This window comes from Paraburkholderia sp. BR14320 (assembly GCF_040948665.1).
Classification (GTDB): Bacteria; Pseudomonadota; Gammaproteobacteria; order Burkholderiales; family Burkholderiaceae; genus Paraburkholderia; species Paraburkholderia youngii.
The window spans coordinates 1-115,343 of sequence record NZ_JBFPKG010000023.1 but is presented as its reverse complement, the minus strand read 5'-3'; the positions used below and the strand labels follow the sequence as shown (position 1 = coordinate 115,343).

Annotated in this window: 101 protein-coding genes and 3 pseudogenes (1 of these 104 running past the window's edge); 49 read left to right on the top strand and 55 right to left on the bottom strand. The window is 60.9% G+C overall.

Annotated elements, in window-relative coordinates; translation table 11 throughout:
• Positions 1-1,048, top strand: the 3' portion of a protein-coding gene (locus AB3X89_RS21665; protein WP_368585086.1) for a TniQ family protein. It extends 785 nt beyond the left edge of the window; only the last 1,048 of its 1,833 coding nucleotides appear in the window; the start codon falls outside the window, past its left edge; it ends in the stop codon at positions 1,046-1,048.
• A 1,121-nt stretch (positions 1,049-2,169) separates the two neighbouring features.
• Here the strand turns inward: AB3X89_RS21665 and AB3X89_RS21660 are convergent.
• Positions 2,170-3,405: a hypothetical protein gene (locus AB3X89_RS21660; protein WP_368585085.1), complete on the bottom strand. Its 1,236-nt coding sequence runs from the start codon at positions 3,403-3,405 to the stop codon at positions 2,170-2,172.
• A 970-nt stretch (positions 3,406-4,375) separates the two neighbouring features.
• Here AB3X89_RS21660 and AB3X89_RS21655 point away from each other — a divergent pair.
• Positions 4,376-5,842: a hypothetical protein gene (locus AB3X89_RS21655; protein WP_368585083.1), complete on the top strand. Its 1,467-nt coding sequence runs from the start codon at positions 4,376-4,378 to the stop codon at positions 5,840-5,842.
• A 678-nt stretch (positions 5,843-6,520) separates the two neighbouring features.
• Here the strand turns inward: AB3X89_RS21655 and AB3X89_RS21650 are convergent.
• The 4 genes from AB3X89_RS21650 to cynR form a co-directional block, all read right to left on the bottom strand.
• The gene (locus tag AB3X89_RS21650) at positions 6,521-7,000 is read right to left on the bottom strand and encodes a DUF1348 family protein (protein WP_018437280.1); all 480 of its coding nucleotides are present in this window, start codon (positions 6,998-7,000) and stop codon (positions 6,521-6,523) included.
• A 126-nt stretch (positions 7,001-7,126) separates the two neighbouring features.
• Positions 7,127-7,375: a hypothetical protein gene (locus AB3X89_RS21645; protein WP_342964143.1), complete on the bottom strand. Its 249-nt coding sequence runs from the start codon at positions 7,373-7,375 to the stop codon at positions 7,127-7,129.
• A 212-nt stretch (positions 7,376-7,587) separates the two neighbouring features.
• Positions 7,588-7,911 (bottom strand): DUF4148 domain-containing protein, encoded by a 324-nt coding sequence (locus tag AB3X89_RS21640; RefSeq protein ID WP_368585082.1) that lies wholly within the window; start codon positions 7,909-7,911, stop codon positions 7,588-7,590.
• A 447-nt stretch (positions 7,912-8,358) separates the two neighbouring features.
• Positions 8,359-9,249 carry a transcriptional regulator CynR gene (gene cynR, locus AB3X89_RS21635; RefSeq protein ID WP_368585081.1) on the bottom strand — a complete coding sequence of 297 codons (891 nt, stop codon included), beginning with the start codon at positions 9,247-9,249 and terminating at the stop codon, positions 8,359-8,361.
• Between the two features lie 152 nt (positions 9,250-9,401).
• Here cynR and AB3X89_RS21630 point away from each other — a divergent pair, with 152 nt between their 5' ends.
• The 3 genes from AB3X89_RS21630 to AB3X89_RS21620 all read left to right on the top strand — a co-directional run bounded on the left by AB3X89_RS21630 (position 9,402) and on the right by AB3X89_RS21620 (position 11,221).
• Positions 9,402-10,061 (top strand): carbonic anhydrase, encoded by a 660-nt coding sequence (locus tag AB3X89_RS21630; RefSeq protein WP_368585080.1) that lies wholly within the window; start codon positions 9,402-9,404, stop codon positions 10,059-10,061.
• Between the two features lie 63 nt (positions 10,062-10,124).
• On the top strand, positions 10,125-10,595 hold the full coding sequence (gene cynS / locus AB3X89_RS21625; RefSeq protein WP_129957516.1) for a cyanase: 471 nt from the start codon (positions 10,125-10,127) through the stop codon (positions 10,593-10,595).
• A 146-nt stretch (positions 10,596-10,741) separates the two neighbouring features.
• The gene (locus AB3X89_RS21620; protein ID WP_010808884.1) at positions 10,742-11,221 is read left to right on the top strand and encodes a DUF1348 family protein; all 480 of its coding nucleotides are present in this window, start codon (positions 10,742-10,744) and stop codon (positions 11,219-11,221) included.
• 475 nt (positions 11,222-11,696) lie between these two features.
• On the opposite strand, the gene AB3X89_RS21615 is transcribed toward AB3X89_RS21620, so the two are convergent.
• The 11 genes from AB3X89_RS21615 to AB3X89_RS21565 form a co-directional block, all read right to left on the bottom strand.
• Positions 11,697-12,059: an L-histidine N(alpha)-methyltransferase gene (locus AB3X89_RS21615; RefSeq protein ID WP_368585094.1), complete on the bottom strand. Its 363-nt coding sequence runs from the start codon at positions 12,057-12,059 to the stop codon at positions 11,697-11,699.
• Positions 12,040-12,633: an L-histidine N(alpha)-methyltransferase gene (locus AB3X89_RS21610; protein WP_368585079.1), complete on the bottom strand. Its 594-nt coding sequence runs from the start codon at positions 12,631-12,633 to the stop codon at positions 12,040-12,042. The genes AB3X89_RS21615 and AB3X89_RS21610 overlap by 20 nt, the downstream gene beginning before the upstream one ends.
• A gap of 187 nt (positions 12,634-12,820) precedes the next feature.
• The gene (locus tag AB3X89_RS21605; protein WP_368585078.1) at positions 12,821-13,180 is read right to left on the bottom strand and encodes an MFS transporter; all 360 of its coding nucleotides are present in this window, start codon (positions 13,178-13,180) and stop codon (positions 12,821-12,823) included.
• A 190-nt stretch (positions 13,181-13,370) separates the two neighbouring features.
• Positions 13,371-14,120, bottom strand: coding sequence for an SDR family NAD(P)-dependent oxidoreductase (locus AB3X89_RS21600; RefSeq protein WP_368585077.1), 750 nt, complete (start codon positions 14,118-14,120; stop codon positions 13,371-13,373).
• Positions 14,121-14,168: 48 nt separating this feature from the next.
• Positions 14,169-15,014 (bottom strand): alpha/beta fold hydrolase, encoded by an 846-nt coding sequence (locus AB3X89_RS21595; RefSeq protein WP_368585093.1) that lies wholly within the window; start codon positions 15,012-15,014, stop codon positions 14,169-14,171.
• A 223-nt stretch (positions 15,015-15,237) separates the two neighbouring features.
• Complete coding sequence (locus AB3X89_RS21590) at positions 15,238-15,639, bottom strand: nuclear transport factor 2 family protein (protein ID WP_368585076.1); 402 nt, start codon at positions 15,637-15,639, stop codon at positions 15,238-15,240.
• 18 nt (positions 15,640-15,657) lie between these two features.
• Positions 15,658-16,161, bottom strand: a complete 504-nt coding sequence (locus AB3X89_RS21585) for a DUF3237 domain-containing protein (RefSeq protein WP_368585075.1) — start codon at positions 16,159-16,161, stop codon at positions 15,658-15,660.
• 25 nt (positions 16,162-16,186) lie between these two features.
• Positions 16,187-16,933, bottom strand: coding sequence for an SDR family NAD(P)-dependent oxidoreductase (locus AB3X89_RS21580; RefSeq protein ID WP_368585074.1), 747 nt, complete (start codon positions 16,931-16,933; stop codon positions 16,187-16,189).
• Between the two features lie 42 nt (positions 16,934-16,975).
• The gene (locus AB3X89_RS21575) at positions 16,976-17,386 is read right to left on the bottom strand and encodes a DUF427 domain-containing protein (RefSeq protein ID WP_368585073.1); all 411 of its coding nucleotides are present in this window, start codon (positions 17,384-17,386) and stop codon (positions 16,976-16,978) included.
• Positions 17,387-17,449: 63 nt separating this feature from the next.
• A complete protein-coding gene (locus tag AB3X89_RS21570; protein WP_368585072.1) occupies positions 17,450-18,649 on the bottom strand; it encodes an MFS transporter in 1,200 nt (399 codons plus the stop codon).
• Positions 18,650-18,712: 63 nt separating this feature from the next.
• Positions 18,713-19,459: an SDR family NAD(P)-dependent oxidoreductase gene (locus AB3X89_RS21565; protein WP_368585071.1), complete on the bottom strand. Its 747-nt coding sequence runs from the start codon at positions 19,457-19,459 to the stop codon at positions 18,713-18,715.
• Positions 19,460-19,609: 150 nt separating this feature from the next.
• Between AB3X89_RS21565 and AB3X89_RS21560 the strand changes: the two genes are divergently transcribed.
• Both AB3X89_RS21560 and AB3X89_RS21555 read left to right on the top strand, forming a co-directional pair.
• A complete protein-coding gene (locus tag AB3X89_RS21560; protein WP_368585070.1) occupies positions 19,610-20,491 on the top strand; it encodes a LysR family transcriptional regulator in 882 nt (293 codons plus the stop codon).
• A 98-nt stretch (positions 20,492-20,589) separates the two neighbouring features.
• Entirely contained in the window at positions 20,590-22,260 is a 1,671-nt protein-coding gene (locus tag AB3X89_RS21555; RefSeq protein WP_368585069.1) for a hypothetical protein, read from the top strand.
• Positions 22,261-22,299: 39 nt separating this feature from the next.
• On the opposite strand, the gene AB3X89_RS21550 is transcribed toward AB3X89_RS21555, so the two are convergent.
• The 5 genes and pseudogenes from AB3X89_RS21550 to AB3X89_RS21530 all read right to left on the bottom strand — a co-directional run.
• On the bottom strand, positions 22,300-22,947 hold the full coding sequence (locus tag AB3X89_RS21550; protein WP_368585068.1) for a glutathione S-transferase family protein: 648 nt from the start codon (positions 22,945-22,947) through the stop codon (positions 22,300-22,302).
• A 78-nt stretch (positions 22,948-23,025) separates the two neighbouring features.
• Positions 23,026-23,772, bottom strand: coding sequence for an SDR family NAD(P)-dependent oxidoreductase (locus AB3X89_RS21545; RefSeq protein ID WP_368585067.1), 747 nt, complete (start codon positions 23,770-23,772; stop codon positions 23,026-23,028).
• A gap of 1,000 nt (positions 23,773-24,772) precedes the next feature.
• The gene (locus AB3X89_RS21540; RefSeq protein ID WP_368585066.1) at positions 24,773-24,925 is read right to left on the bottom strand and encodes a hypothetical protein; all 153 of its coding nucleotides are present in this window, start codon (positions 24,923-24,925) and stop codon (positions 24,773-24,775) included.
• 51 nt (positions 24,926-24,976) lie between these two features.
• Positions 24,977-25,207 (bottom strand): hypothetical protein, encoded by a 231-nt coding sequence (locus tag AB3X89_RS21535; protein ID WP_368585092.1) that lies wholly within the window; start codon positions 25,205-25,207, stop codon positions 24,977-24,979.
• 430 nt (positions 25,208-25,637) lie between these two features.
• A pseudogene (locus tag AB3X89_RS21530) lies at positions 25,638-25,784 on the bottom strand (CBS domain-containing protein); the annotation flags it as partial.
• 350 nt (positions 25,785-26,134) lie between these two features.
• Here AB3X89_RS21530 and AB3X89_RS21525 point away from each other — a divergent pair.
• Positions 26,135-28,066 (top strand): alkaline phosphatase family protein, encoded by a 1,932-nt coding sequence (locus AB3X89_RS21525; RefSeq protein ID WP_368585065.1) that lies wholly within the window; start codon positions 26,135-26,137, stop codon positions 28,064-28,066.
• A gap of 153 nt (positions 28,067-28,219) precedes the next feature.
• On the opposite strand, the gene AB3X89_RS21520 is transcribed toward AB3X89_RS21525, so the two are convergent.
• Both AB3X89_RS21520 and AB3X89_RS21515 read right to left on the bottom strand, forming a co-directional pair.
• Positions 28,220-29,572, bottom strand: coding sequence for an alpha/beta fold hydrolase (locus AB3X89_RS21520; protein ID WP_368585064.1), 1,353 nt, complete (start codon positions 29,570-29,572; stop codon positions 28,220-28,222).
• Between the two features lie 274 nt (positions 29,573-29,846).
• Complete coding sequence (locus AB3X89_RS21515) at positions 29,847-30,881, bottom strand: GlxA family transcriptional regulator (protein ID WP_368585063.1); 1,035 nt, start codon at positions 30,879-30,881, stop codon at positions 29,847-29,849.
• A gap of 106 nt (positions 30,882-30,987) precedes the next feature.
• Between AB3X89_RS21515 and AB3X89_RS21510 the strand changes: the two genes are divergently transcribed.
• From AB3X89_RS21510 to AB3X89_RS21495, 4 genes are all read left to right on the top strand, one after another.
• Positions 30,988-31,542 (top strand): Tautomerase enzyme, encoded by a 555-nt coding sequence (locus AB3X89_RS21510; protein ID WP_368585062.1) that lies wholly within the window; start codon positions 30,988-30,990, stop codon positions 31,540-31,542.
• Positions 31,539-32,015 (top strand): hypothetical protein, encoded by a 477-nt coding sequence (locus AB3X89_RS21505; RefSeq protein WP_368585061.1) that lies wholly within the window; start codon positions 31,539-31,541, stop codon positions 32,013-32,015. The genes AB3X89_RS21510 and AB3X89_RS21505 overlap by 4 nt, the downstream gene beginning before the upstream one ends.
• A complete protein-coding gene (locus tag AB3X89_RS21500; protein ID WP_368585060.1) occupies positions 32,012-32,512 on the top strand; it encodes a hypothetical protein in 501 nt (166 codons plus the stop codon). Before AB3X89_RS21505 ends, AB3X89_RS21500 begins: the two co-directional genes overlap by 4 nt.
• A 115-nt stretch (positions 32,513-32,627) precedes the next feature.
• The gene (locus AB3X89_RS21495) at positions 32,628-33,596 is read left to right on the top strand and encodes an alpha/beta fold hydrolase (protein WP_368585059.1); all 969 of its coding nucleotides are present in this window, start codon (positions 32,628-32,630) and stop codon (positions 33,594-33,596) included.
• 154 nt (positions 33,597-33,750) lie between these two features.
• On the opposite strand, the gene AB3X89_RS21490 is transcribed toward AB3X89_RS21495, so the two are convergent.
• On the bottom strand, positions 33,751-34,032 hold the full coding sequence (locus tag AB3X89_RS21490; RefSeq protein ID WP_368585058.1) for a hypothetical protein: 282 nt from the start codon (positions 34,030-34,032) through the stop codon (positions 33,751-33,753).
• An 858-nt stretch (positions 34,033-34,890) separates the two neighbouring features.
• Here AB3X89_RS21490 and AB3X89_RS21485 point away from each other — a divergent pair.
• Entirely contained in the window at positions 34,891-35,946 is a 1,056-nt protein-coding gene (locus AB3X89_RS21485) for an AI-2E family transporter (RefSeq protein ID WP_368585057.1), read from the top strand.
• Between the two features lie 198 nt (positions 35,947-36,144).
• Here the strand turns inward: AB3X89_RS21485 and AB3X89_RS21480 are convergent, their stop codons facing one another.
• Complete coding sequence (locus AB3X89_RS21480) at positions 36,145-36,900, bottom strand: TetR/AcrR family transcriptional regulator (RefSeq protein ID WP_368585056.1); 756 nt, start codon at positions 36,898-36,900, stop codon at positions 36,145-36,147.
• A 520-nt stretch (positions 36,901-37,420) separates the two neighbouring features.
• On the opposite strand from AB3X89_RS21480, the gene AB3X89_RS21475 reads away from it, so the two are divergent.
• From AB3X89_RS21475 to AB3X89_RS21465, 3 genes are read left to right on the top strand one after another with little or no spacing between them, the layout of a single operon-like run.
• On the top strand, positions 37,421-38,500 hold the full coding sequence (locus tag AB3X89_RS21475; RefSeq protein ID WP_368585055.1) for an efflux RND transporter periplasmic adaptor subunit: 1,080 nt from the start codon (positions 37,421-37,423) through the stop codon (positions 38,498-38,500).
• Positions 38,497-41,670: an efflux RND transporter permease subunit gene (locus AB3X89_RS21470; RefSeq protein ID WP_368585054.1), complete on the top strand. Its 3,174-nt coding sequence runs from the start codon at positions 38,497-38,499 to the stop codon at positions 41,668-41,670. Before AB3X89_RS21475 ends, AB3X89_RS21470 begins: the two co-directional genes overlap by 4 nt.
• A gap of 2 nt (positions 41,671-41,672) precedes the next feature.
• On the top strand, positions 41,673-43,136 hold the full coding sequence (locus tag AB3X89_RS21465) for an efflux transporter outer membrane subunit (protein WP_368585053.1): 1,464 nt from the start codon (positions 41,673-41,675) through the stop codon (positions 43,134-43,136).
• Between the two features lie 323 nt (positions 43,137-43,459).
• Here AB3X89_RS21465 and AB3X89_RS21460 read toward each other — a convergent pair whose 3' ends face one another.
• A complete protein-coding gene (locus tag AB3X89_RS21460) occupies positions 43,460-44,215 on the bottom strand; it encodes a TetR/AcrR family transcriptional regulator (RefSeq protein WP_368585051.1) in 756 nt (251 codons plus the stop codon).
• Positions 44,216-44,530: 315 nt separating this feature from the next.
• On the opposite strand from AB3X89_RS21460, the gene AB3X89_RS21455 reads away from it, so the two are divergent.
• The 14 genes from AB3X89_RS21455 (at position 44,531) to AB3X89_RS21390 (ending at position 64,661) form a co-directional block, all read left to right on the top strand.
• The gene (locus AB3X89_RS21455) at positions 44,531-45,601 is read left to right on the top strand and encodes a VOC family protein (RefSeq protein ID WP_368585050.1); all 1,071 of its coding nucleotides are present in this window, start codon (positions 44,531-44,533) and stop codon (positions 45,599-45,601) included.
• A gap of 35 nt (positions 45,602-45,636) precedes the next feature.
• Positions 45,637-46,593 carry a fumarylacetoacetate hydrolase family protein gene (locus AB3X89_RS21450; protein WP_368585049.1) on the top strand — a complete coding sequence of 319 codons (957 nt, stop codon included), beginning with the start codon at positions 45,637-45,639 and terminating at the stop codon, positions 46,591-46,593.
• Positions 46,590-48,569: an acyl-CoA synthetase gene (locus AB3X89_RS21445; RefSeq protein WP_368585048.1), complete on the top strand. Its 1,980-nt coding sequence runs from the start codon at positions 46,590-46,592 to the stop codon at positions 48,567-48,569. The genes AB3X89_RS21450 and AB3X89_RS21445 overlap by 4 nt, the downstream gene beginning before the upstream one ends.
• A 43-nt stretch (positions 48,570-48,612) precedes the next feature.
• Positions 48,613-48,864 carry a hypothetical protein gene (locus tag AB3X89_RS21440; protein ID WP_368585047.1) on the top strand — a complete coding sequence of 84 codons (252 nt, stop codon included), beginning with the start codon at positions 48,613-48,615 and terminating at the stop codon, positions 48,862-48,864.
• A gap of 287 nt (positions 48,865-49,151) precedes the next feature.
• Complete coding sequence (locus AB3X89_RS21435) at positions 49,152-49,889, top strand: OmpW family protein (RefSeq protein WP_368585091.1); 738 nt, start codon at positions 49,152-49,154, stop codon at positions 49,887-49,889.
• Positions 49,890-50,114: 225 nt separating this feature from the next.
• A complete protein-coding gene (locus AB3X89_RS21430; RefSeq protein WP_368585046.1) occupies positions 50,115-53,108 on the top strand; it encodes a molybdopterin-dependent oxidoreductase in 2,994 nt (997 codons plus the stop codon).
• Positions 53,105-53,968 carry a 4Fe-4S dicluster domain-containing protein gene (locus tag AB3X89_RS21425; RefSeq protein ID WP_368585045.1) on the top strand — a complete coding sequence of 288 codons (864 nt, stop codon included), beginning with the start codon at positions 53,105-53,107 and terminating at the stop codon, positions 53,966-53,968. Before AB3X89_RS21430 ends, AB3X89_RS21425 begins: the two co-directional genes overlap by 4 nt.
• Positions 53,969-53,990: 22 nt before the next feature.
• On the top strand, positions 53,991-54,665 hold the full coding sequence (locus AB3X89_RS21420) for a TetR/AcrR family transcriptional regulator (RefSeq protein ID WP_368585044.1): 675 nt from the start codon (positions 53,991-53,993) through the stop codon (positions 54,663-54,665).
• Between the two features lie 101 nt (positions 54,666-54,766).
• The gene (adhP, locus tag AB3X89_RS21415) at positions 54,767-55,792 is read left to right on the top strand and encodes an alcohol dehydrogenase AdhP (protein ID WP_368585043.1); all 1,026 of its coding nucleotides are present in this window, start codon (positions 54,767-54,769) and stop codon (positions 55,790-55,792) included.
• 224 nt (positions 55,793-56,016) lie between these two features.
• Positions 56,017-58,353: a DUF3141 domain-containing protein gene (locus AB3X89_RS21410; RefSeq protein WP_368585042.1), complete on the top strand. Its 2,337-nt coding sequence runs from the start codon at positions 56,017-56,019 to the stop codon at positions 58,351-58,353.
• Between the two features lie 580 nt (positions 58,354-58,933).
• Positions 58,934-60,463, top strand: a complete 1,530-nt coding sequence (locus AB3X89_RS21405) for an efflux transporter outer membrane subunit (RefSeq protein WP_368585041.1) — start codon at positions 58,934-58,936, stop codon at positions 60,461-60,463.
• Complete coding sequence (locus AB3X89_RS21400; RefSeq protein ID WP_368585040.1) at positions 60,460-61,191, top strand: efflux RND transporter periplasmic adaptor subunit; 732 nt, start codon at positions 60,460-60,462, stop codon at positions 61,189-61,191. The genes AB3X89_RS21405 and AB3X89_RS21400 overlap by 4 nt, the downstream gene beginning before the upstream one ends.
• Positions 61,192-61,224: 33 nt before the next feature.
• Positions 61,225-61,572 carry a hypothetical protein gene (locus tag AB3X89_RS21395; RefSeq protein ID WP_368585039.1) on the top strand — a complete coding sequence of 116 codons (348 nt, stop codon included), beginning with the start codon at positions 61,225-61,227 and terminating at the stop codon, positions 61,570-61,572.
• Positions 61,569-64,661 carry an efflux RND transporter permease subunit gene (locus AB3X89_RS21390; protein WP_368585038.1) on the top strand — a complete coding sequence of 1,031 codons (3,093 nt, stop codon included), beginning with the start codon at positions 61,569-61,571 and terminating at the stop codon, positions 64,659-64,661. Before AB3X89_RS21395 ends, AB3X89_RS21390 begins: the two co-directional genes overlap by 4 nt.
• Before the next feature lie 182 nt (positions 64,662-64,843).
• Here the strand turns inward: AB3X89_RS21390 and AB3X89_RS21385 are convergent, their stop codons facing one another.
• From AB3X89_RS21385 to AB3X89_RS21340, 10 genes and pseudogenes are all read right to left on the bottom strand, one after another.
• Positions 64,844-66,547 carry a SulP family inorganic anion transporter gene (locus AB3X89_RS21385; RefSeq protein ID WP_368585037.1) on the bottom strand — a complete coding sequence of 568 codons (1,704 nt, stop codon included), beginning with the start codon at positions 66,545-66,547 and terminating at the stop codon, positions 64,844-64,846.
• 199 nt (positions 66,548-66,746) lie between these two features.
• Positions 66,747-67,541 carry an NAD-binding protein gene (locus AB3X89_RS21380; RefSeq protein WP_368585036.1) on the bottom strand — a complete coding sequence of 265 codons (795 nt, stop codon included), beginning with the start codon at positions 67,539-67,541 and terminating at the stop codon, positions 66,747-66,749.
• A gap of 150 nt (positions 67,542-67,691) precedes the next feature.
• On the bottom strand, positions 67,692-68,513 hold the full coding sequence (ppk2, locus tag AB3X89_RS21375) for a polyphosphate kinase 2 (protein ID WP_368585035.1): 822 nt from the start codon (positions 68,511-68,513) through the stop codon (positions 67,692-67,694).
• 767 nt (positions 68,514-69,280) lie between these two features.
• A pseudogene (locus AB3X89_RS21370) lies at positions 69,281-70,087 on the bottom strand (MFS transporter); the annotation flags it as partial.
• A 261-nt stretch (positions 70,088-70,348) separates the two neighbouring features.
• Positions 70,349-70,549 (bottom strand): DUF1289 domain-containing protein, encoded by a 201-nt coding sequence (locus AB3X89_RS21365; protein ID WP_368585034.1) that lies wholly within the window; start codon positions 70,547-70,549, stop codon positions 70,349-70,351.
• Positions 70,550-70,552: 3 nt separating this feature from the next.
• Positions 70,553-71,839 carry a CDF family Co(II)/Ni(II) efflux transporter DmeF gene (gene dmeF / locus AB3X89_RS21360; RefSeq protein ID WP_368585033.1) on the bottom strand — a complete coding sequence of 429 codons (1,287 nt, stop codon included), beginning with the start codon at positions 71,837-71,839 and terminating at the stop codon, positions 70,553-70,555.
• 7 nt (positions 71,840-71,846) lie between these two features.
• Positions 71,847-72,119, bottom strand: a complete 273-nt coding sequence (locus tag AB3X89_RS21355) for a metal/formaldehyde-sensitive transcriptional repressor (protein WP_368585032.1) — start codon at positions 72,117-72,119, stop codon at positions 71,847-71,849.
• Positions 72,120-72,304: 185 nt separating this feature from the next.
• Positions 72,305-73,180 (bottom strand): amidohydrolase, encoded by an 876-nt coding sequence (locus AB3X89_RS21350; RefSeq protein WP_368585031.1) that lies wholly within the window; start codon positions 73,178-73,180, stop codon positions 72,305-72,307.
• A gap of 51 nt (positions 73,181-73,231) precedes the next feature.
• Positions 73,232-74,524, bottom strand: coding sequence for an MFS transporter (locus AB3X89_RS21345; RefSeq protein WP_368585030.1), 1,293 nt, complete (start codon positions 74,522-74,524; stop codon positions 73,232-73,234).
• A gap of 61 nt (positions 74,525-74,585) precedes the next feature.
• Positions 74,586-75,308 (bottom strand): GntR family transcriptional regulator, encoded by a 723-nt coding sequence (locus tag AB3X89_RS21340; RefSeq protein WP_368585029.1) that lies wholly within the window; start codon positions 75,306-75,308, stop codon positions 74,586-74,588.
• Between the two features lie 167 nt (positions 75,309-75,475).
• Here AB3X89_RS21340 and AB3X89_RS21335 point away from each other — a divergent pair, with 167 nt between their 5' ends.
• Positions 75,476-76,780, top strand: a complete 1,305-nt coding sequence (locus AB3X89_RS21335; RefSeq protein WP_368585028.1) for an MFS transporter — start codon at positions 75,476-75,478, stop codon at positions 76,778-76,780.
• Positions 76,781-77,095: 315 nt separating this feature from the next.
• Here the strand turns inward: AB3X89_RS21335 and AB3X89_RS21330 are convergent, their stop codons facing one another.
• Positions 77,096-77,506: a DUF4148 domain-containing protein gene (locus AB3X89_RS21330; protein WP_368585027.1), complete on the bottom strand. Its 411-nt coding sequence runs from the start codon at positions 77,504-77,506 to the stop codon at positions 77,096-77,098.
• Between the two features lie 21 nt (positions 77,507-77,527).
• On the bottom strand, positions 77,528-77,734 hold the full coding sequence (locus AB3X89_RS21325; RefSeq protein ID WP_368585026.1) for a hypothetical protein: 207 nt from the start codon (positions 77,732-77,734) through the stop codon (positions 77,528-77,530).
• 1,526 nt (positions 77,735-79,260) lie between these two features.
• Between AB3X89_RS21325 and araH the strand changes: the two are divergent.
• Together araH and AB3X89_RS21315 are read left to right on the top strand one after the other, a co-directional pair.
• Positions 79,261-79,378: pseudogene (gene araH, locus AB3X89_RS21320) on the top strand (L-arabinose ABC transporter permease AraH); the annotation flags it as partial.
• Between the two features lie 19 nt (positions 79,379-79,397).
• Positions 79,398-80,192: an SDR family NAD(P)-dependent oxidoreductase gene (locus tag AB3X89_RS21315; protein WP_368585025.1), complete on the top strand. Its 795-nt coding sequence runs from the start codon at positions 79,398-79,400 to the stop codon at positions 80,190-80,192.
• 310 nt (positions 80,193-80,502) lie between these two features.
• Here AB3X89_RS21315 and AB3X89_RS21310 read toward each other — a convergent pair whose 3' ends face one another.
• The 3 genes from AB3X89_RS21310 to AB3X89_RS21300 all read right to left on the bottom strand — a co-directional run bounded on the left by AB3X89_RS21310 (position 80,503) and on the right by AB3X89_RS21300 (position 83,423).
• A complete protein-coding gene (locus tag AB3X89_RS21310; protein ID WP_368585024.1) occupies positions 80,503-82,905 on the bottom strand; it encodes a filamentous hemagglutinin N-terminal domain-containing protein in 2,403 nt (800 codons plus the stop codon).
• Between the two features lie 67 nt (positions 82,906-82,972).
• Positions 82,973-83,266, bottom strand: a complete 294-nt coding sequence (locus AB3X89_RS21305; protein WP_368585023.1) for a hypothetical protein — start codon at positions 83,264-83,266, stop codon at positions 82,973-82,975.
• 1 nt (position 83,267) lies between these two features.
• Positions 83,268-83,423: a helix-turn-helix domain-containing protein gene (locus AB3X89_RS21300; RefSeq protein ID WP_368585022.1), complete on the bottom strand. Its 156-nt coding sequence runs from the start codon at positions 83,421-83,423 to the stop codon at positions 83,268-83,270.
• On the opposite strand from AB3X89_RS21300, the gene AB3X89_RS21295 reads away from it, so the two are divergent.
• Positions 83,406-83,651, top strand: coding sequence for a hypothetical protein (locus AB3X89_RS21295; RefSeq protein ID WP_368585021.1), 246 nt, complete (start codon positions 83,406-83,408; stop codon positions 83,649-83,651). The genes AB3X89_RS21300 and AB3X89_RS21295 overlap by 18 nt on opposite strands.
• 94 nt (positions 83,652-83,745) lie before the next feature.
• Here AB3X89_RS21295 and AB3X89_RS21290 read toward each other — a convergent pair whose 3' ends face one another.
• The gene (locus AB3X89_RS21290; protein WP_368585020.1) at positions 83,746-84,057 is read right to left on the bottom strand and encodes a zinc ribbon domain-containing protein; all 312 of its coding nucleotides are present in this window, start codon (positions 84,055-84,057) and stop codon (positions 83,746-83,748) included.
• 158 nt (positions 84,058-84,215) lie between these two features.
• On the opposite strand from AB3X89_RS21290, the gene AB3X89_RS21285 reads away from it, so the two are divergent.
• Positions 84,216-84,665 carry a hypothetical protein gene (locus tag AB3X89_RS21285; RefSeq protein WP_368585019.1) on the top strand — a complete coding sequence of 150 codons (450 nt, stop codon included), beginning with the start codon at positions 84,216-84,218 and terminating at the stop codon, positions 84,663-84,665.
• Between the two features lie 372 nt (positions 84,666-85,037).
• Here AB3X89_RS21285 and AB3X89_RS21280 read toward each other — a convergent pair whose 3' ends face one another.
• The 3 genes from AB3X89_RS21280 to AB3X89_RS21270 form a co-directional block, all read right to left on the bottom strand.
• Positions 85,038-85,547 (bottom strand): hypothetical protein, encoded by a 510-nt coding sequence (locus AB3X89_RS21280; RefSeq protein WP_368585018.1) that lies wholly within the window; start codon positions 85,545-85,547, stop codon positions 85,038-85,040.
• A 202-nt stretch (positions 85,548-85,749) separates the two neighbouring features.
• Complete coding sequence (locus AB3X89_RS21275) at positions 85,750-86,022, bottom strand: hypothetical protein (protein ID WP_368585017.1); 273 nt, start codon at positions 86,020-86,022, stop codon at positions 85,750-85,752.
• Between the two features lie 1,183 nt (positions 86,023-87,205).
• Positions 87,206-87,499 (bottom strand): hypothetical protein, encoded by a 294-nt coding sequence (locus AB3X89_RS21270; RefSeq protein WP_368585016.1) that lies wholly within the window; start codon positions 87,497-87,499, stop codon positions 87,206-87,208.
• Positions 87,500-88,094: 595 nt separating this feature from the next.
• Here AB3X89_RS21270 and AB3X89_RS21265 point away from each other — a divergent pair.
• A complete protein-coding gene (locus AB3X89_RS21265) occupies positions 88,095-89,243 on the top strand; it encodes a prolyl oligopeptidase family serine peptidase (protein WP_368585015.1) in 1,149 nt (382 codons plus the stop codon).
• 641 nt (positions 89,244-89,884) lie between these two features.
• Here the strand turns inward: AB3X89_RS21265 and AB3X89_RS21260 are convergent.
• Both AB3X89_RS21260 and AB3X89_RS21255 read right to left on the bottom strand, forming a co-directional pair.
• Positions 89,885-90,109, bottom strand: coding sequence for a hypothetical protein (locus tag AB3X89_RS21260; RefSeq protein WP_176123685.1), 225 nt, complete (start codon positions 90,107-90,109; stop codon positions 89,885-89,887).
• Between the two features lie 275 nt (positions 90,110-90,384).
• Entirely contained in the window at positions 90,385-90,588 is a 204-nt protein-coding gene (locus tag AB3X89_RS21255; protein WP_176106399.1) for a cold-shock protein, read from the bottom strand.
• Positions 90,589-90,962: 374 nt separating this feature from the next.
• On the opposite strand from AB3X89_RS21255, the gene AB3X89_RS21250 reads away from it, so the two are divergent.
• From AB3X89_RS21250 to AB3X89_RS21240, 3 genes are all read left to right on the top strand, one after another.
• The gene (locus AB3X89_RS21250) at positions 90,963-91,667 is read left to right on the top strand and encodes a hypothetical protein (RefSeq protein WP_368585090.1); all 705 of its coding nucleotides are present in this window, start codon (positions 90,963-90,965) and stop codon (positions 91,665-91,667) included.
• 230 nt (positions 91,668-91,897) lie between these two features.
• On the top strand, positions 91,898-92,314 hold the full coding sequence (locus AB3X89_RS21245; protein ID WP_368585014.1) for a CopG family transcriptional regulator: 417 nt from the start codon (positions 91,898-91,900) through the stop codon (positions 92,312-92,314).
• 33 nt (positions 92,315-92,347) lie between these two features.
• Positions 92,348-93,451 (top strand): PHB depolymerase family esterase, encoded by a 1,104-nt coding sequence (locus tag AB3X89_RS21240; protein ID WP_368585013.1) that lies wholly within the window; start codon positions 92,348-92,350, stop codon positions 93,449-93,451.
• 595 nt (positions 93,452-94,046) lie between these two features.
• Here AB3X89_RS21240 and AB3X89_RS21235 read toward each other — a convergent pair.
• Positions 94,047-94,790: a hypothetical protein gene (locus tag AB3X89_RS21235; protein WP_368585012.1), complete on the bottom strand. Its 744-nt coding sequence runs from the start codon at positions 94,788-94,790 to the stop codon at positions 94,047-94,049.
• Positions 94,791-94,914: 124 nt separating this feature from the next.
• The gene (locus tag AB3X89_RS21230; protein WP_368585011.1) at positions 94,915-95,913 is read right to left on the bottom strand and encodes a LysR family transcriptional regulator; all 999 of its coding nucleotides are present in this window, start codon (positions 95,911-95,913) and stop codon (positions 94,915-94,917) included.
• Positions 95,914-96,005: 92 nt separating this feature from the next.
• On the opposite strand from AB3X89_RS21230, the gene AB3X89_RS21225 reads away from it, so the two are divergent.
• Positions 96,006-97,427: a carboxymuconolactone decarboxylase family protein gene (locus AB3X89_RS21225; RefSeq protein WP_368585010.1), complete on the top strand. Its 1,422-nt coding sequence runs from the start codon at positions 96,006-96,008 to the stop codon at positions 97,425-97,427.
• An 82-nt stretch (positions 97,428-97,509) separates the two neighbouring features.
• On the opposite strand, the gene AB3X89_RS21220 is transcribed toward AB3X89_RS21225, so the two are convergent.
• Complete coding sequence (locus tag AB3X89_RS21220) at positions 97,510-98,316, bottom strand: hypothetical protein (RefSeq protein WP_368585009.1); 807 nt, start codon at positions 98,314-98,316, stop codon at positions 97,510-97,512.
• A gap of 104 nt (positions 98,317-98,420) precedes the next feature.
• Positions 98,421-98,876: a hypothetical protein gene (locus tag AB3X89_RS21215; RefSeq protein ID WP_368585008.1), complete on the bottom strand. Its 456-nt coding sequence runs from the start codon at positions 98,874-98,876 to the stop codon at positions 98,421-98,423.
• A 504-nt stretch (positions 98,877-99,380) separates the two neighbouring features.
• On the opposite strand from AB3X89_RS21215, the gene AB3X89_RS21210 reads away from it, so the two are divergent.
• The 3 genes from AB3X89_RS21210 (at position 99,381) to AB3X89_RS21200 (ending at position 102,292) form a co-directional block, all read left to right on the top strand.
• Positions 99,381-99,830 (top strand): RidA family protein, encoded by a 450-nt coding sequence (locus tag AB3X89_RS21210; protein WP_368585007.1) that lies wholly within the window; start codon positions 99,381-99,383, stop codon positions 99,828-99,830.
• Between the two features lie 462 nt (positions 99,831-100,292).
• Positions 100,293-100,757 (top strand): hypothetical protein, encoded by a 465-nt coding sequence (locus AB3X89_RS21205; protein ID WP_368585006.1) that lies wholly within the window; start codon positions 100,293-100,295, stop codon positions 100,755-100,757.
• A gap of 1,019 nt (positions 100,758-101,776) precedes the next feature.
• Positions 101,777-102,292, top strand: a complete 516-nt coding sequence (locus AB3X89_RS21200) for a mucin-associated surface protein (protein WP_368585004.1) — start codon at positions 101,777-101,779, stop codon at positions 102,290-102,292.
• A gap of 719 nt (positions 102,293-103,011) precedes the next feature.
• Here AB3X89_RS21200 and AB3X89_RS21195 read toward each other — a convergent pair.
• Positions 103,012-105,546, bottom strand: coding sequence for a penicillin acylase family protein (locus tag AB3X89_RS21195; protein ID WP_368585003.1), 2,535 nt, complete (start codon positions 105,544-105,546; stop codon positions 103,012-103,014).
• Between the two features lie 453 nt (positions 105,547-105,999).
• On the opposite strand from AB3X89_RS21195, the gene AB3X89_RS21190 reads away from it, so the two are divergent.
• Together AB3X89_RS21190 and AB3X89_RS21185 are read left to right on the top strand one after the other, a co-directional pair.
• Positions 106,000-106,338: a hypothetical protein gene (locus AB3X89_RS21190; RefSeq protein ID WP_368585001.1), complete on the top strand. Its 339-nt coding sequence runs from the start codon at positions 106,000-106,002 to the stop codon at positions 106,336-106,338.
• Positions 106,316-106,516, top strand: a complete 201-nt coding sequence (locus AB3X89_RS21185; RefSeq protein WP_129962952.1) for a hypothetical protein — start codon at positions 106,316-106,318, stop codon at positions 106,514-106,516. Before AB3X89_RS21190 ends, AB3X89_RS21185 begins: the two co-directional genes overlap by 23 nt.
• 104 nt (positions 106,517-106,620) lie before the next feature.
• On the opposite strand, the gene AB3X89_RS21180 is transcribed toward AB3X89_RS21185, so the two are convergent.
• Both AB3X89_RS21180 and AB3X89_RS21175 read right to left on the bottom strand, forming a co-directional pair.
• On the bottom strand, positions 106,621-106,872 hold the full coding sequence (locus AB3X89_RS21180) for a nickel-binding protein (RefSeq protein ID WP_368585000.1): 252 nt from the start codon (positions 106,870-106,872) through the stop codon (positions 106,621-106,623).
• 207 nt (positions 106,873-107,079) lie between these two features.
• Positions 107,080-107,610, bottom strand: coding sequence for a hypothetical protein (locus tag AB3X89_RS21175; protein WP_368584999.1), 531 nt, complete (start codon positions 107,608-107,610; stop codon positions 107,080-107,082).
• Positions 107,611-107,895: 285 nt separating this feature from the next.
• On the opposite strand from AB3X89_RS21175, the gene AB3X89_RS21170 reads away from it, so the two are divergent.
• From AB3X89_RS21170 to AB3X89_RS21160, 3 genes are all read left to right on the top strand, one after another.
• Positions 107,896-108,273, top strand: coding sequence for a hypothetical protein (locus AB3X89_RS21170; RefSeq protein WP_368584998.1), 378 nt, complete (start codon positions 107,896-107,898; stop codon positions 108,271-108,273).
• Between the two features lie 203 nt (positions 108,274-108,476).
• A complete protein-coding gene (locus AB3X89_RS21165; RefSeq protein WP_368584997.1) occupies positions 108,477-110,645 on the top strand; it encodes a glycogen debranching N-terminal domain-containing protein in 2,169 nt (722 codons plus the stop codon).
• A 217-nt stretch (positions 110,646-110,862) separates the two neighbouring features.
• Positions 110,863-111,285: a PPC domain-containing DNA-binding protein gene (locus AB3X89_RS21160; protein WP_368584996.1), complete on the top strand. Its 423-nt coding sequence runs from the start codon at positions 110,863-110,865 to the stop codon at positions 111,283-111,285.
• A 39-nt stretch (positions 111,286-111,324) separates the two neighbouring features.
• Here the strand turns inward: AB3X89_RS21160 and AB3X89_RS21155 are convergent, their stop codons facing one another.
• Positions 111,325-111,993: a LysE family translocator gene (locus AB3X89_RS21155; RefSeq protein ID WP_368585089.1), complete on the bottom strand. Its 669-nt coding sequence runs from the start codon at positions 111,991-111,993 to the stop codon at positions 111,325-111,327.
• A 494-nt stretch (positions 111,994-112,487) separates the two neighbouring features.
• Between AB3X89_RS21155 and AB3X89_RS21150 the strand changes: the two genes are divergently transcribed.
• The gene (locus tag AB3X89_RS21150) at positions 112,488-115,130 is read left to right on the top strand and encodes a glycosyl hydrolase family 28 protein (RefSeq protein WP_368584995.1); all 2,643 of its coding nucleotides are present in this window, start codon (positions 112,488-112,490) and stop codon (positions 115,128-115,130) included.
• Positions 115,131-115,343: the final 213 nt, after the last annotated feature.

Below are 115,343 nucleotides of genomic sequence, written 5' to 3'. Positions count from 1 at the left end.
GCAGAAGATTACAACATGGTCCCACAATATTTCGGGATGTGCAAGTGCTTCACAATTTCCTCACCCGTTTATGTTTGTCGCGGCGGATTCATTTCTTGATTACTGCTGTAAATCGCCAGGTTCGTTGGTGCTGGCGATTCATGCCGACGGGAAAGGCCAGGAAGCGCGCAGCCGTCAGGGCGAGCATATAATTCCCTCCAATTCTGAGCTACCTGAATGCACCGGGGTTCTGCATAGAAGCGGCGATGGTTATAAATTTGCGGGGGAACTGAGGAGATCAGGCGGGTGGAAGGTTGTATGTTCCTGTGGCATTTCTTATCGAGCTAAAGACGAACCCCAACTTGGTTTGATGCGCCTGACGCCGTTCGCTTATGGGCCACGATACATGCGGCGATTCTGTACCTTGCTGGCGCGAGGTGATACTTACATAAGCAGCGGACGGAAATTGAAGATACCGAAGTCGACTGCGTTGGGTTGGGCGCGTAAGGAGGGATATGTCCGGCGTGTTGAAACGATGCCGCTGGCAGAAGTGTGGAAACTACGCTCAACGTGGCGCCGTTTGGTGGAGAGGGCTCCCTCGGAGAGTCGCATAACCTCAGCTTGTCAAAGCAATCCCGGTGTGTATAGAACCTTGCGTCAGAGGGACCGGGCATGGTTGCTCACGTTTAATCGTAAGCATCGATCATGGCGTTCTGGTGGGTCCTATGATGCAGCAGGAAAGGAATCAATTCACAACAGGATTCGCGAAGCCAAGAGCGCAGTAATGCAGATGGATCCGCCTGTTCGGGCGACTACTGCCAAGATTGTCGCAACTGCAGCGTTGCCCGTAACTACAGCTAAAGCCAGAAAGTCTACTTCTGCCCTGCTGCGGGAATTGACAGAGCCGAGACAAGACTACCTTGAAAGGGTTATTTCGTGGCTTGCTACGCTGGCCGCGAGCGGAAGGCTGAAAAATTGGGAAGAAGCAGTTCATCTTGCTGGCCTGACCCGTAGAAGCTATACGAAAGAGCAAAGAGATCGAATTCGTTGCTTTCTCAAAAGGCAATAGCTATCTTCGTGCCCGACACCGACTGGCATCTCTTCGAAGCGGCAGGATAGCAAGCGGGGGATGCGTATTGAAGCCACCTTTTGTCTCAAAAAACACAAATGTGCCGGCGGCCATTTTTTCCGGTGCTGCTTGTCCCGAGAAAATCCCTAGATGCGACCAACCTGTCGAACGGCCGGACCGCAGCGACGTAGCTTGACGAGCGACGGCGAAATGGCGTCCGCGAAGGCCCGATGACGGATCAGGGTGATAGTTGCCGGCGCTGGATTTCCGGGACGATTCTCCGTTAGGCTTACCCGGAGCTTTCGTCTTTGCAGACCGTCCATCCCGTTCGCTCGATCCACCCCCACCTGCTGGGATTGCCATGGGCCATGGGCTGCGACGCTCAAGCTTGATGCCCGATTCCTGCCTGATTGCGGTGCAACATATTTTTGATGCACCCCCTTTTTAGTTCAGTCTGGAGACCGTTGAGCCGCGGGCTTCTCGCAGACATTGTGTTTTCGAGAATCCGTTGGCTCAAGGGCGACAGCTAGTTGCCGCAAACTTTGAAGATATTTAGTGGCGCGTCGTGCGACGGTGAAGTGGGCCTAGGAGCGGACTTTTGTCGCAGACTTTGATGTGCGCAGATACCCACTATCGGTGCGCGCAACAAAGTCTGCGGCATCGGCGAAAACGCTGTTCGGAGACAACAAGGTCTGCTGCATTTGAGAAATTCAGTGTGCGCTGCAGCAATCTTCAGGGTGCTATCGACTCGACAAGCCATAGCACGAGAAGCGGAAAACCCTTACTGCACGACACAGAGTTTTCTGACTCGAGCCAGAAGCTCCCTAATCACAGTCCTGCCTTGGAGGTCCTCATGCGTGCTCGGATCGTCAGCTATACCGAGAGCGGTCTGTTGCACCAGGTCTGGTTCCGCGAAGACAAGTCGCGTAAGAGAGCTTCGCCCCGAGGGCATGTATGGTGAGGCCAGAACGTAACGAGGAACAGAATTGGAAGGGAACTGAGATGGGAAAAGGGATCTTTGTTCGCTGCTGCACATAATGGCAACAGCCATTACCACAGAAGGGGCACCGTACATCGTTTCGCGTTGCGGCCAAGGGCTCACTGGCGCCAACGCTAAGCCATCAAGGTGCGTATCGCGATGCATAACTCGCGGCGCGCGCGGCCAACTGAGCTTGTCGTTCTGCCGCCGTGACGTACTTCGTTGTCGCGGGGAGAACGGTCCGGAGGTCGCTGATCTTCACGAGCTGGGCTGTCGCCGAAGGCCCGTGTGGCGCGGGTGTCGCCGGCAATCCTTGCCAGCGCAGGTTGAGAAAGCCCTGATGCAGACCTACCGTATCGACCCAGTTGTTAACGCCCGGGTCTGTCGGGGATACCACGAACGTGTAGGTGCCATCCGGGTTCGCCACCGCTTGCGCGTTGTTCAACGTCTGGGTGTGATTGATATAGTCGGTCGTGATCTGCCACCGTCCATAAGCCGGGGCGATGAAGTATTTGGCCCCGCCGAGGTTGACGTTCACGACCAGTGCTTCATCATCGGCAAGCTGAAAAGTGGAGTAGGTCGCCGCCTGGTTTGCGAGGCGTCCGCCCGTGCCGCCAAGTGATGGCGCTGGAAGCGTGTTGACAGGCTGGGCATATCCCAGCGCATTGAAGGAAGCGAAGGACACGGCGGCAGCCGGAGTCCGCAGCGTCGCGGCAAGGGTCTGAGCGATCGCTTGAGCGGATAGCGGTTGCGCCGAGACGGACGGGACCCGTTGTATCGCCAGGCTGTTGAACTGTTGCACGCCCCATTCGGTGATCGTATCTCGAATGAAGATCGACGCGGCTCCCGAAACGAGCGGGATGGCATTCCCATTCCCCGTTGAGGTCGTGCTGGCGTTAATGACGTAACTGCCGTCCGCGTTGGTGGCGAGCTGGTCGCCCGGCAAATTGGACAGCGTTGCGTTTGCGCCGCTGTAGACGCTGAAATTGAAATCGACTGGCTTTTGCTCGTGGACCTTTCCCGTCAAGACGTAGCTCGACGCAGGGTCAATCGGAATGCGGCGATATATGGTGTCCGGGTTATCAAATGTGGTCCGCGATCCTGGCACGTTCATTCCGTACCAATTGTGCGGGGCCGCCAGAATTGATATCACCTTCGGGGCGCTGGCATCGCCCGCGGCAATCGCCAGCGCCAAAGAGAAAACATCCTCATCCACGGCCTGATCAATATTCGTCAACGCCTCACTCGATACCCCGCCGGCTGCACGAGCTGCTGCCAGCCAATTGGCTTTCAAGGTGGCTTTTGCCGCAATGACGGAAGGGTCCGCAACCGCAGTGATCGCGAGGGTCTCTGCTGCCAGTTGGTCCGGTGTCGCCAACGGGTTTTGGCTGTCCGCACTATTCGTACTGACTCCTCCTCCGCACGCATCCAGGATGAATGGGAGTACGGTAAGCGCTATTAGACGTCTATTGAACATATTGAGCGTGTGTTAGTTTTTTAAAAGCGTATGAGCGCCCAATCTATAGGTAGGTTTAGAGTAGGGAAACCAATAAAAATGCATATGAAAAGTCATCCTCCGCTTTTGCGGCGCCTTTTCGATTCGCTAAATCAGGGCCGCTGCCATTGCCCGGTTTGGCATCTGCAACGGCCGGCTCCCTAGGCGATCGCTGTTGGGCGCTGGATGTCATGGTGATGGGGTACTCGCAGCACGCGCCAACGCCATTTCGGCTTTACGGAAGTCCAGTATGAAAATTGGGCAAATCGACTGGATGGCCGTTATAGAGAAGCCTGCGCCACTTGAATGCCCATCGATCCATGTGGTGAGCGTCGCATGCTGGTCGAATTCTGCCCGATTCGATCGGCTCAGATTGAGCCACTACCGTCGGTCGAAGCTCCGTCGCCTCAACGACAGCTTCCTCTCGAACAGCGATGATCCGACATCCCGCGTTCAGCGACACGAACGGCCATTGCCGGATGTTGCGGCTAATAGGCCAAGCGCTTCATATGCGCTTGCTTCATAAGTTTGCTCGGTCATGGAGCGCGCCCATACATAGCCAAATAGTCCGGATGCGATGACGACGCAGTTGCCGCATTCTTAGCAGCGCCCGGAATATCTCTTCCTCCAACCCGTTTATTCCACACGTATCTCTCGGCATCCGAATTGCCGATTTCACCCAGCGACATCGCATCGCGGCTTGCCTACCGCGAGGCAGCGTCACGCTCCGTGACGGGCGATCCGCTGCCCCGACGATCGCCACACTGCCAGTCACTTTCAATGGAGGTCAAGCCACACATCATTAGCTAACTGCAGATCTGTCCGTCTAAGCGGGTCAACCCGAGGAGGAATCATGAAATCGTTATTCAAGCCCCGCAGCTTCAGGCCACTGGGTTCTCGTGCTGCCAGCCTGTCCGTTGCCGCGTTCATCGCCGCGTTGGCCGCAGGCGAGGCGTGCGCGGAACAGCCGCCGGCACCTTGCCACCCGAATCCGAACGCCGCCGCCGACGGTGCGCTGGTGCGCCAGCGCGGCGACATCGCGAACCTGCCGGATCCGCTGCAGGACATTCTCGAAAGGATGGCCGAGCGGCCCCATTCCTACTTGCCCATTCAGGCCTTCGCCGAGGCCGACAAACCGAGCCAGCTATTCCAGTATTACCTGCTGTCCACGACAGGATTCGAACCAAATCCGTTCACCGCACGATTCCCGGGCATCAACGACAAGGCGATGCTGACGGCAACTGGCGCTGACTGCGGTTTGCCAACCATCGGTGCGGTGCGTCTCGTGGTTGAACCGAAACCTGGGTTGCCCACCGATCCGAACAACGTTCGCGCCTTCATCGATGTCTTTACCGACCTCTCGTATCTGTTTGTGATCAACAACGAAAGCGGTTGGTACGAGGGCTGGATGATCCACGATTTGCGCGTGCCGGATATCGCACCGCCCCGACCCGACGGGCACGCCCAGTTCGGCACGATGACAAGCGCGGACGCGGCCGCCTTGCAGGCGATGGGTACCCACAACAACCTCCCAGGCCGGCTGTTCACAATGGATGGCAAGGCACCGCACTTGCCCGACGCTTACGACCACTTCCCTGACCGCCAGACCAATATCGTGCCGATCCAGCTAAGCATGGGGGCGGTCAACTGCATGCAGCAGTCTGATTGTCACGGCTACTGGGAATTCAACTACACCACCAACTGGACCCATCCACCCTACGAGTTGCCTTTTACCGGCGGTATCCCCGGTACCTTTGAGGCGGGCAAACTTGGCGCGCTGTCGTCATTGATTCCGGGCTCGGGACCCGCAGGCGTGAAGAACAGTCCGATCGACTACGGTGACGATCCGAACAATGCGGCTCCGCTCGGTGGTGCGGGTCCGCGCGACCCCGACCGCTTCGATGCGGATGTCGATAACCAGCGGGAATACCGCCAACGCTTCATCCCGAGCGGGCTGGCTCACGAAATCTACCTGGACACCTATGTGCGATTGGCATCGTTCGAGCATGGCACGCCGTTCCCGCAGCGCCTGTATGACGCCTATGTGGCCGAAGTCAGACGGGTCGATACCAATGGCGACGGCGTCATATCCGCAAGCGAGGGAGACGTCGATACTGCCAGCGATGGGTTCTCGGACAATTCCCGCCTGTTCTTACCAGCGACTTCGTTCCGTCGCTTTGCCGTGACGCGCGAAATCAACGACGGTTTGCTGGCACCTCGGTTCGCGCCTAGTCAGCGAGCCTGGGTGTTGACGGGTGCCGCCGACACCGTCAACCCACCTCGGCCGGCGTCTACGGGTCGCGATAGCGACGACCGTTGAACTCGACCTGACGGGATGTTTCCTGAGTTGCGAAAGGCCTTCAAACCGTATCGTGCGCTCTGAAGGTAGCCAATAGGGCGGCCCAAAAGTCGGCCCTATTGCTGCCTTCCGTTGATGCTCATCATCCAATGTTAACGCTCGTTGCCCGGGGTATAGCCGACGCTCGAACGTCCCCGTGCAAGCGTGATCGAAGGTCCCTTGTTGGGCCGATCACTGTCGAATGCGGATGTCGCTGTTCGACCCCTTCTCGGTCATCCCCTGGATTCGAGTTGAGAGAGCGAATTGGGTCTATGAGCGGTCATCCGGCCTGATAACCACTCGCACGGCCTGCGCCAACAAGCCATCCCGCTGCCGAAGACTAGTTCTTGCGGAAGCTCATCGCATCAGGAATCTCTGTTTCCAATGCAGACAGGACGCCGTTCAGCCCGTGCCGGTGTCCAGAGGACGCCCAGAGGATTCCAGAAGCAAGTGCTGCAAGACTTGCTGCCCACATCGAGTGGGCAGCAATCGTTTGAGGGCGGACCAGGTGAGAAGGACAGCGAGACAACCAGGAACCCCCAAGCGGGGGCGGGGTTGCTGCCTCATTGCGAGCTTCGGGAGGCCGTCGCAGAAGCTGTCTCACCTTTGCCTTTGCTTCCCCGAGTGCATCCAATCGAAGCGATACGATCAGCCTGGCTATTAGAGGCCGAGATCTGACAAGCCGGGATGATCATCCGGACGGCGGCCCAGCGGCCAATGGAACTTCCGCTCTTCTTCCTTGATTGGCAAATCGTTGATGCAAGCGTAGCGATTCACCATCAGACCGTCCTCGCGGAACTCCCAGTTCTCGTTGCCATAGGACCGGAACCAGTTACCAGAGTCGTCACGCCATTCGTAGGCGTAACGCACGGCGATCCTGTTACCAGTGAACGCCCACAGCTCCTTGATGAGACGATACTCGTGCTCCTTCGACCATTTGCGCTCAAGGAACCCTCGGGCTTCATTGCGGCCGTTTGCGAATTCAGCACGGTTGCGCCAGCGAGTGTCCAGGCTATATGCGAGGGACACTTTGGCAGCGTCGCGGGTGTTCCAGCCATCCTCGGCCAGGCGCACTTTCTCGACGGCGGATTCGCGTGTGAAAGGAGGGAGCGGCGGACGGATTTCAGTATTGGTCGACATGGTATTACCTCAGTGGTTGGTGGATGAAGACCCGAGACCGGGCCGAAGGTTGGATAAGAGCAGTGCTGCGAGTCCTTGATCGCTCGGTCTGGCGATTAGCCCGTGTACATGGCGGACTTCGCTCGCTTACGCCGCAAAGGTGATGTAACCGCCAGAGTGCGTCATGATGTGCGCCCAACGCACGGCCGCGTACAGGCCCTCGGCGCACGCAAAGTCGCTGCCGTCAATCGCGACGACCCACTGGTCTTCTTTGAGGCGTAGCGCGAGTCGTTGGTGGTCGACCAGATCGCTGTACCAGCGCCATGTGGCTAAGTTTGACTCGTCCGACTGCAGAGCTTGATGAAGGACAGCGACTTCGTAATGTGAGTGGCTCATGACAGTCTCCGTGAAGTACCGACCTTCATATGATGTAGACCGGTCTGTATCCGATGGGCGACGCGATTGCCCGGATTCGGTTCGTTCGCCAGGCAAACTAGCGAGCGAATCGTGACGACTGAATGTGGCGAGAATGAAGCACGCGGACGTGCCAGGACTTGCGCGATACTTCAGATCGCGTGGCGTCTAGTATTCGCGCTGCCGTTGGACGGCTATTGGCCGAAATAGATTGGCTGCATGCCGTCGTTGTCGACGTGACGAGCAGTCTTGGGAACACCCGCTGACGACGAGCCTGCCTCGGCGACACCGCCATAGCTCGCATCCCCGCGTTGCGCGGCCAGGCGTGCTTCGGCCGCCTGAATCTCGGCGGGGTAGTTGGGGTCTTCTCCACGAGACTGGTCGTAGCCCACAGCACGCAGTTGCGCGAGTTCCGCGCGAACCTGGGCGCGAGTCAATCCGGATGTGTCAGTGCCTGCGAAAACGGGGCTGGTGACAGATGCAGCGATAACGAGTACCGCAAGGAAGCGAGATTTCATGATTCTCTCCAAAGAAACAGTGACGACGGAGCAAGAATGCATCAATCCGGCTATAGGGTCTAAGACCGATATCCTATGTTCTCTATAGGATAAGCTAATAGTTCTGGTGATGGATTGAGAAGCCCGTTTTCTGACCAGACTGCAGACTTCTCGGAATGCGCCGTTGCTAGCTTCCGTCCCGCGATTGCCGAATCTAGGCCCGGTGCTCGAGCTGCTTAGTGCCAACCCCGGCTGTCTTCAACGCCGCGTAAATCACAATCCAGTTCCTGGCCGAAGTCGAGCGCCCACTCCTCACCGTCTCACCGTACGGTCATGCTCTTCAGCTGAAGCTTTGCGATGCCGACACCACCGGCGCGAGTTGTGCGAAGCGGCGTAGGTGTCGGAGCTAACGGAGAGCGCGTTACGTGTCGATCTCTTCGCTTCGCGCGTCGCGCGCCGCGATCTCCATTAGCGACGGAAGTTCTCCGTCAATTCCATCAACACCTGGACGAAGGCCTTGCTCGCTGCCGTCCGATACGCGTCCTTGCGTTGCAGCAGCACGGCCGTGCGCGTCGGCAGCGGCGGGTCGAGCAGCACGGGGTGCAGCTCGGTATGCTCGCGCGCGATGCCGTCGGGCAGTACGGTTGCGAGCTGCCCACGCCGCACGATCTCGACGATCGCACTGATCGAACTGACCTCGATGGCAACCTCCGGGAGAATCCGGTTCTGCGTGCAGTATTCGTCGATGTAACGCCGCGTCGCGAACGCCTTGTTAAGCAGCACCAGCCGTTCGTTGGCGAAGTCCTGCGCGGACAGCGGCTTGCGGCGCGTCGCGCGTGCATGGCCGCCGCCGACGACGAGGCTCAGCGTCTCGCGAAACAACGGCTCGCTTTCGATTTCCGCAGTGTGGACGGGCTCGAACGCGATGCCGGCGTCGAGCCTGTCATCGGCGAGCTGCGCTTCGATCTGATCCTGCGTGATTTCCTGAATGTCGATCGCGATGCCGGGATGCAGGCCATAAAAACGATCGATCACGGGCCCCACGAGATACGCCGTGAAGGTCGGCGTCACGGCAAGGCGCAGATTGCCGCGGCTCAGTTCGCCGACGTCATGTATCGCCCGCACGCCCGCATCCAGATCCTGTAGCGCGAGCTTCGCATAGCGCAACCACGCCGCGCCCGCATCCGTAAGTTGCACGTTCCGCCCCGAACGGTCTAGCAGCTGCGTGCGCAGCGTCTCTTCCAGTTGCCGTATCTGCTGCGACAGCGTGGGCTGCGAAACGTGCAGCGCCTCGGCGGCGCGCGTGAAATTGCGGTGTTCCGCGACAGCCAGGAAATAACGGATATGACGCAACAGCATGGCGAATTCCTCGTCCTCGAATAACTATTGGTGTTGCCTATGGTGAGCATCATAAACCCGTCTTGGACACTATGACGGAACAGGTTCATTCTCTGTTCAACGCATCGCACTGAGCGACACGGCAACGAACGCCAGATTGAATGGAGCAGACCATGCAAGAGATCATCGACGGTTTTCTGAAGTTTCAGCGGGACATCATGCCCGCGCGCAGGGAGTTGTTCCGCAAGCTGGCCACCAGTCAGACGCCGCGCACACTGTTCATTTCCTGTTCCGATAGTCGCATGGTTCCCGAACTGGTCACGCAGCGCGAACCGGGCGATCTGTTCGTGATCCGCAATGCCGGCAACATCGTGCCTTCGTTCGGTCCTGAGCCCGGCGGTGTGTCGGCAACGGTCGAATATGCGGTGGCCGCGCTCGGCGTGACGGATGTGGTGATATGCGGCCACTCGGACTGCGGCGCGATGACGGCCGTCGCGACGTGCAAGTGCCTCGACCATATGCCCGCTGTCGCGAACTGGCTGCGCTACGCCGACTCGGCGAGGCTCGTCAACGAGGCGCGTGAACATGCGGGCAAGCGCGAGCGCGTCGACTCGATGGTGCGCGAGAACGTCATCGCCCAGCTCGACAACCTCAAGACCCACCCCTCAGTTGCACTGGGACTCGCGCAAGGCCGCCTGAATTTGCACGGATGGGTCTACGACATCGAATCCGGCTCGATCGACGCGCTCGACGCCGCGACCCGCCAGTTTGTGCCGCTCGCTGCGCATCCCGATGTCACCGCGACGCCCGCCGAGTGCGTGGCTGCGCTCTGATTCCCGGCTTGTCGCACCGACTGTCGATCTCACCAGGTTGATTTTTACCCAAGGAGCAACATCATGACCCAATCGCAAGTCACACCGAACGCACGCGAAGCATTGACGGAAACGATCGTCGACGCGAAGGTGCGCAAGAACCTCACCTTCGAAGCCATCAACGAAGGCACGGGCTTGAGCCTCGCATACACGACAGCCGCGCTACTCGGTCAGCATGCGCTGCCGGAGAATGCGGCGAAGCTCGTCGCCGAACGCCTCGGGCTCGACGACGACGCCGTTCGCCTGCTGCAAACCATTCCCGTGCGCGGCAGCATTCCGGGTGGCGTGCCGACCGATCCCACCGTCTACCGCTTCTACGAAATGGTGCAGGTGTACGGCTCGACGTTGAAGGCGCTGGTTCACGAGAAATTCGGCGACGGCATCATCAGCGCGATCAACTTCAAACTCGATATCCAGAAGGTGCCGGACCCGGAAGGCGGCGAGCGTGCCGTCATCACGCTCAACGGCAAGTATCTGCCGACCAGGCCGTTCTGAACCCAATGATGCAAAGACGAAAATTCTTACTGAGCACCGGTGCCGCGCTTGCTTCGGGCGGCCTTGCCCTCTCGGGTTGCACGATGACGAGGCCGCGCTCAACGTCGAGCACCAGCAACGCGCTGTACCCCAAAAGGAGATCCGAAATGACTTCACCCGCAGCAATTCGCCCGCCGCTTCCCCCGTTCACGCTGGAGACGGCTATCGAGAAAGTCCGTCTCGCGGAAGACGGTTGGAATTCGCGCGACGCCGCCAAGGTCGCGCTCGCCTATTCGCTCGACACGAAATGGCGCAATCGCGCAGAGTTCGCGAACAATCGCGCGGAAGCGCAGGCGTTCCTCGAGCGCAAATGGAAGAAGGAACACGAGTATCGTCTGATCAAGGAACTGTGGGCGTTCGGCGGCAATCGCATTGCCGTGCGCTACGCCTACGAATGGCACGACGACTCGGGCAACTGGTTCCGCTCCTACGGCAACGAGAACTGGGAGTTCGGCGAGGATGGTCTCATGCAACGTCGCTATGCGTGCATCAACGACATGCCTATCAAGGAATCGGAGCGCAAGTATCACTGGCCCTTGGGCCGTCGGCCGGACGATCATCCGGGACTGAGCGAGTTGGGACTTTGAAGCCCGGATCGTTACAGCCGCGATGAGCCATTAGCGCCCACCAATCCAGTGGCGACGAATGACGGATTGTGGGCGTGCGCCGGCGCGCCGTCGGGATGTAGCGACTTAAATGTCGTTGAATTATTCGCGACTTTTCGTTTGCTCCTCTTGGGTGAAAGTATGATCTGTGTCCGGTGTCAGGTCTGAGCTGCAAAGCAGTCTTTCAACTCGCCAGTCTGCGGAATCGACGATCGGCCGGATTTGGCCGAGACCACCAGTTCGCTGACGGTCCCGTAAAGCGGTCGTCGAAATCGTCGACGGCCGCTTTCGGCCGGCATCTGTGAATGAGTCCAGTCGGCCAAGAGCCGTCGTTCGTCGCCGCTCTTGCTCCCACATTCGACCGGCCGGTCGCCGGGTGAAAGCGGCCGTTCGATCGGCTAACACCATCGCAATTGCGCTTGCCGTCGAACCGGCTGAACTGAAATTGCTGCGCTCACTAGCGGGCGACGGCTTCGAGCAGAAAAACGCCAAACCCAGGCGTGGTACTCACCCAGGATTGCGTCACTTCCCATCCAGCAGATCTCGCGAGGTCTTCGAACGAATCGGTGGTGTACTTGTGCGAGTTCTCGGTGTGCATGCTTTCGCCAGCCTCGAAATGAATATCATGATTCAACACGCGAACCGTCTGTTTTGCCTGGCTGACTAGATGCATCTCGATCCGCTTCAGATCATCGTTCCAGATGGCTGAATGAGCAAACGCGCCCAGTTCGAAATTTCCTTCCAGCTCGCGATTGATGCGGAGCAGGAGGTTCCGATTGAAACGTGCCGTGACCTCGCCTTCATCGTTGTAGGCAGACAGGAGCGCCGGCGGCGTCCTTGACTATGTCGACGCCGACAATGAGCTTTGCCTGACTGCCCAGGAGTTTCTTCGCCGAGCGCAGGAAGGCGATTGCGTCGTCGGGCTCGAAATTGCCTACTGTCGATCCAGGGAAGAAGCCGATCATGGTTTCGTCCCCGTGCATGTCGGGCAGTGTGATGTCCCGAGTGAAGTCGCCTGCGACTGGGCGGACGTCCAGCGCCGGGTAGGCGTCGGCGATGCGTTGCCGAGCCTGTTTCAGTGCCGCTGTACTGATATCGATCGGCACGTAGGTGTCGATCTGCCGGGCGGCATCGAGGACGATCCGGGTTTTTGTGCTCGCACCGCTGCCGAATTCGACCGGGGTGGCGTGGTCAGGAATCTCTGAGGCGAGCTGCGCTGCAATGTCCTTGAGCAATGCCGTTTCCGTGCGCATCGGGTAATACTCGGGGGTCGCGCAGATCGCTTCGAACAGCGCCGACCCTTGCGCATCGTAGAAATACTTGAAAGGCAGCGATTTGACCGGACGCGACAGACCTTCGAGAACATCGCGAGCAAACGCGTCCGTGCCGGACAACAGATCGTGTTCACCGTCACCATTGTCGGACGCAGTGTCCCGCGCGAGAGGCGGACGGCAAACTGGGCGTCCAGCCGCCTGCGGCACCGCGCTCTGCCGGCAGGGGCAGGAACCACGTGACAGTGAACAAGGCCGCGATGAGGAGAGCCAACAGCCAGAAAGCCAGGTGCAAGGGCCAGGGCGCGTATTAAGTGAGTGCGCCTCCGACGATGAGCGCGGCTGCGAAGCCGGCGGCCTGGGCAGCTGTGGCAACCACAGAGGCTCGCCGGGGCGCGCCACCCTCGTTGAATTCGACCATCGCCGCCGTCGACGGTCCGGCGGTCAGGCCGACGCCGACACCCATGAATGCCCGGGCCAGGAAAAGCCATGAGATATTGTGCGCGAGCGCGAGGATCAGCGCGCCGAGGAAAGAGGCACTCAGACCGAGCAGCATCGTCGCCCGTCGGCCGATCTGGTCCGACAGGCCGCCGGACAGGATGAGCACGCTGACAACCGCGATCGGGTAGACAGGAAGATTTCGGCTGTGGTCGTCGGGGTGAGATGCCATTCGCTTGCGTAGAGCCGGTACGTCATGGCGGGTGCCGCGCTGGTCCAGAGGGTATGAGCGACCACGCCAGCCGAGACCCGGAAACTGGCCCGGTGGCCAAGTGCGGCATGCGTGTATCGACGGGTGCTCCCGCTGTCTATCGCGGGGGCAGTCGGGCAGGCTGTATGGGTCATGGCCGTCTCCCCCGGTATCAGAGCTTGGAGCCGCCATCGACACGCAGCGTGTCACCCGTCACCCACCGTGCCGCATCGGATGCGAGGAACAGGGCTGCGCCTGCGATGTCGTCGGGTTGCGCCACGCGCTTGAGGGCCTGCATGCCGAGGGTGAAGTCCCGCCCGGCATCGGTTTTGGCGAAGTTCGACATGTCAGTTTCAACAACGCCCGGCGCGATGGCGTTCACGCGAATGCCGCGCTCGCCGAGCGCTGCGGCGAAATGCTTGACCAGGGTGTCGATTGCTCCCTTACTCGCGGCGTAGGCTGACAGATTGCCAACCGAAGCGCGGGCTGCAAGTGAGGACAGCAGGACTACGCTACTGCCCTCGCCCAGCACGGGCAGCAGTTGCTGGACGAGGAAGTATGGGGCGCGCACATTGACGGCGAACAACCGGTCGAAGTCCTCTACAGTCGTTTCCGCGATTGACGAGGCCTTCGAGATGCCGGCATTCGCAACGAGAATGTTGAGACGCTCGCCAATCAGCCCGCGTACCTGACGGGCCAGTTCGTGAGGGCCGTTCGCCGCGCTCAGGTCTGCCGCGACCTTGTCGGCAGAACCACCCGACGCACGGATCGCCTCGACGACGGAATTCGCCGCCTTCTCGTCGCTGCCGAAGTGCACGATCACGCGCGCGCCTGCTGCTGCCAGAGCCTGAGCGGTTGCGCGGCCGATGCCGCGCGAAGCGCCCGTGACGAGTGCAGTTTTGCCGCGAAGATTAGTAGCCACGATTAACTCCTGTTGAATTCGGGATGAAATGTCGGTGTAACTGGCGACTCAGGAAAGGAATCTGGAAACGTCTTCCACGAAACGCTCGGGGTATTGATAGAGCGAGCCGTGATTGGCGTCCGGATAGATGATCAGTTGGGCATTCGGGATGTGCTGGCGCAGAATCAGCGAATTGACCGTGTAGATGATCACGTCGTTGTCACCATTGACGACCAGAGTTGGCTGGCTGAGTGCAGACAGGTAGGCATACGGGTTGTCTTGCGGCGCGCCCCATTTCGCGAGTGCCGCGAGCTGAGCCGGTGCCACGGCTTCGTTGGCCGCTGGATCACGGTTCTCCGTGCGAAGGCGGAAGCGTTCGAGGAACGCACGTCCGGCCGTCTGGCTGGTTCCGGTCGGCGAGAAATGGACGCGCAGCCAGAGATGGTCCGGTTCGGTATAGCTCGCGCCGAAGATTTCCTGCGCTTCGGGTGTCAGCGAGGCCATACCTTCTCCGCTGCGCGGGCCCGTGCCGACGAGGATCAGGCGGCGAACCAGCGTGGGCTCCGCAATGGCGAGCGTCTGCGCAATCAGGCCACCCATCGAGAATCCCAGTACATCGACCTGTTCGAGACCGAGCGCACGGATGAATGCGGCAGCGTCGGCCGCCATTTCCTCGATCGATTCGGGAACGCTGCCCGAACTACTCGAAATGCCGGCGTTGTTGAACAGGATGACCTCACGTCCGACGGCCAGGCCGTCAGTTACGGCGGGGTCCCAGTGATCCATGGTGCCGGTGAAGTGGATGTTCATGACGAGCGGAACGCCCGCGCGATTGCCGAAGCGGCGATAGGCGAAGCGGATACCGTTTGCGTCGACGTACTGCGTCGGTGCGGTCTGGTGCGTCTGGCGGCTCATGATTGCGATCCTTTCAGAGGTAAGTTCAGCAGTTGTTTTCCGGTATGTTTCAGATGCATGGGGTGCCGCTTTTGAAATCCGGTCACGCGCCTGGAAATCTCGTCGGGCGGTGCCTGCTGATGGGTAATTTATGCGGTGGCTGGCAACAGGAAAAAGACTTTGTAGGCACGCGGCCATGCCTGACGGGTATGGGGCGCGCATGGCTGCCGGTTGCCTGCGCAAATCAGGACGGAAAACGTTCCCCGAACATGGGCAGGCCGCTGACCGATTGCGTCGCACTGGCCTCGTCCTGGAGCACGTCCCAGTGTTCGGCCAGCCTGCCATTCTCGAAACGCACGATATCGGCGGCAATCCACGCGGTTGGCCTGCCATTCCCGGAAAACCGGCCATGCGCAATCACGTAATCCCCTTCCGCCACCACGAGCTGGTTCTCGTAACGCAAGGTGGCAGGCAGGGTACGGATCAGGTCGAACAGTCCTTCACGTCCAGGCGCGATGTGCGCGCTGTGCTGGATATAGGAATCCGACCAGAAACGCTCGGCGACAGCGTAGTCGCGCTGGTTGAAGAGCGTATCGAAGGCTTCGAGGAGCAGTGCCTTGTTCTGTGCGGGGGTGGTTGTGGTCATGTTGTTCTCCAGTGAGAATCAGAGCACTTCGAATACGCTGTAGACGGGGCCGTAGGCGAAGCGGTGGCCGAGGCCGATGGCCTGAATGCCGTTAGGCCATTCGTAGCGCCCGGCTGGCGCCTCGAACATTGGGTTGATGCGGAAGTAGTAACTTGCGGGGTCGACGACTTCTCCATGTTCCAGGCGTTGGATCACGTCGGCCGGACCATGCCGGACGCCGTGGTATGACATCAGCAGGTTGACGCCGTCGTCGGTGCGCAGCGTGAGGCGCACATCGTGCGTCGTGCCGGTATCGCCGCGCACGGTCTGCCAGTCGTTACTGCCGTCGAGCACGGTACCGGTGAGCCGGTCGCCTCCGAATGTGCCGGACTCAACGATGCCGACGCGGCGCAAGGCGCCCGGTGTCTGACCGACCGTCACGATTGGCTTGACGCCAAGACGGACCACGAACAGCGGCCGCGTCCGGACTTCCTTCATGACCGGGGGTAGATCGTCAAATTGGGGCGTATGGTTTGCGGACATGGTGTTGTCATCCCATCTGACGGGTTCATGCGGTCCTGCCGCCGTTGACGCGCAGGACTTCGCCGGTCATATAGCTGGCCTTGCCCGAACCGACGAAAGCGATGGCCTCGGCGATTTCCTCGGGCGTTCCGGCGCGTTTGAGCGGAACGCTCGACAGCATGGCGGCCTTGCGTTCGCTGGAGCCGGTCAGCCGGGTGAGCATCTCCGTATCGATGGGGCCGGGCGCGACGGCATTCACGCGCACGCCGGAGGCAGCGGCTTCCAATGCAGCGGACTTCGTGAGGCCTTCGACGGCATGCTTGCTGGCGGTGTAGATAGACATGCCAGCAGCGCCGCGCAAGCCCATCGTCGACGACACGTTGACGATGCTGCCGCGCTGTTGGGCCGTCATCACGCGCAGCTCGTGCTTCATCGCGAGCAGGGTGCCGAGCACATTGGCGTCGAAGACGGCGGCGTAGCGCTCGGGCGTCTGCTCGGCGATCGGGCCCGACTCCCCTTCGACGCCGGCCGCGTTGACGGCGATGTCGAGTTGACCAAAGCGTGCGACGGTGCCTTTGACTAGCGCTTCGATCTGCTCTTCATGGCGAACGTCTGCCTGGATGAATTCGGCTTCGACGCCGGTTGCGCGCAGTTCTTCAGCGAGCTTCTCGCCGACTTCAGCCCTGCGCCCGGCGAGCACAACGCGGGCTTTTTCGCGGGCAAAGACGAAGGCCGTGGCGCGGCCAATACCGGACAGTGCGCCGGTGATCAGTACAACGGGTGCGTTATTCATGCTGCTTCTCCGGTCGGGTAGAGTTCTGTGCAGGAAACGGAATCAATCGGAAATCGCGTCGACGGGCAGTTCCTCGATGGCGTCGACACGGTCGGGGTAGAAAGCCAGACGCTCGCGGATTGGTGCAACGGCTGCGTAAGGCTCCTCATAGGTCCAGACGGCATTGATGCCTGGTTCGCCGGCCGACGGGATCGAGAAGTAGGCGCAGTCGCCCTTGTATGGGCAGTAGGTGGCATGGTCGGTGCGCTCGAGCAGCTTCATCTCGACGTCCTCGCGCGGGACGTAGATCACAGCCGGGTAGCGCGCCTCGCGCAGCGTCAGCGCATCACGGGTATCGACGATCACCTTGCCACCGGCCTTGATGACGATCCTCGACGGATGGCGCTCGATGGTGATGGGATGGTCGGGGCCCGGAATCTTGACGGGTTTGCCCTGCGGATGCGTTGTGTGCATGATCAACTCCTGGTCGGAAAGCGGAGGGCAGCGGGCCGCGCGGTCGCAGCCCGCTGGAATAGTTCAGGTGGTCGCGGGCTCGTCAATCCTGCGAGGATGCCCGCCGGTCAGCGCGAGCGTCAGGATCGAAACCAAGGCGAGTCCGGCACCGAAGTACATTGCATTGAAGAGACCCAACCCGTCGACGATCCGGCCGCCGACGAACGAACCCAGTGCAATCGAGATCTGGAAATTGGCTACGAACAGCGCCATGCCACCTTCGCGGACTTCGCGGGTTGCCTGCGCCATCCACATCTGCAGTGCGACGGGCATGGCGCCGTACGCGGTTCCCCACACGGCCAGCGCGACCAGCACCGACGGCCGACTGGTGCCGAGTGCGGGAAGCATGGCGAGCGGCAATGCGATAAACAGGATGCTCGCGATGAGCGTGGTCCTGACGTTCCGTTGCGCGGATGAACCACCGATGAAATTACCGAGCAGCCCGATGAACGTGTAGCCGAGCAGCAGCAACGAGATGACCTTGCCGCCAAATCCCGACACCGTTGCGAGGAACGGAGTGATATACGTATAGGTCGCAAACTGTCCGCATAGGGCCAGCGTCATCGCGATCAGCCCGATGCGTGCCGGTCGCGTACCGAAGATGCCGAGCAGATCGCGTGTGCTTACCCGATGCTCTACGTGTAGGGACGGCAACGAAACCCACTGGGCCAGCAGCGCGGCAACGGACAGCGCGAGCGCTGCGCCAAATGCGGTACGCCAACCAGCCAGGTCCCCGATCAGTGCCCCGGCCGGGCCGCCGATCAGCATGCCGAGCGAGACGCCCGCGAAAATCAGCGATGTGGCCCGACCGACATGGTTCTCCGGCACGAGCCGGGCGCCGAGCCCCACACTGATAGCCCAGAATCCGCCGATTCCGAATCCGAACAGCGCACGGGCCGCGATGAGAATCGTGAAGTTCGGCGCCAGCATGGCCGTCAGATTGGAGATTACGAGCAGCAGGCCCAGGGCGAGTAGCACGCGCCGACGGTCGAAACGTCCGACCGCTACCGTAAGAAACGGCGCGGCGATGGCGGCCAGCAGCCCCGGCGCCGTGACCATGATGCCGGCGGTTCCTTCGCTGACGCCCAGTCCCTGGCTGATGTAACGCAGCAGCCCGACGGGAAGGAATTCCGTGGTGCAGAACACGGTCGCGCTGAGTGCGACCGAAAGAACCGCGAGCCAGTTTCGCGTGCGCGGGGGCTGTATTGAGGTAGTTTGCGACATTGATATATCCCGGTGCGTGAATCGAATTGGATTGCCGAAATGGCGGCGTCGCGGTCGACTCGCTCAGAGCTTCGAGCCGCCGTCCACATTGAGCGTCGCGCCGGTTGTCCGTCTGGCCTGGTCGGAGGCGAGGAAGGTGATCGCAGCGGCGATATCATCGGGTTCGGCGAGCCGTTTGATGGCCTGTAGGCCGAGCGTCATGTCGCGGCCTTCGTCGGTGCGGGTGAAGCTCGACATGTCGGTTTGCACCACGCCGGGTGCGACTGCGTTCACACGGATGCCGCGCGGTCCGAGGTCATCCGCGAATTGGCGCACAAGGGTGTCCACGGCGCCTTTCGTGGCCGAGTAGGCCGATAGTTCGCCGACGGCCGCATGGGCCGCGAGCGACGAAAGCAGCGTGACGCTGCTGCCCTTGCACATGATCGGCAGCAATTGCTGAACGAGAAAATACGGAGCGCGGACGTTGACTGCGAACAGTTCGTCGAAATCTTCGACGCCTGTTTCCTCGAGCGAGGCTGCCTTCGCGATGCCAGCGTTGGAAACGAGGATGTCGAGCCGTTCACCAACGATTGCCCGGACATGGCGCGCGAGCCTGTGCGGCCCGTCGAATTCGGCCAGATCTGCCTGGATGGCATGGGCACGGCTGCCCGCCGAAGTGATTTCGGCGACGACGGCCTTGGCCTCACGCGCACCGCGGCCATAGTGAACGATGATTTGAGCGCCTGCCTGCGCGAGCGCAAGCGCAGTGGCGCGCCCGATGCCACGGGAAGCGCCGGTGACGAGCGCGGTCTTTCCTGTCAGGGTGTTCATGATCGTCCTTCCAGCAGATAACTGACGTTGAGGCGAGGGAGGGTTTCGTCCGGCTGATGTGATCGAACGATAGTCGCCACTTGTCCGCGCGAAAAAGACTTTGTAAGCTGACCCCCATACCTGTCAGGCATGACTAAAAGGAACGCGTGTATGGAACTGCGTCATCTTCGTTATTTCGTCGCCGTGGCCGAAGAGGGCAGCCTGACCGTCGCGGCGGAACGTCGGCTGTACACGTCCCAGCCGTCTCTGAGCCGGCAGATCAGAGACCTTGAATACGAAGTAGGTGCGCAACTGTTCGTGCGCAGCGCGCGTGGCATCGAACTGACCGACGCTGGCAAGGCATTTCTGGACCATACCCGCCTCGCCCTTGCACAAGTCGATGCGGCGTGCGAGGCAGCGCGGCGGGCGGCGCGACCGTCCAAGCCGACGTTTGCTGTTGGCTTCCTGAGCGGACAGGAAGTGACCTGGCTTGGGGAAGCGACTCGCGTGCTCGCGAGCGATCTGCAGAGCATCGAAATGACGGTTTCGAGCGAGCACTCCCCTGAACTCGCAGAGGGATTGTCGACGGGACGGCTGGACGTCGCCTTCATGCGTGCCGAAGCCAACCGACCCGACCTCGAGTACGTGACGGTCGCACGCGAGCCGTTCGTCGTGCTGATGCCAAGCGACCATCGCCTTGCGGCCTTCGATGAGATCGACGTGCACGAACTGGCGGGTGAATTATTCATAGGCGGCTCAGACGTGGCCGGTCCCATGCGCGGCGCGATCGAGAACTATCTGTCGACAAACGACGTCGCCATCGACCCCGCGCATCGCGTGCACAACCTGACGATGGCGATGTCGCTAATCGCCTCGACGAGAGGCGTTGCCTTGCTGCCCTCCTATGCCGAGAAACTGCTGCCCTGGTCGGTGACAAGCCGACCGCTCAAGGGCGAACCGCCAAGTATCGAGCTTGTGGTCGGCTATAACCGGAACAACCGCTCAGCGATCCTGTCGACGTTTCTGTCGCGCATCGACCAGATCAAGCGGTGACGTGCACTACGGCAGGTTGCACGCCAGAAGCTGTGGCCTGCGCGGGATAGCTGGCCAGAAGTAGACCAAGCTTAATGTCAGACTAAACTGAGTCCAGTATGTCGCTCGGAAGCGTGAGGTCCGCGCAGGAAATGGCGAGTTGCGCAGCGCTTGCGCCGGACGCAGTTGTCACGGCTTTGATGCAGCTCGTCGACAAATCGCTTGTTTCGGTGGCCTCGGGTAGTGGCAACGTCCGGTATCGGCTGCTCGAATCAACTCGCGCATACGCGCGGGAGAAGCTACGTGCGAGTAATACGATGGACGAATGGTCGAAGCGGCACGCACGCTACTTCCTTGAGATTTTCCGGGCCGCCGAGCGGCAGACGGAGCTACGGGCCGACGTCGATTGGAAAGACGGCTACGTGCCGCATCTGGATGACCTTCGCGCCGCGATGCTGTGGTGCTTCAGTGCTGAAGGGGACATGACGCTTGCGGTCGAACTCACGGTCGCCAGCATTCCGTTTCTGATGCATCTTGCCCTGCTTCAGGAGTGCCTCGAGAAAGTGGACAGGGCGCTCGAGTGGCTGTCGGTAGAGGGCGCTCAGATAGACGAGCGGCAGATGAAGCTTCATGCGGCACGAGGGATGTGTTTGCTTTGCCATACCGTTGCGTCCAGCACAAGTGACGCCTTCGATTCGGCTGTGAAAATCGCGGCGCGGGTCGGTAATTCAGATTATCAACTGTTGGGCATGTGGGGGCGATGGATGTGCCACTACCTCAACGGTGAATATGTGCTGGCTGTGCCGCTCGCTCAACACTTTAATGAGCTCGCAGCGGCCTCCTCATGCACATGCGATCGCCTTGCCGCCTATCGTCTGACCGGCCTGTCGCATCTGTTCAGAGGTGATCTGCCGGGTGCGCTTGCGAACCTGCAACGCGCATCGTGCGATCGTACGTCGCTGGCGCGCGCAGAACGGATGCGCTTCCTTTACGATGAGAAAATGCTGTCGCACGCATCGCTCGCACTCACGCTGTGGTTCGTGGGCGAAGTGGATCAGGCACGACTGGCTGCACGACAGTCGCTCGAAGATGCGCGAGAGTTCGATCATCCTGTTTCGATCTGTTATGCGCTGAGCGAAGCCGTTTGCACGCTTGCCGTGTTATGCGGCGACGCGACCGCGCTTGAGGAGGCCGTCGCATCTCTCGAGGGAGAAACGCGGCGCCACAGTATTTCGACGTGGCGCGCCCGTACGCAGATGTGGCGAGGCCTGCTCGATCTGCATGCGGGCGACACTACCGCCTTCGCCCGGACGATCTCCCCGGCGATGACGAACATTGGATCGAAGCGCTTCTATGTGTCGCTGTCGCCCTACATCACAGCGCTGGCCGAGGCGCTGTGCCGGCGAGGCATGATTTCCGAGGCGGCCGAAGTCATCGACGCGTCGGTAGCCCGCGCGATTCGGACCGACGACAGGTGCGCTCTGCCTGAGTTATGGAGAGCGAAGGCGGAGGTACTGGTCGCAATCCGGGGCGACGAAGCGATACCGGCGGCCGAATCGATTTTGACCGATGCTCTTCAGATGGCCCAGAAACACGGATTCCTTGCGTGGCAGTCGCGTTGCTCGTTGAGCCTTGCCCGGCTCCGACACATGAAAGGTGACGCGAAAGCCGCGCTCAATGCCATCTTTCCCGCGACGCAGCAGTCTGCGGATGCGGGTGACATTCGCGCGGCGGGCCCGACGCTTACCGGCCGTGAGGCGAATCACAGAAGCCGGCCACGGAGATACTAAGCGCACGGCATCGGTCACGGCAGGCTACCTTGCGGGCCGTCATGCCTTCGACGACGGACGTGCGTTGACTTTGTCGTACCACGCTTGCAGTGCGTCGAAGCCCGCGGGAATGCTCAGCTTCATGCCGCCCGCCGCGAAGTCGATTGAGACCAGCGTAGTAATGTCAGCCACCGAGAATGCGTCGCCCGCGACGAATGGCACTGTCTTGAGACGGTCATTGAAATCGGCAAAGAAGTGCGCGACGCGCAGCTTGCTGCGCTCGACGATTTCGGGGATCTGCTCGTACGCATGCGGGCCCGACAGCGCCCGACCTTTCAACCCGGCAACGGCGTTTCTGACGCCCTCCATCACTGCTGAGAATCCGTCCAGCTCGGCACGTCGTTCCCACATCGTGACGAGCGCCTTCGTAGTTGGCGTCGTGCCCAGCAATGCGGGCCTGTCGGGGTAGGCCTCCTCGATGTAACGCCAGATTGCCGGGACTTCGCCAATCGCTGTGCCGTCTCGCAGCACGAGCGTGGGGACCTGGCGGCGAGGGTTGATCGCAACGTAGGCATCGGAGAATTGCTCTTTGGCGCCGAGGTCCAGCGCTTTAGTAGGAAATTCGATGCCCTTCTCGGCAAGAAAGATGCGAACCCGGCGAGAGTTCGGGGAGGCCTTCGATTCAAAAAAGGTGAGATCGGTGTTCATTGATGATTCCATCCAGAAGTGTCGCTTATATGGAGGGCTTCGCCGGTTCAGCAGGAAGCCCAAATCCGCGCTGAAAGCTCAACCCGCTGTCTTGCCGCCATCGACGGTGAGGATCTGCCCTGTGACAAACGCAGCACCGTCATTCGCCAGGTAGAGCACCGCCGCGGCGATGTCGTTAGGCCTACCGATTCGTGCGAGTGGAACCGTTGCCGCGAGCGAGGCCTTGTTTTCCGGCGTGCCGGTGAATCGGTCCAACATGCCTGTGTCAGTGGGGCCAGGAGCAACGGCGTTGACGCGAACTCGCGCCGAAGCGGCCTCGAGCGCAGCCGATTTCGTGATCCCTTCCACAGCATGCTTGCTGCCCGCATACACCGAAGCGAAGGCCGCACCCTCATGACCATAAGTCGAGGATATGTTGATGATGCTGCCAGCTTGCTGTGCGGTCATCACGCGCAGTTCGTGCTTGAGACTCAGCAACGTGCCGAGCACGTTGGTGTCGAAGGTATCAGCGTAGCTCTCGGCAGTCTGATCGACCACAGGTCCCGGTTTGCCTTCCGTGCCCGCATTGTTGACTGCAACGTCGAGCCGGCCGAAGCGAGCAACGGTTTCGTCGACGAGGTGACGGACGTCTTCGTCGCGGCGTACGTCAGCCTGCACGAAGAAAGCTTGTGCGCCTGCTTCGCGCAATTCGGCTTCAAGCGCCGAACCTTCCGTGGCGCGGCGGCCCGACACGACGAGGCGTGCGCCCACGCGGGCGAATGCAAAAGCGGTTGCGCGGCCGATGCCCGTGAGGGCGCCGGTGATCAGAACGACGGGTTGGTTCATTTTGCGGCTCCAGTTAGGTAAGTTGATGTCAAACGCAACGCAGAGAGAGCTTCGATTCCAGGGGAGCGCGCAATACCTATTGCTTAATATGCAGCTCCCGTCACTGGACGTGAGTTACGCGACGGCGACGGTGACGTCGTGCGGCGTGTGTGAAATGCTCTAACTCGTGCATGTAGAGTAACGTTTCAGCTCGCAACGGAAAAAGACTTTCCAGGCTTACCCGCATGCCTGCGAAGCATGGCTCCGGAGCCGGGGATAGTGGGAAAGCATGACTACCGATCTACGCTAGCGCGTTACGGTCCCGAAGCAGCGAACCGCATCGCTGGTGGAGCAGCAAATGTCCGCAGCGCATCCGTCACCGGAGCGGCACACCGTTTGCCCTTATTGATGAAATACGCACAGAGCCTTCAGTTCCAGTTTCAGCGGCGCAGAATGGACCGGATGTGGCAACGCATTTGGACCCGTTGCGCCTGATGGCTTCCTAAGACTCGTTACGCCTGGCGTTTAAGAGCTCGGTGCAACATCATCCATGGCGGCCATGGGTGAACACAGGCCACACCGCGCGCGCTCGATGGCGGCTGGGCGCTCCCAAGCGGTCATGTGACTTTGAGTACGCCCAACGGCGGCTCCGGGGTCGTGAGTACGCATTCGTTTAGCTTGGTAGCGGCCGTTCGTCGTCGCTTCTCGGCGAACGACTGGTGACCAACCGAAAGCAGGCATGTCAGCGTCGACGCACGAGCGTCGGCTTTGGCCGAACGGCTGTCTCCGCGAAAACGTGGATTAGAGGATACGACCACGCGACCGGCGACCGTGGAGTCGAATTGAGCCTCCGATTTCACAGTGCACGATTGCGGGGCCTTTGCAATGCAGCGTTCCGTGGACGTATCAATCCGTACACCAGAACCACAACGTTGTTGCGCGAAGCGACAGCGGCCACTCCGAAACCAAAATGAAAAAAAGACTGCAGAGATTTCTCTGCAGCCCTTTGACTTTCAGGCGTCTACGCTTCGCGCGGCCGGAAATTTTGCTGCGGTGTGGCTTCCGTCAACGCATCATCGCTACCTTCCTCCAGCGAAATATTCCGCGTTTCGCGTCCCTTGACCCACCAGATCGCGGCGGCAACCGGACCGGGCAGTGCGAGCGCCAGCAGCACGAGCAACGGTGCGGAAGGTCTGCCCGTCGTGCTGGGCCAGTCCTGCGCGATCTAAACGCCTTCTGGCATGACGTTCTCTGATTGCTCCAATAACCACGCGTCGAGCGTATGGGATGCATGAGTCATCCATGCACGCACTGGCCGAAGCTGCTTGACCAGCGCACAAGCGGTATTCCAGTCGTTGTGGGCCGGCTGGGCCTTTGGCGGGAACGAACAGTCGAGAGCCAGCGAAAACGCCCCCCATCCCTGCAGCCACTCCGGCGTGGAAGGCGGCAAGCCGATCGTGTCGGTCAGATAGGCGAAGCGTTCTCCGCCAGGCCCTTCGATCGCATAGCCGAGGCTCGCATTTAATCAGGCAGAGAAATTCGGCACGTTCTATGTCGGTGACCTGCGTTTCACGGCGCTGCCGCTGCATCAACTGAGAGCACGAGCCGCCCACAGAAGGCAGTAAGAGGATCATTGCTCAGTCTGCGATGCCCCGGCACGCGCGACGCCGTGTCGTCTTCCGTGGATGCACACGGATGTCGCGCATTAGACGTCCAGGGAGGGCGAAACTGAGCTCCGGCATGAAAGGGTTAGCCAGGATCGCGAGCGGGAATGTTCCAGGCTAGCGAGTAGCAATTCGAAGTCGCGAGTATTGCAGGAGAGGAAGGTCAAATGATTGCGGCGATGTCGATCATCGCCGGATTGCTCGCCGTCTTTCAGTGACGCGTCAGGGGGCGCGCGTCGAAGGCGAGGAAACGGCGGAAAGCGTCGAAGAGACTCCGCCCTCCGCGGATGCTGCAAGGTCCCCGAGCGCGATGAGGCCTACGACATGCTTTTGCTGGTCTGACACGGGTAGCCGGCGAATCTGGGCATCGTGAAACTGCTACGGGACGCGACTGGGTTGTCCCCGTCGCCCTCGACACATACCGTGGACAGCTGATTGAGATAGACGATAGCGGCGTCCGTGTCGAAAAGCCAAGGAACGGTTGCAATACGGAGCCGGCGTCTGAACCTTTGTCCAACGGGTTGACGCACCCGACGACAGCCCTCTGTAATGCCAGCGACTCTCCAGCTTCATGGAACGGCTCTAAGGTCTTACCGTTGTAGTCAACGGTAAGGAGACGGCAAATGGTGAGGTCCCAACTGTCACAACGATGCAACAAGGCATGCGTACGACTTTCGATCGCAGCTTTCGCGGGAGTGGCCGCTTTAGCGTTCGCTACGTTGCCCGCCGGCGTGTCTGCGGCAGGCAACGATCGAACGACGCGAACACTGACGCCGATCAAGCATGTGATCATTGTTGTCGGCGAAAACCGAACGTTTGACCACGTTTTCGGCACCTATCAACCCGCGCAAGGCCAATCAGTGTGGAACCTGCTGTCGCGCGGCATCGTCAATGCGGATGGCTCCCCTGGGCCAAACTTCGTGAAGGCGCAGCAATATCAGGCGCAACTGATTGGACCGGCCAAATTCGCGCTGGCCCCGTCGAATAAAACGCCGTACGGGTCGCTGCCGGCGCCCAACACAGGCGGGGCACCGACTGCCGCGAGCGATGCGAGCCCGCCACCATTCGCGACTCACGATGCGGCCGCGCAGGCCGAAGGGGCGGCACTCGAAGCGTCCGACATCGATCAACTATTGACCGGCGCGACAGGGCTGCCGGCGGATGCAGAGGATTCTCGGGTGGCCAACTACAATGCGTTGCTGAGCGGTCCGTATCTGTTGCAGCCTCCGCTCTATGATGCGTACATGGGCGGTCCGGTGCACCGCTTCTATCAGGCCTGGCAGCAGGCGGACTGTGCCGTCGAGCATGCGAGCCGCGAGAATCCAAGTGGCTGTCTGGGCGACCTGTTTGCGTGGGTCGAGACCACCATCGGCGCGGGCAGCAACGGTAAGCCGCAACCGACGCCTTTTAGCGATCAGAACACCGGTGAAGGCTCCAATGCGCTCGGCTTTTACAACGTGAACAATGGCGACATGCCGTACTTCACGCAACTGGCGCGGCAATACGCGATGAGCGACAACTATCACCAACCGGTGATGGGCGGTACGGGGGCCAACAGCATCATGATCGGCGCCGCTGATGCGTACTACTACACCGACGGCAACGGCAACGCGGCAACGCCACCTTCGGATCAGATTGAAAATCCCGATCCGTTGGCCGGCACCAACAACTGGTACACCCAGGATGGCTACTCGGGCGGCAGCTATAGCAACTGTTCGGACCCGGGCCAGCCGGGTGTCGGGCCGATCCTTCGTTACCTCGAATCGTTGCCCTATGACCCCAAGGCGAACTGCGCGCCAAAGCACTATTACCTGCTGAACAACTACAACCCTGGTTATAACGGCGACGGCACGGTACTCGACAGGTCAAAGTCGCCTTTCACGATCCCGCCGTCACCGGTGCGCACCATCGGGGACACGTTGCTCGATCGCAACATCCCCTGGAAGTATTACGGGGAAGGCTGGCAGAGCTTCATCAAGGATCCGACCAAAAGCGTTTACTGCAATATCTGCAATCCGTTCCTGTACGAGACGTCGATCATGACGAACCAGCAGGTGCGGGACACGCATCTTGCAGATTTGCCGGACCTGTATGCGGACATCGGCGCGGGCAATCTGCCAGCTGTATCGTTTGTAAAGCCGGGCGGCTTGCTTGATGGACATCCGACATCGTCGAAGTTTGGACTTTACGAGGCGTTCGTGAGGAAACTGGTCGATGCGGTGAAGAGTGACCCGAAGCTATGGGCCACGACGGCGATCCTGATCACCACGGACGAGGGCGGCGGCTACTACGATTCAGGCTATGTTCAACCCATTGACTATTTTGGCGATGGTTCGCGCATCCCGATGATCGCAGTATCGAAGTACTCGACCGGAGGACGCATTTCCCACAGCTACTCCGATCACGCATCAGTGGTCAAATTCATTGAGCGCAACTGGGGGTTGCCGCCGATCACCGGTCGTAGTCGTGACAACCTGCCAAATCCGATCCAACGCAGCAATAACCCATACGTGCCGGTGAACGCGCCTGCGATCGGTGACCTGTTCGATCTGTTCGACTTCAAGCGGGAATCCGGCGATCACGCTCATGAGCATGGCAGGCCGGACAGCGATGACGATCGCAGCGGCGGTAACGGATGGTGGCCTTTCTGACGGTGTTCTGCTTGCGGTGCGCTGGGTACCACAATCTGGAGTCGCCGCGCACTGCCGGCGCGGCGGTTTCATCCGCAGGGCCAGCGTGCTATTGGCAGCGATGCTGCTGGCGACCGCTGTGCCTCCGGCGCATGCGTCAGAGCGTTTCGCACTTTACGCGCGCAAAGGCCTTAACCCGGCGCGCACTTCATGCGCGAAGATCATCGGTTCTTCCCACGCCGCGAAGTGCCCGCCCGTTTCGGGCTTGTTGAAGTAAATCAGGTTGTGATACGCCTTTTCTGTCCAGCTCTTCGGCGCCTGGTAATTTTCTCCGGGAAACGCGCTCACAGCGGCAGGCACACTGACGTCGGCCGCGAGAAAGAAGTTCGCGTGCGATTCCCAATAGAAGCGCGCCGCCGAAACCCCGGTATTGGTGAGCCAATAGAGTGTGATGTCGTCGAGTACGTCGTCACGGGTTAGCGCGCCTGCGGAATGACCGTTGACGGGATGACCGAGCACGGCAGCGCTCAACGCCGCAGCGGGCTGGCCGTATCCATCGCCATGATCGAGCAGCCACGATGCCAGCGCGACCGGCGAGTCTGCGAGTCCGTACAAGGTCTGCGGGCGTGTGCCCATCTCGAACGCGTAGCCGCGTTTTTTCTTGAAGTTGGCGCTTAACTGCTCATACGCGTGCTGCTCTTCGTCCGATAAGCCGGCAGGCATGGCGTCGCCCGCGGCAAGCGACTTCAGAACCTCTGCGGGAACCGAAGCAGGGAAGTTCACGTGAATGCCCATCAATTCGGGCGGCGCCTGTTTGGCCATAATGTTCGTCACAATGCCGCCGAGATCGCCTCCCTGCGATGCAAAACGCTGATATCCGAGCCGCTTCATCAACGTGACCCACGCACGGGCGGTGCGCTCCGGACCCCAGCCCGTTGTGGTAGGTCTCGCTGAAAAACCATAACCGGGCAATGATGGAATCACGAGATGAAACGCATCCGAAGCCGGCGCGCCATACGCAGTCGGATTGACGAGCGGATCGATGATCTTGAACTGTTCGATCACCGAGCCGGGCCAGCCGTGCGTCACGATCAACGGCATCGCGTTGTCGTGCTTCGAGCGCACATGGATGAAATGGATATCGAGTCCGTCGATCTCGGTGACAAACTGCGGATACGAATTCAGGCGCGCTTCGCATTTGCGCCAGTCATACCCGGTCGCCCAGTATTGCGCGAGCCCCTGAATGGTGGCGAGCTGAATACCCTGCGATTCGTCGGATACCGTCTCACGATCCGGCCAGCGCGTGGCCTTGATGCGACGCCGCATGTCGGCGAGCTGCGAGTCGGGGACATGAACATGGAACGGGCGTATCGCGGTCTTTTCGCCGTTCGCGGGTTCCACGATTTTGCCGACTTCCGGGTTCGTATCTGCGAAGGCGAGGCGGCTCAGCGAGCCCGCGGCGAGCGCCGCGGCGGCCATGCCCACGAACTGTCGACGCGATGAGGATTGGGGGGTGTCTTGTGACATGGAATCGATCTCCTGCCTTGAATTGAGTGTCGCGCTGCGCGTGAAGTGTTCGACGTGCAGCTTCACGAAGTGATGCGTGCTCGTAGGCTTGCGACCCGGCGTCCGGTTCGCGATCGCGTATTTGACCGGATGAAGGTATCCCGTTTGTGTCTGAAAGTTAGATGCGTGTAAGGGCGCGTATCCAGTCTGTTTGCAGATACATTCGGATACCAAACGGGATGGGGGCGAGAGGGGGAGTGACCACTTGGGTGGCGTGACGTGACGTGATGACGGGTCAGCCGCCTTTGCTGTCCGGATCGGCTTCCCTATTCTTCGCGCCACGCGAAGACCGCATTCGATATTCGCCTGGAGACAATCCGGTCTTGCGCTTGAACAGTTGTCGAAATGTGCTGATATCGCCATAGCCGACACGTTGGCTTACCGCCTCGAGTCCAATTGGGCGCGTTTCCAGCAGGCGTTTCGCGACCTCGATACGCAGGTTTTGCAAATACGTCAACGGAGCCAGCCCGACGGCTTCCTTGAAACGGCGATTGAGCGTGCGTTCGCTGACAGCAAGCGATGCCGCCAGATCGCTCAACCGGAATCCCTGCTGCAGTGTAGCTTCCATCTGCTGCTGGGCGCGCGCGACGAGCGTGTCGGTATGTCCATGTTCGTCGAGAAGCGTTGCGAAGGAAGCCTGCGACGTCCGGTTCATGTCGATCAATAGCGCCTTCGCGGTCATCGTAGCGAGTTCTTCGCCGGCGAATGTTTCAACGAGCCGCACAGCGAGATTCAGATACGAGGTCACGGAGCCTCCCGAGATGATGCCGTCTTGCGCGATCAGCAGTTCGTTTGCGCGAACTTCGACGCGCGGATAGCGGCGCGCGAAGTCCGACGCTCTCGCCCAGTGCGTCGTTGCGGCGCGGCCATCCAGCAGGCCGGCCTCGGCGAGCAGGTAATTCGCCGTGCAATAAGCCGCCAGAACAGCGCCTGCCTTGCGTTGGCGCCGCAGCGCGGCAGACAGTTCGTTCAACTGCTCGCGGCGCCCGATGAACTCGTCGATGTTCGAGAAAAACGGTGCCGTCAGCAAGACGGCGTCTGCCCGTTTGCGCGGGTCGATCTTTCCGTCGACCTGAATGGTTTGACCCGATGCAGCCGTAACGGGACGCCCGTCGAGCGATTCCACGCGCCACACGAACATGGGTGTGGATGTCGTGCGCGGTGCAGTTTTGCGCGCATGGAACTGATTGGCCGCGCTCAAGACGTCGACGGGGCCCGCGACGCCGGACGCGAGGATTCCGTCATAAACCCAGACGCGCACGATAGCCATAAGTGTGTCCGAAATTCCACGAATAATGGCGATGCTGCCACTTTTGGCCGAACCGGTAAACCCCGATCATGGCGACATCCCATGAACCGAAAGCAGGAGCAGCACCATGCCGATGATCGACGCACTGTGGCCCGAGGACGCCTTGACGCCCGAGGCCGAAGCCCGCCTCGTCAAGGAACTGACCGATATCCTCATCAGGGCCGAAGGGTACGATCCCGCCAGTGAGATCGCACAGCGTGTCACTGTATTCCATCTTCATCGGCCTGCTGCGATCTACGTCGGAGGTGAACGCACGAACACGATCCGCTACCGGATCATCCCGTCCGCACCCGAGGGGCAATACACCGACGAATCGCGGCGCTTCCTCGTCAGGCAGGTCACGGAAGCGGTGGCGCGCGCGGAGAACCGGCCGTTCGACGACGTCGCGCCGCGCGTCTGGGTCTTCCCAACCGAGATACCCGATGGCGCCTGGGGCACGCGCGGTGCGATCTGGATGCTGCCCGATATTCATGCGCTGCTGGCGGGCGAGTCGGAGCGCGGCGCAGGCGTTGCACGGCTTGCGCGACGCCGCCTCGAAAAAGCGCGCATCACGCTCGAAGCCGCGCTCGATGCCGCCAGCGCAGGCATCGCGAGCAAATCATCACTGGAGCGCCCAGCATGAAATTCAACGACACAGCCCCCGTTATGGCACCCGCAGGCGGTCCGCCGCTCTGGCTGACGAACCTCGCTGAAAACGCGACGCTTGAGGCCACCGTCCTGAAGCGTCCGATCGAAGGACGGGCCGATATTCTCTCCGTGATCAAACACGCGGTCTCGCCCTACGAATTCCAGCAACACAGCTACAAGGGCGCGATTGGCGATGGTTTGTATATGGAGTCCTATCGCTCGCAGATCCAGGGCGTGCCGATCGAGACGGTGGTCGTCGCCCACATGAACGAGCAAGGCGAGACGGAGTCCGTGGTCATTAGTCATCGCCCGCTCAATGCGGTGCTGCTGTTTTCGAAACTGATGTGGGAGCGGGTCGACGAGCGCTTCCGGGATCGCTATCTGAGCGGACCTGAAGCGGCGGCACTGAATACGGTATCGAGCCCGGCCTCACACGAGGACGGTTGCACTGGAGCCACTTCTCGATGACAGATGCTCATGATGACGTACGCGAACGCTATCGCACGACCGGTCTGATCGAGCGGCTGAAAACCGCATTCATAGACGGTGTTCGATGCCGTGCGATGAAACGGCTTCTTCTTAATTCGACGACAGCCACTGTGCTGATCGCTTCCGCTGGAGTTTCCATGGCGCACACCACTCCGATGCCATCCACGCCGACCACGAAGATACTGGCGATTGGCACCTTTCCGCCGGGCACGGACATGCAGCTTGTCCAACACATTCTTCCGTCCGAAGCTCGCGAGACGGCGCAACTCTACCTGGAGGGCAGGATTGATCAGTGGTATTCACTGCAAGACCGGGCTGGGGTGGCGTTCATTTTGAACGTTACCGACGTGAGTCAAGCGGATGAAATGCTCGAGGCACTTCCATTGGGGAAAGCGCACTTGATGACATTCTCGCTGTTCCCAATAGGCCCATTAAAGCCATTGGGCAAGCTTTTGAATCCGCCTTCGCCCCAGTAGAAAGCTCTGGAGCGTACAGGGCTGCTGCGCCGCCGCCTTGGGGCGCCCCGAGGAATTCCGAAGCAACGAAGCGCCTTTGGCTGGCGCAATTTCGCACTAAACGAGAGTGACGATCATGTTCAAACTAGTAACGAAGGCGACGGTCTTCCCCGCAGTAGCTGTCGGCGTTTCCGCATGCCAGGTTGTGCCGGCATCACCCTCGTCGGCGCCGAAAGTTGAAGTCGGCGAGTTGCAGATCAATCCCGACATCAGGCTGCGTCATATGGTCTATCGGCCTGCGCATCCAAAAGGTACGGTGCTGTTCCTGCACGGCTTCCCGGAGACGATGTATGCGTGGAAACCGATTGCCGAATCCCTGTCCAGCGACTACGAGGTGCATGCGTTCGACTGGCCTGGCTACGGGCAGTCTTCGCGTCCCGGCGCTGATCGCTTCGGCTACGCGCCGAAGGATTATGCGCGTGTGCTGGCTGACTATATCCGTACGTCCGGCATCGACAGTTCGAATCTGGTGATTTATGCAACCGATATCGGGGCCCTGCCTGCGCTGCTGGCGGCATTGGAGCAACCGGAGATCGCCAGGGAGATCATTGTGGGCGACTTTGCCCCGTTCAACCGCCCCCAGTACATGTACGAAAGCCTGCAGGGCCTGAAGTCAAAGCCTTCGTCCGACGCCGTGCGTGCCGCGATGAACAGGAACCGTGACGAAATCCTGGCAAACACATTCTTCCGCGGCATGTCGGCGGAGGAGCGCTACGTGTTGCCGCAGGAGTTCAGGGACGATATGGCGAAAGGGTGGGACGGTGATGTCACGTCGGCAGACGCCTTCTTCCATTACTACTCCTGCTTCACCCGCGACCAGGACTACTTCGAAGCCAATATGGCCAAGCTGAAGGTCCGCGTTAAGGTTGTGTGGGGCGAGCAGGATATCTACATCAAGAAGGAAATGGGCGTTGAGTACGCCGACCGTAGCGGTCTGAAGCTTTCGGTCCTCCCTGAACTCGGCCACTTTCCGCATCTGCAAGCGCCTGAACAGACGGTGAACGAAGTTCGGGCTGCGTTCAGCGCGGGCAGCAATCCTGTGTGACCAGGGCGAGTTTTCCGACACCGTCATACCTCGTTTGCCGTGATTCAAACTCAGCCACGTGCAAGGCTCGTTCGATCATGGCTGCGACTTGTTCGAGAGAGAACAGAGGCGTCCGCTTATGGTTCGCCATCCAGTTCTCCCATTTCCACGCCGCTCAGTGCAGGCGCACGTCGGGATCGAGCCCGGTCAGCAACGCCACCACGGCGTGCGCCGACGGACCAAACTTCGTGAGCCCCGGTATCAGGTTGTCGCGCAGGAGGCCGACGAGCTTCGGCCGGTCGCGCGCGAGTTCCATCAGGAGCCTGATGTGGCTCGCGACCTTTGCATGTACGGCGTGGCGAAGCCGCCCGTGGTCCTCGAGGCGCCCCGGCTGGTTCGCCAGAAAGTCGGCTGCGCAGTGCGCGAAGCCCCTGGTGTCCTCGATGCCGAGGTTCATCCCCCGCGCGGACGGGCGAATGGATATGGGCGGCATCGCCCGCGATTGCGACCCGGCCGACCCCCTCCTTTACCGCGAACTGGTGACTGACGTGGAAATTTCGACGTCCATGTCGTCGGGCCGACGCGTGTGGTGCCGGGCGGCAGGTGGTCCCTCATCGGCGAAACATTTTCTGAGGACATTGAAGGTGACTCGCATGTTCGCGCATTGCAGGTTCGACGCGACGATCGCTCCGCAAGTATGGTCAGCGTGTCGCCACGGCCCCACCGGGCCGGTTCATTCGTCGACCATGATGCGAGGGATCAGCAGCGCCGCGGTCGGCGATATTCCTTGAGCTTCGTCGTTCCGGCGTCGCCAGCCAAAAACAACTGCTGCCAGGATGACAGTTGCGGATTGGGAGCGCAGACTTAATAGGGTCACCTGCCAGCAAGCGATTCGAAGTTGACTTCGTTAGCATAAGTGATCATAATATCAACTATGCGGGTTGGTTTGCGTTGGAAGTGCCCAGCCGGCACTCCATGTGCCCGATACAACGGCAAACGGTAAATTACCGATGGCGCAATCGAAGCGACGATCGCGTTCGCAACAGCGGGGATCGCCGCTGTTGCTGCACAACTACGGGTGTCCAACGCCCGCACCATCGGTTAAGTGGTCGTTCGAAGCGAATCACGCGACGTCCCGAGCGTGAATCAATTAGGTTCGATCAGGCATCCTGTCGTCTTGCCGTCTCACTGTTCCCGACAATTGAGCGCATCGTTCACACCGCCGTGTACCGTGCACCATGATGCGCGGACATCATCCCCGAGGCCGCTGCTTGCGATCGGAACAACCATGTGATGAACAGCCGAAGGTGCACCCATGACCAACTACCATCGCCAATCGCTCATTTGGGGAGCCGTCGCCTTATCGGCCGGCATTCTTCTCTGGAGCCTGCGCGCCGTGCTGACGCCGTTTCTTCTCGGAGCAATGATCGCGTACATCCTGCAGCCAGGCGTCGAATGGCTTGCACGTCATCGCACGCCAAGAGGACTTGCTGCGCTTCTGATGATTTCTCTATTCGCGTTGGTGATCACGTCGGTCGCTTTGCTTGCATTCCTGGTCATCCAGGAGGAAGTGCCTGAATTCGCAAGACAGGTTCCATCGCTTGCGGCGAAGCTCGAGGTCATTCTCAAACCGCGGCTCGCATGGTTGGGAATCACCTACTCGCTCGATCTGGCGAGTGTCCGTAATTGGGTTGCGGCACATCTGATCGCAAGCGAGCAGGGCGCTGCTCTCACCCTTTGGCGGTACCTTGGTACAAGCGGCAATGTAATGATCACTGTCGTGGGGAATGCAGTGCTGGTGCCACTCGTGCTCTTTTATTTGCTCTACGACAGGCATGAGGCTTTCGCCCGCCTGGAAAGCTTCGTGCCGCGGCGCTGGCTAGGAAGGACGCGCGTCTTCGTCGCAGAGATCGATCACATGATGTCGCAATATCTGCGGGGGCAACTGCTTGTCGTCGCGATACTCGCAGCGTTTTACCCCGTTGCACTGGCGCTCGCCGGACTGGCCATCGCGCTGCCGATCGGTCTTTTGACGGCGTTTGCCGTTTTTATCCCCTACGTCGGATTCGCGACGGCGCTGACGATGGCGCTGCTGGCTGCATTGCTGCAATTTCACGACTGGTATGGCCTCGGTGCGGTGATTATCGTGTATGGAGTCGGGCAGATTCTCGAAAGCGCTATTCTTACGCCGCGGCTCGTCGGCGAGCGTATCGGTTTGCATCCGCTGGCGGTCATTTTCTCGTTATTGGCTTTTGGGAAGCTTTTCGGTTTCTTCGGTGTTCTGCTTGCGCTACCTGCGAGCGCCGTCTTTGCTTCGGCTTTGCGGGAACTGCGTCGCCGTTATCTGACAAGTGCGTTTTACCAGGCGTGACCACGTAGCGGCCACGCGCCCTTGGACGGCGCGCTCCGGCAAGACAACCGGAGTGAGGGTGTGCGAGCATCCTCCCTATGGATGCGCGTCCCGACAGAATCGAGATATCTAATACGCACTGCAGGCAGACGGAACGCCTAGCGGTCGACGCCCGTACTCAATCGGTCCGCTCGCGGCCGGGCGCAGCACTATTCCACTTCAGCCGGCTACATCCTCTGGCGCCGCGGGCAGCGGACGCCGGGCGATCTTTTCTGCCTCCAGCCGTTTGAGGCCAAACCCCTGCAGGACGATGGCCGCTGTACGTTCGGCAAACCTGTCAACTTTGGACCGTAACACCTTCCGCGGGCGAACCGTCCGCATCGATGATGCTGACATATCAAGCTCAGCAGCGACTCCTGCGATCACAGTGCCAATTGCGGAAACGACGCAAATCAACTCATCCGCGATCATGAAGCGCTTTCGTGAAATTCCTATTGCCGCATCTCGCAGCAACCGCTGACCGAGACCCGTGCTTAACGCACGCGTAGATAGCCCCTCGCGTATCAAGAATTGTCCCCAGACCGGCTCGCGGCAGGCACGCAGGAGCGTATGGCGCACTGACACGGCGATCACTTCCGCCGGGTCGGCCAATCCGGTGGTGACTCCGTCAAGCCTGTTCGCGAAGTCTTCGAAGAGCCAGTCCACGAGCGCTGCGAGGATGCCTTCCTTTGATTCGAAGTAGTTGTAGAAAGACCCGAAACCCACGTCGGCGGCATCCGTGATCTCGCCGATCGTGACGCTGTCCATTCCTTTTTCCGTCACTAGTCGGAAGGTGGCGTTCAGCAACCGGACTCGAGTCTCGTGCTTGCGTCGGGCTAAACGGGGCGATTGCCCAAGCACCGGCTCACGGCTTGCGATCTGCGCATCGACCGCCGCCGACCGACCGCTTGCACGCTTGTTACGGACATCTGGCACGTTGCCTCCCGATTCTCTGTTGCATCAGATTTTAGATTTATATGTCATGATTGACAATAATATCAAACATGGGTTTAATGTCACCTCATGCGGTTAGCGTCGCAGCAGCGGGACGCAGCGCAATCGTCTTTGATGCGCTTCAGGCACTGGGATCGCGATTCGTAGGGTCCCGTGCATATAGGGCGCGGGGGCATGAGCCGACGCGACTATCCGGTGCTGCTGTCCCGCTGCCAGGTGCAGCCTGGCGGTCGCGATGACGCGCCACAACGCTTCGGAACAACGTTCAGTAGCGTTGTAAGCGGATCAGTAACGCATCGGATGGCATTCCGACTTTTGCGCTGGTGACAAGGCGTGCTTCTCACGCACACCACGGCTCCCGTCGGCGCGAGTCACTTTTCTTCCTGGATTCATCACCTGCCTTGTAAACATCGTGAAACATTCCGGTCCTGTCGCGCTGAAACGGGCGCGCTCCTCGTTTCCTTCCCTGTTCCGGCCAACGCACCGGATACCCGTTGTCATCATGGTGTGCAGCGCATTTTTCCTTAGCGCATGCCATCAGCGCGAAGCGCTCGTGCCGCAGCCAAAGCCCGTCGTGGCGCGCGTGGTTCATCCCGATGGACGAACGGCGGACGCATCGTTGCCGGCGCAGGTGCAGGCGCGCTATTCCACACCGCTGTCGTTTCGGGTCGGCGGCAAAGTGATCGAACGGCGCGTGCGTATCGGCGACACCGTGAAGGCGGGACAAATCGTTGCGCTCCTCGATCCGACCGATCTGCAAAACAATCTCGTCAACGCGCGCGCGCAACTCGACGCTGCCGAGCATCGTCTCGTGTTCGCGAAGCAGCAGCTCGATCGTGACGAGGCGCAGGCCCGTGCGAACCTGATCGCAACCGCGCAGCTGGAGCAGACCCAGGACGCCTACGCTTCCGCGCTCGCACAGCGCAATTCCGCTCTCGCACAGATGGCGCTTGCGACGGATCATCTCCGCTATGCAACGCTCACTGCCGAGCACGACGGGGTCGTCACGTCGGAAGATGCCGATACTGGCCAGAACGTGCAGGCCACCCAAGCCGTGTACCACCTCGCCTGGACGGGCGACGTCGACATCGTCTGCGACGCGTCGGAAAACACGGTGAACGCGCTGAGAGTCGGCAGTAAGGCGAGCGTCTCGTTGTCGGCGCTGCCCGGCAAGTCATTCGATGCGTCCGTGCGCGAGGTGTCCGCCGCAGCAGATCCGGAAAGCCGCACATGGCGGGTCAAGCTGACATTGACCGCACCCACTGCCGAAGTGCGTCTCGGCATGACGGCCAACGTTGCGTTCCAGGACGCACGCGAGAGCGGCACTGGTAGGGCCTTTACGCTGCCGGTGACAGCGCTTTTTCACCAGGGTGAAAAGCCTGCCGTGTGGGTAGTCCGTAACGGTAGCGACGCGCTCGAACTGCGCCCGGTCACGATCGCGCAATACGGCGAACGCACGGTATCGATCGCTGCCGGTCTGCACGATGGCGACCGCGTCGTACTGCAAGGCGTGCATGCGGTGAGTTCGGGCCAACACGTGCAGATGGTGCCTCCGCTACATCCGGAGGACTTTCCGTCATGAACGCGCGTGACCAGCAAAATGCGCGCGACAGCGCGCCCGTAAGTGCCTCGAACGAGACAGGCGCAAGCGGAACCGGTTTCAATCTTTCAGCCTGGGCGTTGCGGCACCAGCAGCTCGTGATCTTTCTGATCGGCCTCGCCACGCTGTTTGGCGTGATCGGCTATACGCATCTCGCGCAGTCGGAAGATCCGCCATTCACGTTCCGCACCATGGTCATCAAGACTTACTGGCCGGGCGCGACCGCGCGCGAAGTGCAGGAGCAGATCACTGACCGCATCGGCCGTCAATTGCAGGCTGCGCCCTATGTCGACAACATCAAGAGCTACTCGCGGCCCGGCGAGTCGATGATCTTCTTCGCAATGAAAGATTCTGCGCCCGTCAAGGATGTGCCCGAGACGTGGTATCAGGTCCGTAAAAAAATCGGCGACATCGCGGCGACGCTTCCGAAAGGAACAATTGGCCCGTTCTTCAACGACGAGTTCGGCGACGTCTACACGAACATCTACGCGCTCGAAGGCGATGGCTTTTCTCCCGCGCAACTGCACGACTACGCGGACAAACTTCGCACGGTGCTGCTGCGCGTACCCGGCGTCGCGAAGGTCGACTACTTTGGCGACCCCGATCAGCACATCTTTGTCGAGATCTCGAACGCGCAACTGACGCGGCTGTCGATTTCGCCGCAGCAATTGGCTCAGGCCATCGACGCGCAGAATGCCGTTGCCCCCGTCGGTACCATCACGACGGCGGATGACCGCGTGTTCGTGCGCCCGAGCGGCGCGTTCAAGGACGAACAGGCGCTCGCGGACATGCTGCTAACGGTCAACAAGCGCACATTCCGCCTCGGCGACATCGCGGCCATCAAGCGTGGCTACGATGATCCGCCTGTCACGCAGATGCGTGCCGGCGGCCAGGCGGTGCTCGGCATCGGCGTGACGATGCAAAAGGGCGGTGACGTCATCGACCTCGGCAAGGCGCTCGACGCAAAGACCGCCGAACTGCAGGCGACGCTTCCCGCGGGTCTCAGGCTCGCGCCGGTCTCGAGCATGCCCCATGCGGTCAAGCACTCGGTCAACGAGTTCGTGCGCTCGGTCGGTGAAGCGGTGGCGATCGTACTTGTCGTCAGCCTCGTTTCGCTGGGGCTGAGAACCGGCATGGTCGTCGTGATCACGATTCCGATCGTGCTGGCGATGACCGCGCTATGCATGCATCTGTTCGGCATTGGCCTGGACAAGGTGTCGCTCGGCACGCTCGTGCTGGCGCTCGGTCTGCTCGTCGACGACGCGATCATCGCCGTCGAAATGATGGCGGTGAAGCTCGAACAGGGCTGGAGCCGCATGCGTGCTGCTGCCTTCGCCTATACGAGCACGGCCTTTCCGATGTTGACGGGAACGCTAGTGACGGTCGCTGGCTTTCTGCCGATCGCTCTCGCCAAATCGAGCACGGGCGAGTACACGCGCTCGATCTTCGAGGTGTCGGCGATCGCACTGATCGTCTCGTGGTTCGCGGCGGTCGTGCTGGTGCCGCTGCTCGGCTTTCATATGCTGCCCGAACGCAAAGGTCACGAGGGAGCGGCTCACGCGCACGAGCACGATGTCTACAACACGGGTTTCTACCGGCGCCTGTCGGGCTGGGTCACGTGGTGTATCGACCGGCGCTGGGTGGTGCTAGGCGTCACCGCCGTGCTGTTCGCGATCGCAATGGCGGTGTTCACCCGCGTGCCGCAGCAGTTCTTTCCGAACTCGGAGCGCCCCGAACTGCTGGTCGACCTGAGGCTGCCGGAAGGCGCTTCGTTCGAGGCGACGCTGCGTGAAGCGAAGCGGCTCGAAAAGGTTCTGGATGGCAAGTCAGAGATCGAACATTACGTCGACTTCGTGGGGACGGGGGCGCCGCGCTTCTATCTGCCGCTCGATCAACAGCTGCAACAGCCCAACTTCGCGCAGTTCGTCATCACCGCGAAGGACGTCGAGACGCGCGAGGAGTTGATGCACTGGCTCGACGCGAAACTCGAGAAAGACTTCTCTGGCGTACGTACGCGTGTCGCGCGACTCGAAAACGGTCCGCCCGTGGGCTTCCCGATCAAGTTCCGCGTCAGCGGCGACGACATTGCGACGGTGCGCTCGATCGCGGATACGGTGGCGGAGCAGGTCCGTGCCGACCCGCGCACGCGTAACGTCCAGTTCGACTGGGACGAGCCAGCAGAGCGTTCAATGTCATTCGAGATCGATCAGAATCGGGCGCGCCAGCTTGGCGTCACCTCGCAGGACGTCTCCAGCTTCCTCGCGATGACGCTTTCCGGCTACACGGTCACGCAGTACCGCGAACGCGACAAGCTGATCAACGTCGACCTGCGCGCGCCGAAGAACGAGCGGGTCGATCCCGCAAAGCTCACGAGCCTGGCGATCCCCACGCCCAACGGCCCAGTGCCGCTCGGCTCGCTGGGACACGTCCGCGACACGCTGGAATACGGGGTCATCTGGGAGCGCGACCGTCAGCCGACCATTACCGTGCAGGCCGACGTGCGCGGCGACGCGCAGGGCATCGACGTGACGCGCGACATCGAGCATGCACTCACCGTTGCGCGCGCCAGATTACCCGTCGGTTACCGGATCGAGGTAGGCGGCGCGGTGGAAGAGAGCGTCAAGGGCCAGACATCGATCAACGCGGAAATGCCGTTGATGATCATCGCGGTGCTGACGTTGCTGATGATCCAGCTGAAAAACTTCGCAAGAACCTTCATCGTCGTGCTGACCGCGCCGCTTGGCTTGATCGGCGTGGTGGCCGCGCTGCTGCTGTTCGGCAAGCCGTTCGGCTTCGTCGCGTTGCTGGGCGTGATCGCGATGTTCGGCATCATCATGCGCAACTCCGTGATTCTGGTGGACCAGATCGACCAGGACATCGCAGCGGGGCAGCCGCGCTTCGACGCGATCATCGGCGCGACCGTGCGGCGGTTCCGGCCGATCATGCTGACGGCCGCCGCTGCCGTGCTCGCGCTGATTCCACTGCTTCGCTCGGGCTTCTTTGGCCCGATGGCAACCGCGCTGATGGGCGGCATCACCATCGCCACAGTTCTGACGGTGTTCTTCCTGCCGGCGCTCTACGCGACCTGCTTCAGGGTCCGGCGTGACGAGCGCGACGCGCAACCAGTCGTCGTCGAGCATACGGAGGTTTGATCATGAGCTTTACCTGCAAGACATCCGTGGCGGCCGCGGCAGCGGCACTCGCCCTGTCCGCGTGCTCGTTCGGGCCGAGCGGCGAGCCGCCAGCCATGCCGTCGCCCGCGCACTATGGCGCTGAGGCGCAGCCATCGAAAACGGTGGCTGCGGGTGGCGTTGCGCAGACATTCGATGTCGGCGCGGCTCCCATGCCGCAATGGTGGCGGCTTTACCGCTCAGATGCGCTCGACGCCTTCGTGGACGAAGGCTTGCGCAACAGTCCGACACTCGCCGCGACACAGCGCACGCTCGCGTCAGCGCGCGAGCAACTGCGCGCACAGATCGGCGCATCGACGCTGCCGTCGATCGACGGCGCCGCGCAGGTCGAGCGCGCGCGTACGCCTATCGTTCCGGGGCTTGGACCCGAGCAGGTGCAATACAACTTTTTTGCTGGGCAGATCTTCACCCATTACACGTTCGACCTGTTCGGCCAGACGCGCTACATGAATTCGGCGAGCGCGGCGCGTGTGAACGTGCAGGCGTTCGAACTGGAGGCGTCGCGTCGGGCGCTCGCCGCGAACATCGTCGGTACTGCGATCAATGTGGCGGCGCTCGATCGGGAGATCGCGCTTACCGAACGGCTCGTTGCGGTGTCGAACGATGCTGCAAATGAGGATCAGCAGCGCTACGCGCTCGGCTCTGTCTCACGCGCACAGGCGCTTGAGTCGAAACAGGGCGCTGCTGACATCGCGGCGACGTTGCCGTCGCTACGTCAGCAACGCGCGTCCTCTATCCACGCGCTGGCCGTGCTGATGGGGCGCACGCCGGATAACGCGCCGAGCGTGCCGGAACTCGATAGCCTGTCGCTGCCGGAGCACGTGCCCGTGGCCGTGCCGTCGGATCTGCTGCGCTCGCGCCCGGACATCGAGGCAGCCGACGCCGCCGTGAAGGCCGCCGCCGCGGATGTCGGCGCCGCGACCGCGCAAATGTTCCCGAGCCTGTCACTGACGGGCTCGATGGGACGAGGCGGCTTCAGCTGGCCGGCGGTGACCTCGGGCGCGGGCGCACTGTGGGCGATCGGCGCCGGCCTGTCGCAGCCAATCTTCCATGGCGGCGCGCTGTTCGCTCAGCGTCGCGCGTCGGTCGACGCCTACGACGCTGCCGTGCTGCACTATAAGGCGACGGTGCTGTCCGCTTTCCAGGATGTGGCGAATTCGCTGGCCGCGCTGGATAACGACGCGCAGATGCTCGCTTCGTCGGACGAAGCCGCGGACGCCGCTCGCGCGGCATTCGAGGATACGGCGTCGCGACACCGCATGGGCTCGCTGCCTTCGACGGCACGACAGGCGAGCGAGTCGCGTTACCTGAACGCGCAGATTGCCGCCGTGCGCGCAGCCGGTCAGCGCATGAGCGATACGGCGGCGCTGTTTCAGTCGATGGGCGAGTTGCCCGCCACCCCGCAGAGCGCAGCCGCGGCGCGATGACCGGGTGTTCGTGACAGTGGCGAGGACAGTCGGGCCGGACCGGCGCCGAGCAATCGGTTCAAATATGAGGAAGCCTTGCGCGGAGCGGGGAGGACAGCACCGTCCTGTCCGCAATTGCACACTGCGCGAAAAGGGCGGTTACGTGCTTTGAGGAATGAGTCGGTGCGAACGGCGGGGAAGCCATCCCTTTGCGTTATCTGCTGGATGCCTCGCTGATTTTTCCGTCGACGCAGAATGCGATCCGGCTCATATGTTCAGCGCTTCGCGAAATAGCGAGGTATCGCTGCGAGACGCTCGACAACCACGGCCGGGACACTATCAACTCAGCCCTGATCGACGGCTTCCTCGACGGTGGGCAATGGACGGGTAGCGATCTTTTCCGCCTCCGCGCGCTTCAGTCCGAGCGTTTGCAGCAACATTGCTGCCGTGCGCTCGGGAAAATGCTCGCCGCTAAAACCCAATTCTGTCAGCACGCCCGCCGCGCTGGCGCCCGGCACGACGAAGTTCAACTCGGCGGCGATGGCACACAGCACCGTGCCGCCCACTGCGAGAAATCCGATAAAGGGGTCAGCCACGACGAACCGCTTCGCCGCAATCCCGTTGCCGATGTCGCGCAGCAGTCGCTGACCGAGTCCGCGGCTCATTGCGCGCGCAGAAAACCCTTCACGTATCAGAAAACGTCCCCACACGGGATCATGCCGCGCCCGAAGGACCGTATGGCGCACAGAGACGGCGACTACTTCTGCGGGGTCGGAAACGCCGCCTGTAAGGCGATCGAGCATGTTCGCGAATTCTTCAAACACGTTGTCGACAAGCGTCGCATAGATCGCTTCCTTCGATTCAAAGTGGTTGTAAAACGAGCCGAAGCCGACGTCAGCGGCCTCCGTGATTTCGTTGATCGCCACGCCCTCCATGCCTTTTTCGGCCATCAGCCTGAGAGCAGCGTCGAGCAGACGGGTTCGCGTCTCACGCTTGCGACGTGCACCGCGCGGCTCCCGTTCTTCGGCAACGGGTACGGGGGCGACGGACGTGGCAACGGTGGAACGCTTGCCTGCCCGGCGATTTGTCGTGTTGGTCATCGTGATCCCTGATCTGGACATACCGCGCAGTATAGATTCGAATCTCTATATTGACAAAATCATCAGCGATGAGTTTAATGTCATCAAAGGCCTCGACGAGCCGATTCGACCAGAACCGATGGAGTGATCATGGAGACAGCAGCCAGAAGCGGTGCCGCCCCCCGGCGTTGGCATTGCGCCGCCCGCGCGCCGATGCGGGCATCCGTACCCGCTTTCGATAGCGCGTCGGCGAAGCATCTATTGCCGTTCGATCCTGCCGCCAATGCGGCAGGTTTCAAAGTCGAATCGGCCGTTGCGACCGAGTGAGGTTCCGACATGAAACTGACTACTGCACAGCCCGCTCGTCATCCCCATCCGACGGCAAAAGCGACCGCATTGGCCTATCTGGTATTCGAGCGACCGGACCTCGAACAAGCGGAGCATTTTCTCAACGACTTTGGGCTTCAAACAGTATCGCGGGACGAGGCGCTGCTTCTTCTGCGTGGCACGGACGCTTCGCATTTCTGTCATGTGGTGCGTAGGGCGCCGAAAGCGCGGTTTGTGGGGTTCGGCCTGCAAGTCGACAGCCGCGAGGAGCTTGATGCGCTGGCGAAGCTGCCGGGCGCGTCCGATGTAGAAAACTCCGCGCTACCGGCCGGCGGCTACGTGGTGCGGCTGTCAGACCCTTCCGGTTTCGCTATCGATGCGATATGGGGCCAGGCACCCGCGTCAGCGTTGCCGCACCGCCTGCCGTTGCCATTCAATTCCGTCGATGCCACCGTTCGCGTCAACGATACGCAGCGACCGCCCGAGCGCGCTCCAGAGGTCATCCGGCTAGGGCATGTCGTACTCGAACTCGCCGACTTTCAGGAAACCTGTGCCTGGTACACGCGGCACTTCGGGTTCATCCCGAGCGACGTACAGGTGCTTCCCGACGGCTCGCCGGCGGTCGCATTCATGCGTCTCGATCTTGGCAGCAAGCCGGCCGATCATCACACGCTAGCGCTTGCTCAGGGATTCGCCGCGACCTACAGCCATAGCGCTTACGAGCTCATCGACGCGGACGCGGTCGGTATGGGCCAGCGCGTTTTGCGCGACAGTGGCTGGTCGCACGCGTGGGGGATCGGCCGACATATCCTGGGCAGCCAGATTTTCGACTACTGGCAAGACCCGTGGGGCGACAAGCACGAACACTACTGCGACGGCGACCTGTTCACGTCCGATGAGCCAACGGGAATCCATGCCGTGAGTCGCGAGGCAATGGCTCAGTGGGGGCCGACCATGCCGCGCAGCTTCACGAAGCCCAAATTCACGCCGACGAGCGTTGTGGTGCTTTTCAGAAACCTGCGTTACAGCCCTGACCTGACTTTGAGCAAGCTGCGAACGCTGGCGAAGATTTTCGCCTGAACCCAGGCATCCCTATTGATCCGGAGAATTGAACAATGGCACTTCACGTCCTGCATTATCTTCATCATGGCCGTGCCCAGTGGGGCGTGGTCGCGGAGGGCGCCATCACGCCGATTCCAGGCGAGTACGAGTCGACCGCTACGTTCATCGAGGCCAATCCGGTGGAGCGGCTCGTGATACTCAGCGGTCCATCGATTCCCGAATCGGAGGTGCAGTGGCTGTCGCCCATAACCGCCGACCAGCAGTTCATCTGCCAGGGCGCGAATTACCGCCAGCATATGATCGAGTCCGGCATGGACCCGGACGTCAAGAAGTTCAACATGATTTTCACGAAGGCACCGAGCTGTATCGTTGCGGCGGACTCAGCCATCGTGAAACCACGCGCGGTGCGGTTCCTTGACTATGAGATCGAACTCGGTCTCGTGCTCAAACGCGATATCACCTCGGCTGAGACTGTCACCGAGGAAAACCTGCACGAGTACATCGCGGGCGTTGTGATCGTCAACGATTATTCAGCGCGTGATATCCAGATTCCGCAGATGCAGTTTTACAAGGGCAAGAGCTTTCGGACATTTGGCCCTGTCGGCCCTTATCTTTGCCTGCTCGAGAAGCATGACATTCCGAAGCTGAAAGAGCTCGTGCTGACGCTGACGGTCAACGGAACCGTCCGCCAGAACGACACTACTGCTGGCCTTGTCTATGGCCCGGCAGAGACTCTGACTGAGCTTTCCCGTGTGCACGACCTACGCACGGGTGACCTCCTTGCAACCGGCACACCATCTGGGTGTGCGCTGAGCATTCCTTCACCAGAGAAGCTGCGCGCTGCGGCGCAGTTGTCCGAAGAGGATAAATGGCGGCTTTTCCTGAAGATGCAGGAGGACAGGCCTCAGTATCTTCAGGTGGGAGACGTTGTCGAGGCATGGATTGTCAGCCTCGACCGCTCAATCAACCTGGGCGTGCAGCAAAACGTCGTCGTTGAAGAGGCAGTATGAAAGACGCCGCAAAAGGACAGGATGTTCTCGCTATCGAAGCATTGGGACAAGTGCCGGAGCTTCCGTCGAGCACCTACGAAATGATCTGCAGGGGCGCTGCCATCAATCCATCGGCGCCCGCGCTTTCCTTCTTTCGAACAGCCGATGACTATGCGAGCCCGGAGTGCTGGACGTACAGCGACCTGTTGCGTGATATCACGCGCACCGCAAACATGTTTTCGCGGCTGGGCGTGGAAAGGAACACTGTCATCGCCTATATGCTGCCCAATCTTCCAGAGACACACTTCGTGATCTGGGGAGGCGAAGCGGTCGGAATTGTCTGCGCTATCAATCCACTGCTTGAAAGCGAAGCCATCGGCGAATTGCTGAAGGCATCAGGTGCCAGCGTGCTCGTAACGCTCGCGCCGTTCCCCGGGACTGAACTATGGCAAAAAGTGCAAGCGATGTTGCACCACGTCCCCGCCATAAAAGATCTCGTGCTCGTTAATCTGGCCGACCGGATACCGGGGGAAAAAGGATTGACGGCCCGGATACTACAACGTGGCGAAACCGCGAGTCTGCATGGCAAAGGCGGCGTGCGCAGCGCAGTTCCTGCGCAGATCCGGATCCATGATTTTGGCACCGCGATGGCGAGCGAGTCCGGAATCTCGCTCGACAACTCGCCCTCGGCGAGGATCGACGATATTTCGTCCTGCTTTTGCACGGGCGGCACCACGGGATTGCCGAAGATCGCGATGCGCCGGCACCGCAACGAGGTTGCCAATGCGTGGAACACGGGGCGGTTTCTCGGCAAAAGCATCGGTCCGGGCAAAACGATATTTTGCGGACTGCCGCTATTTCATGTGAATGCCGTGATGGTGACAGGTCTGCTGGCCTTCTCGCGGGGCGCTCATGTCGTTCTCGGCACACCGCAAGGATATCGCGGCGACGGTGTTGTAAAGCGCTTCTGGGAAATTGTTGAACATTACCGCATCAATTTCTTCAGCGGGGTGCCAACGCTCTATGGGTCACTGCTCGAGGTTCCTATTGGCGAGCACGATATTGGTTCGCTCGAGTATGGGTTATGCGGCGCCGCGCCGATGCCAGTCGAATTGCTTCGCAATTTCGAGCATCGCACGGGGATTCGAATCCTCGAGGGCTACGGACTCACTGAAGGAGCGTGCGTGAGCAGCGTTAATCCGCCGCTTGGTGAACGCAGGGCGGGCTCGATTGGCCTTTGCCTTCCCGGTCAGGCAATGAAGGTCGTAGTGGCCGATGAGGCCGGCCGGTATACACGAGATTGCGCGGCAGATGAAGTCGGCCAACTGGTGATCTCCGGACCGAATGTGTTCGTTGGATATTCCAGGCCGGAGCAGAACAGTGGGATCTGGATGGACCTCGGCGACGGCGAACGTTGGCTCAATACCGGCGATCTCGGGCGCCGCGATGCCGACGGATACTTCTGGCTCACGGGCCGGAAAAAGGAGCTGATCATTCGGGGCGGTCACAATATCGACCCAGCGGCTATCGAAGAAGCCCTGCATCGTCATCCCGCGGTTCAGATTGCCGCCGCCGTGGGCCGGCCCGACGCGCATGCGGGCGAGTTGCCGGTCGCCTATGTCCAGCTCAAACCAGACGTCACGACAACCGAAGCGGAACTGGCCGTATTCCTGCGCGCCTGCATTAGCGAGCGGGCTGCGCTTCCTAAGGCAATCCGCGTCATCGATACGATGCCGCTGACAGGCGTCGGCAAGATCTACAAGCCGGCGCTGAAATGGCGAGAAATGGCGGACGCGTTGCGATCCGCGCTCGTTGAGGCGGGCATCAGCGATGCAGCGGTGAGCATCGTCGAAGACGCCGGTCGCGGGCTGGTGGCTCATGTCGAGCTCAACAGCGTCGAGCTCGAAGAACTGGCGCGCGCGACGCTCGCGCGCTTTCCATTCGGTTTTTCGCTTTCCGTCCCGGCGATCTCGAGGGGTAACGCGGGTCACGCCTGAACGCCAGTGGCATTGGTTATCGAGCAAGAGCAGTGGCTTTTGGATGGAGACGAAGATGGGTAATGCACCGGAAGCGACGTTGCGATCGCTTGATGAAAAATGGCTCGGCCCCGTTTCGGCAACGCCGCTGCGGATTACCCGACGGGGTCGCGCGCAGTCGAATCAGGGAGTCTACGTACACATCGAACTGGATCTGCCAGGGGAAAGCGTTGGCCTGTTTTTCTTCCGGCACTCCGATGGTTCGTGGCGCGTGATCCCGCCGGAAGCTGCGCGCCCGTCAATGCGGGCTCACTGACAAATCCCGTTCTCGAGAGCGCGTCGTAATCTCACGCCAGGCATAGATCTGTAGCCAGGCGCCTTGACTGCGGGCGCGAAAAAGAAGAGCGGTGAAAAGCGTCATCAGAGACGCGCGAAAGCGCGTCATTTCATTTAGTACGACTCCATAAGAAGCGCGCCTGACTTCGTTCGATGCAATCGAACGAAGTCAGGCCGACACCACGCGGTCAAGGGCGCCCCATGAAGCGCCGTGACCGGCAGGGCGACAAAAAACTATTCAGCCAATGAGACAGGAGAAGACACGTGATGAATGACAGGAGAACGGTTCGTGCCGCTGGTTTCGCGGTGTGCTTCTGCGCGGTCGCGTTTGCTGGTAACGCGCTCGCGCAGACGGCCGGGAGCTTCACCGTGGCGACCGGGTGGCTCCACGTCGCGCCACAGAGCAGTGCAACGCCGCTGACCGTGGAAAGCGTGGGTGGGATGACAGTGAATCAGCAACTGCCCGGTACTGGGGCGCATGCGACGTCCACGGACACAATGGGGATCACGACCGAGTATTACGTCACCGAACACATCGGCATCGCGACGCTCATCGGACTCCCGCTCACGGTGGATCTGGTCGGGGATGGCTCGCTCGCGAAGTATGGCACTCTGGGCTCGACACGGCCGATTCCGCCCGCGCTTGTCTTTCGATACCACCTGCTTTCCGCCCAGTCGAAGTTCCGTCCTTTCATTGGGCTAGGCGTGAACTATACCTGGTTCACCCAGGTGCGCACGACGAACAGTCAGTTTGTCACTGACAGTCTCGGTCCAGGTGGGTCGGCGCACGGATCCCTCAGTTCATCCTGGAACCCGGTATTCGAGATCGGGGCTTATTACGCGATAACGAATCACTGGTCCGTGGGGGCGAGTGTCGGTTACGTTCCTGTAAAGACTCACCTTACGCTAGACGGGACAACGGCTAATGGGACGCAAATCGTTTCGAGATCGACGATCCGTATAAATCCCGTAAATGTCTTCCTGAATGTCGCTTATACCTTCTAGCCCACAAGGACAGCGTTTCATGCGCCGGACACGGCGGAATACGTTCAACCAGTTTAGAGGTTCAAATGCACAACAAAATGAGGAAATGCGACCATTCGATACACGCTGATGACGCCCCGATGGACGTAACGCTACGGCGTACGCTTTCCGTCGCGCGCGTGGGAGTAATGGTTGTGCAAGCGGTTTGGCTATCTCCTGCTTCAATGTTTCATCTCGGGTGAAACCATGAAGCGACAAGTGCTCAAATCGATTCTGTTCGCGCTGCCCAAAGTACTCGACCTGACGGCACGCCGTTTTCCCGCCTATCGTCAGCGCCTCAAGGAGCGGAACATTGTCGCCAGGATCGGGCTGATGGATCGGAGCGTCGGCCGCGTCCTCGAAATCAGGAACGGTCGCATCCGGTCGCGCCCTTGCACGCGTGGGCAAGCCGACGTGAGCATCCTGTTCAAGGATGTCGCCACGGCCCTGAAATTTCTTTCCCCACGGCAGGACCATGCTGAAATTATTCATGCGGCAAAGAACTTCAAGGTGGTGACGGAAGGCGACGATGAACTGCTGGTGTGGTTCATGCAAACGCTCAGTATGATGCAAACCATTGGACTGCCGATGGGCACGCCAATGCGGGACGGCACACGCCGGTACACGACCTGCACGAACGGTGGCCCATTGTTCGTGTACGTGAAGGATGGTCGCATCGTTCGGGTGACGCCCATCGATCTGGACGGCAAGGACGCTGCCAGCTGGGAAATCGAGGCGCGCGGGCGACGTTTCAGCCCACCACGGCGAGGCCTCGTTGCACCGCACGCATTGGCGATCAAGTCGCTTGTCTATTCCGACAAACGGATTCTTCATCCGTTAAAGCGCGTTGATTTCGACGCAGACGGCGAGCGCAATCCGCAGAACCGCGGCAAGTCGGGCTACGTGCGGATCAGCTGGGACGAGGCGCTGGACATCGTCGCGAAAGAAATCAACCGGCAGAAGCGTGTTCACGGTCCCGGCTCAATTACGTTCCCCATGTCGTCGCATCATCAGTGGGGGAACATCGGCTACTACCTCAGCGCGCTCACCCGCTTTGCCAATCTGATTGGCTTCACTCGGGTTGCCGCGAATCCGGACAGTTGGGAAGGCTGGTACTGGGGTGCGATGCATCACTTCGGCAATTCGATGCGCGTCGGTGTGCCGTCAGGCTATGGCGGCATTGAAGACTGCCTGAAGGAGGCCGAGATGATCGTCTTCTGGTCTTCCGATCCGGAAAGCACTAACGGCGCGTATGCGGGATTCGAGGGTACGCCGCGGCGCCTGTGGGCCAAAGAACTGGGCATCGAGTTCGTTCACATCGACCCACACTGCAATCCGACCGCGCAGTTGCTGGGCGGGCGTTGGATTCCCGTGCGACCGCAAACCGATGCCGCTCTCGCGACCGCGATCATGTACGTTTGGGCCGTGGAGGGTTTATACGACGAGGACTACGTTGCCAACCGCACGACCGGCTTCGACGAGTGGCGCGCCTATCTGCTGGGGGATACGGACGGCGTGCCGAAGACGCCCGAATGGCAACAGTCCGAGACCGGCGTGCCCGCCAAGGACGTGCGGGCGCTCGCTCGCCTGTGGGGGAAAAAGAAGGTCTATCTCTCTGTCGGCATGACAGGCGCGGGATTCGGCGGGGCAGGACGCGGCGCGACCGGGGCGCAATGGGCGCGCTGCATGATCATGATGATGGCGATGCAGGGGTGGGGTAAGCCGGGCGTCAATTTTGGGTGTCTGCAGTTGGGTGCTCCGCACGACCTCCACTTCTATTTCCCGGGCTACGCGGACGGCGGGATGTCCGGCGACCTTGCGTGGACCGCCAATGCCGTCAACAACTATCAGCGCATGCCGCACATCCTGACCATGAATCCCGTCAAACAGATGGTCCCGCGGCAGCAGCTACCCGATGCCATCATCAACGGCCATGCGACGGGATACCTGTGGGACGGTATGTCTCAGGAAGCGCAGTTCGCGCCGTTCAGCTACCCGATGCCGGGCTATTCACCGATCCACATGATCTATCGCTATGGCGGGTCGGCTTTCAGCACCGTCACGAAGTCCGGACGCTGGGCGGATGCTTATCGACATTCCAGCATCGAGTTCGTGGTGAACCAGTCGATCTGGATGGAAGGGGAGGCGCAGTTCGCCGACATCATTCTGCCGGCTTGCACGTCGCTCGAGAGATGGGATATCGGCGAGTGGTCGAATTCGGGCGGCTACGCGCATCATGGCTTCAACACCGTCAATCATCGCATGGTGACGATGCAGCACAAATGCATCGAGCCTCTAGGCGAATCCCGCTCGGACTACGATATCTTCGCCGCTATTCTGACGCGTCTTGGTCTTGGCGGCGTCTTTACCGAGGGTTGCGGCGAACTCGACTGGGTCAAGCGGGTATTCGAGTCGTCGGATCTGCCGGATCACGTCACGTGGCGCGAATTCTGCCGCAAAGGCTATTTCGTCGTACCGCCAGAAAAGCCCGAATTGCGCCATCCCGTCGACATGCGGTGGTTCGCCGAAGGTCGGCGTAAGGATTTGCAGGAACCGCATCCGATGCCGTCGCAGTATGCCGAAAAGTTTGGGATGGGCCTGCAGACGCCGAGCGGCAAGCTCGAGTTCATACCCGAGTTGCTGAAGCGGCACACCGCCGACAACCCCGAGCGGCCCGCACTAAACCGGTATATCCCGTCGTGGGAAGGTCTGCGCTGCGAGCGGGCCGGGCGCTATCCGCTGCAATTAATCGCAACTCACAGCCGCTACAGTTTTCATACCCATTGCGACGGCAAGAATTCGTCAGTCAACAGCGTCGAGGATCATCGTGCGCTGATCGGCGGGCATCGCTTCTGGCTGCTGAGGCTTGGGTTCGCAGACGCGGCCGCGCGGGGCATTGCTCATCGCGACCTCGTCAAGGTCTACAACGACCGCGGCGCCGTGATCTGTGCGGCTGATGTGTCTGCTCTGTTGACCCCGGGCGTCGTCAAGTCGTATGAGGCAAGCGCGGAATTCCAGTTGATCGAAGTGGACGGCGAACGTGTCGAGATCGGCGGCTGCATGAACATGCTCACGCCCGACCGGTCGCAAACGGCAGGCACCAGCAGCATGAGTCCGAACTCATGCCTCGTACAGGTCGAAAAATGGCAAGGCGCCGATGCGTTCCTGCTCGGTCGCGCAGCGAGAGGAGAAACGCCATGAGCAAGTGGAATCTGGTTATCAAGGTCGGGCGCTGCGAGAACTGCCAGAACTGCGTGATCGCCGCGCGCGACGAGCACGTTGGCAACGAGTTTCCTGGTTACTCGGCACCGGCTTCGGCGGATGCCGAAAGCGCCATTCGCATCATGCGCCGCGTGCAAGGCGATTCGCACATGGTCGAGACGACGTACCTGCCGGTGATGTGCAACCACTGCGACGACGCACCTTGCATGCGTGTAGGCGGCGATGCCATCCGCAAGCGCGCCGACGGCATCGTCATCATTGATCCGGACAAGGCGCGGGGCAGAAAGGACCTTGTCAAGGCCTGTCCATACAAGGCGATCGTATGGAACGAGGCATTGCAACTGCCGCAGACATGGATCTTCGATGCCCATCTGCTGGATCAGGGTTGGCCGCACCCGCGATGCGAACAGGCCTGCCCAACGGGCGTTTTCGAAACCGTCAGGCTCGATGACGCCGCGATGGCAGAGAAGGCAAGACGGGAAGGACTCAAAGTTCTGGAACCGAGGTTAAAAACCAGTCCCCGCGTCTGGTACAGCGGCCTCGATCGTTGGGAGACGTGCTTTATCGGCGGCAGTGTCAGCGCGCAGGTGGGGCAGGTCGTCGAGTGTGTCGCTGATGCGGCCGTTGCGTTGTACTGGTGCAATCGGAAGGTGGCCGAAACCGTCACCGACGCGTTCGGCGATTTCCGGTTCTCGCGGCTCATCAAAGATAGCGGCCATTATCGGATCGAGATTCGTCATGGCTTGGGCAATGCGTTGCGCGAATGCGTATTGGGCGAGAGCGTGTATGTCGGCGAGATCGGCCTCGTGCAGTCGACGAACGCGGTTGAGGTGGACTGATGCCGGCGGTCTGTATTCATCCATGAAGCCGGTACGCCTGACACGCGCATGCAAAAAAGAGCAGACGCGAGAGCGCCTGCTCGACGCAGCGCGCCGTTCGTTCATCGAGCGGGGCCTGGCCGCGACGAGTGTGGAACACATCGCCGAGGCGGCCGGCTACACACGCGGCGCCTTCTATTCAAACTTCAGCAGTCAGCAGGAACTGCTACTCGAATTGCTGCAACGCGATGTAGAAAAGACGTGCGCGGACTGGCAGGCGATCATCAAATCGCCTGGCGCGCCGGACCAGGAAAAGGGTCGCGCACTCGCGCGTCTGAGTTGCGCTGAATTCGACAATGATTGCTTCCCGCTGTGGGTCGAAGCGGGCCTTCTCTCGTCGCGCGATAGCACGGTTCGGGAGCGGGTCACCGGGTTGCGGCAAAGGAAGCTGGCGAAGCTGGCCGCGTGTCTGTGCGCAGGCGTGCGTCCAGGCGACGGCGGCCGGCCTGCTCAACCTGAAGCGCTCGCGGCGGCCCTCCTCAGCCTCTGCGACGGCATGCGTTTCTTCCGGCTGTGCAATCCGGAAGGAATGACGGACGATTCGATTCGAGCCATTTTGGCGGCCTTGTTTTCCTGCACTTCGTCAGGTCCGGTACTGGAGAAACTTGAGTCGCTGGATGATGTCGGTGCAACGGTCCGCTTCCACTTACGCTCTTAGATCAATACGTTAGGACGGTCGTTTACGTTGATCTATCGCAAAACACTAGCGGGCCTGGCGAGGATACTCGTGAGAATCACAAACTCACTGAGGAGCGACTGATGGCTCAATTCATGAAAGCTGCGGTAGTCCATGCCTTCGGCGAGCCGCTGCGGATAGAAGAAGTGGCGGTTCCTGCGCCCGCTGCGGGTCAGATTCTCGTCAACGTGAAGGCTTCCGGGGTCTGCCACACCGACCTTCATGCCGCCGATGGTGACTGGCCGGTCAAGCCTCGCCTGCCGTTCATCCCAGGTCACGAGGGTGTCGGTTATGTCGCGGCGATTGGCGCGGGAGTCACGCACGTGAAGGAAGGCGACCGCGTTGGGGTGCCGTGGCTCTATACCGCATGCGGTCACTGCGAATACTGTCAGACGGGCTGGGAGACGCTTTGCCACGAGCAGCAGAATACCGGCTATTCCGTGAACGGCAGCTACGCCGAATATGTGGTCGCCGATCCGGACTACGTAGGTCGTCTACCGAACGGGGTCGCGTTCGACGAAATCGCGCCGATCCTCTGCGCCGGGGTCACCGTATACAAAGGCATTCGGGTCACGGACACCCGGCCCGGTCAGTGGATCGCCATCTCGGGCATAGGCGGCCTCGGTCATGTCGCGGTCCAGTACGCCGTCGCGATGGGCCTGCATGTCGTTGCCGTGGATGTCGCGCCCGACAAGCTGGAACTTGCGCGCAAACTCGGCGCGCAAATCACCATCGACGCCTCGACGTCCGATCCTGCGAGCGAGGTCCAGAAAAAGATCGGTGGCGCACATGGCGTTCTCGTGACCGCTGTCTCGCGCGGCGCGTTCGCGCAAGCGCTCGGCATGGTGCGCCGCGGCGGTACCGTCGCGCTCAACGGCCTGCCGCCCGGCGACTTTCCTCTGCCGATTTTTTCAACGGTACTGAATGGCATCACGGTTCGCGGTTCCATCGTGGGCACGCGTCGCGACCTGCAGGAATCGCTCGATTTCGCGGCCGAGGGAAAAGTGCGCGCGCATATTCACCATGAGCGGCTAGAGAACATTAACGAAGTGTTCACCGCATTGCGCGAGGGCAAGGTCGACGGCCGGATCGTACTCACGGAACTTTGAATGAGCCACTGCCTTGTGCCGATATCGCGCGCCGTGCGCATCCAGTTGACGGCTCATCGTTGACCAGACGAACGAAGGCATTGATCCATGTCAGATCGGCACGGTGCCGCACGAGTAGTCTTCACAAGTTGCACGTCAATCGGTGCGCGCGTGCGAGTCCTCCCGCGAGACAGCCGGGGCCGCCGCGCGCGCCCTCAGCCAATGTCGCAGTGGAGGACGTAGTCATGGATGCAGCCACGCAGTTCGCACGCAGTCAGGAAATCGCCGGAAACATCGCCTACGTGCTGCAAAAACGCGCGCAGAATGCAGTAAATCAATACGGGAAACGCTTGCGCGACGCCGTCAGTGACGGCGTCCGCATGGACCAAAGCTGTACCTCGCCAACCGGGGCGCAACTGAACCCTTTGAGCGCATGGCAGTACGCTGTCGATGTCGCACAACGCTCGCTGCTGTTCTGGGACACGATGCGAGAGCGCGGCACTCAGTACGTGGAGAACACGTCGCAAGGGCTCAAGCCCGCGCTTCACTTCGACTATGACGTCGTGCTCGATGGCAGGCATTTCGCGCGCCCTGTGAACTATGCGCTGCTGCACATCACACCACCCGAAGACGTCATCGTCGACGCGAATAAACGGCCCTATCTGATCATCGATCCGCGCGCCGGTCACGGTCCGGGCATTGGCGGCTTCAGGGACGATTCGCAGGTCGGCGTCGCTCTGCGCGCGGGCCATCCCGTGTACTTCGTCGTGTTCTTCCAGAATCCCGAACCGGGCCAGACCTTGCTCGACGTATGCGCGGCCGAACAGGAGTTCGTGAAGAAAGTGCGCTCGCTGCATCCCGACAGCGCGAAGCCGGCGATCATCGGCAACTGCCAGGGCGGCTGGGCCGCGATGATGCTGGCGAGCTCGTCGGCTGAAGACACTGGACCGGTCGTCATCAACGGCGCGCCGATGTCGTATTGGAGCGGCTCGTGGAGCGAGGGCGTGGGCGATAACCCGATGCGCTACGCGGGCGGCCTGCTGGGCGGCACGTGGCTCGCTTCGTTTTCGTCCGACCTCGGCAACGGCAGGTTCGACGGCGCGTATCTCGTGCAAAACTTCGAGTACCTGAACCCTGCCAATACCTTGTGGGACAAATACTATCGCGTGTATGACAACATCGATACGGAGCCACCGCGCTTCCTGGAGTTCGAGCGCTGGTGGGGCGGCTACTACCTGATGAACCGGGAAGAGATCGAGTGGATCACGCGCAATCTGTTCATCGGGAACAAGCTGTGGTCGGGCACGGTGCGCGGCGTTTCGGGCAAAGCGTTCGACCTGCGCGATATCCGCTCGCCGATCGTCCTGTTCGCCTCGATGGGGGACAACATCACGCCGCCGCAGCAGGCGTTCAACTGGGTGGCCGACCTGTATGGAAGTACTGAGGAAATCAAGGCGCGCGGCCAGGTCATCATCGGACTGATGGATCAGGAGGCGGGACATCTCGGCGTTTTCGTATCGGGCAAGGTGGCGAAGAAGCAACATGCGCAGATCGTCAACGTGCTCGAGGCAATCGAGACGCTCGCACCGGGTCTCTACGCGATGTTGATCGACGAGGTCAACGGTGACGACGGCAAAATCGCATACGAAGTCACGTTCGTCGAACATCGTCTGGAGGAAATCGCGCAGCATTTCAATCGTTTCAAGCGCGAGGACGAGAAGCCCTTCGAGGCGGTGGCCGAGCTTTCCGAATTCAATCAGCGCGCTTATGAAATGTTCGCGCAGCCATGGGTGCAGTGGACGTCGAACGAAGCCACGGCGCGATTACTGCGTGAGATTCATCCGCTGCGCTCGCAGCGGTGGGCATGGTCGGACCTGAATCCGTGGCTCGCGTGGCTGCACCCGGCGGCCAACGCGGTCAAAGCCAGTCGTCAACACGCCGCGGATATCGGGCCGTGGCGCGAACTCGAGCATCGCGGCTCCGAAATGATCAGCGCTTCGCTCGACTACTACAGGGCAATGCGCGATGCTGTCGCCGAGTCGACGTTCTTCGGCGTCTACACGAACCCATTCCTGCTTCATTTCGCAGACCGGTATCGCGAGCGCAACGCAGCCGCCTCCACGGTTACGGATCCGCGCGAACTGCCTTTCGTCAAGGAGGCGCTGGCATCGATCGAGCAGGGCGGCTACGACGAAGCGGTCGCGCGGGCCGCTTTCCTGCTTGGGCGCAGTGGCGAGCCATTGCCGCTTGCACGGCTTGCGACGCAGCGTGAACTGATCGAAGCGTACGCCGAGTATCTGCCCAGCTTGCCAGCCGACCAGTGGCGGCGCATTCGCGGCGAACAGGAACTCATCGCGACCTACGAGCCGCAGCAGGCTATCGCGACGCTTCCCGCGCTGCTGACTGTGCCTGCAGACCGGAAGAGGCTGCTGACGTTGCTGGACAGACTACTTGGCGACTCGCGCGTGCAAAGCGTCACGCCAAGCGCGCAGCAATGGGAGGCGCTGCAACGCATTCGCGCGGTCCTCGGGGCGCCACCTGCGGCACGGCCTGTTGCGGTGCTCGAACATACGCCGACATGAGCGCGCCATGGCTGAAGTCTTACCAGGTGATGTGCGAGACAGGGTCGCTGACGACGAAATCAACGAGTTCATTCAGAGATAGGGATTGCCTCTGTTCGATTCGATTGAACGCGTGCCTGCAGGAAGCGGAAGTCCCATGGCGCTGCTGAGGTTCATTGACCTCGGGTCAGAGGTCCTGGACGTGCTGATGTTGAGGATTCGCAACGTGTTCTGGAGAGGGCACACGATCAGTGCGAAGGTCCTGCTAGTGAGGGACGATTGGCTCGCTTGCGTCGATTAGCGATAGACGTCTTGCCCGGGAGAGGAGCTGCGGCATCGCCTTGGGCGCCTTGGATTCGCGGTCTCGTCTCATGACCTGCATCAACGTTTTGCGCTAGCAGGCGAGTAACTTGATTCCAGTCTTGCAGGTAAAGCGCGGCCGCAATGCCGGCCGCGAACCTCGGCATAAGACCTCCAATAGGAGACGGCGTTCGTCCACGAGGGGTGATGCGCGCATATGCGCGTCAACACGACGTGAACCGGAATCATGCTGATCTTCCGCTACGCCAGTCACAATCCGACTTTGCTGGATTCGCGCGCGATGCTGACATCATCAACCCTTTCTCAGGCGACGAGGCTGCCACCTCGCCTTGGCGAAGTGGCGGATCGCGGGGCCGCGGTCACGCTGACCGTGTCGCTGGCGCTCGTACTGGCTGGTTGCGCGACACCGGTGATGCAACCGTCGATTGAAGTTCCCGGCCGGTTCGCCGCCGCGTCGGCATCCGTGGAGCAGCCTGAGGCCGCCTGGTGGGATAGCTACCGCGATCCGGTCTTGTCGGACCTTGTCCGTCGCGCGGCGCACGAAAACCGCGATATCCGCATCGCGGCGGAACGCGTGCGCGCCGCGCGAGCCGGAGAAACGATCAGCCGGTCGTGGCTTCTGCCGACTGTGATCGTTGGCGCCAACGGCTTCAATCACACGACGACTTACGATACCGCCCTGAAGAACTTCGTCCCCGAAGCTGCGAACACGCGGGCGGGACAGGTCGGTATCGGCGCCTCGTGGGAAATCGATTTGTTCGGCCGCCTGCGAGCGGGTGCGAAGGCGGCTGCAGCCGATGCGGTCGCAGTCGAAAATGCCGCGCGCGGCGTGCGCCTTCTCGTGATGACCGACGTTGCAACGAACTACTTTATGCTGGTCGGGGCGTTGCATCAGTTGGACACTATGCGCGCAATCTCGGCCGCGCAGGACGAGACGCTACGCCTCGTGACTGCCCGTGAACGTGTCGGGCTCGCGACTCCATTTGACGTCGAGCGCGCGAAAACGGAAGCATCGAAGACGCACGCGGCGATACCGCCGCTGGAGACGCTTGCCGAGGTGTCGCGCCATCGCATTGCGGTGCTCGTGGGAGATCAGGCTTTCAATGCCGCGAGCATTACGGCATCGGGCGTCGACGCCATCGTTCCGCTCGCGCGTCCGGGGCAACCGGCCGCCCTGTTGCAGCGCAGGCCGGATCTTCTGGTCGCCAGCGCGCAACTCGACGCGGCCAACGCGCGCAGGCAACAGGCGATGGCGGAATGGTTTCCGCGTCTCATTCTCGGCGCAGTGTTCGGCCGTGAATCGATCGATCTCAACGGCATTGCGCTGGGTCCGGCGAACTTCAGCAACGTCGCGGGCCTCATTGCAATGCCGATCTTCAATGCGGGGCGAACGCGGGCGATCAACGACATCGCCGAGAGCGGTCAGAAGGAGGCGGTGCTTCATTATGAGGACGCGATCGTGCGAGCGCTCGAAGACGTCGAGAACGCGCTCGTCGCGCTCGACGACGAACGCCAACGGGCGCAACTGCTGCACGATGCAACGGCGTCGGCGGAAGCGGCGCTGGGCCGCGCGCAATCCCTTTATGACCGCGGCCAGATCGATTTGCTGCCGCTGCTCGATGCCCAGCGTACCCGCCTGGCCGTGCGTGCGATCGCCAACGACAGCAGCACTCAATTGCTGCTCGACAGCGTCCAACTGTACAAGGCGCTCGGTGGAGGCTGGGAGGTTTTCGAGGCCGCTACCGTGCCGGACGGCGGGTCGGTTTCAGCTACTTCATCCAGCGTGAATCCACATAGGGGGCCATCGTGAATACCTCTCTACGCGCGCTGCTCGCGCTCCTGCCGGGTGCCGCGATGCTACTCGCGTGCGGATCGAAGCCCGCTCCCGAGGCGCTTCGAGTGGTCCGCACTGTCGAGATTCGCTACGACGAGAATGCTGTGACGGACCGTTACGTCGGCACCGTGCAGTCCCGCCATGAGGTCAATGAGGCGTTCCGGGTCAGCGGCAAGGTCGTCAAGCGCAAGGCCGACGTCGGTCAGAAGGTTCGTGAGGGCGATCTACTCGCGGTGCTCGACGATACCGACTATCAACTCGCCGAGGAAGCGGCGCGGCAACAACTGACCGCGGCCGTATCGCAGGCGAGGCTCGCCCAGTCGGATCGGCAACGGCTCAATTCGCTGAAAACTGACGGCTCTGTCAGTGTCTCCGACGACGAAAAAGCGCAAACCGGCGCGCAGACGACTTCGGCGACGGCCGAAGCCGAGCGCAAAAAACTCGAGCTCGCGCGCAATCGGCTGAAATACACGGTGCTGCGAGCGTCGCAGAGCGGCGTCGTCACCGCCGTGCGTTTTGAGGTGGGAGAGGTCGTCGCGGAGGGGCAGCCGGTGGTATCGATCGCCAACGAAGGCGAGCCCGAGATCGTCGCGGACCTGCCGGAGGATAGTCTCGCAACCTTCAGAACGGCGCGATACGACGCGTGGCTCGCTAGCGCGCCCGAGCAACATTTCGAAGTCGTGTTGCGCGAACTTTCGCCGTAGGCCGCCACCCAGACCCGCACCTACCGCGCCCGATTGAAGCCCGCCACACCCCGGCTCCTGCCGCTCGGCGCGACCGCTACGCTGCTTGTCGAACGACCGGCAGGCGAAGTGCCCGCAGCGGTGATCCCCGCCTCGGCCCTAACACAGAACAAGGGCGAGCCCGCCGTCTGGGCGGTTCGCCGCGATGGTTCCGAGGCGGTGGGCACGGTCGATCTGATCCGCGTCTCTGTGCGCGGCTATCGCAATGACGAGGTGCTCGTTTCCGGACCGCCGGCTGGCGAGCTCGTCGTCACGGCGGGCGTTCAGAAGATGGCGCCGGGCATGAAGGTCGCGCTTGTCGGCGCGCCGCGCGGCCCACAAACGGAGCAAGCTCTCCAATGAAGCCGTTCAATCTCACCGAATGGGCATTGAACCACCGCGCCATCGCGCTGTTCGTGATTCTCGTGATCGGCGTTGGCGGATCGCTCAGCTTCGCAAAGCTCGGCCAGCTCGAGGACCCGAACTTCTCGGTACCGTCAATGACTGCGCTCGTGATTTGGCCCGGCGCCACCGCGCAACAGGTCCAGGACGAGGTGCTCAACCGCATGGAAAAGAAGTTCGAGCAGCTCGACCACTTCGAGAAGGTCGTGACGTATGCGCGGCAAGGCTACGGCGCGATGACGATTACAGTGAAGGGCGGCACTTCCCATGCAGATCAGCGCGAGGCCTGGTACCAGGCGCGCAAGAAGTTCACCGACATCAAGCTGGAACTTCCTGACGGCATCGTCGGCCCGATCTTCAACGACGAATACGGCGACGTAACCGGGCTGCTTTATGCGGTCAAAGGCGATGGCATTAGCCAGTGGGAGCTTTCCGACATGTCGGAAAACATCAAGCGGCAGTTGCTCAAGGTGCCGATGGTGAAAAAGATCGACATCTACGGCAAGCAGGCCAAGAAGATTTACGTCGAATTTTCGAATGAGCGGCTGGCCGCGCTCGGGATTACGCCGCTGCAGATCGCCGAGAGCATGAAGAGCCAGAACAGCGTACTGGCCAGCGGACAGATCGACACGCACGGGGATCGCGTGCTCGTGCGCGTGAGCGGCCAGTTCAACAACCTCGACGATATCCGCAACCTTCCGATCGCCGCCGGCGGCCGGTTGCTCAAGCTCGGTGACTTCACCTCGATCACACGTGGATACGAAGATCCTCCGATTTATACGGTACGGCATAACGGGCAGCAGGTGCTGATGCTCGGCATCACGATGACCGACGACGGCAACATTGTCGACCTGGGCAAGGCGATCGAGCAGGCCGTTGCGAAAGTGCAGCTCGAACTGCCGTACGGGGTCGATCTCGAGCGGGTCGCCGATCAGCCGACCGTCGTCAGCGAATCGATCTGGGAGTTCGAGCGCTCGCTGCTCGAAGCGCTGACCATCGTGCTCGCGGTCTGCCTCATCAGTCTCGGCTGGCGCACGGGCATCGTGGTCGGGATCTCGGTGCCGATCGTGCTCGGTGTCGTCGCCCTCGTGATGCGTGCGATGGGCTGGAACCTCGAGCGCGTCTCGCTTGGATCTTTGATCATCGCTCTCGGTCTGCTCGTTGATGACGGCATCATTGCGGTAGAGATGATGGTCGTGAAAATGGAGGAAGGGTGGGACCGCGTGCAGGCGGCCGCTTACTCGTACACGGCGACTGCGATGCCGCGGCTGACTGGTGCGCTGATCACGGCCGCCGCCTTCATGCCGATCGGTTTCTCCCAGTCGACCACCGGTGAGTACGCGGGCGGCATTTTCTGGATCGTTGGCACTGCGGTGCTGTTTTCATGGGTCGTCTCGGGGCTCGTCACGCCCTATCTGGCCGTCAACCTTCTGCCAAAGGACATTGGTCAGAAGCACCATGGTGGCGACCCGTATGACACGCCTTTCTATCGCAATCTGCGCAAGTGGATCGACCTGGCTCTCGTGCGGCGCTGGTGGGTCATCGGCGCGACGGTGGCCGCGCTCGCCGCGGCTGTCGCCGCAAGCAGGTTCGTGCCGCAGCAGTTCTTCCCGAACAGCTCGCGGCCCGAGCTGATCGTCGAGCTTCGACTAAGGGAAGGGGCATCGTTCGCCGCGACCACCGAGCAGGTGAAGCAAATGGAGGCGATGCTAAAAAAAGACCAGGACGTGCGCTTCTTCACGGCCTACACGGGGGCGGGACAGCCACGCTTCTATCTCGCCCTCAATCCCGAACTGCCGAACCCGGGCTACGCTGTCTTCGTCGTGATGACGAAAGACACGCAGGCTCGCGAGCGCGTGCGCTCGCGCCTGATGGAAAGCGTCAACGAAGCGTTTCCCCAAGCGTGGGTGCGAGTCACCCGCCTTGAACTCGGTCCACCGGTAGGTTTCCCGATCCAGTTTCGCGTCGTTGGCTCTGATACGCAGAAGGTCCGCGAAATCGCCCGCGAAGTTGAAAGAGTGGTCGCGTCGAGTCCGAAAGTGCGCGACGTCCAGCTGGACTGGAACGATCCGGTTCGCACGCTAAAGGTCGACCTCGACCAGGACAAGGCGCGCGCGCTTGGGCTGGCTCCGGCCGATGTCGCCTTCGTGACGCAAGCATTCACGAACGGCGCGACGCTGTCGCACTTGCGCGAGCAGGAGAATCTGATTGAAATAGTCGCCCGTGCGGTGCCTTCCGAGCGGCTCGATCTCGGCGCGCTGAAGGACGTGAATCTTTACACGCGCGAAGGAACTGTGGTGCCGCTGTCGCAGGTCGCGCGCGTGCGCTACGAAGTCGAAGAGCCGGTGCTGTGGCGCCGCAACCGGGACATGGCGATCACGGTGCGGGCAGACGTCAAGGATGGCGAGCAGGGCGTGTCGGTGACCCAGGAGATCCGACCGCTCCTGAAGGACATCGAGGCGAAGCTGCCCTTCGGTTACCGGATCGACGTCGGTGGCGCGGTCGAAGAAAGCGACAAGGCCAATCGGGCGCTGATGGCGGTATTTCCCGTGATGCTGGTCACCATTCTGACGATCCTGATGCTGCAGCTCCAGAGCTTCTCGCGCATGACGATGGTTTTCCTCACCGCCCCGCTGGGGCTCATCGGCGTCGTCGCGGCGCTGCTGATTTTCCAGGCGCCGCTCGGGTTTGTCGCCATTCTCGGCGTGACCGCCCTTTGCGGGATGATCATGCGAAATTCGGTGATTCTTGTCGATCAGGTGCAGGCGGAGATCGCGCAAGGACGGGACACCTGGACGGCGGTCGTCGATGCCGCGGTGCATCGCACGCGTCCGGTCACGCTGACCGCGGCGGCGACGGTGCTCGCCATGATTCCGCTGACTCGAAGCATTTTCTGGGCCCCCATGGCCATCGCCATCATGGGCGGCCTTACGGTTGCGACTTTGCTGACGATTTTCTTCATGCCAGCGCTGTACGCGGCGTGGTTCAACGTCCGACGCACGACTGAATCGCAAGCTCAACATTTGTCGCCGTCGACCCTTCCTGACTGAACGATGGGTCCGACGAACCGGAAGAAGGCTGCGCAAGCGAACCGGACGGCATTCGCGGAGCTTCGACTTCTTTGCGAGGCTCGCGCATTTGCCGCGGACGAGCGACTACGCTCGGCTGCGCATCATGGCCGTGCTGATCGGCAGCGGATCGGTGGTGCCAGATGCGCCGCTGTCCGGGCCCCCTAGTTTTTGAGTGACCGCCGCGCCTGCCATGCAGCGATCACGCGGTCGAGGTTGAAGAACATCCGGCCGCGCCCGAGCGTATCGCCGAGCGGCGAACGCTGCACCATCGCCAGTACGCCCGGATTTAGCCCGACGAGCCAGAGCTCGATATCTTGCTCGCGCAATTCCTTTTCCGCTTCCGTCAGCATTTTCAGCGCCGTGTACTCAAGATCAGACACGGCGCGCAAATGGAGCGCGACGATCTGCGGATGATACTGCTCGATCAGCATGCGAATCTTCTGCCTGATGCGTTCGGCGTTCGCAAAGAATATCGGACCCTCCGGCCTCAACAACAGGAGGTCGGGAAAAACCTCGTCGTCAGGATGCTCAGCGGACACGGGTCGGAACACGTTGGTGCCCAGCTTGCGACTCAAAACCCGTACGGGCGGATCGGACGTATGGTAAGCAAGTGCCAGAAGCGACACGACGATGGCGATCAGTATGCCTGGCAGCGTCCCAAACAGCACAACGCCGAAAACTGCGACCACGGCCCAGAGAAACTCCGTCCGTCGCACAGCGATGATCGCGCGAAACTCCGACGGCTTGATCAGGCCGATCGAATAGACGACGACAACCGCCGCCAACGTCGCTTGCGGCATGAGGCCAATGAAAGGTGCGAGCAGCAGCATCGTACCTAGCGTCACCGCAGCCGTGGTCAGCTCGGCAAGGTGGCTGCGGGCGCCGACGAGCCGGTTGACGGCGGTCTGCGTCGTTCCTCCGCCCGCCGGCATCGAGCCCAGCAGCGCGCCGCCCGCATTAGCCAACCCGATGGCCAGCAACTCGCGGCTTGCATTTGGCACGGGTTCTCCCCGCTCCACGAACGCTCGCGCCGATGCGATGGTTTCGGTGAAGCTCATCAGCGCAATGCCCGCGGCAGCCGGTGCGAGCGATGCGACAAGCGACAGGTCAGGAATGGTAACGGGAGGCAAGCCCGTCGGTACGTGGCCGACGATGTCAACCCCGTGAAGTTGCAGGTTGAGCAGGCTTACGCTGCCGATTCCTCCTGCCACTGCAAATAGCGGAGCGGGCGCTCGTGGAAAGAGATGCTCGATAGTCACCAGAACGCCGGCTGTCGCCACTCCGACAGCGATTGTCGCACCGCAGGCGTGGGGAACACCCGTGACGATCCCGAGCACGTTGTGAAGAAATGCCCCTTTCGCGAAGTGAATGCCGAGCAGCTTCGGCAACTGATCCAGCACAATGACAACCGCGAGTCCCGCCTTGAACCCGGTCAACACCGGATCCGAAATGAAGTTGGCAACAAACCCCAGGCGCAGAAGCCCCGCGAACACAAGAATCGCACCGACCATCAATGTCAACGTTGCAGATGCTCGGAGCAGTTCTGCTGCGCCCGCGCCCGGGACCACCCGGCCAAGGGCGGCGGCCGAGAGGATCGCGATCGTTGCGGTGGTGCTCACGCTGAGCGGGCGCGACGTGCCGAGCAGCGCGTAGATCACCATCGGAACGAAGGCGGTGTACAGCCCGACCTGCACTGGCAGCCCCGCGACGGTCGCGTAGGCCATGGCCTTCGGAAGGACGACCGCCGCAGCTGACACACCGGCGGCGATATCGGGCTTGATCCACGCCTTCTGATAGTCGCGGAGCCATTCGAGCACCGGAACGCGAAAATTGCCGGTGAAACGTGGAGATGAATCGTGTCTCATTGTCGCGCGGATCCCACTGTTGTCCTCAATCGAAGACCTTTGAACAGCCGCTTCGGTGATAGCACTCCAAGTGCGCAAACCCGGCTGTGGGACAAGGCCGCGCCATTGTCGAAGCCGTGAGGCCAGCCAGTGCGGCCAATACATCACCACCCCTGTTCAATGCGCCATCGACTCCGGGTTGTGTGGCAATGACCGGGCTTCACGTGCGCTGCGCCTGGTGGGCATCGATATGCACGACCATCGCGCGCGCGACGATGTCGTTCTGGTCGATCACCGTCGAGGCGCCTGCCTTTTGCAGCAACATCCTGCGCAGCTCATTCTCGCCTGATACCACGATCCGAAGACCCGGATTGATCGTGTGTGCGACCAACGTAATCTCTAGATTGCTGTTGGGATCGGAACCGGTCAGGAACAGCGCATTGGCGGTGTCCAGCCTGGCGCGTTCGAGAATGTCGTCGAACGAGTTGTGATCGCCAAGCATGACCATGTAACCGAGTCGCGATGCTTTTTCGGCCTGTTTCGCGTCGGAATCGAGAACGAGCACGGTCGATCCCGCGTCTCGGAGACGGGCAGCGACCATCTGACCGACGGGGCCGAATGGGCAAACCGCGACATGATTGCCCAGCGTTTCCAGCTTGCGTTCCATGATCCTGTTCTCCCAAAAGATCATCACGTCGTCGCCCGACAGCATCCCCGTTAGTTGACGCAACGCGTAGCCGGCAACGACCATCGTGACGATAATGGCGACCAGCATGAATACCTTCTGGTCCGCATTGAAGTCCGAGAAGTCGCCAAGTGTCGTGATCAGGTTGATCGCATCCCAGAACGCCGTGAAAGTTTTCGTGCTGACGGGCGCATCCGTGTGGTCTAGTAGCGCGATCCCGAGCGTCGATCCCAACAGCACCAGAAACAACAGCCCGACCGCGAAATGCGCGCGGCGCCGCCATTCCTTGATACGCAGACCACCGAGCCGTGGTTCCTCGATCCGGTACATTCCGATCGTCCCTCAGTTTCGTCCGTTGAAGCGACTGGCGATGACCCGGCGAAGCACGCTCGCACCGCAGGCAATCTTGTCGACACTCTAGCCAGTCGCACCTAAGGCAGACGTCCAACGATCCGATTGGCTGCAAATTGCCATGCGACTTCAGAACTTTTCCGGCACATACCTGAACTGGTGATCCGATTCACGATAGCCTTCGGCTTTCTGACGCTGGGGCAACGAAACCTTCTTACGCGGCAAAGCCTCATACGGAATCTTGCTGAGCAAGTGGCTGATGACGTTGAGTCGCGTGCGCTTTTTGTTGTCAGCCTTCGCTACATACCATGGTGAGTACTCCGTGTCCGTCATCGTGAACATCGCGTCGCGCGCGCGCGAATAGTCATACCAGCGGCGATAAGATTCGAGATCCATCGGCGAGAGCTTCCAGATCTTGCGCTCATCGTGGATCCGGGCTTCCAGCCTGCGCGTCTGTTCTTCGGGGCCGACTTCCAGCCAGTACTTGATCAGGATCAGCCCGGAATCGATAAACGCACGCTCCACCAGCGGTGTGGCCATCATGAACATTTGTACCTCCGCTTCGGTGCAAAAGCCCATGACCCGTTCGACACCTGCGCGGCTATACCAACTGCGATCGAACACGACGATTTCGCCAGCAGCCGGCAGGTGGCGAAGATAGCGTTGAAAGTACATCTGCGTCTTTTCGCGATCGGTCGGGGCTGGCAGCGCGACGACCCGGAAAACGCGCGGATTCACACGCTCGGTAAGCGCCTTGATCACGCCACCCTTACCGGCGCCATCCCGCCCTTCGAATACGATACAAATCTTCGCGCCGGTCCGCACGACCCATTCCTGTAGCTTGACCAGTTCAATGTGAAGCAACGCCAGTTCCTTCTCGTACGCCTTCTTGCCTGGCTTGTTGCCTGTCTTCGCGCCATTCGGCTTAACCTCATTGCGAGACTCGGACATTGCTTTATCTCCTCGACAGCAGATTGATGCGATGCAGCATTCAGGAAGGCGGACTTTGGCCCCGAAACCGACGCCTCCTTCGACTGACGCAAAGACGTGCAGTCGGAAAGTGAGGTCGGCGACGAGGGTCTACCGGACTTCAGTTCTCGGCTCGGCCCACGGACATCCGAAACCAGTTCGACGGCAATAACGAAAGATGACGCGGGTTTTACCTTGGCGCCAGGTTGGTCGCGGGCGCCATCCCCCTGCGGGTCGAGGCATATCCGCCGGTTCGGCTCAGGTGGTGCCCTCGATGTACCTCGCAGCGACCATGCTAAAGACTGCGCCCTCCCTACCTCGACGATCTTGACGCAGATCAACGTCGGATTTTTCAGCCAACAGTCTTTGTGCGAGAGACGATCGCTCGTCGAGTTGTACGAAGTGTCGGCCGTTCATTGCGCCCACATCCGGTCACAGCCGACCACGGTCAGCTTGCTCTGCGGACCGCCTGTAAGCGCGGTCCCGCGAAACTTGCAGTTAACTATCAAGATGTTGGGAGCGAAGCCGCGCCGGAGAACACCTACGACGCCGCAATTTGCGGTGCGCGCGAGCGGCTCCAGGACTCCGGGCCATTGAGAATTATGCAGACTGTTCTGCCTCAAAACCGCTCAATGCCGCACCTTGCCCGAATTGACGAGAGGGGTGCCCTTCGGCGCTGAGACCATCGGAGCCGGAACACGATGAAGGCGCTCCGTTGCTCGCGGTGATTCAATGCAATGAGGCGCGGTTCAGGTCGCTACTCCGCGAGCTGAAATGGGCCGCAGACTGTGCCGGGGCAATGCAAAGCTCGCCAGCAGAGCGACCGCACATGTTCCTACGACGTAGTAGGCTGGTGCTGTCAATGATCCTGTCGCGCGAACCAGCATGGTGGCGAGCAGCGGTGCAAAGCCGCTGAATACGACCACCGAAATGTTGTACGCAAGGGCGATCCCGCTGAATCGTACCTGGACGGGGAACTGATCGGCGAGGACAGAGGGCCACGTACCGCTTGCCAGTGAAAAGACCACCGCGGCGAGAACGAATAAAACGACCGGATCGACAGTGTGATTCACAAGCGCCCAATAGAACGGGTAGCTCAGCACAATCAGCAGCGCCGCTGACGTTCGCAGCAGGTATCGGCGCGCAATCTTGTCTCCCAGCCAGCCTGCAGCGAGCAGACCGAACGAGCTGACGACCAGATAGGCATTCTGGGCGATCGCCGCCTTCTGGGGCGCATAGTGCAATTGTTGAACCAGAAAGGCCGGCATGTGACCGTAGAGGATGCCGTTGACGCCGGCCATCACAGCGATCGTGAGCGCTCCCGCGGCGACAGCTTTTCCATGATGTCGCAGCGTCTCGCGAAATGGTTGCCTGGCGACGGCGCCATGCATCTCCTTGAACTCGGGGGACTCGTCCAGATTGCGGCGCATCCAGTAGGACAAGAGCCCACAGAATCCGCCGAACAGGAACCCGATCCGCCAGCCATAGGCCGCCGCGTCCGCGCTTGAGAGGTAGCTCTGGATGCCGAGGTTGACGAAAGTGGCGAGCAGGAGCCCACGTGTTCGCTCGATCGGCAATAGCTTACATTTTGCTGGCCGCCTAAGGAGATCCGGTGGATGGAAGTTTGTATGTTCTTGCGGTATTTCTTATCGAGCTAAAGACGAGTCGAAACGTGCCTCAATGTGCCTAAAGGCGTTCGCTTATGGACCACGATACAGGCGGCGATTTTGTTCCTTTATACGAACTCCCCGCTCGAACGGCCGGAATTTGGTGTACTTCGGACATCCCAGGCAGTGCCGGGCAACAGGTCTATTCCTTCAGCTTTTCACCTTAGCGACCTGCACCTCGCGTGCGACCTTCTCCTGTCGCCGGGTCTTCTCATTGAGTATCTGATGACGCCGGTGGTCCGTCATCTTCTTCCAGCCCCGGGTTTCATCGAGCGTCCGAAAGCAGCCGATGCAAAGACCGGTCTTGCCATCGAACGCACAGACATCGATGCATGGCGATTTGACTGCCATCGCTCAGACTACGACGCCGGTCGGGTTCACTTCGATGGTCACATGCGACAGTCCCTTGAAACGCTTGAGTGCTGTGCGGTAGAAGCCCGGGTTGCGCCGCACTTCATCGGTGGCCACCGAAACGATCGCGCTCATATGCCCCGGACCGACGCGCCAGACGTGGAGGTCAAGCACGGTGTCGCCGTTGTCTTCGATGACATGACGGACGTTGTCGGTCATCCGCTTGTCCACATTCATGTCGAGCAGGATACCGCCCGTGTCGCGCATCAGGCCCCACGACCAGTTCGCAATCACCAGTGCGCCGATTACACCTGCAAGCGGGTCCATCCAGACCCAGCCGAACGCACGCGCGAGCAGCAGGCCGATGATCGCCAGCACGGAAACCGCTGCGTCGGCAATGACGTGAATGTAGGCCGAGCGGATGTTGTGGTCACGGTTCGCGGCTGACTGAGCTTCATGATCGTGCTCGTGTTCCTCGAACTCGACATGATGTTCACCATCGGGCAGCTGGACAACGGCCCTGAATGCATGCGGCTCGGGAATGTCCTCCTTGGACTCCAGATAGCCACCGCGGTCGGCAAACGCGAAGGTCTGGTGCGTGCCGTCGGGGCGGATCGTCGTTACCGAAACAGTATTGGCGTTCAGTTTTGAGGAAGCCGCTTCGGGCGTAATGTGGAAGACGGGCGGAACACCGTCTTCGAAGACCGATAGGGCGAATACGCCAGCGCTACCGAAGATGCGATGCACCTCTTCCTCGTGACTGTGTTCGTTCTCGTGACCGTGGCCATGACGGTGCCCGTGGCTATGCCCATGGCTGTGGCCGTGGTGATCGCCGCTCAGCAGCCAGACGCTCGCAAGATTGACCAGCAGTCCGAGCACGGCGATGGGGATCGCCTGACCAAAGTGGATCGGCACGGGCGAGAGAAAGCGCGAAGCAGCTTCGTACGCGATCAGCAGCGCGATCATCGCGAGTACAATCGCACTGGTAAAACCCGCGAGATCTCCCAGTTTGCCGGTGCCAAATACGAAGCGGTTATCGCCAGCATGCTTGCGGGCGTAGGTATAAGCCAAAGCGGCGATGAGCATCGCGCCAGCGTGTGTCGACATGTGCAGACCGTCGGCGACGAGCGCCAGCGAGCCAAACAGACTCCCACCGACTATTTCAGCCACCATCATCGCGCTGCACAGCGCAATCACCATCCACGTCCTGCGCTCGTTTTCCTGGTGGGCAGCGCCCAGGAAGATGTGGTCATGTCCCGCCCCGAAGGCGGCGTCTTCGAACTTGCTCATGCTTCTCTCACTTGAAGTAGCTGTGGACTACTTCGATCAATTGCTCGGTCCCGCTGCCATGTTCGTCAGCCGGTTCTGCATCGACCAGATGGGTGCGAATGTGGTCCTCAAGCACGACGGCGAGCAGCCCGTTCATCGCGCCACGGCCACTGGTAATGAGCTGGAGCACATCCATGCATCCGCGCTCTTCTTCAAGTGCCCGCTCAATGGCCTCGACCTGGCCCTTGATGCGGCGCACCCGGTTGAGCAGCTTCTGCTTTTCACGAATCGTATGGCTCACGGCAAGCCCCAAAATAGTGTAGGGGGCTATCTTACCTCATATAGGGCCGGGGGGTATAGGTTGCTCTCGAGCGAGGTATGAAGTGAGCGTTGTCTGCGCAGTGCTTTGCGCCAAAAATGTTTCAACCTGTCGGGTGAGACGTCAACCCGTTTAGCCAGTCCTGCCCTTGCAATGCGCCATGTGAATCACGCAATGTCGAACATGTAAAGTCTTGCAGGCGTGTCTGCCAGAACAACCCTGCGCTCTTCTTCAACAGGGAGCAGCGCGCGTAGAAGTTCGAGCGCGTGAGTAAAATCCTCGTCTGCTTCAAACTGCGTATGCGGCCAGTCGCTGCCCCACATAAGGCGATGCACGCCAAAAGCCGCTTTCAGAAAATGAAATGCCTCCTGCGCATCAGTGTCATCCGGGCGAAACTGCCGTCGATTCCGGTATGCGGCCGATATCTTCACCCACACACGCTGCGTGTCAGCCAGTTCAAGAAGACGGCGAAAGCCTACGTCTCTTACACCGATATCCGGATCGGGCCTGCCGAAGTGATCGACGACGACATTCATGCCGGCGTCGAGAAGCGGCTCGACGATGCCCTGCAGCCGCGCAGCTTCCACATGCACTTCGACATGCCATTTGAGATCGCGGACATGGGCGAGCGTTTGCGCGCTCACCCATCTGTCGAGCGGCTGATCGGGATGTCCGATCAGATTCAGCCGAATCCCTGCAATGCCCCCATTCGCCATCTCCGTCAGTGTGTCGATCCGACAATCACGCTCGATCACCGCGACACCGCGTAGCCGGTGCGGCGCGCGGCGCAACGCATCGAGCATATAGCTGCAATCCGTGCCGAGAAAGCTGGGCTGCACAAGCACGCCGTGCGATACGCCGTGCGTGTCCAGTTGGGCAAGGTATGCGTCGAGCGTGGCGTCGTAGTCGGGCACGTAGCGACGCTTTTCGGCAAGCGGCAGGCCGCGCTCGAATACGTGAGCATGAGTATCGACAGATGCAATGTGGGCTGGACGATACACAGCCTGCCGGTGGCTCGCCTCTATCCCCGACTTCTCGATCATGGACGTTCCTTCATCACCATTCTTGCTGGATTGCGGCGAGTGTCTCGCGCGTCAATGCCTTTGCGCGTGAGAAAGCGCGCCTGTGTGTTCGGGCTCGAGCGTGGCTTCGTCCAGCATGCGGCCGCGTGTCTCGGGCAACATCAGCACGGACAGGACGACCAGTGCGTATGCGAGTCCCGCATCGATGCCGATCGCCGTTCCAAGCGACATGGTCGCGGACATGTGCCCGACGAGCACCGGAAATCCCGCCGACACGACGCGGCCGAAGTTGTAGCAAAACCCGACGCCAGTGCCACGCATCCCGCGCGGATACAGCTCGTTGAACAGCGCGCCCATGCTTGCCGGAATGCCCGCTGCAAAAAAGCCTAGCGGAAAACCGAAGAACAGCATCGCGGTATTGCCGAGCGGTAGGAACAGATAGGCGATCACCGTTATCACGCAGCAGATCGCAAACGTGAGTATGGTCTTGCGGCGTCCGATGCGATCCAGCAGCTGCGCACTCACGAGGCACCCGCAAAAGAACGCGACGATCACGACGGCGAGGTAGCCGCCCGTACTCAAGACCGACAGATGGCGCTCGCTTTTCAGAAACGTCGGCAGCCAGGTCATCAGCGCGTAGTAGCCGCCATGCGCACCAACGCCGAGCAGTGCGCCGATGAGCGTCATGCGCAGCACTTGCGGAGAAAAGATGCCGACGACAAGGCCAGGCGTCGGCTGCTGACGCGCGCGCGCATCGCGCGTTGCGCGGGCCGGCGCGGCAGGCTCCTGCACGCCGCGTCGGACGTACAGAATCAGAAGCGCCGGAACGATGCCAACCCCGAACATCACGCGCCACGCGGTATCCGCAGGCAGCAGCGAGAACATCAGTGCATACAGCAGCACCGCTGCACCCCAGCCGACCGCCCATGCGCTCTGCACGCTGCCCATCGCCTTGCCGCGATGCTCACTGCGGATGGTCTCGGCCATCAGCACGGCGCCCGCCGCCCATTCTCCGCCGAAGCCGAACCCCTGCAGTGTCTTCAGTACGAGGAACTGTGGATAGTTCTGCGCGAACGCGCACAGGAACGTGAACACGGAAAAACACGCGACGGTCCATTGCAGCGTCTTTACGCGCCCCAGCCGGTCCGACATCATGCCCGCGATCCAGCCACCCAGCGCCGACGCCACCAGCGTGACGCCGCTGACGAGCCCCGCTTGCGTGCGGCTGATCGACCACTCGGCGATGATCGCCGGAATCACGAGGCTGAACATCTGCACATCGAGCGAATCAAGCGCCCATCCGCCGAAGCACGCCCAGAACGTCCGACGCTCATTGCCTGAAATCTGGCTGAACCACTTGAACATTGCTGTCTCCCAGGTCGTCGTTCCTGGGTGGGAACAACTTGTTTGTGACGGCGCGCGATCGCTAGCGGATCTCGGCCTGATAGATGAATTCGCTGGCAGGCCCGCGTGAGCGGCGCCATTCGAGCGGCTGTCTGTCGTAGCCGCATGCAAGACGCTCGATGACGACGGCGGGCGTGCCCGGCTCGATGCGTAACAGCCGTGCATGCAACGGGCCAATGGCTTCGACTGTCAGAGTTTCCGTGGCAGACGCCACGACCTGATTGCATTGCGCCTCGTACACGGGGTACAGCAGGTCACCGACTTCATTCAGGTCCATCTGCGCAAACGCCGCAAACCGGACATAGGGCAGCCAGATTTCTTCAGCGAGCATCGGCACGCCGTCGATCAGCCGCAGGCGAGTCATCTGGATCACACGCGCGCTACTCGAAATCTGCAAGATCGCGGCGACAGCCGACGGCGCATCGACGACCTCGCGTCGCAAGATGCGGCTCTCCGGAATGCGTCGTTCGCCTTGCCGTGTCTGGAAACGGAAGAAACGAAACAGGGAGCTGTCGAAGCTCGCGCGGCGCACGAACGTCCCTCTGCCCTGAAAGCGTTCCAGCAGGCCTTCCGCGACGAGCAGATCGACAGCCTTACGGACCGTCCCGACCGCCACGTCGTAGCTTTTGGCGAGCGCCTGCTCGGTAGGGATCGCTTCACCCGGCCGCCAATGGCGAGCCGCGATCAGAGCGACCATTTCGTCGCGCAAACGCTGGTAACGGGGCAACCGGTCATCGGCAGGCATCGTAGTCTCCGTTCAATTCATCTATATGATTTCATGAACAAGGCTAACCGCAGATCAGTGATAACCCTAAATGTGCCATGAAATCTAGCCAAAGCGGGTTTCTACTCATTGTCGAGAAAACGGATTCGCCTAAACATATATATGAATTCTTTGAACGGAGATTGATTGTGAGCCAAACCATGATTGCCGAGCAGGCTGTCGTGAAAAAGGTCGCCTGGCGGCTCATGCCGCTGTTGATCGTGATGTTCCTGATCGCCTTTATCGACCGGCAGAACGTCGGCTTTGCCAAGCTGCAGATGGTGCATGCACTGGGAATGTCGGAGGCGTCATATGGTCTGGGCGCGTCGCTCTTCTTTATCGGCTACCTGCTGTTCGAGGTGCCGAGCACGCTTGCGCTGCATCGTTTCGGCGCTCGCCTTTGGCTCGCACGCATCATGGCAACCTGGGGCGCCATTACCGTGGCGATGGCATTCACACATTCAACGGGACTCTTCTATGTGTTCCGGTTCGCACTGGGTGTCGCCGAAGCGGGCTTCTATCCGGGCGTCATCTTCTATTTGACGCTCTGGTTTCCGCAGAGTCATCGCACACGCATGCTCGGCTTCTTCACGCTCGGCAGCGCGCTCGCCAACATGCTCGGCTCACTCGCGGGCGGCTTGCTGTTGTCGCTGGACGGCAACCTGGGTCTCGCCGGCTGGCAGTGGGTGTTCGTGGCAACCGGGATACCTGCTGTCCTCGTCGCACTCGTTGCGTTGCGCTTTCTGCCTGAGTCCGTCGAACGCGCCCCGTTCCTGTCGAACGAAGAAAAAGCCCTGATGATCGCGGCGCTGCGGCGCGAGGCGCCGGCGCAAGCGACCGCCGGGCATCCGTGGCGGGCGCTCGTCGACAAACGCGTGCTGATGTTCGCGTGCGGCTACATGCTGATGTCCACCTCGCTCTACGGCGTGACGTACTGGTTGCCCACGCTGCTGAAAAGCGGCGGCGTCTCCCATTCGTCGCTCAATGGTCTGCTCAACATGATTCCGTGGATGCTCTCCGCGCTGCTTCTTCTGTGGCTGCCCGCGAAGCTGAAACGCGAGGGTGTGGTGCTCCGCTCGATGGCGTTGGTTGCGGGCGTCGGCGTGATCGGCTTCGCGCTAAGTCTCGTGCTGCCGGGCCTGCCGCTGCAATTTGCCGCGCTCGTGCTGGGCGGCGCATGCATTCCCCTGCTTTATCCATGCTTCTGGTCGCTGCCCCCGCGATACTTCACGGGCGCCCGCGCTGCAGCCAGCATCGCGGCGATCAATTCGATTGGCAATCTCGGAGGCTTCTTCGCGCAGAACCTGATGCCTTACATAGGAAAGGTCGCGGGCAACGCAAGCGCTCCGATGCTCGTGCCCGTCGTCTGCCTGGCGTTGCTTGGCCTGGGCATGTCCATCGCGTCGGCGCGAACCAAAGCGGGCGAGCGCGTGCGGATAGCGGCGCGGCAGTAACCACCTTGCGACGCTCGTGCTGGATGGTGGCATGGCGTGCGTCGCTCATAGCGTCGACGGTGGGGTCAGCAACACGAGAAAAAATCCGCATGAATGCCGACATGTTGTCGGGATGATCCCAACCGCGACGGTCTGGTGCCGAGTGCGAAGCCGACGCTTGAATGGCGATCTGCGCGTCGGAGGCTGTCCACTTTTTGCGGACCGTTCAGGGTCGAATCGAGCTGGTCGCTGTCGGACTCCGTGAAGCCATGACGCGCCGACGATCCAGGCACGTTACCCGGATCGTCGGCGCGGTGTCGGGCGGCCCGTCAGCGGTCAATTACCGAAGAAAAGGTTGCAATAACTTGCGGGACCAACGCACGAAGATGGCGAGGGCTTCGACACCTGCGGGACGCTACCGGAAGCTGAGGTGCCAACGGTCGTTCCGCCAACGTCATTGCTGCCCTCCTGCTGGCTTGCCTGTGCAGCGGCGTTGGTCGTCGCGACGCCAATGTCACTGTTGGCCGGCTGCTGGCTGTCCTGTGCAGCGATCTTCGCTTCGGCGGCCTGAATGTCCGCGGGATACTGGGCATCGAGCGCGTTGGCCGGGTTATAGCCATTCTGCTCAAGCTGCAGAATCTCCGCCTTGACCTGCGCGCGCGTGACCGGCTGCTCCGATTGTGCGAAAGACATGCCCGGCGCAGCGATCGCGGCCGCAAGTGCAACTGCCTGGATAAGCGACTTCATGATGCACCTCCTCATAGTTGTCTATCGGGCACCGCGGCGATACGGGTGCACATAGACGATGTCCAGAAAATCAAGAACGTCCGTTGTCACGAAAGGCCCCGGCTCGGCGTTAATGACGAACATCGGCTCTGGCGGCCAGGCGTGTGCCGGACCGATGTAATTCGCCAGACCGACGCCCAGCATCACCGCGACGAATGTGACCGCACCGACCGGTTTGAACTTGCGCATACGACCTCCTCACGAAAGCACGATCACCGCTCTCTGCCGCAGGGTGCTTCGGAAAGACCGGATCGGCGTGCCAGCCTTCTTCGAGTGCTGCCTCGGGCGCATCAACCTCCTCGATACATGGGATCGATGGAGTCGCCGCCGGGAACGCGTTTGCCGGACTGCGACGGGGTTGGCACGCCGCCATTGACGCCGCCATTCTTTTTGTGAACCACGCTGGCGTGGTGCAACGGCATCGATTGGCCGCTTTGCGCGTCTGTCGCTCCGCTGCCGGAGCGGCAAGGTACGTACGCCCCTGCGAAAGCAGGCGCGGTCAGCGATGCTGAGCATGCGACCAAAAGGTAAGCGACAGTTTTCGCAACTGCGTGGTTAGGCGACTTCATGATGACCCCCTCATAGTGGTCTAGCCGGCACTGCGGCAATCCGGGTGCCCCTACGCGATAGACGACAGACGATGCCAAAAAATTTAACAACGTGTGCCACGGGGACAAGCCCCGGCGCGGCGTTATGGACAAAAACCGGACAGGTCGGGGCCAGTATGATTTCCGAGCCTCGCTGCCGCTGTATCACTTTGGTAATAGGCGGCAATGGAGAGACTGGCGCGGTGGTGCGCGAGTGTCTCGCAACAGCTCTCATGAAAACCAGTCGGACGCCGCTGCCGCCCTACACGAGCCTTAGCAACTCGGCCCGTCAGCTGCTTTGCGGTACCAAATACGCTGTCGGGCGGTCCGGAAGTTCCACCATCGGCCGTGATGTCGGCGATGCATCCATAGTCACTCGGCGCACGCCCCAAGGCGCTCGCTGAAGGACCCGCGATTGCCGGTGTGAAAGGCTATCCCGCGAGCACCGTTCTGCCGTCGCGATTATCGTCGTGCTCCAGGCCCGGGAGAGCGGATCGTGTTTCGCAATATGTGGTCACGTATGCGATGCCCACGGCTGGGTTGATCCGGAAGTCATTCAACTGTCGGCCACCGGTGATGATGCACGCGCAAACCTGACGGTACGGCGGGCAGTTGCACCCGGGAAGCAGTCATTGAACTTGCGCCTGTCTGAAAGGCAGCTGTAGGCCGGGCTGCCATAAGAAACCTTGCATGGCGCACCGCCGGTTTCGTCGTCGCACAGCAGGTTCGCATGTGATTCGTCCGTCGAGTCGTACTTCCCCCAAACCGCGATCTTCCCGTTGCCTGATTTGGGCGTAAAATCCAAGCCGCCGCCTGGTGCCGACCCGGTGCCTGGAATCAGAAGTTCTACTGGCTAATGGAGCGCGACGAATACGCCGAAAAGCAGTCGCGTCAGCCCAACGCATTGTTGCAAGGCAGGCGATGGGTATGCCAACGTGAAGCTCAAGAACCCTGGATGTGCGACCTCGACGACCAAGTCCAGCGTCACCAGGCCATTGCGGCCACGTCCCGGAACTGGTCAAGCGTGGCCCACTTCCCGTTCGGCAGCGCCTCCGAAGTGTCGCCCAGATCATCGGCAGCAGAAAAGAACGCCGCCGTGCCATCGAGCGCGACGTCGCACGGCGGTGCATCGAAGACCACGTGATTGATCTGCTTAACATCGAGGCGTTCTGTCAGTACCTCGTGCACGGCGTGATCCTGCTCGCGGTGCTGCTCGATCGATTAAAAAAATCGCGGTGTACGCGATTCATCAATACGGAAAGTGAATGGCAACTTCTATCGAAAAATCTTCTGGACAAGCACGTTACGCGAGCTATCCCAGCCTGGTCGACCGGGTTGTGCTCATCACGGGCGGCGCGAGTGGCATTGGCGCTTCGTTCGTTGAGCACTTCGTTGCGCAAGGCGCACGTGTGGGCTTTCTCGACATCGACATGAACGCGGGAACAGCTCTTGCCAAATCGCTCGGTGACGCGCGCCATAAACCGCTCTTCGTCGCTTGCGACGTCACCGACATTCCCGCGTTGCACGCGGCCATCGACGAGGTGCGGGCCGCATTCGGACCGATCGAGGTGCTCGTGAACAACGCGGCGAACGATCGCCGCCACGCGCTCGCCGACGTTACGCCCGAGTCGTTCGATGCAGGCGTTGCAGTCAATGTGCGGCATCAGTTGTTCGCAGCGCAGGCCGTGGTCGAGGATATGAAGGCCGCACGCGCGGGGTCGATCATTAATCTCGGCTCGCATTGCTGGATGCTCAAGAGCAGCCAGTTCCCGGTTTACGCAATGAGCAAGGCGGCCGTACAGGGCCTGACGCGCGGGCTCGCCAAGGACCTCGGCGCGTATGGGATCCGCGTGAACACGCTCGTGCCGGGCTGGGTGTTGACCGAGAAACAACGCAACCTGTGGCTCACCGACGAAGGCCGCGAAGAGATACGGCGCGGCCAGTGTATCGACGAGGAAATGGAGCCCGGCGATCTCGCGCGCATGGCGCTCTTCCTCGCGGCCGACGACAGCCGCATGATCACGGCGGAGGATGTCATGGTGACGGGTGGCTGGTCTTAAGGCCGATTCTCGCCTGACGGTTTCGCCCATTCTCATCTGACTTCGATCCCGTGAACGGTGGTCGGCGACATTCACAAACAGGTGCCGGATCAACGTCGGCTTTTGGAAAATTGAATCGGTCTTCCCGACCCAATTCAGCCAGTGGTCCGGGTGCGACCTGGGCGGCTCGTTTCCAAGCACAGCGGACATTCGTGAGGCGAAAACGTTGGCGTGTTCGAGCTTTTTTGGACGCGTGCCTTGGCAACTTCGTGGGCGAGATCGTCCCGCGTCGAAAGCTCGTTAACAGCCCTACTGACTGACTGCGCGTGTGTCATTGCGCCAGTTGCCAGCGCAGCACCGGATGCGTCGCGCCGGCAGGCATCGCCCACACGCCGGGCGCACTGAAGTCATACCCCACGAACGAGGCGGCCGTGCTCATCTGAGCCGTGGTCAACCCGTTTGCTGCGGGGATCTGTTCGCCGTACTTGACGCCGATCGTAGCAGCCGTGGTGTCGACGTCCCAATACACATCGTTCGAGATCGTGCCTGTATTAGTCCGCGCGATGCCGATGGGTTCGTAGAGCGGCTGCGTCACGAGGCCGGTTGCGAATGACTGGGTGATCGTTCCTTCGTTCGTGACGACGAGTCCGGCGCCGCCGCACGGCGTACCGGATGCGCCTCGGCAATAGCCCTGAAGCGTTGTCGAGCCGGTTGCATAAGACTGGTTGATCGTGCCGCTGTTATCACCGACAAGGCCGCCGCCGCCCTGATTGATATAGCTCAGCGATACGATGGGCCCCGTAGCAAACGACTGATTGATCAGGCCCGTATTCGCGCCCACCAGACCGCCGAGCACATTACCCGCGGTCACAGCGGCGCTGCTCGAAGAACGCAGGATCGATCCCGTGTTGATGCCCACGAGCCCACCCGCTGTCGAATAGTCGGGCGAAGAAGCCGCCTCGGGTCCGCTGCTGATCACCGTGCCGGACGTGTTCACTCCGACTACGCTGCCGTTGTTCATGCCAGCCAGGATGCCAATGGGCCCGACGAATCCGATAGCAACGCTCTCCGTGCCAGAAATATTTACGTTGCGCACGACACCCTGGGCGCCGATTTCTCCGAACATGCCGCCCAACGGCGCAAGCGTAAGCGAGCTGATCGAATCGCCTTGTCCGTCAAATTGACCAGTGAAAGGCGTATTGGCGTTGCCAATTGAGAAGAAGGGGCTGTTGCTCGTCGCGCTCGCATCGATGTTCCTGCCGAGCGCGTAGTTACCGGTTAGATCGTTGGCGACGTTCGCCAGATCGGTCAGCGAGTTCACCAGCCTGTACGCGGTGAGCTGTGTAACAAGGCCGCTGAATGCGACGGGCGTCCATGCCGGGTTGCCCAGTTGGGTACCGGCAACGTAGGTGCCGTTCATGTCGTAGAAAGCGCTCAGCGCACCGGTGCTCTTCGACCAGTCGAGCGTGCCGTTGTTGACGACGCCGCCGCCGTTGTTGATGCCGGTTGCGTCGGCGCGCAAGCTCAGATTGCCCGCGCCATTGTTCGCGATCGTCGCGTTGCTCCCGACCGACACGTTGCGGTAAGCGTCGAGCGTCAGCGAAGCGGGGCCGCGCCAGTTCAGGTTCGATGCGATGTCGATGTCGCCCGTCGCGTTCATCGCGCCTGTCGTGGTCACACCGACAGAGGTGCCCGCATTCAGGCTGCGGCGCAGTGCGCGTGCAGCGGATTTGTCGATCGTGAACGCGGGCGTCGAGAGATTCCATTCGCCCGCCTGGACGGAGGCCCTGGCGCCGAACGCCAGTTGCGCCGCGTCAGTGTCGACCGTGCCGCCGCTGGCGTCCGCGTTGGTGGCCGCGATCACGCCCGACTGCTCCACACGGCCGCTGTCAGCGACGAGCCAAACATGGCCGTCGCGATTCGCTGTGCCCGTCGCGCGGACCCGCGTGCCAGCGCCGGCGAGCGCATATACATTGCCGTCGGCGGCCTGCAGGCTGATCTGCGCGGCGACGACGCGCCCTCTGTTGACGACCGTCCCCTGGCTGCCCGTCTGCACGAACACCTGTTTGCTGCTGGTCGAGTCCTGCAACAGCACCTGTTCGCCGGCGGCCAGTTCGACCGTGCCGTTCGGCGCTTTGATCGTGCCCATATTGATGACCGCGCCTCGCGCGATCAGGAAGACATCGGCGCCGCTGGAACTGATTTTGCCGAGGTTGATCACGCGCGCATTTGAATCGCCTGACAGCGTGAGTGGGTCGCCTTTCATGAAAGCACAGTTGCAGACATTGAGCGTCGACGCGACGAACCGTCCACCCGTTGTGACGACGCCCGACGGGCCAACGACGATGCCCTGCGGATTGACCAGATACACGCTGCCCGTTGCGCTGAGTCTACCGAGGATCGTCGACGGCGAGCCGCCCGTGACCCGGTTCAAGGTCGCGCCCGAGCCATTGTCGAAGCTCACGCGGTTCTGGGCTCCGACAGAGAAGCTGCCCCAGTCGATCACGCCGCGCGTCGAACCCGGCTGCGTGACCAGCAGCGCGTTACCCTGACTTGAGATGGCGCCGGCCCCGGCGACGTACTGGCCGCCTTGCGGAAGAACACCCGCGGCAAGCGCAGCATGGGTAAACGGCGGTCCGGTGAGCGTGATACCGACAGCTAGCCAGATGCGCCTGCTCAACGGCCAACGATGCGGTGCGGGTCGCACGGGCCGAGGTAAGTTGGGACGTGACATACATTTCCCCTCTCCGCATGGGGGCGGAATGGGCCACCAACGACCCGCGGGGCCGACCGGAGACGCGCTAATCGCTGTGTCTGAAGAATAGCTGCTGGCGTCGCGGATGGATGCCGATATCTCTACGTTTTGCGCCTTTTCCGCCTTCTTTGCGATCGTGGCCGTTGTGGTTCGGCGGCTCTCCCGTTGCGTGCACAAGCGTGACGGGCCTTCGTCTGTTCAAGCCCGGCGCGAAAATGGCAGACCCACGCGCGCAGGATGCCTGTTCGACCAGTTTCATCACGTCGGCGACCGAGCGCTTCTCCGAAACAACGACTGGCAGGACCTCGTCCTGATTCTCTTTCGAGAGTGCCGCCAGCAATTTAGCGTCGAGCGATGTTGATTTTCCGCTCGCTCAGCGCGTCGAGCACCGCCTTCGAACAGTTCAGCAGCGCAACGCAGCTGTCCAGTGTCGAGCGTGACCATCCGAGGAGCTTGGCAGTCACGTCGCGGTCGCCGCCGTGCAGTTCGAGCAGCAACTCGGCTGTATCGACGGCTTCTTCGGCAGGAGACAGTTTGTCGCGCTGGATGTTTTCGGTGAGCGCAATACGGCGCGCTTCGACGTCGTCGACGTCCTTTACGACAATGGACGCCGCGAATGGAAGCGTTGCATCTCAATCGCCAAGAACGGGCTCGGGAAAAGATTGAGCGGGCGTATCAGCTCTTCAGCGATGACAGTGAAGCGCCCAGGCGCTTTCCGTCGATGAAGAAAGGGAACGGCGCGAACGGCTGCTGTTTGACATACTTCTCGCGCCCTGGAGGATGAGGATTCTTACGGGTGCGCGAGCACCTTCGGTGAGTTCATGCTTCGGCAGGTGGCCCGACTGCGGGATCCCTCCACAGGTAATTACGGCGTGTCACGCCGCCACAAACATTGAGCGCACCGAGGTGATTGGCGTTCGCTGCGAGGCCGCACTCAACGCAGGCAAACAACGCTTGAGTCTTGCGACTCTCGGCCGACTGGTGGCCGCCACACGGACACGTCAGACTTGTATTCCTTAGGTAAACGGCGACGAAGAAGCCGCCGCGCCACGTCTTCTTGTATTCCAACCGACGACGAAACTCGCCCCGGCCTTGGTCAGGCAGGGACCTGCTGCCATGTACCGTCGCCATGGTCATTCATTTCGGCATAATTTCGGCGTTTATTCGGCGTACCTTCGTGCGACCCGATTCCCCCGCCCCTATGCTGATTTAACGAATAGCAGCCACTGAAACGGCTCCGCTAACGGAGCCGGCGCCCCCTTCAGCTCGGCAGCGCGGAGGTGCTCAACATGAAAATGCCTCAGATCAAACCCGGAGCGTTTGCCTTCGTGGTGTTCATCGCGCTTGAAGCGGCATGCCGCGTAGGCGTGGCTGCGTCGTCTACGGAGCGTGTCGCCGCAGCTGCGGATGAATCGGTGACGGCGAACCTGGACTTCCGTGGCGCCCGACCAATGGACGTCGACGGACGGCTACTTACGCTCACGCTACGAAGCCCGTCGGGCGGTACGTCGCGGCTCACGTACGTTAGCGAGGACGGTTGGTCGCTTGAAGATCAAGCCGCGCCATTGAAGCAGGGCGAAGCGCGAATCGCTTCCGCATCGACGCAGGGAAAACAGGAGGTGTCAGGATCCGAACGGCCCTTAACCGTTTTCATCGATGGTCCAACGGGCTTCACGTACGTCTGGCTGGCCGATCAGGGATGGAAGTTCGTCGGCCGATTGTCCGATCGGAACCGATGATCGCCGGTGCAGCCTTCAACGCACCGCGAGACTCGTGGGGCGATGATGAATCTTTCAAGCTCGGTATGTCCTACAACGACTGGACCACCCGCAGATGTTTGCAGCGTCGATAATGCCCCGCGAACTCAACCCGATCTGGCTGACGGGGAAAAATGCCTGATACAACGCGTGACCCCAGACAGACGCACCTCCAGCTTAACCCACCTCCGATGTGTGCAAATTGCACGAAGGCTAGCGCAATCTTTCGCATGCTCGAGCTTTCTCTGGGGCCCAAAGAAGCCGGTCACAGGCATGCTGACTGAGACAAACTTCTCGCGAGCCGGGCGTGCGAATACACGCGATCCGGAAGTTGATAAATTGCGAGGGCGAGATTCACGGAATGCGATAGTGGCCAGTTTTCTTGCCGATGTAGTTATAGCTGCCTTTGTCGGCGGGCAGGAACGCGACCAGTTCCCAATCCAACTGTCCTTCTAGTCCCTTGTACTTCCCGGTGCCCGACGCGAGGGTTCCTTTGCCGGCCGCTCTAGGGCCCGGCTTGATGATGGATTCGACAAACTTATCTCCGTCCTTGTCCGTGTAAATGCAGTAGCCATTCGATGCGCCCTTGGAATAGCCGACGGTGATGCATTTGGCTGAAACGCTCTGGAACAGGGGCACGGAAGGATTGCTTGGGACGAGAATGGTGTCCTCGAAAAACATGACGGCGTCGTCGCCCTCCATGGGCATGCTCTTCGTGACCGAGCCAACGCCGTAGTATGTGGCTTCGAAACTGCCTTGTTTCGGTATGCCCTGAGCGCTCACGAGCGTCGGGACGCACATGCCGCAGACGATGGCATTGGCTACGATGGTCTGAGAAAAGTTGAAAGTCGTTTTTACATTCATGATGTCACCCTCTCAATGAATGCCGGCTATCCCGCGAGAGAGCCGTGGGAAAGTTCGCTCCAGCTCTACTGGAATAGCCTATCCCGGTATCCGCGGCACCCGGCCGGCGCGCATCCAATTTGGGATTCCTATGCCGGCAGTCGATCGGCCGGATCCGCAGCCTCGAAAAACGGATTGGCGTCTACAGCCCGCGCGGCCAGCATCATTTGGCGCCTTCGTACAGGCCCCGGATGCGCTTAGCTTCGCCATTGCGTTCCGAGTCAAGGAGCTCGCGATAGACCTGATCGCGGGTTTTGCCGATGGGAGCACCCGTTGCGGTCTGCGGCGCGGGAGATCCGCCGACTGCCTGCAGCGCGTTCTGGTCGACGGGCTGTGGCGGACGGATCGGGTTTTGGGTTTGCGCGTGAGCGGCCGCGCCGACGAACGCGAAGGCGACGGCCGCGGCGACGGTCGCCGCGATTCTGGTCTGTTTCATTTCACTTCTCCGGGATAGCGGATCCGTATGGCGGCCGCGGCTCGGCTGCCCGGCCCACCGGTCGGGGCGCGTGTTGCCGATCCGTCATACGTGAACGGTTTCTATTGCCATAGAGACCACTGGGGCTGGTTAGCCCGGTGCGCAAAGGAGGGCGCACATTTAATACCGCAAATCACCTTCCTATGAATCAGGACATTCTGGGCGTCCGGCACTCCCATTTAGGAGGGATGTGATAGGAGGCGGCCATGACGCTCGGGAGCGTACGCTGGGCTGGCACACAGATCGTCGATATCGACAATCGAACAGTTGTGAAGCCCGTTGCAACGAATCGCGCCTGATAGCGGAATACGCGACTTCGTTGGCAACACCAGCATAGGTAGGGCGGCATCGGATTGCACGACGGTATGCCGAATAAATGCCGAAAATTCTCCGAAAGATTTGACCACTGCGGCGTCAGGAGCCGTTGCTGGATCCTGGCAGCACGACGAGTTGCGTCGCCTGAAGGTGCGCAACATTCATGCGCGCGGGGCTACATCTGCGCGTGGACGGTCGGGTGGACAAGACATGCTATTTGCGGCTTCGCCCGGATCGAACGGCCGTTCGCAGGCGCGCAGCCGTCGCCTGAACGTCTGAACATCAGTAACGGCGAATTGCGCTTCGTGCCCGATCACCGCCCGACGCTGATGTCGCTTCTCGACCCGGAGCGGTCGGCCAATGCGTCCGATAGCGGACATTGGATTTGGAGTTTGTTCATCGCTCCCGGTCTATTTCGATAGTCGCAAAAGATCACGCCACTTCAGCCATGCAATGAATCGGCCTGCCAATCCACCGAAAGAAAAGCTAATGAAACAAATGAGAGGTGCGTTTAGATCCCAGTCAGAAAATAGCGTTTTTAGCAAAACTACTGCGAGTACCAAGGCGGAAATGGCGCCCGCGAGCCCATAAATATATGAATCAACCCTCCTAGCCCCTTTTATGTACGCAGCCGAGTGGCCTGTAGCTTCGTAGATAAGTGTCGTCCCGCATTGGAAACACTTTACGCTAGTAGCGAGGTTTTGAGAGTTGCAAGCCGGACACAGCATTTAGTTTCCCCTTATTTTGATTTCGCCTTGTCGCGCAATTGTCGGCGATGCAGGCTCCCGCGTCGACCGCCCGTTCCTGGCCGCTCTGACGCATGGTTGGATCAGTTCGTTACCAACAGGAGTTTCGCCAGCGAGCAGACGCGTAGTACGAGCACCGCTCGTGCAAGAACCATCCAGATACGACGCTCGACGTTCGGTGCGCACAACCAGGCCGCTCGTATCCACGCAAAGAACGCCAGCAGATAAAAGATGAGTGCCCCGAAATACAGCGGAGTCGGAACATTTGGTGTCAGAAGCACAGCTAGCAGGGGGATCAGCAGCAGGTTAAGTGGCACGCCGATCAGCCACCACACTTTCCACAAGGGTTCTTCTCCCGTCCAAGCTCGTTTAAACATTTTTGATTTTTCCGTTTCACTGCTGCCTTTTATCGTGACTCGTATCCGCGATTGAGGATGGTACCGCGGGCGGCGCCGGTTAAGTCACAACTGAAGAGAGAGCCGCCCCCGAGAATCTTGGAGGCTTGATTGGTTTAGGTTGATAACGGCACGCTAGTGCAGAGCTTGAGTCGGACCGTCCGGGATTATCAGCAATCTCGGAATCAACGTCGAACGTCCGAAATTGGGCCGACTGCGGCCCCATGCGATGGCAGTGACCGCCACCCGCGCGACTAAAGCCGAATGGCATGCTCGCCGAAGATGTCCATCAACGCCCGGGCGTTTCGCTGTCCTCGGCGTAGCAGCTTGAATCCCACCTCGACAAATGAAACCGGTTGCGTTAATGGAGCGTGCGGTTAGAACCGACGTTCCAAGATTGACGTGCTGCGGGAGCGTTTTTTGCTGCGCTGGATCTCGTCGGGCGCATCGTACGCGGCAAACATGCGTGCTTTGTCGATCACTAGTGTTAGCGAGCTTTTGGCGGAAGGCGAAACCGCGCCCAGTTCGACAGTCGGAGTGATGCACTTGTGTAAGTTGCCCCGCCGAGGAGACGACAATGACAACGAAGGCTTTAGGCCGGCGGTTAGCGCCGGCGTTTGCACTAGCGATCGGCCTTGCCGGGTGTGGCGGCAGTGGCGATTCGGCCGGAACATCGGCACAGGAGAAGGCGGTAGCCGGCTCCGCGGCTCTAACCTCGGACAGTGCGTCGGCCCCTTCCGCAATCGTCAAGCTGCAGCGCTACAAAATTGATCCGGCGAAAGTCTTCGTTGCAGGTATCTCCTCAGGCGGTTTCGCGGCAGTGCAGATGCACGTTGCTCACTCGTCTACCTTCAAAGGAGCCGCTGTGTACGCTGGCGGGGTGTATTGGTGTGCAGGCGCCGGAGGAGCCGCTACAGCTTTGGCAAACTGTGGCGGCGAGACTCTTCCGACGAATCAGGCGTCGTATAACAGCACGCTGGTGCCATCCGAAGCGTACCTTGACGCGCAATCGTCCCTCGGGACCATCGACCCGGCGACGAATCTGCGTGGACAGCCGGTCTATCTGTGGTCCGGCACGCTGGACGAGGTCGTCAATCCACGTGAGATGGCCGACCTGAACTCGGAATACGCACATTACGGAGCGAATGTTCATTTTGACAATACATTTCCCGCCGAGCACGGCTGGGAATCGCCTGACGGCGAACTTGCGTGCGGCACTCTCGGGAGTCCCTACATGGTGCGCTGTTCGGCCAATGGCGAAGTCTACGATTCAGTCAAGACGTGGTTGACGATGTTCCTCGGCCCATTGAAACCGCGCGAAAACGGAGCGCTGAAGGGTACGCTGTCTTCATTCGATCAAACGGAGTTCGGGGCGTCCGAAAACGTTTCGATGAGTTCGACAGGCAGCGTTTTTGTTCCGCAAGCCTGCGCGAAGGGTGAAACGTGTGGATTCGTGCTCGCTCTGCACGGCTGTCTGCAGGAGGCATCACTGATCGGCAACCGCTGGGTCACCGAGGCCGGCATCAACGAATGGGCCGACACGAACAAGCTTGTGGTCGTGTATCCCGACACGTTCGCGTCGTCTGCGCCGGGGCCGACCAACCCGAACGCATGCTTCGACTGGTGGGGCTACTCCAATCAATACGACCCGAACTACGCGCTCAAGAGCGGCTTGCAGATGTCCGTGCTCTACGGGATGGTGCAACGCGTGACTGGCCGACCGTAGGGTCGTCCTGGCACGGCCCGACCCGGGCGCCGATGGCCGCCGACAACACTATCAACGGAGCGGATTTCGGTTTATTTCAGTCCACCGTCAGCTGGACCGTTTTCACTAGTGAAAGTCTGGGTGGCCTAAAACCACGAGAGCCGCGCATCACCACGCTCGCTGGCGATCAACTACACACGCCCTTCCTGGCCGAATCCGGGCCGACGGCGAATGCACCAAACCGACCCGAAGCCCTCTATCGATCGCAGAAAATCGCGTGCCGGTATGCGAACCCAACCGGCCAATCGGCCAGGGTCAGAAGGAAGCCCCATACGGAGGTTAGCGGGATGCCCGGCGCCTTAGCATGCCTGCCCGGAAAATTCCAGGCAATACCGCTTTTTTGGCGGCAACGACCGTTTGCTCTACTTGCGCAGTCGTGCCACTGCCGCAGCCTTTTTGCGCTTGCGTTCGGTGGTAGGTTTTTTCACGGGCCGAGCCCCGCCATCTTCCAGGCCACTATCGGCGGGCCAGAAGGACGGTGGGCCGATAGCCGCGCGTGCCGACGACGTGCCGCTCTAAAACCTGCGCGATGTTCGAGCGCCTTTGGTTGCACCGCCCTGGCGCTTCGAATGCGCTGGATGTTTCGAACTGTCGAGTCGCCCTTAACCGCGGGTGTCGACCCAATTGCGTGCCCATTGGCTGGAGTACTGCAACGCCTGTTCTTCACTCGTGAAGTAGTCGAGTGAATAGAACCAGTAGCGGCCTTCGGCTCGGGCGTTATCGAGGCGTTCGAGCAACAGGTTGGATGAGAAGTTACCGTCGGGCAAACGATGCGCCGAGGATTGGACGGCATAGCCGTTGTATTGTTGAACTTGTTTGTTTTGCATTTTAATTTTAATGATATTGGAGTGCGCACGTACCGTACGAAAGGGCACGGGTGCGTTGACCCAAAGCCACTCGAGCCGATTCATCAAGCAGTCGAAAGGCGAAAGATGGCGTTGAGGCCTGAGGAGAGAATGAGGCGCAACAAGACGTATGGCGCTCGCTAAGCTGCCGAATCAGCAGATGCAGCTAACGGCGATCGCGCTAACTTTGGGAGACAAAAACTCCGCGAGGGTGTCGCTGCAACCCGGCGTTCGTCGAATGCCGGGTCCTTCAAACTTTACAACGGCTTGATGTTAGCCGCTTGCGGACCCTTGGGGCCTTGCTTCGTTTCGAAGCTCACCTTCTGATTTTCAGCCAGCGTCTTGAAGCCGTCGGCCCGGATCTCGGAGAAATGAGCGAACAGGTCGTCGCCGCCCTTGTCCGGGGTAATGAAGCCAAAGCCTTTGCTGTCGTTAAACCATTTAACGGTACCGGTTTCCATGAAGAATCCTTGAGAAAAAATGAATACTTGCTCTGTCAAAGAGCGCTTGAAGCTTCAAGGAGGGAGAGGACAACGAATACCGCTGAGGAGCGAGCAATTGATGAACAGCAATCGAACTTCTTGAACTTCGAACGGCACAGTACCCGCCAGGCGGGTCAGAGTCAACACTTATCTTGTAACCATTTCAGCAGGCGGGCCGCGCTGCTGACGAAGCGATGCGACATCTGGCTGTTTCCAAAGGGGCAGCCGACGCTGGAATGACTTGGCTACGTGACCAGGTGATGAACGCTTCATCGCCGATTTTTACCGGGATGACCAGGCTGAATCACTACAATGCCTCGACGAACTCCCTTCGACAGCATGAAATGAGAAATATGCTGACTTCCTTTTTCTGGAGCGGCGACGCCATCCGCAGTCGACGCGTAAGTGACATCGTTTTATGGACCACGCTCGATGTACCGTCACCCCCTGCGCCCGTCGTGGCAGATTGGCAAAGAGAGATATCGACGCGACTCGCTCTGGAACCTGGGGATGTCGAGGCAATGCCTTTGGCGCGCACGCAAGTGCGCTGGCCGGCCTACAAGCGCTGCGTGCAAGCCATGTCCGATTGGACGTGCGCCCTGGGACTGCCCGCGGTGCTCGCCGATAGTGACATGGCGCTGATGGCCTGTCGTGGCGCGAGATATCACCATGATGGTGAGCAATATGGCAGTGCCGCGTTTTGCAATCTGTTCCTGAGCGAAGACAAGGGCCTGGACTTGCGGTTTCCCGCTACGGGTCAATGCATTCCCCTCAAGCGCGGAACAGCCGTCATTTTCGATACGGGCCAGCCCCATGGCGTGATTCAGCGTGGCGCCGAGAGTTTCTCTGCGGCCGACTTCGCGCCGGACCAGGACTTCACCCAGATTTTCTTAACGTGGGAGCTTCCGATCGAAGACGCCAATGTCGGGCAAGCACTCAAGGTGATCTTCGACATCGACCGCCCGTCGTCGCAGCGATTAGAGGAGGAGCAAGTCTGGATGAACGGCGCACCAGCCGCCGTGTGCCCGGAATCCGGTTGCTGGCACCGCGCTGGCTGATTATCGGCGTAAGGCCCTGGGACCGTGGCACTGGAACACGAAGTACACGACTCGCAATCCATCTCGTCCTCGCGTCGCCTCGACGCACACCGAGATCGCCTGTTACCTCCCTGCCCGCGTCTTTCTGCCGATAGACCGCACACGGGCCAATCGCAGCGATCAGCGTTGACGCCCTCTTGAAAATCATCCTATAACCATCCATGTGGATGATGACTGGAGGGTTTATGCATATGGCAAAAGAAGTGCCGGATCGCTCACGAGGTAGCGGGACCGAAAAAATTACGATCAATCTTGGTCCAGTCGATCTGGGGCAAATCGATTTGCTCGTCGAAGAGGGCTTTTACTCGAACCGCACGGATCTGATCCGTACGGCCATCCGCAATCAGCTGTCGATTCATGCTCCTGCCGTCAAGGAAACCGTAACCCGCCGTGAGCTTGTACTGGGTCTCCAGCATTTCTCGAAACAAGACCTTGAGGCAGCGTGCGCGGCCAGTCAGCGACTCAGAATTCAGGTGCTGGGACTGGCGAGCATTGCCACGGACGTCTCACCCGACCTTGCGCTGGCAGCGATCGAATCGATTCTGGTTCGAGGCGCGCTCCATGCCTCACCGGCGGTCAAGGCCGCGCTAGCGGATCGGATCCGCTGACATCCCTGACTCCTCCCCGCTATCGGAACAAACATGAAACTTAACGAAGGCTTTCTGGACTCGATGAAAGAGGCGTTCGCACTCTTTCGCAGCAACGACCCGGCTGCGGCCGCGGAGATTGTCAAGCGCGCCATGCGCGGCGAGCCGACGGACGTGGCAACCGTGCATGCTGACTCGCATGACAAACCGACGACAACGCGCTTCGCCGACCGCCTGCAACCCCGGCATCGCGCCCATACGACGCAAACCGAACCGGACGTGCAGGATTGCGGGCACTTCAGCATGCGGCTCTACGTCAACGCCGCGGGCCAGCGTAATTACAAGATCTACGTCCCCAGTCAATACGGCAGTGATTCCCTGCCCCTCATCGTCATGCTGCACGGTTGCACGCAGGACGCTGACGATTTCGCAGCCGGCACGCGGATGAACGCCCTTGCCGAAACGCACGGTTTTATCGTCGCTTATCCGACCCAGCCGCAACGCGCAAATACCTCGAAATGCTGGAACTGGTTTAGGCCTGCCGATCAGCTGCGCGACCACGGCGAGCCGTCGCTGATCGCGGGCATCACGCGCGAAGTCATGGCGAATTACGACGTCGATCCGAAACGCGTCTTCGTTGCTGGTCTTTCGGCCGGCGGCGCGATGGCGGCGATCGTCGCGCAAGCCTATCCCGATCTGTACGCAGCTGCGGGCGTTCATTCGGGCCTACCCGTCGGATGCGCGCACGACTTGCCGTCCGCGCTCGCGGCGATGCGCGGCGGCAAAGCCCGGTCCAAAGCGCGGAAACCTGGCGGAGCGGACATTCACGACACGCAGGCGTCTCAATGCCCGCTCATCGTTTTTCACGGCGACGCGGATGCGACCGTGCATCCTGCCAACGCCGACGGATTGGTACACGGATTCTTCTCAAGTGATCCGATAGCCGCTCGCCCGTCGGGCGCTAATGGGCAGGCGCGCAAGCATACGGTCCGGCACATGACGTCACGAGCCGGGGTACATGCGGAACTATGGATCATCCACGGCGCGCCTCATGCGTGGGCCGGAGGCTCTTCAAGCGGGAGCTATACCGATCCATCCGGCCCCGACGCCAGTGCGGAGATGGTGCGATTTTTTCTCGAGCATCCTCGTCGTCAGTAAGCGTCCAGCGCGCCGCGCTGCTGTATCCGGTGCAAGGAGGGCGCGCAACGGAGGCGCCGGTTGCCATGCTCCTTTCCCGAACGCGCCTGCCAACCAATCTTGCGATCATTGCCGTCGAACTGGCAATCGGTCTGGCGCTCCTTGTCGGTTGAGCGAAGGGGCTTATTCGCGGTGTTGAAGGCGTGTCGCGGGTGCTCGGTGTGTCTGCCCTCCTGTTGTCACCCATCATCATGCGAAGAAGGCACAAACGGAGCAGTCACTTCGTGCGACGAACCATCGGTTGTGTTGATCGATCGGAGGGCCGGTTACGGGGCGGAGCCGACGCACGAATGTCCGATCGAAAACGCAGGTGAACGGCGGTTCGTGGCCGATTGTGTTGAAAAAGTCGCTGCGTGGCTTTTTCAATTCTCTCGCAGGAAAAATCGACCTCTCAGATCGGCCTACAAACCGCTCGCGAACTTTGGTCAATGGTAAGGTTCAGCCATGAAACGTCATTCAACATCTACATGAAGATCGTTGACATCCCTCATGTTTATATCGCCACATGATCCGTTGACTAATGCGCCACCTGCGAGAGTGGTGTTCGGTTGCGTGCCTACTGGGACGGAGGAAGACACTCGTGCAACGGCGGCGCACTTCCGTTGAGGCGCAGAGCAAGGAATCTGGCCGTTCCGGTCGGGGCGCCGACCTTGACCGTCGAACCGGTTCTGTTGTTAGCGACCTGGCTCTTGCAGAAGCGGAAGTACGAATTGTCGCAAGGATATGGGCCGGCGATCTGGAAGCCGACGGGGGAGCCCGGGGTCACACTGATCGGACATGCGCAGATGATGTCCGCGCGGTCGAGCGGCTCGTTGAACCCGGGGAACGAGGTGCCCTTGCTGCTGGTGAAGCACATGCCGCCGTCGCATTGCGCGTAGCCGCCGTCGGACCCCGCTGGACAGTTATAGAGCGCCTGATCGCCCTGCGGCGCGACAACAGACTCCGGCACGCTGAACGTGCTCACCATGTACCCATTGTCGGCGCCATTGGCGTTTATCGAGCAGACGTCCTCGCCATCGACCCGAAGGGGCAAGCTGATGCTGTCGCCTTTTTTGACGTCGCATTGGCAATAGGCCACCTGGTTCACCACCGTGCAACTCGCGGTCGCGCAGAGTGCATACGTCTGTCCCTTGCAGATCTTGAAGAATCCCGGGGAAGCCGCGCCGGCAGGCATCCCGGGCGGAGGCATGCTCGCGGAGGGCGCAGGCGCGACCGCGTTCCCCCCGCAGCCGGTCAGTGTGTCGAGCACCCCGCCCAACATCATCGCTACGACGAGAAAGTTCACGAGCTTGGGTGCCATGATCCCCTCCTGCTGTCCGAAGCGGCGGTACGGACAAGTATGGCCTGTGATACGCATCGCGTCGGACATTGTGTCTGCACCGCGCGCGCCAGATCCTGGCGTCAGGACCAAGGTGGGAGCGCGCTTACTTCAATTTGATTTGGAAGCGTGGCAGGGTTTCTCGGGCGGGGCGGGGTGGGCTAGGCGGCCCTGTGGAGCTGCTGCAGGGCTGCATGCCCGGAGGCACCAACGCCGTCTTGCGCCGCGCGATGCGTAACAACGCATCCAACTCTGATGCGTGTTGCGCATCCCTGTAGGCGAGGCCAAATCCGATCCAGAATTCCCTTTCCTTGAGTGGCCTGAAAGTCGCACCGGCGCGCCGCATCGTCGTCATCGACTTAGGTATGAAGCCGATGCCCTGTCCGTTTGCCACTTCGGCCAGCAGAAGATGGTGATCCGCGGGTTCCGTCAGTCTTCGGCTCGGCGCATGTCCGAGCTTCGCGAACACTTCTTCGTAGTAGTCGAAAAATCCGGGATTTGTTCGCCGCTGCGGCCAGAACACCGGTTGGTCATTCAACTGCGCGATCGACAGGACTTTGTGCCGCGCGAGCGGATGCCGTGCAGGGATTACCGCGACCAGCGGCTCTTTGTGCAGCGGTTCCACCACCAGTTCCCCTGTTGCGCTGGGCAGTCCGATCAACGCGACATCGAGCGCGCCACGCCGCAGGCGCCGGATGAGTTCGACGGAAGTGGCCGCAACGAAGACCAGCGACCCGCCAGGAACCGCTTTCCTGAAGGCGGGCTCGAGGGAAGGAAAGACCTCCGGGTCGAAGATCTTGGTATAACCGACCCTGAGCTGCCGGGGCCCTTCCTTTGAATGCCGTCGTGCGGTTTCGATCGCCTCTGAGGCTTGAAGGAGCGTCTTCCTGGCCCCCTTCAGGAATGCGCGGCCCGCCGTGGTGAGTTCCGCGCCCGCCGAACCGCGATTGAGCAGCGTCACCCCAAGTTCGCTCTCGAGCTGTTTGATCTGGCGGCTTAGAGGCGGCTGTGACATGTGGAGTCGTTCGGCCGCGGCGCGAAACGTGCCTTCCTCGGCCACGGAGACGAAGCACTCCAGCTGGCGTAGATCGATTCGTAGTCTCATGCAGAAAAGGTATCACGAATTTGGTCTTGGCCTGTTGCATCTTCCTGCCCGTATGCTTCATTCCGCTGACTTCGAGAAGGAGCAAATCAGACATGGATACGTGCAAGCGCAGAGGCACTCTGCAGAGGATCACAGCAGCCAGAAAGCTGGCAGCAGCCGCTTTCGCGCCGATTAAAGCGGGGCGACAAATCACCGATGGCAAAACACAGATGAATGGATCTACGGCTCAGACAGGCATGACGGCCCTCCAGGGCGCGTCCGCTGGCGAAACCAGTGCAGAACGTTTTACCCGGGGTATCGAGGTGCTGAAGAGGATCGGTGGCGCGGGCTACGATATCCCTGTTAACCGTCTGGCGGAGGTTGCCCCGGATTTGGCACGATTCACGGTTGAATTTGCCTATGGAGACATCCTGTCGCGGCCGGGGCTGGACTTGTGCCTTCGCCAGATCGCCACCGTTGCCGCGCTGATGGCCCATGGCAGCGTGCAACCGCAACTGAAATATCACATGACCGGCTTCCTCAATGCGGGCGGCGAGCCCGCGGAACTGGTCGAAATGCTGTTCCTGGCGATTGCCATCCTAGGGTTTCCGGTCTCGATCAACGCAGTAGGTATCGTTCGCGAGATCTTTCGGGAGCGCGGTCTGGCTTTCGATCCGATCGCCCCGGCGTCCGACGATGGCACTGCGCGATATCAGCGGGGTCTCGAGGTACTCGACGGCTTGATGGCCAATCCGGAGGAGTACGTGGAAAAGCTGGAAAGCACTTCACCCGAACTCGCCCGCTGGTCCGTCGAGTTCGTGTTCGGTGAGATCTTCGTTCGAGAAGGACTCGATCCGAAGGCAAGACAGATCGCGAGCATCTCGATGCTCGCAGCAGCCGGCAATCGCAGCGATCTGCTCCGCCTTCATATCGAAGCCGGGCTCGAGTCGGGCCTGTCGCGCACCGAGATCACCGAAGCCCTGATGCAACTGGCCGTGTATGCCGGGTTCCCGAGCGCTCTCAATGCCTTTGGGGTTGCGGACGCCGTCTTCACCAAGCCGGCGCAGAAAGAGACGGAAGGGGCAGGCGGCCGGGTAAGCGCGAATGCAATCGTCTCCGAAACTCGGAAGGCTCGCAGCGAACGCGGACTGGCGACGCTCGCCAGCACTTCTGCCCAGGCGGGCGAGGCCGTGGTCAACAGCTTCAACGACCTGGCACCGGATATCGGCCGCGCGATCGTCGAGCACTCCTACGGCGACATCTTTAGCCGTGCCGGGCTCGACGCGAAGACGCGCGAGCTTGCCGCATGCTCGGCGCTCGCCGCGGTGGGAAGCAAAGCGACGGAGACGCCGCTGCGGGTCCATGCGAATGCGGCGCTGACGGCGGGCGCGACGCAGGCGGAAATCGTCGAAACGCTGCTAAACGTCCTTCCCTATCGCGGATATCCCGCAGTCGAGGAAAGCATGCGTGTCGTCGGCGAGGAATTCAGCAAGCGAAGCGATCACGCCCAAAAAGTAGCGGGAGAACGGCAATGAATGCCACACGCTTTCGGACATGCGGCCGGCCCGACCCTTGAGAGAGGTTGTGTCGAAAAGCAATCCGTAGTTCTTTACTTCTTCACTTCGACAGATGCAGCTTCTTCGATAGCACGATACCCCGCTGCGGGCTCACCAGCCAGATGGCGTGAATGTTGGTGTAAAGGGTCGAGGTTCTTTTTGTGATGTCTGTGGGCTCGTCGTTGCTGGGATCGCTATGTTCGCGTCGGTCGGTCAGGTAAGGTGGCGTCATGCTACATATCAGCACAATCGCGAAGTCTCCATTCGCTTCGTGGAACGCCGTCTGCGACAGTGTCACGCGTCCGTGAACCCTGGTTTTGCTCCGTTCGCCCGACTTGAGCTCAATCACATCGATATGTTGGATGTACCCCTTGGCCTTCGCCTCTGGCGCCACCACAAGCCCTCGACCGCGTTGTCCAGTGACGGTTTTCTTGAGTAGGATCGCTCCCGGATTGTTGTCATCGGATAGATCTATGTCCACCGTCAACAGGTGCGTCTTTGACTGATATCGTATTCCGTAGGGCGCCGGTACGACGAAAGCCAGGTCGCGCTCGAGACTGGCTTTCGGCGAATCGAGTCCGCCTGGCGCCTTATGGACAGGGACGTGGATCAGGTTCCTGATGCGATCGCTCAACGAAGGCGAGTTGGTATTGAAGCTCTGGCCCGCCAAAGCGTCCCTGATAGCAACCGGGTCGTCGCCGACGAAAGGGCGAGTCGACAGGACATCTGCAGAGGCAGAAATTTCAGGCTCAGTCGCATTGGGAACAGCGGCAGAGTCTGCCGACGTCCCGGCGTGCGCCAGCAGCGACATGCAAACCAGGGCGCAAGCGGCGTTGGTACGGACCAGCATAGTTTTAAGATCAGCCACGACAAACCCCTCCAGGATCAAGGCAGTCTATCGCAAAGCCTTGCGTGGTCAACTCGACCGCGCGACAGCGAGACCCAAAGCCGAGTCGCGGATAGAGCGCGAGCTTATCGTCGATGAGTTGGGGAGAAATCTCGTCCATCCTGAGCCCCATGACGTCGACATGAGCGCCGAAGTGGACGAGCGCGACTTCCGGCTCCCTGCGATCGACTATCAGCGGCTGAGTGAAGGGCGATGGCGTCCCAAACGATGCCGATTGTCGTCTCCGGATAGTCGTGGGCATGCAGAAACCTGCTCGCGGCGTCGGCGCCATCGACTTCGGAGCGCTTGTCCGCAGCATGATCCTCTGACAGACCCAGGCCGTGAAGCAGCGATGCGATATAAACAAGTTCGCGATCGTACTTCATTTGCCGCCTCTTGCGGGTGAACTCCGCGAACCACCATTTGCTGTGGACATGATTGAGCAGCGGCCCCGAATGACCCTGCCAGGCGAGGACCGCCGCTTTGCGGGCGAGCTCGGAATCCGGTGCGAATCGTGCCTCCGATAGTGACAGGGGGGTCATTAGCCCTTCCTCGAATGATTACTGGTCTCGCGAATCATGTTGTTGTCGCAATGCATCAGGAGGCTCAGTCTTCTGACGGACGCATCGACACTTCGTCGTGTCTACACCGTTCAGTTGCTCGAACCTCCGTTGCGCGGCCTCGAGATTCCGATCTACCAACAGATTCGTATCAGCTAGATGTGTGAGGGACCGCTGCTGTCTTTCGAGCCGACATTTGAGTGGGCCATCGGCGCGCGCGAGCGAACGACTGAAAATTGGCCGGAAGTACCTACTCGGCTACTTCGTCCGAACGCGGCCATTGAAGATTTCTGCGTCAGTTCGGGAGTAAGCTGGCCGAACCGGTGCTCTCGGCCAGAATGAGACGTTCGGTGCAATGCCACGTTTTTCGTTGGCGCAGCGTTTACATCAACGTTTAGATCATTAGTAAAGGAAAATTTGCCATAAGTATTCTCGCAACATTGGGCGACAATCGAGCGACTCAAACCGACCAAGGGATTGAATCGAATGAGCGCTGACGAGAAGCTTGACGCGTTGACTGAAGGCTATGACGGTGTTAGCGCCCCAGCTGCAAACTATAGGAATGTGACTCGATGGGGCGACTTGCTGTTCCTATCTGGGAAATCTTCTCGGAGAGTTGTGGACGGCAAGCTGGGTGTCGATATCACCTTGGACGAGGGAAAACGCATCGCCCGAGAGGTTGCGCTGGAGTTGCTTCTTGTCTTGCGCGAAGAGCTAGGCTCGCTGAACCGTATAGGGCAATTCATCGAGCTCCAAGGATTCATCAATGCATCGGATGACTTCAAAGGGCACGCCCAGGTTATCGATGGTGCATCCGACCTCCTGGTGGAAGTTTTGGGGCCCGCGGGCGTTCATTCTCGTTCCGTTCTTGGTGCTGTTTCGCTGCGCGGTGGACAGCCAGTCATCTTGCGCGCAGTCGTAGGAATAGGCCGGTAAGACAGCTCTCCCGGCAACACCAGGCGCTTCCGCTTCGACAAGCGTCCGTTAATCCGTCGATTCAGCGAAATCGCGAAGCGCGCGATCAAGGGTTTCCCATCGGAGTCGGGTCGGTTATTTCCGCGCGCCGAACGCCAGCGCGCCAAAGAACGATCTACCACTCGATATGCAAAGGACCTACCCCTACAAAGGCTTCGAAATAATCGTTGACCTTGAACTCGTGTGGGAGGCGTCAGGCAGCGCTGTGCTGTCGCCTCCGACCGGCTTTGTCGCAATCGTGTCTATCGAAGGGAAGGGGTTGCCGGCTTCGCTGGGATCTCCGATCCGCCTGATGAAAGATACCCAGAACCCGTTCGGAACGGAAGCGACTGCACTCATGACGGGCTGTAGCGCGGGTCAGCGGGTCATAGACGATATGCTCCTGCGGGAATATTCGTCTCCTGCAAGGGAATGATCGTCAGCATGCAGGAGGACGCCCGCTTCGGGCTGATATCGAGTTCGGCCCGTCTCGGACGGTCGGCCGCCAGGCATTTGGCTGCTGGGTCGCTGAAAATCGGTTCTTTGCTAGCATGGCAGTCCATATCGAACTCAAGGACGCAGCCATTACCTTCTGACATGACTAAAGAAGCGCTTCACACGTTCCTGACCGCCTATTTCGACCTGGTCATTGATCCCTCCGAACGGGGCAGTGCCCGCTCGTACTTTCTCGGAAAGGTGGTATGGCACCCATCGGCGACCACGCGAATCCTTCATGTTCAATACGGTGCCAACGATCGCGTCAGTCGTATCAAGCTTTGTATCTCGTCGGACAACAATAACAGCGTGTTTGTGCGGTTGCCGATGAACTGGTCAGAACTCGGCCATGCCGTAGCCGATGAGATTTCGCTGCATGCGCCGCAAAGGCCGGAGAGCGGAATCGCCGACTGACCGCTTCGCATCCGCTCGCAGCTAATCAGACATTCGCGGCTGGCGAAGTATGAATCACCGGTCAGTAGCCGACTTGCGGTGGGAATCCCTGAACGTCTGCGATGGCCGAAAATCGCGTATAGGCCATCGAGCAGCATTGAGTTGATGACCGGGCGTCCGGGCGAAAGGTAGCCGGCCCGTCCTGTTCCGCGTATTGTCGCGGCTCCAACGGCAGTCACGCGCTTCCGTCAAGGTGGTGAGTCGGAACTGATATTGATAACTCTGCCGCCGCCGATTGCTCTGAAGCAGGGGATGACGACCTGCATCGTCAACATCGCGCCAAACACATTGGTCTCGAACAGGTTGTACATAGGACCGCTGTACAGGCCGCGCAAATACCGGTTCCCTCGGCTTCGGCATCGCGTGGATCGAACGATGTAACTGTATATGCAGGCTCCTAAAGTACGCTCGCAACGGAACAGGACGCAGCGCAAGCAGTTGTAGAGGCGACTAGGGCTGATACCGAACCGTTGCGTTACGTCGTAGTCGAGGATGCGAAAGAGTCTGCCCGAATGCGGCGCGAGACATCGGAGCGTACTTACGCATCGTGGGCAAAGGACAAGTTTCGGCTGGAAACGCGCTGACCGCCGAGGCTTCGAGGGAGTGCGCGACGTTCCGATGGACCGTCGCAGCACATCCCGGCGCAGACGTTTCCTCGCTGGCCGTTGTGTTCGTTTTCCCGCAATATCTTGGAGTTGTCGGGCCGACCTTTGCAAGAGGGCTCGCGTGCGGACATACGGCGGAACACTTAGGCTTTTATGCGCGTTCTGCGATGTGTTCGCTTGCGAACACATCAATATCGAATGCGTCCATGCTGTGATTCATTGTCGGGCTGGCCATGTGAGACTATGTGCTCTCCCACGCTGGCCAAGCGGCCTGCGATAAAAAAGTCGCCCGTTGGCGACGCGCATTTCGACGCGCATTTCATTGGGAATCCTTTTGGGGGTTTTTACCAATAACTCGACCTTATGAGGATTTCGATGACACTGAATGTGGACGGCACGGCTGGCGTGCCGGATGAGATCGTTGCGACGCCGAGCGATGAGTCAATCCAGGAGCCCAATGCGTCAGAGGAGGATGCGGATCTGGCTGTAGCTGAGTCAGCCGACGTTGCGGATGCGGTGGTAGATGAGTCAGCCGACGTTGCCGACGCGGTGGTAGATGAGTCAGCCGACGTTGCCGATGCGGCGGTAGATGAGTCAGCCGACGTTGCGGATGCGGCGGTAGATGAGTCAGCCGACGCTGCAGATGCAGCGGTAACTGAGTCGGGTGACAACGCGGATCTGGTGGAAGCTCAGTCTGGCGACGTTGCAGATATTCCGCAAGCCGAGTCAAGCGACGTTGCAAGTTTGGCGGAAGTTGAGTCAGGCGACGCCGTTGATGCGCAGGTGGCTGAAAGTTCGACAGAGGATGCCGGCGCACCCGCTGACGAGAACCCGGCGGCCGATCCAGTAGAACCGGCCGTCGAACAAGACGGCGAAGTCAGCGAAGATTGACGGTCGGTACTCCGGGCAATCGTTGTACCGCCCCTGTTTCGCACCCGGCACCGGGAGTTGCGTAACCGGTGCCGGAGCCTCAGCCGGGGACCTATAGCGCCACGGGCGGCGGCACGATCGATGCGGCGAGGATAAGACTGCGAGCGGCCATCAAGCGTCATTCGTTTGCACCGCCGCTCAGACATTCAAGCGTCGGTTCCGCTCAGGAACCGGCCATTAAATTCGCCGTTTGGAAGTGTTGTTTGTCAGCCGTTGCGGTCATTGGGCGCTTTTCATTCGGTTTCCGCTGTCCGTCGGCGATTCGAGCGATTTTGGCGGCCTTGTTCTCCTGCACTTGGGACGGTCCGGTACTGGGGAAACTCGAGTCGCTGGATGATACCGGTGCAACAGTCAGTGGGCACGCGTCGCGACCTGCAGGAATCGCTCGATTTCGCGGCCGAGGGAATAGAGCCACTGCCTGGAGCCGATATCGCGCGCCGTGCGCATCCAGTTGACGGCTCATCGTTGACCGAACGACCGACGGCATTGATCCATGTCCAGATCGACTCGGTGCCGCACGAGTAATGTTCGCGAATTGCACCCGGCAGAATACATCCTCCCGCATCCGGATGCCTGCCGCCTCGAGGGTTGTCACAGCCGGCATGTTTGCGTCATCGCCGTCGGCAAGTTCCACGGCTTCCCGGGCGCCTGGGTCTGCAGCGTCTTCGAGGTGCCTTGAGTCAGCGAGGGTTCTGAATGATCAAAGGCCCGCCCATAACGGAGGCGTGATGCGTGTCAGCCACGTTGAGCTTGAGCGTATGCACGGCTGTGCCAGGCAGGAACGGCGCCGCATCGCCGTGCACCCACGTTTCATGTCCGGCGAGAAAATACGGCGACAGCGGATTGCCCGACTGTCCACCGGGCATCTCGAAGATGCCGTCCTGCTCATGCCCTGGCGACACCACAAAACGCTCGGATGCGCCGAACACGGGTGACTGCACGCGCGGCATATTGATGTCGCCCGGCAGCGGATCGGCCGGCGTGCCGAGCCAGCTGCGCACCCACGGCAGCCACGACGGCACGATCCGGGCGAACGGATGCGCGATCGCCGAGCGGTTGCGCTCGCCCCAGCGTGCATCTTCAAGCCTCGTGCCCTTCGGCAATTGCGCGATCGAGCGGTCGATCCGATCCAGCACGAACGCGCGCCAGTCCGCGAAACCCTCGGGTATCCACGCGTGCTGGCCGGCGAGCATCTCCATTGTTGCCTCGTAACGCGAGTTCGCAGCGCGATAGCTGAGTTCGGGTGCGATCGCGGTCATTTGCTTGTCGAGCGCACCGAACCAGGCGTCGTACAGCGAGTAGTAGAACGCGCGCACCAGCCGGTAGCCGACCGCAGTCACATCCGCGCGGCCATCACAGGTTTCGACGAGCCGGCGGAATGCCGCGCGTTCGGGATGGCCGTTGAGAGAGGTCGCGTCGAGCGCGTCGAGCGCAGTGCGTCGCCAGTGTTCGATCCAGAAAGCCCGGTCGTCGGTCTGCACCGCCAGCATGTCGCGCTCGGTCGCATGCGGCAACGCGAGCAGATCATTGCGAATCTGCGTCGCACGTGCGCCGAGATCGGCGCCCGCATCGCCGATACGTGCTGCCTCGTCCGGCGGCAACGTCCGGTTGTTCGCAGTCCAGATGCGGCCCGCCGGCGGATCGATGCGCAACGGGTACTCATCGGGCGGCAGATACCCTTGCCAACCGCTATAGGTGTCGGAGCGGAACGGGAAGCTCGCGAGCGCGGTGGCATCCACATCCGCATCGGCAAAGCGCGGTAGGGGACCGGCGAGCGTCCAGCCGATACGGCCCTGTGCATCGGCCGCCATGAAGTTCTGCGTTGGCAGGCCGAGGGTCTGCGCAGCGTGCAACGCGTCGGCGACGTTCGACACGCTTTCGAGCTGCACGAGGTTCACGTTGATCGCCTGCGGATCCTGCGCAACCCAATGCAAGGCATAAGCATGAGGTCCAACAACGATCTGGGGCCCCCAGCGGGTTTGCACGACCGGAAGATCGACGCTCGCGCCGCCTTTCACGTCGAGGCGCTCATGGATCACCTGCGCCGTCTGCCAGCCGCCGTCGGGTACGCGATAGCGAAGCGGATCGTCCGGGTCACGCAGCAGTTCGACGAGATCGATGAACCGCGCGTAGCTGTTCGTGAACCCCCAGGCAATATGGCCGTTGCTGCCGGCCACGACGAGTGGCGTACCTGGCAGGCTCACCCCCGTAATGCGCCGCGCCCCGCCATCTGGCGCGGGATAGATCAGCGACAACCGGTACCAGATGTTCGGCAGCGACAAGCCGAGGTGCATGTCGCTCGCGAGCAGCGCGCGGCCGTCCACGCCGTGCGCACCGTCGACCGCGAATCCATTGCTGCCGACCATCGAACTGACGGGGGCTACATCGTCGATGAATCCGGGCACGCCGCTCAATAGCGCGATGGCCTTCGTGTCGAAGTCCGCGGCGGGCCGTGTTGCGGGCAGCCACGGCGGCGGCGTCGCGGGCAGGGTGGTGGGCGACGGCGTGAATGCGCGCATCACGTCGAGCGGAGCATCCCAGCGGCTCGTTGCGGGCAGCAGAAACGCAAGCAGGTCGGCAGGCACTCGCTCGCGCACTGCCGCACGTGACAGCACGTGTGCGATCTGGCCGTATTGCAGGTCGATGTACATGGCATAGACGGCGAGCAACGTATCCTCAGCGCGCCACGGGACCGGTTCGGTGCGCAGCAGCCAGTATTCGAACGGCCGGGCGCGTAGCGAGCGCAGGCCGTCGTTGACGGCCGCGGCATAGCGTTCGATCAGTTGCCGCTGGTCTGCGGGCAACGCGGCGAGTGCCGCCCGCGCGTGTTCGCGAAAACGCATGGGCCGGTCGCGCCGGTCCAGTGTCAGCGCAGCCGGACCGATGAGCGCGGCCATCTCGCCGGCGGCGACCCGGCGCAGCAAATCCATCTGGAAGAAGCGGTCCTGTGCGTGAACGAAACCGGTCGCATACGCGACGTCGTCACGCGTGCTGCCTTGTACCGTCGGCACGCCGAGCGCGTCGCGCGCGATTGTCACCGTTGCGGATACCGGCGCGTCGAGCGTGCCGTCGAGTTGCGGCAGGCTCGCGCGCAGAGTCAACCCGGCTGCCACCACCAACGCGGCCAAAGCGATGACTACGACGCACAGCAGAATCGGCGGCCACGCGCGACGCCGCTTTTGCGGGAATGGCTCGAACGGATCATTGTGGATCATGCAGGGGGGCGTCCAATGCTTGTTGCAACGGCAACCTGATCGCCTTACGACCATAGCATGGTCGGGTGCCGACAATATGCGTGGACGTCGCTGGATCCAGACAATGACCATCGTCGCGCTCCGGATGATATGGATATTTTTCCGAGAAGTGAGGCTTCGTGGCCTCCATAAAGGGCACTCAGCTTATGTGACCTCCGTTTTCAAAGCCTTCCTTTCTTGCACACTCGCGCGCCGCCTGATGCATCGCGGAGCTAGAAGCCAGCGCTCGACGCTGCTCTGCTTCTGATCGCGCATTCCGCTCGGTGCGCCGCCGACCGAAGCCGCTTGATCGCGAAGGCGACGGCGAGTTAAGCGACTGCCTACTCCAGGTGCGGCTGAATGCCATCCGGGCACTTGCTTCCAAGAGAATAAACTTACAGTCAGTAAGATTGGACAGCGAAGGAGGTCCTCGGCATGGAACTGAAAGAAAGGAACGAAGAACACTGGGAGCCGCTTGCGGCGATTGCCCGTGAAGAACTAGGCGTACCCTCGCTGCTGGAGTCGGGAAAGATCACGAATGACGTCCATCTGGTGGGAATCGCCAGTCTCGCGCAGGCGCTCGAGCGGGCTTACGACCTGGGCCTGTTGATGGGCCACCGGGTGAGTCGCATGGAGCAGGGACAGGCCTTGCCGTCCAAACTGGTCTGTCGTGACGGGCTGGATGGCGTGCGGGCTGCCGCCACCGAGTGGCTGCGTACCTGCGCGAGTAAGGAACCGCAAGGAGGCGAACATGAGTGCGACCTCCCGGAATGATCCTCACTGGCTGGCGCTTCAGGCGATCGCCGCGGAAACGATGGCGCTCGACTCTCTGGAAGAACGCGGACGTACCGCGGCCGACCTCCGTATGGTCCGGGTCCGGGACATCGCCAGCGCGCTCGAGCAGGCGTACCGGATGGGCCTGAACGTCGGATACAACGCCGAGCTCCACTGACGGAACGGCTGACGAAGGACCTCGGTCGTCGCCGTCGACCCGCAGCACAAGTTTCGTCGCGTTCCTCTGTTCTTGCCCTGGTCCATGCAAAAGCGCATGTGGCGTCAGCTTTCGATGACGTCGCCCGACCAGATATGATCGAAGACGGAGCTGCCTTCCCGCTGCACCTTGCGGACGGTTTCAGCGTCCGGCGCTTCATATTCGCAGATCATGTGCATGCGATCGATTGAAACCACGCTGCGTTTCCAGACGATGCCGTGTAAATCGCTGCACGCTGCAAGGCGGTCTTCCACTACGGACAAATCCGCATCCGACTGTGGCGTCGGAAAACTCCTTTCAACGACGACGTACGACATGTCTGATCTCCCTTTGCGGCAGCGCCTGTACTCGCCGCAATTTAATGTGTCTGCGTTTGAACGATCGTTCTAGTCACGGGGTGGCGCTCATCAAGCCTTTGTAGTGCGGCCTGGCCCCTGGGCGTAATCGGCTTGTGGGCCAGCAACTCACGCAATAAAGATAGAACGGACATGGCGCGTTTCATCTCGCCGGCGATGAGCGCCGCCTCAACCAGGACCGCCCTGAATGGCTTGCTCGAGTTCCTGTTCCATCGATGGCGGACACGCGTCGCCCGAACTCGCCAGAGCCACGAGCCGCGCGGTGAGCAGCTGGATTTCAAGCTGGACCCGCTCGCTTCCCTGCGGGAGTGAACGTGCATGAGTCAGACCGCGATCTGCCACAGCGCGAGCCTCGGATCCCGCAAAGACTGCCAGACAGTGATTGCTGGCTTTGACGCATGCCATCGCCGTCATGCGCGAGTCTCCCGCCAACGTCGCGTGATGAACCACTTCGCCGTGCAGGCGCGGGTCGTTTGCGCTCGCAGCCAGCAGCTGTCGCGCGATCTGATGGTGGATTGCGCGCCTGTGTGGCTGCGGGAGCATTCGATAGACCGTCTGACGTACCAGGTCGTGGGCGAAATCGATCTCGGTTTGCGTGGCTGCAAAGATTCCCCCGACGTTGTAGTTCGGAAAGACTCGAAAGTACTTCAGGAAGCGGACAATCGAGCAGTTGCGCGAGCTGCTCGGGAGCAAACCCACGCCCGATCGACGCCGCGAACGAGAGCAGATCGCGTGTGCGCGCATCGAGCGGTGCGAGTCGATCCGCGATCAAAGCATCGACAGAGAGCGTCGAGGCTTCGATACGAGCTAGCTTCGCGCGCGTTAATTCGAGGACGTAGAGCGGATTGCCGCCGCTGCTTTTGATCGCCTGTTCGACTCGGACATCGCTTCCCGATGCGTCGATAAGCACGGCGACCTGGTCAGCAGAAAGTGGCGGTAGCTCAACGCGCGTCACCTTGCTGTCGCGTCCCAATGATTGCAGCAATGTCCTTGCAAACCGGTTTTCATCCGTTTCCGAGGGACGGGCAGCGGCGACAAAGACAACTGGCAGTTCGCGGTCCAGCCGCCGCAGCACGAAGTGCAGCAGCGCCGCCGATGATTCGTCGAGCCACTGCAGATCGTCGAGGACGGAGCAACTACACCGGCTGGATCGTGGCACTGGTCGAGCGGCTGCTGTTTCGAAAGCATGAGCCGACCGATCGCATGTTCCGGCAGTTGTCACTTCGACTGCTGCTCTTTGTCTTCGGGGCATTGGCGGGCGCGGCGGGTGTTCAGCGCTTCGGCGTTGCGGCGATCGTATTGCCGTTCGGCGTTCTCGTCGCCTTGAGTCTCGCACGGATACCGCGTCGCGGGCTGGCGTGAGCAAGGCAACCACCAGCGCTCCGACTTGAATCGAGGCCGGTAGCATAACGCGGTCCCGAACACGCGCGGTTGCACCCCGTACCTTTCCTGAGCGAGGGCGGCGCGAGTGTTGCTGACTCTCATCACAGGAAGGTTCCGAAACATCCATGCGGAAGCCCGAGCGCAATGCGCAATTTCGCCTGGTCGTTTAGAGGGACACTGACATGTCGCTCGAGGTAAGGATCGGCCCGCCGCAGATTGCCATCCATCAGGGACATACGGTCCTGCTCACGCAGCCGGACGGGCAGATCATCAGCGGGTCGCGCAAAGGTCTGTATTTCCAGGACACGCGTCTTATCAGCAACTGGACGATCTTCGCCAATGGCGAGCCCTGGGATCTGCTCAGCTCGGGAGCGCTGCAGTCCTTTTTGATGCGGGCATGTCTCGCGAATCGTTCGCTCGACAGCGAGGACGGCCGAATCGAGGAACATACGGTCAGCCTGATACTGACTCGTCATGTAGGTGGTGGAGTCCACGAGGACATCGACATGACCAATCACGGCCTGCATACGGTGTCGTTCAATCTCGAGATCGCGGTGCGTAGCGATTTCGCGGACATCTTCGAAGTCAAGGCCGGACATGTGGTTCGTCGCGGTCGTGTCGTGACCACCTGGAATGAGCACACGCAACATCTGAAGACCAGTTACCAGAATGGGCACTTTGGCCGCGGCATCAGTCTGAGCGTGCACGATAGCCACACGCGAGGGGCTTATGCAAACGGCCGCATCACATTTGGTGTGAGCTTGCGACCCGGCGCACGTTGGCATTGTTGCCTGAAGTACGACATAGACGATGACGGCCGCGCCGTACGCGCGCCGCAGCGCTGCGGCGCGGCCGGCGAACCGTCGCCCGAAGGAAAGCGGCTCGCACAATGGAAACGCGCGATTCCGTCGCTCGAGTGCAGCGACGAAACATTCAACCGTCTGTTTCGTCAGGCGACCGATGATGTCGCGGCGCTGCGCGTGCCGGAGCACGTGAATGGCAGGCGTCTAATGATTCCCGCAGCGGGCTTGCCGTGGTTCGTCGCGCTGTTCGGACGTGACAGTCTGATTACCTCGCTGCAGACGGCGCTGATTTATTCGGGGTTCGCGCGCGGCACGCTTGCGGCGCTCGGCGCACGGCAAGCCACGAAGCGTGACGACTTTCGTGACGCCGAGCCGGGCAAAATCATGCACGAGCTGCGGCGGGGCGAACTGGCAAAGCTCGGGCTCGTTCCTCATACGCCGTACTACGGAACCGCGGACGCGACGGCTCTATTCCTGATCGTGCTCCATACCGCATGGTGTTGCACCGGCGACCGTGAATTGCTGATCCGTCATTTGCCCAACGCCGAGCGGTGCCTGAAATGGATCGACCACTATGGCGATCGTGACGGCGACGGGTTTCAGGAGTACGAGACGCGATCGACGGACGGCCTGAAAAACCAGAGCTGGAAAGATGCCGGAGATGCCGTGGTGTATCCGGACGGCACGCTCGTCGAAGGACCGAAGGCGCTCTGCGAGCTGCAAGGCTACGTGTATGACGCATGGCTTCGTATGGCCGCGATCTACGATGTGCTCGGCGAGAAGCGCCGTGCATGCAGGCTGCGCGCGAAAGCCGCCGACATGTACGAGCGATTCAATGACGCGTTCTGGGACGAACGCAGCGTCTTCTATGCGCTCTGCCTGGATGGCGACAAGCAACGCGTGATGAGCATCGCCTCCAATCCGGGCCACTGTCTATGGTCGGGAATCGTTCCGCCCGAGCGCGCGCGCCGCGTGGTGCAAAGACTCATGAAGCCGGACATGTATAGCGGATGGGGCGTGCGCACACTGTCGTCGACACATACGGCCTTCAATCCGCATTCTTATCAGAAGGGCGCCGTATGGCCGCATGACAACGGACTCATCGCCGAAGGGTTCAAGCGTTACGGTTTTGCCGACGAGGCAGGACGGATCGCGAAAGACATCTGCGATGCAGGCGGCTATTTCGCGCTGAACCAGTTGCCTGAGCTATTTGCAGGCCTGCAGCGCACGGAGGCGAGCTTTCCGGTGCAGTACATAGGCGCAAATGTGCCGCAGGCATGGGCCGCGGGTTCGATTTTTTCGCTCGTGTATGCGATCCTGGGTCTTCAGCCCGACGCGCCGCGCAGTCAACTGTACGTCGACCCGGTGCTGCCTCCCTGGATCGACACGCTGACTTTGCGAAACCTGAAGGTAGGCGCGCAGATATTCGATATCCGGTTCACGCGAACCGATGGAAGCACAGAATTCGAAGTGTTGAAAGGGTCAAGCAAAAGCGTGAGCCGGCGCCCGATGACGAGTTGGCGCGAAGAACTGGCTGCAGGCCTTTGATTGCGGCGGCCCGATCGCGTACGTTTCGGAAGGTCGCCGCTATGCAAATGACCGAACGGCCGCGCACACAGCAGTCCCGCCGCGGCCGCGAGCCTGGCCTGTTCTCGCGCCGATAGCTGCACTTGCTCCGCACGGACTCGGCAGCAACAAATGCCTATGAGATACTTCCCCATCCACGCATAGTCGCTGCGTCCACCGCGTTTCAAACGGCCCAGGCATGCAAGCACATCCCCTCCGGCTCTCGCCCGGCGACGACCTACGCGTCGCCATCGAAGACGCGCTTCGTCAACGCGAACTGCAAGCTGCCTTCGTCGTCCAGGGCATCGGCAGTCTCCACGCTGCGGTATTGAGGTTCGCTGGCGCGCAAGCGCCGACGGAAATTCGCGGCGACCTCGAAATATTGACCCTCGCAGGCTCCGTCTCGCCCGATGGCGCTCACCTGCACATCTCGATCGCGGATGCGCGCGGGCAGGTGTTCGGCGGTCATGTGGCGCGCGGGTGCACGGTGCGCACCACCGTCGAGTTGTTGCTCGTGTCGGTTCCGGGCTATTCGTTCGCGCGGGAGCCTGATCCGCAGACAGGGTTTATGGAACTCGTGATTCGCGGCAGCGGCGGTGCGCCGCGAGCCGATTCCGCCTGATCGTGCGAACGCGGCAACCCTTCGCGCGCCGATAGCCGCTCAACGCCCCACCAACATCCGCCCGCCGACCCCGACCAACAACGCACCCGCTGCGGTATCGAGCACGGCTTTGCGGCGAACCAGCGTGCGCCGAACCGCCGGATGCGATGCAAGCAACGCCATCGCGCAGTACCACGCGCACGAGATGCCGATCGACAGTGCCACGACCGCGATATCGAGCCACAACGGCGCATGCGCGGGCACCATCAACGCGAAGATGCTGCCGTAGAACGCGATGGATTTCGGGTTCGTCATGCTGACGACATAGCCTCTCTTGGTCGCGGCCCAGCCGGACGCGGCGCTGCCGGCGCCCGCGGACAACGGCCGCCGCGCGGTCACGATCATCTTGATGCCGAGCCAGATCAGGTAGAGCGCGCCTGCGATCCGCAGGACGGCGCCGAGCCACGTGACGTGCGAGAGGATCAGGCTCAACCCCGCGATCGCGAGCAAGGCCCACGTGCCGGACGCGGCGGCGAGCCCGAGTCCGGTCATCATGCCGGCGCTGCGCGACGCAACGGCCGTCGACGTGACAATCAGAAAGTTGGGCCCCGGGCTCGCGACGCTGAGCAACAGGACGCCCGCAAGCGCAAGCAGGATGTTGACGGATTGCAAGAGGAATCTCCCGTGGTGGGTTGGGTGTGGGTTCGAGTGATCGCGCGACGTTTTCATCATACCGGCGCGGCTTCCGCGCTTCCGGCCCGCTAACCGTGTCCCTGATATTGGGGGGTCGGGTTTACTGTAATTGAAGGAGCGTGCGCTCCTACAGCATGATTTGTCGTACGTTGTATGACGAATATTACTATTGCCCGACAAGCCGATTCGCGAGCTCGCGGAGTCGGTTGGCTGTGCGCCTAGGGCGTGGCCGGTCGTAACCCGGAAAATAACTTTCGTGGCGCGGTCCAGCGCTGGGCAAAGCTCTCCTGTCGGTCTGCGCTCTTGAGATCCGTCCGCAAGCCAGGTGGTTGTCTCGACATAAGCTGCGCGATATCTGGCTTTCGGCCGTCGCGCGTCGTGTGGAAAACTGCGGGTTTTTATGTTGTGTCTTGTACGATGTCTTATAACAAATTGATCTTCCGTGCGCGCTGACGCTTTCCCGCCGCCTCTGCGAAAGAAGGGGCGGCCTGTCAGGAACACGCACTGGATCCACCCCAAGGAGATGACTTATGAAGATGCGCTCGGTCCGAGAGCTTGCGGTACTCGGCCTGTTTGTTTTGACCGTCGCCGGTTGCGGTGAGGGTAACAACATCTCAGGTTCGAGTTCGACCACGCCACCCACCAACCCGACCTCGCCGACATCCCCGGTCTGGACGCCCGGCCGCTACGCCGGCGATACGAACCTGCCGGATTCGCCGTCCTTGCCGGCGGACACGCAGGTTTGCTCGACGCTTCAGGCAAGCAACAACCTGGTGAAGAACGCGGACGGCTCGCTGCCGGTCAGCGCCGACCCGACACCGGCCGCCTACGGCGGCGCGACCACCGCGCTGAACAACCCAGATCAGGCGCGCATCCAGGCCGCGCTCGACGCGTGCGGCGCCTCCGTGGACGCGGAAGTCGGCGCGAAGATCACGCAGGCCGACCAGCAGGCAGCCGCTACGCAACAGGCGGCCAATAATCCGAACGTCAACATCGCGGGTGCATCGAGCGAAACGCTGTCTAATCCGAGCTACAAGGCCACCAGGTTCGCGGTGCGTCTCGTCAAGAACAGCAGCGGCGCCGGCAATGCGTTCCTCAGCGGTCCGCTGGTTCTGCCGTCGGGCGTCACGCTGTGGGTCGACGACGGCGTCACGCTGTTCGCGAGCCGCGACGTGGTCGTGTACGACAAAACCGCGCAGGATCGGCCCAACGCGATCACCTGCGGCGCCGCGATCAACAACCCGGCGGGGCTTCCCGCGCCTGCCGGCACCGCCAACGCGGGCGCGGCGACCATCGCGGGCACGAGCGGCATGCAGAACTGCTATCCGCTGATTCGCGGCACGCATACGGTCAACGCGTCGATCATGGGCACGGGCTCGATCGATGCGCGTGGCTACATGCCGCTGATCAGTTCGTCGCCGCAATATCCGATGATCCGCTGGGCAACGGGCGTGACCGAGGCGTTCACGTATTCGGGCAACAACATCTCCGGTGTGACGACGCCGAAGTTCAGCTGCACGAACACGATCGCCGCTTACCGCGCGGGCACGCTCGCACCGGAAGGCACCGCTTGCGACGTGGTCACCGCGATGGGCAAGACGACGCTGACCACACCTGCCGTCACCTATGTGGTGAACCGCCAGGCAACCAGCATTCCGAGCGGCTACACGGTCAACGGCGGCGGCTGTACCGCCGGCACGGCCGGTTGCGCACGCTGGGTGCCGGCAAGCTGGTGGGATATTTCGTACCACGGCAACAAGGACATCGGCGGCGGTCCGTACAGCTTCCAGGGCAACCCCGGCATGCTGTGGATGCAGCAGTCCAAGAACCTGTCGCTGTATCAGATCACGTTCCGGAACAGCACGTTCTTTACAGTCGAAGCCGACGGCGTGGACGGCTTCACCGTGTGGGGCATCAAGATCATCACGCCGTTGCTGCCGGATGCGGCGAACCAGGCGAGCGTCGGCATGAACAACGATGCCTTCGACGGCGTCAGCGGTTCGTACTCGCACCTCTATACGGGCGCGACGATCGACGCCAGCTCGACGGGCGTGAAGAACACCGACGGTGTCGACCCGAGCGTTGCCGCAGGTCCGGAACACGCGGCGCTCGGCACGGGCAGCAAGACCACGTCCGCGGGCCAGGTGTACTTCGACGGCTACGTGAAGAACGTCGCGATCGTGTACAACTTCCTGAGCCCGTCGGACGACAACGTCGCGTTCAAAGGCGGTCTGCAGGACCCGCGTCCGGCGTCGGCACAGGGCGCGACGACGCCGGCCAACATGCTGTGGGCCATCGACGGCAACCGCGACGTTTCGTCGAACCGCACGTACGGCATCACGGTGGCGCACAACCACAACTACAACGGCCATGGTCTGTCGATCGGCAGCCCGACGAATGCAGGTGTGCGCAACATTCACTTCTACGACAACTACTTCGACAATGTCTACGACGGCACCAACTCGTCTACGGACAATGGCATCGTGGGCCTGCGTATCAAGAGCGGTCAGGCACGCGGCGGCGACGTCAGCAACATCTACTACGACGGCGCATGTATGCGCGGTGTGAAGGACTTCCTCGTGTTCGACATGTACTACACGGGCCCGAGCGCCGATCCGATCGCGTACACGGGGTTGGGCTGGCTGGTGCCGAGCTTCCACGACATCAACCTGAGCAACATCCGCATGATGAACATCCCGGCCAACAAGGCTGCGGGCAAGAACGGCGGCGGCGGTCTGACGTTTCGTGGTCTGCATGCCGATACGGCTTACGCCAATACGCAGAGCGTGATCCAACTGAACCTGGACAACGTGGTTGCGGACAAGGACGTCGCGTTGTCGATTGCGAACCTGAGCAAGCCTGTCGTGAACATCGGCTCACTCGATGGCTCGACGCAATCGAAGGCGGCCAACGCCACGCTGAACCTCGGCGCGAACGTCAGTCTGATTGGCTCGTCGATGGCTCATGGCTCCGGCGGCATTCTGACGAACACGTCGAGCGGCGCGGGCAAGTACGCGGCCCCGACGAATACGTTGAACCTGACCGTCAATGGCAGCGACGACGCTGGCGCCGCGGGTGACACGGACCCGGCGGGCACGATCGTCTCGCAGAATGCGAAGCTGCAGCTGTGCGATCAGGCTTCGTCCTGGCCGGTTTTCCCGAATGTGAAGTAAGCGTGGTTGCTTGAAAGACCTGGACCCGCGGTGTCAGGCTGTGGGTCTTTTTTGAAGCCTCATGGGTGACCGTGGGGCTTTTTTTTGGTTCTTCGTAGAAAAGCGTGGAGCGATTTTTGCCAATTGCGTAATCTGATGCCTGAATTGAGGGGACATCAGGGGGAGAATTGCTCGATCGCAAGGCACTGCAGGCGCTGGGGTGCTGGAAGGGCT

Excerpts from the sequence above, each read along its gene's own strand:
- AB3X89_RS21655 (WP_368585083.1), top strand. The coding sequence starts at position 4,376 with ATGAAATCGTTATTCAAGCCCCGCAGCTTCAGGCCACTGGGTTCTCGT.
- AB3X89_RS21650 (WP_018437280.1), bottom strand. The coding sequence starts at position 7,000 with ATGTCGACCAATACTGAAATCCGTCCGCCGCTCCCTCCTTTCACACGC.
- AB3X89_RS21645 (WP_342964143.1), bottom strand. The coding sequence starts at position 7,375 with ATGAGCCACTCACATTACGAAGTCGCTGTCCTTCATCAAGCTCTGCAG.
- AB3X89_RS21640 (WP_368585082.1), bottom strand. The coding sequence starts at position 7,911 with ATGAAATCTCGCTTCCTTGCGGTACTCGTTATCGCTGCATCTGTCACC.
- cynR (WP_368585081.1), bottom strand. The coding sequence starts at position 9,249 with ATGCTGTTGCGTCATATCCGTTATTTCCTGGCTGTCGCGGAACACCGC.
- AB3X89_RS21630 (WP_368585080.1), top strand. The coding sequence starts at position 9,402 with ATGCAAGAGATCATCGACGGTTTTCTGAAGTTTCAGCGGGACATCATG.
- cynS (WP_129957516.1), top strand. The coding sequence starts at position 10,125 with ATGACCCAATCGCAAGTCACACCGAACGCACGCGAAGCATTGACGGAA.
- AB3X89_RS21620 (WP_010808884.1), top strand. The coding sequence starts at position 10,742 with ATGACTTCACCCGCAGCAATTCGCCCGCCGCTTCCCCCGTTCACGCTG.
- AB3X89_RS21605 (WP_368585078.1), bottom strand. The coding sequence starts at position 13,180 with ATGGCATCTCACCCCGACGACCACAGCCGAAATCTTCCTGTCTACCCG.
- AB3X89_RS21595 (WP_368585093.1), bottom strand. The coding sequence starts at position 15,014 with ATGAGCCGCCAGACGCACCAGACCGCACCGACGCAGTACGTCGACGCA.
- AB3X89_RS21590 (WP_368585076.1), bottom strand. The coding sequence starts at position 15,639 with ATGACCACAACCACCCCCGCACAGAACAAGGCACTGCTCCTCGAAGCC.
- AB3X89_RS21585 (WP_368585075.1), bottom strand. The coding sequence starts at position 16,161 with ATGTCCGCAAACCATACGCCCCAATTTGACGATCTACCCCCGGTCATG.
- AB3X89_RS21580 (WP_368585074.1), bottom strand. The coding sequence starts at position 16,933 with ATGAATAACGCACCCGTTGTACTGATCACCGGCGCACTGTCCGGTATT.
- AB3X89_RS21575 (WP_368585073.1), bottom strand. The coding sequence starts at position 17,386 with ATGCACACAACGCATCCGCAGGGCAAACCCGTCAAGATTCCGGGCCCC.
- AB3X89_RS21570 (WP_368585072.1), bottom strand. The coding sequence starts at position 18,649 with ATGTCGCAAACTACCTCAATACAGCCCCCGCGCACGCGAAACTGGCTC.
- AB3X89_RS21565 (WP_368585071.1), bottom strand. The coding sequence starts at position 19,459 with ATGAACACCCTGACAGGAAAGACCGCGCTCGTCACCGGCGCTTCCCGT.
- AB3X89_RS21560 (WP_368585070.1), top strand. The coding sequence starts at position 19,610 with ATGGAACTGCGTCATCTTCGTTATTTCGTCGCCGTGGCCGAAGAGGGC.
- AB3X89_RS21555 (WP_368585069.1), top strand. The coding sequence starts at position 20,590 with ATGTCGCTCGGAAGCGTGAGGTCCGCGCAGGAAATGGCGAGTTGCGCA.
- AB3X89_RS21550 (WP_368585068.1), bottom strand. The coding sequence starts at position 22,947 with ATGAACACCGATCTCACCTTTTTTGAATCGAAGGCCTCCCCGAACTCT.
- AB3X89_RS21545 (WP_368585067.1), bottom strand. The coding sequence starts at position 23,772 with ATGAACCAACCCGTCGTTCTGATCACCGGCGCCCTCACGGGCATCGGC.
- AB3X89_RS21520 (WP_368585064.1), bottom strand. The coding sequence starts at position 29,572 with ATGTCACAAGACACCCCCCAATCCTCATCGCGTCGACAGTTCGTGGGC.
- AB3X89_RS21515 (WP_368585063.1), bottom strand. The coding sequence starts at position 30,881 with ATGGCTATCGTGCGCGTCTGGGTTTATGACGGAATCCTCGCGTCCGGC.
- AB3X89_RS21510 (WP_368585062.1), top strand. The coding sequence starts at position 30,988 with ATGCCGATGATCGACGCACTGTGGCCCGAGGACGCCTTGACGCCCGAG.
- AB3X89_RS21505 (WP_368585061.1), top strand. The coding sequence starts at position 31,539 with ATGAAATTCAACGACACAGCCCCCGTTATGGCACCCGCAGGCGGTCCG.
- AB3X89_RS21500 (WP_368585060.1), top strand. The coding sequence starts at position 32,012 with ATGACAGATGCTCATGATGACGTACGCGAACGCTATCGCACGACCGGT.
- AB3X89_RS21495 (WP_368585059.1), top strand. The coding sequence starts at position 32,628 with ATGTTCAAACTAGTAACGAAGGCGACGGTCTTCCCCGCAGTAGCTGTC.
- AB3X89_RS21490 (WP_368585058.1), bottom strand. The coding sequence starts at position 34,032 with ATGAACCTCGGCATCGAGGACACCAGGGGCTTCGCGCACTGCGCAGCC.
- AB3X89_RS21485 (WP_368585057.1), top strand. The coding sequence starts at position 34,891 with ATGACCAACTACCATCGCCAATCGCTCATTTGGGGAGCCGTCGCCTTA.
- AB3X89_RS21475 (WP_368585055.1), top strand. The coding sequence starts at position 37,421 with ATGGTGTGCAGCGCATTTTTCCTTAGCGCATGCCATCAGCGCGAAGCG.
- AB3X89_RS21470 (WP_368585054.1), top strand. The coding sequence starts at position 38,497 with ATGAACGCGCGTGACCAGCAAAATGCGCGCGACAGCGCGCCCGTAAGT.
- AB3X89_RS21465 (WP_368585053.1), top strand. The coding sequence starts at position 41,673 with ATGAGCTTTACCTGCAAGACATCCGTGGCGGCCGCGGCAGCGGCACTC.
- AB3X89_RS21460 (WP_368585051.1), bottom strand. The coding sequence starts at position 44,215 with ATGACCAACACGACAAATCGCCGGGCAGGCAAGCGTTCCACCGTTGCC.
- AB3X89_RS21455 (WP_368585050.1), top strand. The coding sequence starts at position 44,531 with ATGAAACTGACTACTGCACAGCCCGCTCGTCATCCCCATCCGACGGCA.
- AB3X89_RS21450 (WP_368585049.1), top strand. The coding sequence starts at position 45,637 with ATGGCACTTCACGTCCTGCATTATCTTCATCATGGCCGTGCCCAGTGG.
- AB3X89_RS21445 (WP_368585048.1), top strand. The coding sequence starts at position 46,590 with ATGAAAGACGCCGCAAAAGGACAGGATGTTCTCGCTATCGAAGCATTG.
- AB3X89_RS21440 (WP_368585047.1), top strand. The coding sequence starts at position 48,613 with ATGGAGACGAAGATGGGTAATGCACCGGAAGCGACGTTGCGATCGCTT.
- AB3X89_RS21435 (WP_368585091.1), top strand. The coding sequence starts at position 49,152 with ATGAATGACAGGAGAACGGTTCGTGCCGCTGGTTTCGCGGTGTGCTTC.
- AB3X89_RS21430 (WP_368585046.1), top strand. The coding sequence starts at position 50,115 with ATGAAGCGACAAGTGCTCAAATCGATTCTGTTCGCGCTGCCCAAAGTA.
- AB3X89_RS21425 (WP_368585045.1), top strand. The coding sequence starts at position 53,105 with ATGAGCAAGTGGAATCTGGTTATCAAGGTCGGGCGCTGCGAGAACTGC.
- AB3X89_RS21420 (WP_368585044.1), top strand. The coding sequence starts at position 53,991 with ATGAAGCCGGTACGCCTGACACGCGCATGCAAAAAAGAGCAGACGCGA.
- adhP (WP_368585043.1), top strand. The coding sequence starts at position 54,767 with ATGGCTCAATTCATGAAAGCTGCGGTAGTCCATGCCTTCGGCGAGCCG.
- AB3X89_RS21410 (WP_368585042.1), top strand. The coding sequence starts at position 56,017 with ATGGATGCAGCCACGCAGTTCGCACGCAGTCAGGAAATCGCCGGAAAC.
- AB3X89_RS21405 (WP_368585041.1), top strand. The coding sequence starts at position 58,934 with ATGCTGACATCATCAACCCTTTCTCAGGCGACGAGGCTGCCACCTCGC.
- AB3X89_RS21390 (WP_368585038.1), top strand. The coding sequence starts at position 61,569 with ATGAAGCCGTTCAATCTCACCGAATGGGCATTGAACCACCGCGCCATC.
- AB3X89_RS21385 (WP_368585037.1), bottom strand. The coding sequence starts at position 66,547 with ATGAGACACGATTCATCTCCACGTTTCACCGGCAATTTTCGCGTTCCG.
- AB3X89_RS21380 (WP_368585036.1), bottom strand. The coding sequence starts at position 67,541 with ATGTACCGGATCGAGGAACCACGGCTCGGTGGTCTGCGTATCAAGGAA.
- ppk2 (WP_368585035.1), bottom strand. The coding sequence starts at position 68,513 with ATGTCCGAGTCTCGCAATGAGGTTAAGCCGAATGGCGCGAAGACAGGC.
- AB3X89_RS21365 (WP_368585034.1), bottom strand. The coding sequence starts at position 70,549 with ATGGCAGTCAAATCGCCATGCATCGATGTCTGTGCGTTCGATGGCAAG.
- dmeF (WP_368585033.1), bottom strand. The coding sequence starts at position 71,839 with ATGAGCAAGTTCGAAGACGCCGCCTTCGGGGCGGGACATGACCACATC.
- AB3X89_RS21350 (WP_368585031.1), bottom strand. The coding sequence starts at position 73,180 with ATGATCGAGAAGTCGGGGATAGAGGCGAGCCACCGGCAGGCTGTGTAT.
- AB3X89_RS21345 (WP_368585030.1), bottom strand. The coding sequence starts at position 74,524 with ATGTTCAAGTGGTTCAGCCAGATTTCAGGCAATGAGCGTCGGACGTTC.
- AB3X89_RS21340 (WP_368585029.1), bottom strand. The coding sequence starts at position 75,308 with ATGCCTGCCGATGACCGGTTGCCCCGTTACCAGCGTTTGCGCGACGAA.
- AB3X89_RS21330 (WP_368585027.1), bottom strand. The coding sequence starts at position 77,506 with ATGAAGTCGCTTATCCAGGCAGTTGCACTTGCGGCCGCGATCGCTGCG.
- AB3X89_RS21325 (WP_368585026.1), bottom strand. The coding sequence starts at position 77,734 with ATGCGCAAGTTCAAACCGGTCGGTGCGGTCACATTCGTCGCGGTGATG.
- AB3X89_RS21315 (WP_368585025.1), top strand. The coding sequence starts at position 79,398 with ATGGCAACTTCTATCGAAAAATCTTCTGGACAAGCACGTTACGCGAGC.
- AB3X89_RS21310 (WP_368585024.1), bottom strand. The coding sequence starts at position 82,905 with ATGTCACGTCCCAACTTACCTCGGCCCGTGCGACCCGCACCGCATCGT.
- AB3X89_RS21290 (WP_368585020.1), bottom strand. The coding sequence starts at position 84,057 with ATGGCGACGGTACATGGCAGCAGGTCCCTGCCTGACCAAGGCCGGGGC.
- AB3X89_RS21285 (WP_368585019.1), top strand. The coding sequence starts at position 84,216 with ATGAAAATGCCTCAGATCAAACCCGGAGCGTTTGCCTTCGTGGTGTTC.
- AB3X89_RS21280 (WP_368585018.1), bottom strand. The coding sequence starts at position 85,547 with ATGAATGTAAAAACGACTTTCAACTTTTCTCAGACCATCGTAGCCAAT.
- AB3X89_RS21275 (WP_368585017.1), bottom strand. The coding sequence starts at position 86,022 with ATGAAACAGACCAGAATCGCGGCGACCGTCGCCGCGGCCGTCGCCTTC.
- AB3X89_RS21270 (WP_368585016.1), bottom strand. The coding sequence starts at position 87,499 with ATGTTTAAACGAGCTTGGACGGGAGAAGAACCCTTGTGGAAAGTGTGG.
- AB3X89_RS21265 (WP_368585015.1), top strand. The coding sequence starts at position 88,095 with ATGACAACGAAGGCTTTAGGCCGGCGGTTAGCGCCGGCGTTTGCACTA.
- AB3X89_RS21260 (WP_176123685.1), bottom strand. The coding sequence starts at position 90,109 with ATGCAAAACAAACAAGTTCAACAATACAACGGCTATGCCGTCCAATCC.
- AB3X89_RS21255 (WP_176106399.1), bottom strand. The coding sequence starts at position 90,588 with ATGGAAACCGGTACCGTTAAATGGTTTAACGACAGCAAAGGCTTTGGC.
- AB3X89_RS21250 (WP_368585090.1), top strand. The coding sequence starts at position 90,963 with ATGCTGACTTCCTTTTTCTGGAGCGGCGACGCCATCCGCAGTCGACGC.
- AB3X89_RS21245 (WP_368585014.1), top strand. The coding sequence starts at position 91,898 with ATGGCAAAAGAAGTGCCGGATCGCTCACGAGGTAGCGGGACCGAAAAA.
- AB3X89_RS21240 (WP_368585013.1), top strand. The coding sequence starts at position 92,348 with ATGAAACTTAACGAAGGCTTTCTGGACTCGATGAAAGAGGCGTTCGCA.
- AB3X89_RS21235 (WP_368585012.1), bottom strand. The coding sequence starts at position 94,790 with ATGGCACCCAAGCTCGTGAACTTTCTCGTCGTAGCGATGATGTTGGGC.
- AB3X89_RS21230 (WP_368585011.1), bottom strand. The coding sequence starts at position 95,913 with ATGAGACTACGAATCGATCTACGCCAGCTGGAGTGCTTCGTCTCCGTG.
- AB3X89_RS21225 (WP_368585010.1), top strand. The coding sequence starts at position 96,006 with ATGGATACGTGCAAGCGCAGAGGCACTCTGCAGAGGATCACAGCAGCC.
- AB3X89_RS21215 (WP_368585008.1), bottom strand. The coding sequence starts at position 98,876 with ATGACCCCCCTGTCACTATCGGAGGCACGATTCGCACCGGATTCCGAG.
- AB3X89_RS21210 (WP_368585007.1), top strand. The coding sequence starts at position 99,381 with ATGAGCGCTGACGAGAAGCTTGACGCGTTGACTGAAGGCTATGACGGT.
- AB3X89_RS21205 (WP_368585006.1), top strand. The coding sequence starts at position 100,293 with ATGCAGGAGGACGCCCGCTTCGGGCTGATATCGAGTTCGGCCCGTCTC.
- AB3X89_RS21200 (WP_368585004.1), top strand. The coding sequence starts at position 101,777 with ATGACACTGAATGTGGACGGCACGGCTGGCGTGCCGGATGAGATCGTT.
- AB3X89_RS21195 (WP_368585003.1), bottom strand. The coding sequence starts at position 105,546 with ATGATCCACAATGATCCGTTCGAGCCATTCCCGCAAAAGCGGCGTCGC.
- AB3X89_RS21190 (WP_368585001.1), top strand. The coding sequence starts at position 106,000 with ATGGAACTGAAAGAAAGGAACGAAGAACACTGGGAGCCGCTTGCGGCG.
- AB3X89_RS21185 (WP_129962952.1), top strand. The coding sequence starts at position 106,316 with ATGAGTGCGACCTCCCGGAATGATCCTCACTGGCTGGCGCTTCAGGCG.
- AB3X89_RS21180 (WP_368585000.1), bottom strand. The coding sequence starts at position 106,872 with ATGTCGTACGTCGTCGTTGAAAGGAGTTTTCCGACGCCACAGTCGGAT.
- AB3X89_RS21170 (WP_368584998.1), top strand. The coding sequence starts at position 107,896 with ATGTCCTTGCAAACCGGTTTTCATCCGTTTCCGAGGGACGGGCAGCGG.
- AB3X89_RS21165 (WP_368584997.1), top strand. The coding sequence starts at position 108,477 with ATGTCGCTCGAGGTAAGGATCGGCCCGCCGCAGATTGCCATCCATCAG.
- AB3X89_RS21160 (WP_368584996.1), top strand. The coding sequence starts at position 110,863 with ATGCAAGCACATCCCCTCCGGCTCTCGCCCGGCGACGACCTACGCGTC.
- AB3X89_RS21155 (WP_368585089.1), bottom strand. The coding sequence starts at position 111,993 with ATGAAAACGTCGCGCGATCACTCGAACCCACACCCAACCCACCACGGG.
- AB3X89_RS21150 (WP_368584995.1), top strand. The coding sequence starts at position 112,488 with ATGAAGATGCGCTCGGTCCGAGAGCTTGCGGTACTCGGCCTGTTTGTT.